Source organism: Marinobacterium sp. BA1, from assembly GCF_041155135.1.
Taxonomy (GTDB): Bacteria; Pseudomonadota; Gammaproteobacteria; order Pseudomonadales; family Balneatricaceae; genus Marinobacterium; species Marinobacterium iners.
Genome location: NZ_BAAFHC010000001.1, coordinates 3,377,936 through 3,493,278, shown reverse-complemented (window position 1 = coordinate 3,493,278; position 115,343 = coordinate 3,377,936). Strand labels below are relative to the sequence as shown.

General features: G+C 54.7%; 97 protein-coding genes and 1 pseudogene (2 of these 98 running past the window's edge). 50 read left to right on the top strand and 48 right to left on the bottom strand.

Translation table 11 applies throughout. The annotated features are described in order from the left end of the window. The 12 genes from ACAM29_RS16955 to pilM form a co-directional block, all read right to left on the bottom strand. Window positions 1–1,092, bottom strand: partial view of a retention module-containing protein gene (locus tag ACAM29_RS16955; protein ID WP_369624831.1) — the 5' end (the start) only. 7,686 nt of this gene lie to the left of the window's left edge; only the first 1,092 of its 8,778 coding nucleotides appear in the window; its start codon is at window positions 1,090–1,092; its stop codon lies off the left edge, out of view. A gap of 160 nt (window positions 1,093–1,252) precedes the next feature. Further along, entirely contained in the window at window positions 1,253–2,686 is a 1,434-nt protein-coding gene (locus tag ACAM29_RS16950) for an FAD-dependent oxidoreductase (RefSeq protein ID WP_369624830.1), read from the bottom strand. 61 nt (window positions 2,687–2,747) lie between these two features. After that, window positions 2,748–7,202, bottom strand: a complete 4,455-nt coding sequence (gltB, locus tag ACAM29_RS16945; protein WP_369624829.1) for a glutamate synthase large subunit — start codon at window positions 7,200–7,202, stop codon at window positions 2,748–2,750. 232 nt (window positions 7,203–7,434) lie between these two features. Then, on the bottom strand, window positions 7,435–8,961 hold the full coding sequence (locus ACAM29_RS16940; RefSeq protein ID WP_369624828.1) for an SPOR domain-containing protein: 1,527 nt from the start codon (window positions 8,959–8,961) through the stop codon (window positions 7,435–7,437). Window positions 8,962–8,975: 14 nt separating this feature from the next. Then, window positions 8,976–10,067: a 3-dehydroquinate synthase gene (aroB, locus tag ACAM29_RS16935; protein ID WP_369624827.1), complete on the bottom strand. Its 1,092-nt coding sequence runs from the start codon at window positions 10,065–10,067 to the stop codon at window positions 8,976–8,978. 27 nt (window positions 10,068–10,094) lie between these two features. Further along, window positions 10,095–10,619, bottom strand: a complete 525-nt coding sequence (gene aroK / locus ACAM29_RS16930; protein ID WP_277987731.1) for a shikimate kinase AroK — start codon at window positions 10,617–10,619, stop codon at window positions 10,095–10,097. An 18-nt stretch (window positions 10,620–10,637) separates the two neighbouring features. Continuing rightward, window positions 10,638–11,306, bottom strand: a complete 669-nt coding sequence (locus ACAM29_RS16925; protein WP_369624826.1) for a hypothetical protein — start codon at window positions 11,304–11,306, stop codon at window positions 10,638–10,640. A gap of 30 nt (window positions 11,307–11,336) precedes the next feature. After that, complete coding sequence (locus tag ACAM29_RS16920) at window positions 11,337–12,764, bottom strand: AMIN domain-containing protein (protein ID WP_369624825.1); 1,428 nt, start codon at window positions 12,762–12,764, stop codon at window positions 11,337–11,339. 5 nt (window positions 12,765–12,769) lie between these two features. Then, complete coding sequence (locus ACAM29_RS16915; RefSeq protein WP_369624824.1) at window positions 12,770–13,327, bottom strand: pilus assembly protein PilP; 558 nt, start codon at window positions 13,325–13,327, stop codon at window positions 12,770–12,772. After that, window positions 13,311–13,919, bottom strand: a complete 609-nt coding sequence (locus ACAM29_RS16910) for a type 4a pilus biogenesis protein PilO (protein ID WP_369624823.1) — start codon at window positions 13,917–13,919, stop codon at window positions 13,311–13,313. Before ACAM29_RS16910 ends, ACAM29_RS16915 begins: the two co-directional genes overlap by 17 nt. After that, window positions 13,916–14,467: a PilN domain-containing protein gene (locus ACAM29_RS16905; RefSeq protein WP_091827235.1), complete on the bottom strand. Its 552-nt coding sequence runs from the start codon at window positions 14,465–14,467 to the stop codon at window positions 13,916–13,918. Before ACAM29_RS16905 ends, ACAM29_RS16910 begins: the two co-directional genes overlap by 4 nt. Before the next feature lie 17 nt (window positions 14,468–14,484). Then, the gene (gene pilM / locus ACAM29_RS16900; RefSeq protein WP_369624822.1) at window positions 14,485–15,546 is read right to left on the bottom strand and encodes a type IV pilus assembly protein PilM; all 1,062 of its coding nucleotides are present in this window, start codon (window positions 15,544–15,546) and stop codon (window positions 14,485–14,487) included. Between the two features lie 157 nt (window positions 15,547–15,703). Here pilM and ACAM29_RS16895 point away from each other — a divergent pair, with 157 nt between their 5' ends. Further along, window positions 15,704–18,154, top strand: a complete 2,451-nt coding sequence (locus ACAM29_RS16895; RefSeq protein WP_369624821.1) for a penicillin-binding protein 1A — start codon at window positions 15,704–15,706, stop codon at window positions 18,152–18,154. A 70-nt stretch (window positions 18,155–18,224) separates the two neighbouring features. On the opposite strand, the gene ACAM29_RS16890 is transcribed toward ACAM29_RS16895, so the two are convergent. The 3 genes from ACAM29_RS16890 to rpmE form a co-directional block, all read right to left on the bottom strand. After that, window positions 18,225–19,487, bottom strand: coding sequence for a malic enzyme-like NAD(P)-binding protein (locus tag ACAM29_RS16890; protein ID WP_354408360.1), 1,263 nt, complete (start codon window positions 19,485–19,487; stop codon window positions 18,225–18,227). 99 nt (window positions 19,488–19,586) lie between these two features. Continuing rightward, window positions 19,587–20,390: a thermonuclease family protein gene (locus tag ACAM29_RS16885; RefSeq protein ID WP_369624820.1), complete on the bottom strand. Its 804-nt coding sequence runs from the start codon at window positions 20,388–20,390 to the stop codon at window positions 19,587–19,589. After that, entirely contained in the window at window positions 20,374–20,589 is a 216-nt protein-coding gene (rpmE, locus tag ACAM29_RS16880) for a 50S ribosomal protein L31 (protein WP_091827249.1), read from the bottom strand. The genes ACAM29_RS16885 and rpmE overlap by 17 nt, the downstream gene beginning before the upstream one ends. A 256-nt stretch (window positions 20,590–20,845) precedes the next feature. On the opposite strand from rpmE, the gene ACAM29_RS16875 reads away from it, so the two are divergent. The 9 genes from ACAM29_RS16875 (at window position 20,846) to ACAM29_RS16835 (ending at window position 30,466) form a co-directional block, all read left to right on the top strand. Next, a complete protein-coding gene (locus ACAM29_RS16875; RefSeq protein WP_369624819.1) occupies window positions 20,846–23,044 on the top strand; it encodes a primosomal protein N' in 2,199 nt (732 codons plus the stop codon). A gap of 81 nt (window positions 23,045–23,125) precedes the next feature. Further along, entirely contained in the window at window positions 23,126–24,883 is a 1,758-nt protein-coding gene (gene argS / locus ACAM29_RS16870) for an arginine--tRNA ligase (protein ID WP_369624818.1), read from the top strand. A gap of 2 nt (window positions 24,884–24,885) precedes the next feature. Further along, window positions 24,886–25,515, top strand: a complete 630-nt coding sequence (locus tag ACAM29_RS16865; RefSeq protein ID WP_091827228.1) for an SPOR domain-containing protein — start codon at window positions 24,886–24,888, stop codon at window positions 25,513–25,515. A gap of 77 nt (window positions 25,516–25,592) precedes the next feature. Further along, window positions 25,593–26,132: an ATP-dependent protease subunit HslV gene (hslV, locus tag ACAM29_RS16860; protein ID WP_091827227.1), complete on the top strand. Its 540-nt coding sequence runs from the start codon at window positions 25,593–25,595 to the stop codon at window positions 26,130–26,132. Between the two features lie 2 nt (window positions 26,133–26,134). Beyond that, on the top strand, window positions 26,135–27,472 hold the full coding sequence (hslU, locus tag ACAM29_RS16855) for an ATP-dependent protease ATPase subunit HslU (RefSeq protein WP_369624817.1): 1,338 nt from the start codon (window positions 26,135–26,137) through the stop codon (window positions 27,470–27,472). 58 nt (window positions 27,473–27,530) lie between these two features. Next, on the top strand, window positions 27,531–27,911 hold the full coding sequence (locus ACAM29_RS16850; protein ID WP_354408342.1) for a DUF971 domain-containing protein: 381 nt from the start codon (window positions 27,531–27,533) through the stop codon (window positions 27,909–27,911). Between the two features lie 79 nt (window positions 27,912–27,990). Further along, window positions 27,991–28,749: a bifunctional demethylmenaquinone methyltransferase/2-methoxy-6-polyprenyl-1,4-benzoquinol methylase UbiE gene (gene ubiE / locus ACAM29_RS16845; RefSeq protein ID WP_091827224.1), complete on the top strand. Its 759-nt coding sequence runs from the start codon at window positions 27,991–27,993 to the stop codon at window positions 28,747–28,749. A 14-nt stretch (window positions 28,750–28,763) separates the two neighbouring features. Further along, window positions 28,764–29,390: an SCP2 domain-containing protein gene (locus ACAM29_RS16840; RefSeq protein WP_369624816.1), complete on the top strand. Its 627-nt coding sequence runs from the start codon at window positions 28,764–28,766 to the stop codon at window positions 29,388–29,390. 32 nt (window positions 29,391–29,422) lie between these two features. Continuing rightward, on the top strand, window positions 29,423–30,466 hold the full coding sequence (locus ACAM29_RS16835; RefSeq protein ID WP_369624815.1) for an acyltransferase family protein: 1,044 nt from the start codon (window positions 29,423–29,425) through the stop codon (window positions 30,464–30,466). A gap of 1 nt (window position 30,467) precedes the next feature. Here ACAM29_RS16835 and ACAM29_RS16830 read toward each other — a convergent pair whose 3' ends face one another. Genes ACAM29_RS16830 through ACAM29_RS16820 form a run of 3 tightly spaced genes read right to left on the bottom strand, consistent with a single transcriptional unit; the run spans window position 30,468 to window position 32,842 of the window. Further along, window positions 30,468–30,881, bottom strand: coding sequence for a CopD family protein (locus tag ACAM29_RS16830; RefSeq protein WP_091827221.1), 414 nt, complete (start codon window positions 30,879–30,881; stop codon window positions 30,468–30,470). A gap of 57 nt (window positions 30,882–30,938) precedes the next feature. After that, complete coding sequence (locus ACAM29_RS16825) at window positions 30,939–31,607, bottom strand: fumarylacetoacetate hydrolase family protein (RefSeq protein ID WP_369624814.1); 669 nt, start codon at window positions 31,605–31,607, stop codon at window positions 30,939–30,941. Continuing rightward, complete coding sequence (locus ACAM29_RS16820) at window positions 31,604–32,842, bottom strand: MFS transporter (RefSeq protein WP_369624813.1); 1,239 nt, start codon at window positions 32,840–32,842, stop codon at window positions 31,604–31,606. Before ACAM29_RS16820 ends, ACAM29_RS16825 begins: the two co-directional genes overlap by 4 nt. 96 nt (window positions 32,843–32,938) lie before the next feature. Between ACAM29_RS16820 and ACAM29_RS16815 the strand changes: the two genes are divergently transcribed. From ACAM29_RS16815 to ACAM29_RS16795, 5 genes are all read left to right on the top strand, one after another. Next, window positions 32,939–33,817, top strand: coding sequence for a LysR family transcriptional regulator (locus ACAM29_RS16815; RefSeq protein WP_369624812.1), 879 nt, complete (start codon window positions 32,939–32,941; stop codon window positions 33,815–33,817). A gap of 75 nt (window positions 33,818–33,892) precedes the next feature. Beyond that, complete coding sequence (locus ACAM29_RS16810; RefSeq protein WP_369624811.1) at window positions 33,893–34,174, top strand: pyrimidine/purine nucleoside phosphorylase; 282 nt, start codon at window positions 33,893–33,895, stop codon at window positions 34,172–34,174. Between the two features lie 180 nt (window positions 34,175–34,354). Continuing rightward, the gene (gene serA, locus ACAM29_RS16805) at window positions 34,355–35,587 is read left to right on the top strand and encodes a phosphoglycerate dehydrogenase (protein WP_354408323.1); all 1,233 of its coding nucleotides are present in this window, start codon (window positions 34,355–34,357) and stop codon (window positions 35,585–35,587) included. Window positions 35,588–35,779: 192 nt separating this feature from the next. Then, window positions 35,780–39,022: a mechanosensitive ion channel domain-containing protein gene (locus ACAM29_RS16800; protein WP_369624810.1), complete on the top strand. Its 3,243-nt coding sequence runs from the start codon at window positions 35,780–35,782 to the stop codon at window positions 39,020–39,022. A 334-nt stretch (window positions 39,023–39,356) separates the two neighbouring features. Then, a complete protein-coding gene (locus ACAM29_RS16795; protein ID WP_369625152.1) occupies window positions 39,357–41,534 on the top strand; it encodes a malate synthase G in 2,178 nt (725 codons plus the stop codon). A gap of 83 nt (window positions 41,535–41,617) precedes the next feature. On the opposite strand, the gene ACAM29_RS16790 is transcribed toward ACAM29_RS16795, so the two are convergent. Both ACAM29_RS16790 and grxB read right to left on the bottom strand, forming a co-directional pair. Then, window positions 41,618–42,076, bottom strand: coding sequence for a cytochrome c (locus ACAM29_RS16790; RefSeq protein ID WP_369624809.1), 459 nt, complete (start codon window positions 42,074–42,076; stop codon window positions 41,618–41,620). Window positions 42,077–42,086: 10 nt separating this feature from the next. Next, complete coding sequence (grxB, locus tag ACAM29_RS16785) at window positions 42,087–42,743, bottom strand: glutaredoxin 2 (RefSeq protein WP_369624808.1); 657 nt, start codon at window positions 42,741–42,743, stop codon at window positions 42,087–42,089. Window positions 42,744–42,834: 91 nt separating this feature from the next. Between grxB and ACAM29_RS16780 the strand changes: the two genes are divergently transcribed. Then, window positions 42,835–43,494, top strand: coding sequence for a hypothetical protein (locus ACAM29_RS16780; protein ID WP_369624807.1), 660 nt, complete (start codon window positions 42,835–42,837; stop codon window positions 43,492–43,494). Here ACAM29_RS16780 and ACAM29_RS16775 read toward each other — a convergent pair. From ACAM29_RS16775 to ACAM29_RS16765, 3 genes are read right to left on the bottom strand one after another with little or no spacing between them, the layout of a single operon-like run. Then, on the bottom strand, window positions 43,491–44,864 hold the full coding sequence (locus ACAM29_RS16775) for an SLC13 family permease (protein ID WP_369624806.1): 1,374 nt from the start codon (window positions 44,862–44,864) through the stop codon (window positions 43,491–43,493). The genes ACAM29_RS16780 and ACAM29_RS16775 overlap by 4 nt on opposite strands. A 39-nt stretch (window positions 44,865–44,903) precedes the next feature. Next, window positions 44,904–45,374: an OmpA family protein gene (locus tag ACAM29_RS16770; protein ID WP_217633017.1), complete on the bottom strand. Its 471-nt coding sequence runs from the start codon at window positions 45,372–45,374 to the stop codon at window positions 44,904–44,906. Beyond that, window positions 45,371–45,931, bottom strand: a complete 561-nt coding sequence (locus tag ACAM29_RS16765; RefSeq protein ID WP_369624805.1) for a GGDEF domain-containing protein — start codon at window positions 45,929–45,931, stop codon at window positions 45,371–45,373. The genes ACAM29_RS16770 and ACAM29_RS16765 overlap by 4 nt, the downstream gene beginning before the upstream one ends. Before the next feature lie 78 nt (window positions 45,932–46,009). Here ACAM29_RS16765 and ACAM29_RS16760 point away from each other — a divergent pair, with 78 nt between their 5' ends. Next, window positions 46,010–46,957 carry an IS30 family transposase gene (locus ACAM29_RS16760; protein WP_369622921.1) on the top strand — a complete coding sequence of 316 codons (948 nt, stop codon included), beginning with the start codon at window positions 46,010–46,012 and terminating at the stop codon, window positions 46,955–46,957. Here ACAM29_RS16760 and ACAM29_RS16755 read toward each other — a convergent pair. Both ACAM29_RS16755 and ACAM29_RS16750 read right to left on the bottom strand, forming a co-directional pair. Further along, window positions 46,880–47,716, bottom strand: a complete 837-nt coding sequence (locus ACAM29_RS16755) for a CHASE sensor domain-containing protein (protein ID WP_369624804.1) — start codon at window positions 47,714–47,716, stop codon at window positions 46,880–46,882. The genes ACAM29_RS16760 and ACAM29_RS16755 overlap by 78 nt on opposite strands. A gap of 10 nt (window positions 47,717–47,726) precedes the next feature. After that, window positions 47,727–48,263 carry a YfiR family protein gene (locus tag ACAM29_RS16750; protein WP_369624803.1) on the bottom strand — a complete coding sequence of 179 codons (537 nt, stop codon included), beginning with the start codon at window positions 48,261–48,263 and terminating at the stop codon, window positions 47,727–47,729. A 271-nt stretch (window positions 48,264–48,534) separates the two neighbouring features. On the opposite strand from ACAM29_RS16750, the gene ACAM29_RS16745 reads away from it, so the two are divergent. The 12 genes from ACAM29_RS16745 to ACAM29_RS16690 all read left to right on the top strand — a co-directional run bounded on the left by ACAM29_RS16745 (window position 48,535) and on the right by ACAM29_RS16690 (window position 60,740). Then, window positions 48,535–50,250 (top strand): alkaline phosphatase D family protein, encoded by a 1,716-nt coding sequence (locus ACAM29_RS16745; protein ID WP_369624802.1) that lies wholly within the window; start codon window positions 48,535–48,537, stop codon window positions 50,248–50,250. 249 nt (window positions 50,251–50,499) lie between these two features. Next, window positions 50,500–50,880 carry a hypothetical protein gene (locus tag ACAM29_RS16740; protein ID WP_139253921.1) on the top strand — a complete coding sequence of 127 codons (381 nt, stop codon included), beginning with the start codon at window positions 50,500–50,502 and terminating at the stop codon, window positions 50,878–50,880. Window positions 50,881–50,916: 36 nt separating this feature from the next. Next, window positions 50,917–53,478 carry a DUF4132 domain-containing protein gene (locus ACAM29_RS16735; RefSeq protein ID WP_369624801.1) on the top strand — a complete coding sequence of 854 codons (2,562 nt, stop codon included), beginning with the start codon at window positions 50,917–50,919 and terminating at the stop codon, window positions 53,476–53,478. Between the two features lie 28 nt (window positions 53,479–53,506). Next, window positions 53,507–53,773, top strand: coding sequence for a hypothetical protein (locus tag ACAM29_RS16730; RefSeq protein WP_369624800.1), 267 nt, complete (start codon window positions 53,507–53,509; stop codon window positions 53,771–53,773). Window positions 53,774–54,324: 551 nt separating this feature from the next. After that, the gene (locus tag ACAM29_RS16725) at window positions 54,325–54,609 is read left to right on the top strand and encodes a hypothetical protein (RefSeq protein ID WP_091827738.1); all 285 of its coding nucleotides are present in this window, start codon (window positions 54,325–54,327) and stop codon (window positions 54,607–54,609) included. Between the two features lie 1,034 nt (window positions 54,610–55,643). Further along, entirely contained in the window at window positions 55,644–56,102 is a 459-nt protein-coding gene (locus ACAM29_RS16720; RefSeq protein ID WP_369624799.1) for a hypothetical protein, read from the top strand. A 134-nt stretch (window positions 56,103–56,236) separates the two neighbouring features. After that, a complete protein-coding gene (locus tag ACAM29_RS16715; protein ID WP_369624798.1) occupies window positions 56,237–57,040 on the top strand; it encodes a DUF2971 domain-containing protein in 804 nt (267 codons plus the stop codon). An 82-nt stretch (window positions 57,041–57,122) separates the two neighbouring features. Continuing rightward, the gene (locus tag ACAM29_RS16710; protein ID WP_369624797.1) at window positions 57,123–57,668 is read left to right on the top strand and encodes a PIN domain-containing protein; all 546 of its coding nucleotides are present in this window, start codon (window positions 57,123–57,125) and stop codon (window positions 57,666–57,668) included. Between the two features lie 108 nt (window positions 57,669–57,776). Beyond that, a complete protein-coding gene (locus ACAM29_RS16705) occupies window positions 57,777–58,130 on the top strand; it encodes a hypothetical protein (protein ID WP_369624796.1) in 354 nt (117 codons plus the stop codon). A 308-nt stretch (window positions 58,131–58,438) separates the two neighbouring features. After that, complete coding sequence (locus ACAM29_RS16700; protein ID WP_369624795.1) at window positions 58,439–58,693, top strand: Trp family transcriptional regulator; 255 nt, start codon at window positions 58,439–58,441, stop codon at window positions 58,691–58,693. Continuing rightward, window positions 58,690–60,081: an anthranilate synthase component I family protein gene (locus ACAM29_RS16695; protein WP_091827195.1), complete on the top strand. Its 1,392-nt coding sequence runs from the start codon at window positions 58,690–58,692 to the stop codon at window positions 60,079–60,081. The genes ACAM29_RS16700 and ACAM29_RS16695 overlap by 4 nt, the downstream gene beginning before the upstream one ends. Further along, window positions 60,078–60,740, top strand: coding sequence for an aminodeoxychorismate/anthranilate synthase component II (locus tag ACAM29_RS16690; RefSeq protein ID WP_369624794.1), 663 nt, complete (start codon window positions 60,078–60,080; stop codon window positions 60,738–60,740). Before ACAM29_RS16695 ends, ACAM29_RS16690 begins: the two co-directional genes overlap by 4 nt. Before the next feature lie 33 nt (window positions 60,741–60,773). Here ACAM29_RS16690 and ACAM29_RS16685 read toward each other — a convergent pair whose 3' ends face one another. The 7 genes from ACAM29_RS16685 to ACAM29_RS16655 all read right to left on the bottom strand — a co-directional run bounded on the left by ACAM29_RS16685 (window position 60,774) and on the right by ACAM29_RS16655 (window position 71,235). Continuing rightward, entirely contained in the window at window positions 60,774–63,527 is a 2,754-nt protein-coding gene (locus ACAM29_RS16685; protein WP_369624793.1) for a M16 family metallopeptidase, read from the bottom strand. Between the two features lie 19 nt (window positions 63,528–63,546). Continuing rightward, entirely contained in the window at window positions 63,547–65,631 is a 2,085-nt protein-coding gene (locus ACAM29_RS16680) for a peptidase domain-containing ABC transporter (RefSeq protein ID WP_369624792.1), read from the bottom strand. A 61-nt stretch (window positions 65,632–65,692) separates the two neighbouring features. Continuing rightward, on the bottom strand, window positions 65,693–66,853 hold the full coding sequence (locus ACAM29_RS16675; RefSeq protein WP_369624791.1) for a cupin domain-containing protein: 1,161 nt from the start codon (window positions 66,851–66,853) through the stop codon (window positions 65,693–65,695). A gap of 546 nt (window positions 66,854–67,399) precedes the next feature. After that, the gene (locus ACAM29_RS16670) at window positions 67,400–67,651 is read right to left on the bottom strand and encodes a hypothetical protein (RefSeq protein ID WP_369624790.1); all 252 of its coding nucleotides are present in this window, start codon (window positions 67,649–67,651) and stop codon (window positions 67,400–67,402) included. A gap of 741 nt (window positions 67,652–68,392) precedes the next feature. Then, window positions 68,393–68,683: a hypothetical protein gene (locus ACAM29_RS16665; RefSeq protein WP_369624789.1), complete on the bottom strand. Its 291-nt coding sequence runs from the start codon at window positions 68,681–68,683 to the stop codon at window positions 68,393–68,395. A gap of 1,026 nt (window positions 68,684–69,709) precedes the next feature. Continuing rightward, the gene (locus tag ACAM29_RS16660) at window positions 69,710–69,916 is read right to left on the bottom strand and encodes a LuxR C-terminal-related transcriptional regulator (protein WP_369624788.1); all 207 of its coding nucleotides are present in this window, start codon (window positions 69,914–69,916) and stop codon (window positions 69,710–69,712) included. 23 nt (window positions 69,917–69,939) lie between these two features. Beyond that, on the bottom strand, window positions 69,940–71,235 hold the full coding sequence (locus ACAM29_RS16655; RefSeq protein WP_369624787.1) for an HlyD family secretion protein: 1,296 nt from the start codon (window positions 71,233–71,235) through the stop codon (window positions 69,940–69,942). A 182-nt stretch (window positions 71,236–71,417) separates the two neighbouring features. Between ACAM29_RS16655 and ACAM29_RS16650 the strand changes: the two genes are divergently transcribed. From ACAM29_RS16650 to ACAM29_RS16595, 12 genes are all read left to right on the top strand, one after another. After that, entirely contained in the window at window positions 71,418–72,251 is an 834-nt protein-coding gene (locus ACAM29_RS16650) for an aldo/keto reductase (protein ID WP_369624786.1), read from the top strand. A 111-nt stretch (window positions 72,252–72,362) separates the two neighbouring features. Further along, a complete protein-coding gene (locus ACAM29_RS16645) occupies window positions 72,363–73,289 on the top strand; it encodes a LysR substrate-binding domain-containing protein (RefSeq protein ID WP_369624785.1) in 927 nt (308 codons plus the stop codon). Between the two features lie 130 nt (window positions 73,290–73,419). Then, window positions 73,420–74,853: an FAD-dependent tricarballylate dehydrogenase TcuA gene (tcuA, locus tag ACAM29_RS16640; protein ID WP_369624784.1), complete on the top strand. Its 1,434-nt coding sequence runs from the start codon at window positions 73,420–73,422 to the stop codon at window positions 74,851–74,853. A gap of 33 nt (window positions 74,854–74,886) precedes the next feature. Beyond that, entirely contained in the window at window positions 74,887–76,020 is a 1,134-nt protein-coding gene (tcuB, locus tag ACAM29_RS16635) for a tricarballylate utilization 4Fe-4S protein TcuB (RefSeq protein ID WP_091827189.1), read from the top strand. A 38-nt stretch (window positions 76,021–76,058) separates the two neighbouring features. Beyond that, on the top strand, window positions 76,059–77,054 hold the full coding sequence (locus tag ACAM29_RS16630) for a Bug family tripartite tricarboxylate transporter substrate binding protein (RefSeq protein WP_369624783.1): 996 nt from the start codon (window positions 76,059–76,061) through the stop codon (window positions 77,052–77,054). After that, window positions 77,051–77,497 (top strand): tripartite tricarboxylate transporter TctB family protein, encoded by a 447-nt coding sequence (locus tag ACAM29_RS16625; protein WP_091827187.1) that lies wholly within the window; start codon window positions 77,051–77,053, stop codon window positions 77,495–77,497. Before ACAM29_RS16630 ends, ACAM29_RS16625 begins: the two co-directional genes overlap by 4 nt. Then, window positions 77,497–79,008: a tripartite tricarboxylate transporter permease gene (locus tag ACAM29_RS16620; protein ID WP_369624782.1), complete on the top strand. Its 1,512-nt coding sequence runs from the start codon at window positions 77,497–77,499 to the stop codon at window positions 79,006–79,008. The genes ACAM29_RS16625 and ACAM29_RS16620 overlap by 1 nt, the downstream gene beginning before the upstream one ends. Before the next feature lie 288 nt (window positions 79,009–79,296). Then, window positions 79,297–80,751 carry a circularly permuted type 2 ATP-grasp protein gene (locus ACAM29_RS16615; protein ID WP_091827185.1) on the top strand — a complete coding sequence of 485 codons (1,455 nt, stop codon included), beginning with the start codon at window positions 79,297–79,299 and terminating at the stop codon, window positions 80,749–80,751. A gap of 3 nt (window positions 80,752–80,754) precedes the next feature. Then, window positions 80,755–81,681, top strand: coding sequence for an alpha-E domain-containing protein (locus tag ACAM29_RS16610; protein WP_091827184.1), 927 nt, complete (start codon window positions 80,755–80,757; stop codon window positions 81,679–81,681). Window positions 81,682–81,702: 21 nt separating this feature from the next. Then, window positions 81,703–85,083, top strand: a complete 3,381-nt coding sequence (locus tag ACAM29_RS16605; RefSeq protein WP_369624781.1) for a DUF2126 domain-containing protein — start codon at window positions 81,703–81,705, stop codon at window positions 85,081–85,083. Between the two features lie 57 nt (window positions 85,084–85,140). Next, complete coding sequence (locus tag ACAM29_RS16600; protein WP_369624780.1) at window positions 85,141–87,696, top strand: circularly permuted type 2 ATP-grasp protein; 2,556 nt, start codon at window positions 85,141–85,143, stop codon at window positions 87,694–87,696. Continuing rightward, a complete protein-coding gene (locus tag ACAM29_RS16595; RefSeq protein WP_206837073.1) occupies window positions 87,693–88,577 on the top strand; it encodes a transglutaminase family protein in 885 nt (294 codons plus the stop codon). The genes ACAM29_RS16600 and ACAM29_RS16595 overlap by 4 nt, the downstream gene beginning before the upstream one ends. Before the next feature lie 15 nt (window positions 88,578–88,592). Here ACAM29_RS16595 and ACAM29_RS16590 read toward each other — a convergent pair whose 3' ends face one another. Further along, window positions 88,593–89,249: a pyridoxamine 5'-phosphate oxidase family protein gene (locus ACAM29_RS16590; protein WP_369624779.1), complete on the bottom strand. Its 657-nt coding sequence runs from the start codon at window positions 89,247–89,249 to the stop codon at window positions 88,593–88,595. A gap of 119 nt (window positions 89,250–89,368) precedes the next feature. Here ACAM29_RS16590 and ACAM29_RS16585 point away from each other — a divergent pair, with 119 nt between their 5' ends. Further along, on the top strand, window positions 89,369–90,865 hold the full coding sequence (locus tag ACAM29_RS16585) for a PLP-dependent aminotransferase family protein (RefSeq protein WP_369624778.1): 1,497 nt from the start codon (window positions 89,369–89,371) through the stop codon (window positions 90,863–90,865). Between the two features lie 307 nt (window positions 90,866–91,172). Further along, entirely contained in the window at window positions 91,173–92,855 is a 1,683-nt protein-coding gene (locus ACAM29_RS16580; protein ID WP_369624777.1) for a thiamine pyrophosphate-dependent enzyme, read from the top strand. A gap of 77 nt (window positions 92,856–92,932) precedes the next feature. Here ACAM29_RS16580 and ACAM29_RS16575 read toward each other — a convergent pair whose 3' ends face one another. Next, the gene (locus ACAM29_RS16575; RefSeq protein ID WP_091827245.1) at window positions 92,933–94,183 is read right to left on the bottom strand and encodes a DUF3422 domain-containing protein; all 1,251 of its coding nucleotides are present in this window, start codon (window positions 94,181–94,183) and stop codon (window positions 92,933–92,935) included. A gap of 206 nt (window positions 94,184–94,389) precedes the next feature. On the opposite strand from ACAM29_RS16575, the gene ACAM29_RS16570 reads away from it, so the two are divergent. Further along, window positions 94,390–95,043: a TetR/AcrR family transcriptional regulator gene (locus tag ACAM29_RS16570; protein ID WP_369624776.1), complete on the top strand. Its 654-nt coding sequence runs from the start codon at window positions 94,390–94,392 to the stop codon at window positions 95,041–95,043. 4 nt (window positions 95,044–95,047) lie between these two features. Here the strand turns inward: ACAM29_RS16570 and ACAM29_RS16565 are convergent, their stop codons facing one another. From ACAM29_RS16565 to ACAM29_RS16550, 4 genes are all read right to left on the bottom strand, one after another. Then, a complete protein-coding gene (locus ACAM29_RS16565) occupies window positions 95,048–95,512 on the bottom strand; it encodes a hypothetical protein (RefSeq protein ID WP_369624775.1) in 465 nt (154 codons plus the stop codon). A 1-nt stretch (window position 95,513) separates the two neighbouring features. Continuing rightward, window positions 95,514–96,284: a hypothetical protein gene (locus ACAM29_RS16560; protein WP_369624774.1), complete on the bottom strand. Its 771-nt coding sequence runs from the start codon at window positions 96,282–96,284 to the stop codon at window positions 95,514–95,516. A 231-nt stretch (window positions 96,285–96,515) separates the two neighbouring features. Continuing rightward, window positions 96,516–97,103, bottom strand: coding sequence for a peroxidase-related enzyme (locus tag ACAM29_RS16555; RefSeq protein WP_369624773.1), 588 nt, complete (start codon window positions 97,101–97,103; stop codon window positions 96,516–96,518). Between the two features lie 39 nt (window positions 97,104–97,142). Continuing rightward, window positions 97,143–98,129 (bottom strand): MDR family oxidoreductase, encoded by a 987-nt coding sequence (locus ACAM29_RS16550; RefSeq protein ID WP_091827174.1) that lies wholly within the window; start codon window positions 98,127–98,129, stop codon window positions 97,143–97,145. A 174-nt stretch (window positions 98,130–98,303) separates the two neighbouring features. Between ACAM29_RS16550 and ACAM29_RS16545 the strand changes: the two genes are divergently transcribed. The 3 genes from ACAM29_RS16545 (at window position 98,304) to ACAM29_RS16535 (ending at window position 100,665) form a co-directional block, all read left to right on the top strand. Beyond that, window positions 98,304–98,843, top strand: a complete 540-nt coding sequence (locus ACAM29_RS16545; protein ID WP_369624772.1) for a GbsR/MarR family transcriptional regulator — start codon at window positions 98,304–98,306, stop codon at window positions 98,841–98,843. Between the two features lie 77 nt (window positions 98,844–98,920). After that, window positions 98,921–100,198: an SDR family oxidoreductase gene (locus ACAM29_RS16540; RefSeq protein WP_369624771.1), complete on the top strand. Its 1,278-nt coding sequence runs from the start codon at window positions 98,921–98,923 to the stop codon at window positions 100,196–100,198. Further along, window positions 100,195–100,665, top strand: coding sequence for a DUF2269 family protein (locus ACAM29_RS16535; protein WP_369624770.1), 471 nt, complete (start codon window positions 100,195–100,197; stop codon window positions 100,663–100,665). The genes ACAM29_RS16540 and ACAM29_RS16535 overlap by 4 nt, the downstream gene beginning before the upstream one ends. Window positions 100,666–100,680: 15 nt before the next feature. Here ACAM29_RS16535 and ACAM29_RS16530 read toward each other — a convergent pair whose 3' ends face one another. From ACAM29_RS16530 to eat, 7 genes and pseudogenes are all read right to left on the bottom strand, one after another. After that, complete coding sequence (locus tag ACAM29_RS16530) at window positions 100,681–101,274, bottom strand: NAD(P)H-dependent oxidoreductase (protein WP_369624769.1); 594 nt, start codon at window positions 101,272–101,274, stop codon at window positions 100,681–100,683. 60 nt (window positions 101,275–101,334) lie between these two features. Then, window positions 101,335–101,709, bottom strand: coding sequence for a MerR family transcriptional regulator (locus ACAM29_RS16525; protein ID WP_369624768.1), 375 nt, complete (start codon window positions 101,707–101,709; stop codon window positions 101,335–101,337). A 105-nt stretch (window positions 101,710–101,814) separates the two neighbouring features. Next, window positions 101,815–102,630, bottom strand: coding sequence for an ethanolamine ammonia-lyase subunit EutC (eutC, locus tag ACAM29_RS16520; RefSeq protein ID WP_369624767.1), 816 nt, complete (start codon window positions 102,628–102,630; stop codon window positions 101,815–101,817). Window positions 102,631–102,642: 12 nt separating this feature from the next. Beyond that, entirely contained in the window at window positions 102,643–104,028 is a 1,386-nt protein-coding gene (locus ACAM29_RS16515) for an ethanolamine ammonia-lyase subunit EutB (protein WP_369624766.1), read from the bottom strand. 5 nt (window positions 104,029–104,033) lie between these two features. Continuing rightward, the gene (locus ACAM29_RS16510) at window positions 104,034–105,368 is read right to left on the bottom strand and encodes an aspartate aminotransferase family protein (RefSeq protein ID WP_369624765.1); all 1,335 of its coding nucleotides are present in this window, start codon (window positions 105,366–105,368) and stop codon (window positions 104,034–104,036) included. A gap of 17 nt (window positions 105,369–105,385) precedes the next feature. Further along, entirely contained in the window at window positions 105,386–106,372 is a 987-nt protein-coding gene (locus ACAM29_RS16505; RefSeq protein WP_354408225.1) for a phosphotransferase, read from the bottom strand. Between the two features lie 69 nt (window positions 106,373–106,441). Further along, window positions 106,442–107,903: pseudogene (gene eat, locus ACAM29_RS16500) on the bottom strand (ethanolamine permease). 232 nt (window positions 107,904–108,135) lie between these two features. On the opposite strand from eat, the gene ACAM29_RS16495 reads away from it, so the two are divergent. Then, the gene (locus ACAM29_RS16495) at window positions 108,136–109,080 is read left to right on the top strand and encodes a helix-turn-helix domain-containing protein (protein ID WP_254775039.1); all 945 of its coding nucleotides are present in this window, start codon (window positions 108,136–108,138) and stop codon (window positions 109,078–109,080) included. A gap of 35 nt (window positions 109,081–109,115) precedes the next feature. On the opposite strand, the gene ACAM29_RS16490 is transcribed toward ACAM29_RS16495, so the two are convergent. The 3 genes from ACAM29_RS16490 to ACAM29_RS16480 all read right to left on the bottom strand — a co-directional run bounded on the left by ACAM29_RS16490 (window position 109,116) and on the right by ACAM29_RS16480 (window position 113,394). Then, on the bottom strand, window positions 109,116–109,283 hold the full coding sequence (locus ACAM29_RS16490) for a hypothetical protein (protein ID WP_175527669.1): 168 nt from the start codon (window positions 109,281–109,283) through the stop codon (window positions 109,116–109,118). Between the two features lie 87 nt (window positions 109,284–109,370). Next, window positions 109,371–110,705 (bottom strand): ammonium transporter, encoded by a 1,335-nt coding sequence (locus ACAM29_RS16485; RefSeq protein WP_091827243.1) that lies wholly within the window; start codon window positions 110,703–110,705, stop codon window positions 109,371–109,373. Between the two features lie 367 nt (window positions 110,706–111,072). Beyond that, window positions 111,073–113,394 (bottom strand): DUF1989 domain-containing protein, encoded by a 2,322-nt coding sequence (locus tag ACAM29_RS16480; protein ID WP_369624764.1) that lies wholly within the window; start codon window positions 113,392–113,394, stop codon window positions 111,073–111,075. 259 nt (window positions 113,395–113,653) lie between these two features. Here ACAM29_RS16480 and ACAM29_RS16475 point away from each other — a divergent pair, with 259 nt between their 5' ends. Continuing rightward, entirely contained in the window at window positions 113,654–114,790 is a 1,137-nt protein-coding gene (locus ACAM29_RS16475) for a sensor histidine kinase (RefSeq protein ID WP_091827162.1), read from the top strand. After that, window positions 114,787–115,343 carry the 5' portion of a response regulator gene (locus tag ACAM29_RS16470; protein ID WP_369624763.1) on the top strand. It continues 142 nt past the right edge of the window, so the window shows 557 of its 699 coding nt (coding positions 1–557); it begins with the start codon at window positions 114,787–114,789; its stop codon lies beyond the right edge, outside the window. Before ACAM29_RS16475 ends, ACAM29_RS16470 begins: the two co-directional genes overlap by 4 nt.

Below are 115,343 nucleotides of genomic sequence, written 5' to 3'. Positions count from 1 at the left end.
GTTAACAAGGTCATAGCCCTGGGGGTTTGTCCAATCGCCACCCAAAATCAGACTGAATGTCTCATTGTTGTCAGCAAGTGCATCATCCAGCGCATCAATCTCAAACACTTGACCTACTGTCACAGATTGCCCACCAAACGGTGAGTAATCATCCCCTGCCGAGGCAGTATCGCCTACATTGCCAATATTAACTGTGACTTGGCCGCCAGGCTGTATAGCTAACTGGTTTCCGTTACTGTCAAACGCGAGTACTACATACTGACCCGTTGTTGGGAATTCAAAAGAAGGCTGCACAGAGTCGCCATTACCCTCTCCCGGCAACTGATCAATAGGAAGTCCCCCAATGTATCCTGGCTCATAAATTGTATTCGCTGCTACATACTCACCATCAACAACAGCGAACAGTCTCAACTCAACAACTGTAGGCTCAGGCTCAGGCTCAGGTTCCGGCTCAGGCTCAGGCTCAGGCTCAGGCTCTGGTTCCGGCTCAGGCTCTGGTTCCGGCTCGGGCTCTGGTTCCGGCTCCGGCTCCGGCTCCGGCTCCGGCTCCGGCTCTGGTTCCGGCTCAGGCTCTGGTTCCGGCTCTGGAAGAGGCTCATCATCGGCAAGCAGAATGCCTGGCTCTTCTGTAGGCTCCAAAACATCAGAGTTCAACCCGATTGTTTCGTACCCGGCTTCAGGTGTCGTTTCACCTGCAGTCCTGCTCAGCTGTACAAAATCAGCCCCTTCATTACCGTCAGTTCCACCCGCAGCCGGCGCACCAGCAGCCGTAGGCTCAAGCACTTCTGTCGGGTCCTGGCCAGCCAAAATGGCAGCCTGAATAGCATCAACAGATGCAATTGACTCGTCAACTGGATAGTTTTGGGACGGGCTGAAGGTATCTGCTGTAGCCAACCAATTCTGGCTACCTTCCAGCACGATCGGGTCACCCATGCCGTCGATAGCAATTTCAATCCGCGCATCCGGAGCAGGCCTGATCAGGTCGCCTTCCAGAATCGCGTCACCAAGCGCTAACAGCCGCTCATTGCCGTTTGCATCAACCGCTACAACCTTGCCTGCCAAGGCGTTGACACTGCCTATCACCGTACTCATGACAATACCCCACTAAAACCCAGTTTCGATTACCCTACTCTAGGTCTGTGTTCGACAGTTCTCTATTGTCCTGTGGTACAAAAGCAAAAAACCGGATGCCATCACAGCATCCGGTTTTTTTATGCTCTCACCACCCAACAACGGGTGGCAGGTCAGATAATCAGACCTCCAAGAAGTCCAGAATACCTTCGGCGGCCTTGCGGCCTTCATCAATCGCGGTCACGACCAGGTCAGAACCTCGCACCATGTCACCACCGGCGAACACCTTGGCATTGCTGGTCTGGAATGCGAAGCGACCCACTTCCTGCGGCTGAGCCACTGTTTTGATACGACCGTCTTCGTGCAGATCGATACTGAAGTCCGCAAACCAGGGCGCCGGGCTCGGACGGAAACCGAAGGCAACCAGCACAGCATCAGCAGGCAGGACTTCTTCAGAGCCCGGTACCACTTCAGCGCGGCGACGACCGTTTTCGTCAGGCTCACCCATCTGGGTTGCCACAACTTTAACGCCTACAACCTTGCCGTTTTCGCCCACGACCTCAACCGGCTGACGGTTGAACAGGAACTTGACGCCCTCTTCGCGCGCATTTTCCACTTCGCGCTTGGAGCCCGGCATGTTCTCTTCGTCACGACGGTAGGCGCAGATGACCGATTCGGCCCCCTGGCGGATAGAGGTACGGTTACAGTCCATGGCGGTATCACCACCACCCAGCACAACCACTTTCTGACCCTTGACACTGATGTATTCAGACGGGTCCTGCTCATAGCCAAGGCAGTGATTCACATTGGAGATCAGGAACGGCAGCGCGTCATGCACACCGTCCAGATCCTCACCGGGGAAACCGCCTTTCATGTAGGTGTAGGTGCCCATACCCATGAAAACAGCGTCGTACTCATCCATCAGCTGCTGCATGGTCACCTCCTTCCCTACCTCGGTGTTGAGGCGAAACTCGACACCCATCTCTTCAAAGATCTGGCGGCGACGGCTCATGACACTTTTTTCCAGCTTGAACTCTGGAATACCGAAGGTCAGCAGGCCGCCAATCTCGGGGTAGCGGTCAAACACGACCGGCTTAACGCCGTTACGGACCAGAACGTCGGCACAGCCAATACCGGCAGGGCCTGCACCGATCACGGCAACCTTCTTGTCGGTCCACTCGACATTGGACATGTCAGGCTTCCAGCCCATGGCGAAGGCGGTATCGGTGATGTATTTTTCTACCGAGCCGATTGTGACGGCACCAAAGCCGTCATTCAGCGTACAGGCACCTTCACACAGGCGGTCCTGCGGACATACACGGCCACACACTTCCGGCAGCGAGTTGGTCTGATGACTCAACTCTACCGCTTCCATGATGTTCCCCTCGGTCACCAGCTTCAGCCAGTTGGGGATAAAGTTGTGCACCGGGCACTTCCATTCACAATAGGGGTTGCCACACTCAAGGCAGCGGTGCGCCTGGGAAGAGGCATCCTTGGGCTGGAACGGTTCATAAATCTCGGCAAACTGCTGTTTGCGAATACCGGCCAGCACTTTTTCCGGCCCCTGACGGCCAACGTCAATAAACTGAAAATCGTTCTTCAGACGGTCAGTCATTTTACCACCTCGTCCGATACCCGCCGCTGGGGCAGGTACCGCAGTTAGTCTTTCTCTGTGCTTACTCGGGACGCACACGCACTGTGTTCAGGAGATCATTCAGACTTGCAGCCTTGGGCTTGACCAGCCAGAACTTGCCGCAATAGTCATAGAAGTTATCCAGAATCTCCTGACCCCAAGCACTGCCGGTTTCAGCCGTGAACTCCTCAATTACCGACCGCAGGTGGTTCTTGTAGGACTCCATCTGCTCGGTCGCAATCCGGTGGATATCCACCAGCTCGTGGTTGTACTTATCAACAAAGGTATTGTCACGATCCAGTACATACGCGAAGCCGCCAGTCATGCCGGCACCGAAGTTGTAGCCGGTCTCGCCCAGCACCGTCACCATCCCCCCGGTCATGTACTCACAGCAGTGATCACCGGCACCTTCAATTACGGCATGACAACCGGAGTTGCGCACACCGAAACGCTCACCGGCACGGCCCGCCGCGAACAGCTTGCCGCCCGTTGCACCATACAGACAGGTGTTGCCAAGAATGGCGGTATCCTGGGACTTGAACGTGGCTTCAGCAAACGGACGCACTACCACCTTGCCACCAGCCATACCCTTGCCGACGTAGTCGTTGGCATCGCCTTCCAGCAACAGATGCTGGCCACCGGCGTTCCAGACGCCGAAGGACTGGCCGGCATGACCACGGAAGCGGAACACGACTGGTTTGTCTTCCATGCCCAGATTGCTGTGATGACGAGCAATCTGGCCGGAGGTACGCGCACCTACCGAGCGATCACAGTTGGTGATCTGAAGTGTCCACTCACCGCCAGATTTACTCTCAATCGCCTGCTGCGCCAACTCCAGCATGTGCGTGTTCAGGCTGCCCGGATCATAGGGCTCGTTACGTGCCTGCTGACAGGTGTGTGGATACTCGACCGGCACACCGGCTGTACCGATGATGGGCCCCAGATCCAGATGATTCTGCTTGTCGGTCACGCCCGGCAGAATTTCCAGCAGATCGACACGGCCGATCAATTCATCAAAGCTGCGCACACCAACTTGAGCCATCAGCTGACGAGTCTCTTCCGCCACAAAACGGAAGAAGTTTTTGACCATCTCGACGGTGCCACGGAAATGCTCGTCCCGCAGATCCTTGCGCTGGGTGGCGACACCAGTCGCACAGTTGTTCAAATGACAGATACGCAGATATTTACAGCCCAGCGCGACCATCGGCATGGTACCGAAACCGAAGCTCTCCGCACCCAGAATAGCGGCCTTGATCACATCCAGGCCGGTTTTAAGGCCACCATCTGTTTGCAAGCGGATCTTGCCACGCAGGTGGTTAGCACGCAGTGCCTGTTGTGCATCGGCCAGGCCAAGCTCCCAGGGCGATCCCGCGTAATGAATGGAGGTCAGCGGGGATGCCGCCGTACCGCCATCGTAGCCGGAGATGGTAATCAGGTCGGCATAGGCCTTGGCCACACCGCAGGCGATAGTGCCTACACCCGGACGGGAGACCAGCTTGACGGAAACCAGCCCTTCCGGATTGATCTGCTTCAGATCGAAGATCAGCTGTGCCAGATCCTCGATCGAGTAAATATCATGGTGCGGAGGCGGAGAAATCAGTGTCACGCCCGGTACGGAGTAGCGCAGGCGCGCGATCAAGGCATTCACCTTGCCACCCGGCAGCTGCCCACCTTCACCTGGCTTGGCACCCTGAGCCACCTTGATCTGCATCACGTCGGCGCTCATCAGATATTCCGGCGTAACACCGAAACGGCCGGATGCGACCTGCTTGATTTTGGAGCGCTTGTTGGTGCCATGACGAGCAGGGTCTTCACCGCCTTCGCCGGAGTTGGAGCGACCGCCCAGCTCGTTCATCGCCACCGCCAGCGCTTCATGCGCTTCCGGCGACAGTGCGCCCAGAGACATGGCTGCACTGTCAAAGCGCGGGAAAATGTTTTCGATTGGCTCGACCTGATCCAGCGGGATGGGCTTCAGGTCTTTCTTCAGGCCCAACAGGTCACGCAGGGTCGCAACACCACGCTGGTTTACCAGTTCTGCGTAACGTGCATAAGCATGTTTGTCACCGGTGGTAACCGCTTCATGGATGGTTTTGACCACATCCGGGTTGTAGGCGTGGTACTCGGCACCATGGACATACTTGAGCAGACCACCCTGCTGAATCGGCTTACGCGCACTCCAGGCTTCCTGCGCCAACAGCGCCTGCTCCTGCTGGAAGTGCGTGAAGCGAGCACCTTCAATTCGGCTACACACACCACGGAAACAGAGATCGACCACTTCGCTGGACAGACCAACGGCTTCAAACAGCTGAGCACCGCGGTAAGAAGCGATGGTGGAGATACCCATCTTGGACAGGATCTTCAACAGACCCTTGTTAATACCCTTGCGGTAGTTTTCATGTGCCTGCAGCGGCTCCAGCGGCAGCTCACCGGTGCGACAAAGATCGTTCAGCACGCGGTACGCCAGGTACGGATATACCGCCGTCGCACCGAAACCGAACAGTACAGCAAAGTGATGCGGGTCACGTGCGGTACCGGTCTCAACAATAAGGTTGGTTTCGCAACGCAAGCCTTTTTCGACCAGGTGGTGATGCACTGCACCGGTTGCCATAGCGGCATGAATCGGAAGCTGGCCGCGCTGCAGGTAGGCATCGGTCAGTACCAGCAGTGTGACACCGTTGCGAGCGGCATCCTCGGCCTTGGCGCACAGGTCACGCAACGCCTGCTCAAGCCCGATCTCGGGATCATACTGCAGATCCAGGTCAAGCGAATCGAATCCATCCAGCTTGCACTTGCGCATGAACTGGAACTTGCTCGCCGACAACACCGGGGTCGTCAAAATCAGGCGACGCGCATGTTCGGGTGTTTCTTCGAACACGTTCTGCTCAGCACCTATACATGTCTCCAGCGACATCACGATCGCCTCACGCAGAGGGTCAATCGGCGGGTTGGTTACCTGAGCAAATTGCTGACGGAAGTAGTCATAAGGCGAACGAATACGGCTGGACAGCACGGCCATGGGCTTATCATCACCCATGGAGCCAACCGCTTCCATTCCGGTCTCACCCAGTGGGCGCAGGATCTGGTCACGCTCTTCAAAGGTGACCTGATACATTTTCATGTGCTGCTTGGTTTCTTCCGGCGACATTTCGCGGAACGACTGCGACTCTTCCTGGAAGCTCATGGTCTGCTCCAGGCGAATGGCATTTTCCTTCAGCCACTGTTTGTAGGGCTGCGCAGACTTGAGTTTGTTGTCAACATCCTTCGTATGCAGCACTTCACCTGTCTGGGTATCGATCGACAGGATCTGACCGGGTCCGACACGGCCCTGCGCCACAATATCTTCCGGCTTGTAATCGAAAACACCGATTTCAGATGCCGTACAGATGTAACCATCGCGTGTCATGACCCAGCGTGACGGACGCAGGCCGTTACGATCGAGCATACACACCGCATAGCGGCCATCGGTCATGACCATACCAGCCGGACCATCCCACGGCTCCATGTGCATGGAGTGGAAGTCATAGAAGGCACGTAGGTCAGAGTCCATGGTTTCAACATTCTGCCAGGCAGGCGGAACGATCATGCGCACGGCTCGGTACAAATCCATACCACCCACCAACAGAAACTCCAGCATATTGTCCATGCTGGACGAGTCGGAGCCCGTGGTATTGACGATCGGCTGCAGCTCTTCGATGTTCGGCAGCATCTCGGTCGAGAACTTGGTACGGCGTGCACGAGCCCAATTACGGTTGCCATCAATGGTATTGATTTCACCATTGTGAGCCAGGAACCGGAACGGTTGCGCCAGCGGCCAGCGTGGTGCGGTGTTGGTTGAGAAACGCTGGTGATAGGTACAGATAGCCGTTTCGAGGCGTGGGTCGTTCAAGTCCTGATAAAACACCGGCAGGTCGACCGGCATCATCAGTCCTTTATAGGAAAGCACCTTGTCAGACAAGCTGCAGATGTAAAAATCGGGATCATCGGAAAGCGCGATTTCAGCCTTGCGACGAGCAGTAAAAAGACTGATTGCAAACTCGCGCGGGCTTTTGCCGTTGGGATGAATAAAAACTTGTTCGATCTGGGGAAGGGTATCTTTAGCGATAGGACCAAGACAGCTGTCATTGGTGGGGACTTGTCTCCAGCTCAACACTTGCAACCCTTCGGCCTGCAGCGCTGAGCCAAGTTGCTCGCGGGCTACAGACGCCTGCTGCGCCTCGGGAGACAGAAAGACCATCCCCACTGCATAGTGTTCGCCCAGCTCGACGCCCAGCTCTTCGGCAGCAACGGTTCGCAGGAAACCATCTGGTTTCTGCATCAGCAGTCCACAACCATCGCCGGTTTTGCCATCAGCAGCAATACCTCCGCGGTGTGTCATGCACGCCAGTGCCTGGATCGCCTTGTCCAACAGATCATGGCTGGCCTGACCCTGCATATGGGCCATTAGGCCGAAACCACAGTTATCCTTGAACTCCCCGTGGCGATAAAGACCTTTATTCATACGCCGACCTCGCTAAAACTCTTTTAAATCAAGAAGTTATCTAACTTCCTTTCTCCCGCTGATCAAATTGTGGGCAAAAAGGGGAAGCAATTCTACCTATGGAAGAGGCCGGACTCAAGAGAATTGTTGCTAATATTGCACCATGATGGTGCAATAAAGCAAAAATAGTTGCATTACATGCCCCGAATTGGTGCGCCCATAATCCGGGCAGGGATACAACCCTGTTGCAGAATTATTTTTTGCGGATGTCCGCTTTCACTCCAGCAATCGAGCGCGCCCAGGGACGGAGTTTACGCAGGGATTCCGGCAAGCTGGCCACCGCGTTGGTTGCCGCCGCTCGGTCAGCATACTGACCATATACAACTACATGCCAGGGAGCACCCTTGAAAACCGTCTGGAAATAATAGAACCGCTGCGGCTGTTCCTGTGCCTGAATAAAGTCTCTGACACTGGTTTCAGCACGTGCACCCATGACTTGAAGTGTATAGCCCTGCTCCGGCCAACCGAGCAACTCCTCTTCTCTCAACCACTGCTTGGCCGCACCACCTGTTTCAGCCACGATTTGTGGTTTTGGCTCTGGCTTGGGTTCTGGTTTTGGCTCTGGCTTGGGTTCTGGTTTTGGCTCTGGCTTGGGTTCTGGCTTGGGATCTGGCTTGGGATCTGGCTTGGGTTTCGGTTTTGGATCTGGCTTGGGTTCCGGTTTTGGCTCTGGCCTGGGCTCCGTCAGAGCCGGGGGCTCGGATACAGCCGATCCATCCGAGACAACACTTACATCAGCTCCACCTTGTTCTGCATCGATTGCCGCAACTTGGCTTTCAGGGCCAACTGCTGTAACTGATTCAGTGTTTTCTGATGCTCGATCCGGCGCAGCGGGTGACGGGTACTCCTGAGCATTCTCAAGGCGCGGCTGAGGCTCCGGCCTTACAGGCAGGGGAAGCGTAATTCTCTCCGCCACCACTGGAGTACTATCCTCATCAGGAAGGTACTGCCAGACAGCGACACCAAACACCAGTAGAAGCACCAGAATGGCCGCACTGATATGCTTGGGAGGCAGAGGTAGCCGGTTGCTGCCTGGAGACTTCAAACGGCCGCTACGCAGCAGCTCAATTACCTGCTCACGCAACCGCCCCGGGTATCCCTGCGAGCGCTCAATCAGCGCTGCAAACTGTCGCTTCCCCAGATCAATGCCGTCAGGTAACAGGGACTCGACAAAATCGGCCGACTCATCCGGGGTGAACGGTTCAAGCCTTTCCACATGCAGGTGGCTTTCCAGCTGTTCAGCCAACCCGAGCCCGCGAAAGCGTTCTTCAAACTCTGCAGTACCGGTCAGCAGAACCCGCGGCGGAACCCCTTTTTCAAAGGTAGCAAAGTTCACCAGCAGCTCAAGTGCGTTATTGGTCAGAAAATCGGCATCGTCTATCAACAAGATCAACGCCAAACCATCTTCACGCAGTTGACGCGCCAACACATGCATCTGTTTCAGGCGCTGTCGATTATCAGCTGCAGATTCAAAGTCAAGAGCACCCGTCAACTGTTGCAGCAGACTGGTCACATCAGTTGTTTCATCAAGCTGTAGCCTGACGGCACGCCCCAAAGTCCTGTTATCATCAGGCACAAGCTGTTCAAGCAAGGCCGATTTACCAACACCGTTTTCACCAATGATTAACATGACAAAATCGGAGAAGCGCACCAAGTGTTGCAGCTTATCCCTCTGCTGCAGGCGAGATTCCGGTTCGTAGTAATGGGTCGGGATACTCATGACGTCCTGTCCTGTTATCCGATCCGCCCCAGTGACTGGCCACAGATCAGAGTTTGTTCAAGTTTATTCGCAGCAAAGTCAGCCGTTACGACACCCTGTCCAAGTTGCTGCAACAGAACAAGACGCAAGTTTCCATCGATCACCTTTTTGTCCACCGCCATCAGCTCTATAAATCGCTCACAGCTCATCGTTTCGGGTGGTGCGACAGGCAACCCTGCCGCTGTCAGAAGGCGTTCGATACGGGCAAGCTCTGCTTCGCCTATCCAACCCTCGCGAGCTGAAAGGTTGGCGGCCATCAGCATCCCGGCCCCTACCGCTTCACCGTGTAACCAGTTACCGTACCCTTGATCGGTTTCGATGGCATGGCCGAAGGTGTGGCCAAGATTCAGCAGCGCCCTGATACCTGACTCTCGCTCATCCTGCGCTACAATCTCGGCCTTGATTTCACATGAGCGATAGATGGCATACGCGAGCGCTTCAGGATCACGTGCTCGCAGCGCTGGCATGGCGGACTCCAACCAATCGAGAAATTTGGCATCATGAATCAAACCGTACTTGATCACTTCCGCCAGACCGGCAGATAGTTCACGCTCCGGTAGACTGCCGAGTACATTTGTCGCCGCCAACACAGCCTGAGGCTGATGAAAAGCTCCGATCATGTTTTTGCCAAGTGGATGATTTACGCCTGTCTTGCCACCAACAGACGAGTCGACCTGCGACAGCAATGTCGTAGGCACCTGGATAAAATTCACGCCTCGCTGGTAACTTGCCGCCGCAAAACCGGTCATGTCACCCACAACACCACCGCCCAACGCAACCAGCGTAGTTGTTCGGTTATGCCGTTTTTCGAGCAACGCATCAAAGATCAGATTGACATGCTGCAGATCCTTGTATGCTTCACCATCCGGCAGAATTACGCTATCCACCTGTTTACCCGGAAACTGCTGCAATAACGCGTCAAGATACAGCGGAGCAACAGTCTCATTGCTGACCACCATCACCTGGCGGCCTTTGACATACGGTAGCAGCAGGTTTTGCTGCAATAGACCCTGGCCGATAAAAATGGGATAACTGCGGACGCCAAGATCGACCGTCAATGTCTGCATGAGAACAGTCTCCGGAAACAGAGTGAATCAGATTTTTTTCAGCGGCTGCTGTCGCTTCAGGAAACGAATAATATCATTTACTACGCCACGTGGGTGACGTCGGTCAGTACGAATCAACAGATCGCAGCAGTCCCTGTAAAGCGGGTCACGCTGCTCAATCAGTTGCTCCAGCACGGCTCTCGGGTTTTCTGTCTGCAAAAGAGGACGATTTCGGTCTTTTGCAGTACGCTCCAGTTGCTGCTCAATTGATGTCTGCAAGTAAACGACAGTACCTCTGCTTTGCAGGTTCCGTCGGTTAGCCTCACGCAAGACAGCACCACCACCGGTTGCCAGAATGATGTCATCTAACTGGGTCAGTTCATCAATGGCAGTTTCTTCACGTTGACGAAAGCCCTCTTCGCCTTCGACATCGAAAATCCACGGGATATTGGTTCCGGAGCGCGTCTCTATTTCACGGTCAGAATCGTGAAATTCCAGCCCAAGCTCTTGAGAAAGCAAACGCCCTATGGTGCTTTTGCCAGCACCCATAGGGCCAATAAGGAAAACGTTCAAATTTTTACAGCTCTGTTCTTATCGTCTGGTGAGAGACTCACGAATCATATTTGGTGTGATAAAGATAAGCAACTCACGTTTTTCTGCATCATTTGAGCGACTGCGGAACAACCCGCCAACCACAGGCAAATCACCAAGCAAAGGAGTTTTGGATGTATTGTTACGTGTTTCAGTCTCCAATATTCCACCCAACACAAGTGTTTCGCCGTCGCCAACAACCACTGTTGTCGATAGCTCTTGCTTGTTGATTATAATATTTTCAAAGAGAGTCCCACCCAACGAATCCTTGTTAATCAGTATCTCCAGAGAGATTTTGTCTCCTGGTATTATTTGCGGCGTCACTTCAAGCTTCAGCACAACATCTTTATATTCGATTGAGACAGTTCCATCCTCAATTTTCTGAATTGGAATCTCTTGCCCCGCCTGGATAATGGCTTTTTTGCCATTTGTCGTCATCACTTTAGGTTGCGACAGAATATCCACTTTATTATCAGTTTGAAGTGCGGACAACTCTGCCGACAACAGTAGTGAATTATTGATAAAGCCAAATGCGATTGATGACTGTGGTGTTACCCCCATATCAACCATCAAATTGCCTGGAATTCTATCTGATGTATCCACATAAGGAGTTGATGGAGCATTGGGAGAACCACTAATCTTGAGTTCATGGTTATCACCACCAGTCAAAACCCCGGCACCCCAACGTATGCCAAGCTCCTAGGTATCCTTAACTTCTGCAGTAACAAGTCGCGCCTGTACCATGATCTGCTCGACTTCAACATCAAAGCGTTTGATGGTATCTCTTATTTCACGTACCTGCTTTGCTGTCTCACGTACCATAAGAGTGTTTGTTTCATCATCTGCCATGACAAAACCGCGTTCTGACAAAAGCTTGGCTTCAATGACGCGTTCTTTTATGTCAGAAGCTTTGCGGTAGTCAATTTGAATGAAATCGGTTACCAGTGGTGCAAGCTCCTGCTCTTGCTGCTGGCTTTGCATCTCAACTGTTTCTCGAGCAGCTATCTCATCAACAGTTCCTACCAACAAAACATTTCCCGCTTCGCGCTTATCCAGCCCTTTGGTTTTAAGGACAATATCTAAGGCCTGATCCCAAGGGACATTTTTTAGTCGCAAGGTAATTGTACCTTGTACATTATCACTGACCACAAGATTTTTATCAGCCACTTCCGCTATGATCTGCAATACAGTACGTATTTCTACATTCTGGAAGTTCAGGTCGATCTTCTCCCCCGTGTACGGGAACAGATCACGCTGATTCTCCTGTTCCTGGCGTGTTAAAGGCTTGAAGTCCAATACCAACTGATTACCACTTTGGTAAGCCATATAGTCATAAGGCTCGGCTGAAGGTTTAATCAGAATAGTGGCATTTTCACCTCGCACCATCGAGTCTATAAAAAGAACCGGTGTAGCAAAGTCTTGAACATCCAAACGTTGCTCCAATGCATTGGAAAGCCCCGCCCCCAATAGATTTACAACGACGTTATTTCCTTCTTCAACAATATCGAGACCCGCCTGAGAGTCACTCAAATCAATTGTTACTCTTCCCCGATCACCCTCAAGGCGGTGAAAGTCGATTCCACGCACTCGCGTACGGTCATCTTCTGTGGCAGGCATCCTTGGCCCTTGCTGAGGGACTCCAGCAGAAGTATCAGACGCAGAGATCTGACCAACTACACTGTCGGCAGGCTGACCACCAATCTCAATAAACAGGCTGTTATTTTCACTATACGTTTTGTAACCGGCTGAGCCGGTAAGACTCGTAACAATCCGAAGACGACCGCCAGACTCGGCAAAGTGTAAACTATCTACATCGCCGGACTTAACTGAAAGCGTTTTGGTATCCATGCCATTTTGAGCACCCCATAAATCCATCACGAGACGTGGAGGGTTTTCAATCATGTAGGCCTTTGGCACAGGAGGCGCAACATCGAAGTCAAGCCTTACTTCAATTTTACTGCCGGGCAAAGAGACAAAAGAGGCATCCTTAAGCGCGGCGCCCTGGGCCAAAGCTGTGCGGCCAACAAGAACCAGTACAAGCACACTCAACAGGAGCCAGATACGGGTCTGGAATCCGGATAGCATCCGGTCGGTTTCGGTCCGTCTATATGTATTCACGGTCTGCATCCTTATCAATCCTGCACTTCAAGACTCAGTGTACGGGGACGCTTCATCCACCCCCCACGCCCATTAGAGATAATTTCCACCAAATCCAGCTTTCGCTCACTCACGGAAACTATTTGCCCATAATCATTGCCCAAGTAATCACCGACGCTCACCTGGTGGACTTCAGCATTTGGATCCTTGATCAAGGCCCAAATACCCGTATCGCCTGTATGTGTGATGGTTCCTACCATGTCCAGCACATCCAAAGAGAATGTTTCAAGATACTCTCTGTCTCGTTCCATATCAGGCTTCAGTGCATCCTGATCTTCATACTCAATGTCATTAGCACTGATTTGAGCAAGAGGCTTGAAAGGGTCTCTCAAACTACTGCCTTCATACACAAAGCTTTCATAAGCCTTGAACTCAGGCAACGGCTCAATGCGCCCGCTGGGCTTTCCTTTTTGTTCTTCAGTGTACTGCTTAAGGTCATCAGTCCCTTCAACCCATACACACCCGGAGGCAAGCACAACCAGCAATAACGGACAGAAACGCGCCATTTTAAGCACTTCAGTTCTTATCATCATAACGGTATGTCTTCGCACTAATTTCCATGCTCAAAGAGCCAGTATCTTCCATGGGGCTCAACGTAAAATCATGCAGGGTGACAATACGTTTGATTGCTGCAACCCCGCTGACGAACTCAGCCATCTGGTGGTAATTACCCTGAACGATCACTTTGATGGGTAGTTCAACGTAAAACTGCTCACGCTTCTCGGGCTGAAGCTCTATTAAATCAAACCTCAAACCAGCCAACTCCCCAATCTCAGTGATATCTTCAAGCAAGCCTGGCACTTCTTTTTGTGTTGGGAGCTGCCTAAGAAGCTCCGCAAATCTTCCCTCAACATCGGCCATTTGCTTTCGTAACGCCTCAAGACTGGCAACCTGGAAAGCCTTTGTTCGATATTCATCCTTCAGACTAAGCTCTTTTGCCTGCAAGCTTTCAACTTCCGCATGCTTATCCTTCAAAATGAAGTAGTAGCCGGCAAACATGACAATTAACACAGGTAAAAAATACGCAAGAACCTTAACCCCAATAGGCCAGTTACCCGCCTTTTTGAAATCAACATCGTTGGGATCAAAGCCTTCAAAAGCCGATTTGATCATATCAAAGCTCACCTGCCTGCCTCCTCTGCATTAGGACGGGTCATAGCAGCCTTCATATCAAACCTCATGGTGCCTTCCAGGTTATCAACCTTACTAAGATCCGGTTCCTTGAACCATATTGATTGGTCAAGACTACGCATCAAATCGGAAACATTGCTGTTATCCTTGGCTTCCCCCTTGATGTTGATTGTTTCGCCAGCTCTGGATAGAGATGAATAGTGGATATCATCAGGCAGCACACGGACAAGCTCATCAAAACTGCGCACGATAACAGGCCGGTTACCTTGAAGCTGTTGAATGACATTCAACCGCTCCAAAAGCCTCTCTCGTTTTGCCCTTAGCTGCTGGATTTCCTTTATTTTCTGATCAAGGACAGCAATTTCCGAGCTCATATAGGCATTACGAGCCTCTTGGCGACTGATCTGCATGTCATAGTATTGAGCAGAGGCAACCAACATAAGAACGCCAAGCAACCCAGATCCAACCAGGTTACCAATGAAATTTTTCTGCAACCTCTCATTGCGCTCTTCGCGCCAAGGTCTCAGATTGATCTTCGCCATACAAAGTCCCTATGTTGCTAAACGTCGAAGCTTCTCAGAGCCAAGCCACACGCCTTGAAGAGCCTAGGCGCGTCTTTCTCCAAACGCAAAGGATTAACTTTGGAAACGATCCCCATTTGTTCAAAGGGATTAGCAACCCTCGTTGGCAAACCGGTTTCCTGCTCAACAGCCTCGGCAAGCGACTCAATACGTGAAGTCCCTCCCGCCAAATACAGCTTGCCGATCTGGCCGGCTCTTGCCCCAGAGGAATAGAAAAACTGCAAGGCTCTGGATACCTGCTGCGCCACTGTAGACTTGAACGGCTCAATGAGAGATTCCTTGGATTCCTGATCCAACTCATCAGTAGCCAAGAGCCTTTCAACCTCGGTAAGACCAAGACCTTTTACTTGATGTATCAGGTTAACCAAATCATTGCCACCAAACGCTTGCTCGCGGTTATAGATAATCCTGTCGCCGCGAAACACGTTGAGCGTAAGAGTTGCCGCTCCGATATCAATAACACCCGTAATCTGGCCATCAGTAGGGGTCGACTCCAGAAATGGCAGGACACGCTCGACTGCATAAGTATCGACATCAACAATTTCGCATGACAAGCCTGCACCGCTGATAGCATCCTCCCTACTGTCAACATCTTTTTTGCGGCACGCCACCAAAAGGACTTCCTGCAGCCCCGGAGAGTTATCTGCATCTCCGATTGCTTCGAAATCCAAAGCGACCTCGTTGAGCGGGTAGGGGATGAACTGATCAGCCTCAACTCTCACCTGATCTTCAAGCTCGAGGCCAGAGAAAGCTTTGCTAACCTCTATTTTCTTTGTAATGACAGCCGAAGCAGGAACAGACGTGACAGCATGACTTAACTTGACGCCACAAAGTTTTACAGCCCTTTCAATGGCGTCTGAAACATCCGCCACCACTTCAACATTCCCATCAACGACAGAAGCTGGGGGCAATGAGACTATCGCATAGCCTTCAATTTGATATGACTGTCCATGTTTCGTGAGTGCGACCAGCTTGACAGAGGAGGACCCAATATCCACCCCAACCCAACCTGCAACCTTTTTTTTGAAGATACTGAGCACGACGTTTTCCTTGTATCAATCAGGTGAAGTCCTGCGAATGCCAACAATGTAGCCTGATTCGGGCACAATTTAAACTGTCCGTTTACTGTAGACCAGCTGGCATACACCTATATAATGACCCAGCTCTATTTTTTTACCGCATTTTTTTAAGGTTAGCATGCGAATTTTAAGCCGGTTGTTCAAATGGATCCTAACTCTGTCTCTGATCGGCGTCTTTCTTGGCGCTGCCACACTGGCTGGAGTCTACTACTATTTCAGTCCGCAATTGCCTGATGTGCAAACTTTACGCGACGTAAAGTTTCAAACGCCGTTGCGCATTTTCTCCGCAGACGACAAGCTGATCGCTGAGTTCGGCGAGAAGAAACGCGTACCTGTCAGCTACGAGCAGATTCCGACCGACTTTGTTCACGCACTCCAGGCGGCTGAAGACGCACGTTTTTTCGAACATTTCGGTATCGACATCAAAGGCCTGAGCCGAGCCGCCTTCCAGCTGGCATCGACAGGCTCCATACAGAGTGGTGGCTCTACCATCACCATGCAGGTGGCGAAAAACTTCTTCCTCACGCGCGAACAGACATTCAAACGAAAGTTTATCGAAATTCTATTGGCCCTGCAGATCGAAACGAAGCTCAGCAAGCAGGAGATCATGGAACTTTATGTAAACCAGATTTATCTGGGACACCGCGCCTACGGCATCGAAGCAGCCGCCAACACCTACTATGGTTCAAGCATCGATCAGCTCAATTTGGCCCAGCTTGCCATGATTGCCGGCCTTCCCAAGGCTCCCTCCGCGTTCAACCCGATCACCAACTCTACTCGTGCAACCACCCGACGTGACTGGATTCTGGGACGAATGCTTGAGCTGGGCTACATTGACAGCACACGACACGCCGAAGCCATCGCCTTTGTGGACAATGCACGCTACCACCGCAGCGATATCGAGCTTGATGCCCCCTATATTGCCGAGATGGTACGCCAGCAACTGTTTGAGCGGTATGGCGAAGCACTGTATACCGATGGCTACCGCGTCTGGACAACGGTGTACAGTCACCAGCAACAGGAAGCGACTGATGCTCTGCGACGGGGACTCCTCGCCTACACCGATCGTCACGGCTACCATGGTGCTGAAGCCAGCCTGGATCTAGACAGCCTCAGCAGTGAAGCTGACCAGCTCAACCAGCTGCGCCAATACCCCACCTTTGCTGGCCTGGAGCCAGCATTGGTCAAGTCCGTGACGAACAACTCCGCTCAACTGCTGCTGGGTAGCGGCGAGCCGGCCGAACTGAAATGGGACGGCATCAAATGGGCGCGCCCTTTCCGCAGCGTACACTGGACCGGGCCGGCTCCCCAAAAGGCAACCGACGTACTTTCGGCAGGCGATATCATCCGCGTGATGCCCGATACCGACGGCACGTTGCGCCTGACCCAAATGCCGCAGGTTCAAGGCGCTCTGGTCGCCCTGAACCCTCAGGATGGCGCCATACGCTCACTGGTTGGCGGCTTCAGCTTCTATCACAACAAGTTCAATCGCGCGACTCAGGCCTACCGCCAGCCAGGCTCCAGCATCAAGCCCTTCTTGTATACCGCTGCGCTTGAGAACGGCTTCACACCCGCCTCCATCATCAATGATGCCCCTATCGTGTTTCACGATGTAAGCCTTGAAGGCAACTGGCGCCCTGAAAATGACAATGGCGAGTTCAACGGCCCCATGCGCCTGCGCGAAGCCCTGTACCGATCACGCAACCTGGTATCGATTCGCATCATGCGCGCACTGGGTATCGAACAGGCCCGTGAATACATGCTCAGGTTCGGCTTCGAGCCCGATAAACTGCCTGCCAACCTCTCACTCTCGCTTGGCAGCGCCAGCGCCACTCCATTGCAGATTGCACGCGGTTATGCTGCCATTGCCAATGGCGGCTATCTGGTAGAGCCCTATCTGATCGATAGAATCGAGAGTGCCGAAGGCGAAGTGCTGGAGCAGGCTAATCCCGTAACGGTATGCCACAACTGTGATGCACCCAACATCGAAACCACAACTGCAACAGCGGTTTTGACCGATACCTCCGAGCCAATGCCTGCTGCAGCATCACAGGGCTCTACAAACGCTCCCACACCTGTTGCACCTCGCGTCATCAGCGAGCGCAATGCATTTCTGATCTACGATGTGATGCGCGACGTAATTACACGTGGCACTGGCACGCGAGCTCGCGTCCTGGAACGCTCAGACCTGGCAGGCAAAACCGGTACTACCAATGAGCAAAAGGACACCTGGTTCAGCGGTTTTAGCCCCGACCTGGTAACAACAGTTTGGGTTGGCTTTGACCAGCCATCTCCTCTTGGGCGAGGCGAGTACGGCAGCAGTACTGCCCTGCCGATTTGGATCGACTATATGGAAGAGGCACTTGCCGGGCTGCCTGACCGCCCTCCCGCGGCGCCCGAAGGCGTTGTACGCATCGCCATAGACCCGGCCAGCGGCCTGCGTGCCTGGCCCGGTCAGGACAATGCCATTGGCGAATACTTCCGCACCGAAGATGTTCCCTCAGAGACAGCCCGCAGCCCTGAGCAGCAGATGCAGGCACCACCGACCGAGGCCATCTTCGGCTATTAGAACAACGCCTGCATTGGACATAAAAAAACCGCCTACTGGCGGTTTTTTTATGTCCGTATTCAATCCGTGATCAGATGTCTTTCACGCTCTGAATCGGGTAGTGCGAGGGCATCGGCAGACGCGCAACACCTGTGTCGACAGCGGCTTGGGCAACCGCATTGGAGATTGCACCCAGCAGACGCGGGTCAGTCGCCTTCGGCAGGATATACTCACGACCGAATTCCATCTCCATAAGGTTGTAGGCATTCAGCACTTCCTGCGGAACCGGCTGCTTGGCCAGATCAGCCAGCGCACGCACGGCTGCCGCTTTCATCTCTTCGTTGATGGCGGTTGCACGAACGTCCAGCGCGCCACGGAAGATGAACGGGAAGCCCAGCACGTTGTTCACCTGGTTCGGGTAGTCGGAGCGACCGGTTGCCATGATCACATCAGAGCGAGTCGCGCGCGCCAGATCCGGCTTGATTTCAGGATCCGGGTTGGCACAGGCGAAGACGATCGGGTTATCCGCCATCTTCAGCAGGTTTTCCGGTGACAACAGGTCCGGACCAGACAGGCCTACAAATACGTCAGCGCCGGTGACGGCATCTTCCAGCGTGCGCTTGTCGGTCTCGGTCGCGAAAGCGGCCTTTTCAGGAGTAAGATCATCACGACCCGAGTGGATAACACCCTTACGGTCGATCATGTAGATATTTTCGACCTTGGCACCCATATTGATCAGCAGCTTCATGCAGGCACTGGCAGCAGCACCGGCACCCAGACACACGATCTGCGCATCCGCCAGTTTTTTGCCGGCCAGCTCCAGTGCGTTGATCATGCCGGCAGCGGTTACGATCGCTGTACCGTGCTGGTCATCATGGAAAACCGGAATCTTGCAGCGCTCGATCAATACGCGTTCGATCTCGAAGCACTCTGGCGCCTTGATGTCTTCAAGGTTGATGCCACCAAAGGTTTCGGCAATGCGCGCAACAGTATCGATGAACGCCTGCGGGCTTTCCGCATCGACTTCGATATCGATGGAGTCAATACCGGCAAAACGCTTGAACAGCAGCGCCTTGCCTTCCATGACCGGCTTAGAGGCCAAAGGTCCCAGATCACCCAGCCCCAGAATGGCGGAACCGTTGGAAATAACAGCAACCAGGTTGCCTTTGGCGGTGTAACGGTAAGCCGCATCAGGGTCCTTCGCGATTTCACGCACAGGCTCGGCCACACCCGGAGAGTAGGCCAGAGAAAGGTCGCGGGAAGTCTCAGCGGAGGTGGTAAGCTCTACACTGATCTTACCCGGACGAGGGAACTCGTGGTAATCGAGGGCGGCTTGTTTAAAATCTTGAGACATGGTTGCTGTTTCCAACTAAGGTTGTAAATAGACGGTCTTGCATCATATATAAAAGCCATATAGACAACAACCGCACTTTAGGCGATGCAAATATAGACTTCAGTTGGCCTGAAGGTGCCGGTCTGCGGTAATTCTGAGCAGCCAGCGCTGCTGGCCATGACTCAGCCGATTTTGCCGCTGCAGGCGATCCTGCACCCAGCCACGGGCTTTGATCCGGTCCCCCACCTGCATTCGCGCATGATCCACCCCAAGCTTTTCCGGCAGAAACAGAGCCAGGTGATCATCCAAATCGATGTAGTAGCCGGTTCGTGTTTGAGTGATTCGGCTGATACGCCCACTAACCAGTGCAAAACCGGGTTTATCAATTTCCATTGCGGTACGAGGCGCGCGCTGCCACACACCTTCAGATGCAACGCGTGCAGGCGTTTCTGCGCTGAAAAGACAATCGGCAAGACGGGTATTGGCACCCACCGCCAAAGCAAAGCCCAGCCCCTGCTGCAGCATTTTTTCTGCTATCAGCTCATCACGCCAATAAAGGTGGGCAAGTAGCCGGCCATAGCGATCCTGACGCTCTGCTCCGGGCAGAAGATAGACCTGCTGACCCTTTACACGCCGCTCCAGCCAACGGCTGGCCTCACGTGCACCGGGCTGATCAGGGCGCCCGTCATGCCCGACCTCAGGGGTATCAATACCGATAAGACGCACTCGCTGCCCTGACTTCAGGCGAACCGTATCCCCGTCGTACACATGCACGACTTCAGCATCAAAACCACCCGGCAGCAGCGGGCATTGCGCCCAAACCGCAGGAGACAACAAAAGCCAAAACGCGGATACAAAAAAGGCACCCGTCTGGAGTGCCTTTTTTGATGTACGCTGGCGCAGTCGATTAAGACTTGAAGCCACGACCACCGAAACGCTTCTTGAAGCGGTCAACACGGCCGCCGGAAGTCGCTTCCTTCTGCTTGCCGGTGTAGAACGGGTGGCACTGGCTGCACACGTCGACCAGCATGTCCTGACCCATGGTAGAGCGGGTGTTCATCACGTTGCCACAAGAGCAGGTGATGGTAACTTCGTTGTATTCCGGATGGATACCAGCTTTCATCTTGAACCTCGATAAAATTGGCGTGCCGCCACCCGGTCGTATTCATTGACGCCAGGCACCGCACATTTAATAGTCAGCACTCCAATACAAGAGCACCGCGATGCTTACAGTTAAGGCGCGAAATTATACGCAGCCCACCCACTGCGAGCAAGCCAATTCGAGCATGCCGTTCAACCATTCCCTGTAACGCTCAAAAGCCCTAGACTCGGGGCCACAGCATTGCCGACCGACACCCTTCACTGACAGGACCAAGATCTTGATCTACCGCGTCGCCATTCCAACACCTCTGCACCGGCTGTTCGACTACCGACAGCCCCTGAATGAGACCCCCGCTCAGCCAGGCTGCCGAGTACGGGTCCCCTTTGGCCGGCGCGAGGCCATCGGCATTCTGGTCTCGATCGAGACCACCAGTGAATTCCCTCTCGACAAGCTCAAGCCGGTCAGCGAGGTTCTGGATCAGACTCCTGTATTCAGTGATGATCTGTTTGCGCTGACACGCTGGGCAGCCAGCTACTATCAACACCCTCTTGGCGATGCGCTGCAACAGGCCCTGCCGGTACTGCTGCGCCAGGGCCAACCTGCACGTTTTGCGCACCAGACACTGTGGCACGCCGCACCTGATGCAACACTGGAGGCCATCACTGCGCGCGCGTTCCGCCAGCGAGAGCTGCTACAACTGCTGCTGGAACATCCCGGAGGCATCAGCGCAGATGCTCTGCGTGCCGAGGGCGGTGATCCGGCACTGCTCAAATCGCTGCAGCAGAAGGGACTCGCACAATCATTTGAACATCACCCGGACCTGCCGCATGCCGACATCACCGACGGGGTTATCCGAGAGGCGCCCCTGACACTGCATGATGAGCAGGCACAGGCGGTTGAGGCCATTCGCGCGGCACAGGGTTTCAGCCCTCTGTTGCTTGAGGGCGTCACCGGATCAGGCAAGACCGAGGTCTATCTGCAGGCGATTCAATCCTGCCTTGAGCGCGGCCAGCAGGCACTGGTACTGGTGCCGGAGATCGGCCTGACGCCACAGACACTGTCCCGTTTCAAGGCACGTTTTCGGGTGCCTGTACTGGCACTGCACTCCGGCATGACCGACCGCCAGCGCCTGGATGCCTGGCTTTGGGCACGCGAAGGCAGCGCCCGCATTCTGATCGGTACGCGTTCAGCCATTTTCACGCCCCTGAGCCGTCCCGGCCTTATCATTGTGGACGAAGAGCATGACAGCTCGTTCAAACAGCAGGACGGCTTTCGCTACCATGCCCGCGACCTGGCGATTTTCCGTGCCAACCAGCTCAAGATCCCCGTTGTACTGGGCAGCGCCACTCCGTCACTGGAAAGTCTGCAGAATGCACGCAGTGGTCGCTATCAGCATCTGCACCTGACCCGTCGCGCCGGCAATGCCAGCCCTCCCGTATTCAAACTGCTGGACATTCGACAGCAGACGCTGGACGCTGGCCTCTCGGCAGCGCTGATCAGCCAGATCCGATCACATCTTGATCAGGGCACCCAGGTGTTGCTGTTCCTGAACCGACGCGGCTTTTCACCGGCGCTGATCTGTCATGACTGTGGCACTCCGGTCGACTGTACCCGCTGCGATGCGCGCATGACCCTGCACCGTCAGCCCCCTCACCTGCATTGCCATCACTGCGATCGTCAGACACCCATTCCACGCTCTTGTGCTCAGTGTGGCAGCAACCAGCTGCGACCCGCCGGCAGCGGCACCGAGAGGGTAGAAGACCGCCTGCAGGTACACTTTCCTGACATCCCCGTATTGCGGGTCGATCGCGACAGCACTCAGCGCAAGCACGCGCTGGAGCGAATCATGCAACAGGTACATCAGGGCGAGCCCTGTATTCTCGTGGGCACCCAGATGCTGGCCAAAGGGCATCATTTCCCCAAGGTAACGCTGGTAGCAGTGCTGGATGCGGATGCGGGTCTGTTCAGCGCGGACTTTCGTGGCATGGAAAAAACCGCCCAGTTAATTCTGCAGGTCGCCGGCCGTGCCGGTCGCGCCGATCACCCCGGTGAAGTAGTACTGCAAACCCTGCATGCAGAGCATCCCATGCTTAATACGTTGGTACACGCCGGCTATGAAGCCTTTGCCAGCGAGGAGTTGCGGCTGCGGCATGCCGGATACCTGCCACCCTTTTCCCATCACGCCCTGATCCGTGCCGAAGCCAACCGACAGGGGCTGGCCGAGAGCTTTCTGATCAGCCTGCGTGAACTTGCTCAACAGCAACAGCTGCTGCCCCAGGGCGTGCAGTGCATCGGCCCTTTTCCCGCGGTAATGGAAAAGCGTGCCGGCCTGTTCCGCGCCCAGATGCTAATGCAAAGCCCGCACCGTCCCGCACTGCAGCATGCGTTGCCACTGCTGACCGGGCTGATGCAGGCACACCCTGAGGCACGCAGGGTACGCTGGAGTATCGACGTTGATCCGATTGACAGCTACTGATTGGCAATTAACCACAGCGAGGCCGTATAATACTCGGTTTATTGCATCATTCTGATCTTCGAATCCAGCCAGAGTACCCCAATGAAAGAACAGATTGCCCAGTTGATCGAAACGGCACTTGCCTCCCTGATAGCTGACGGCACCCTGCCGGCCGATATCGCTCCGAGCATTCAGGTGGAGAACACCCGCGACAAGTCGCACGGTGACTTTGCCAGCAACATCGCCCTGACTCTGGCCAAACCCGCCCGACGCAACCCGCGAGAGCTGGCACAGCAGATCTGTGACGCCCTGCCGACCTCCTCCAATGTCGAAAAAACCGAGATTGCAGGCCCGGGGTTCATCAACTTTTTTGTCAGCCAGGCGTCGATCTTCACCGTTGTGGGTGACATCCTTGCGCAGGGCGACGCGTTCGGTCGTGGCACTCCCGACTCAGGTCCGCGCATGCAGGTGGAGTTTGTATCCGCCAACCCAACCGGCCCGCTGCACGTAGGCCATGGGCGTGGCGCGGCCTACGGTGCCACCGTAGCCGATCTGCTGGAAGCGGCAGGTATCGAGGTTGAGCGCGAATACTATGTCAACGATGCCGGTCGCCAGATGAACATCCTCGCGGTCAGCGTCTGGCTGCGCTATCTGGAACTGAACGATCAGGAACTGACTTTCCCCAGCAACGGCTATCAAGGCTTCTACATCCGCGATATCGCCCATGACCTGTTGAAAGCACATGGCGACCGCTTCAATGTCCCCGTTGCCGAGCTGTTCTTCGACATCGTTGCCGATGAACCTGCCGGTGGCGACAAGGAACTGCATATCGATGCCCTGATCGAGCGCGCCCAGCAGATGCTGGCTGATGACTACGATCGTGTCTTCAACGCCGGTCTTGACGCTATTCTGGGTGATATTCGTGAGGATCTGTCCGAATTCGGTGTTGATTATCAGGTCTGGTTCTCCGAGCGATCTCTGACCCACAGCGGCGATGTTGAGCGTGCACTGGAGCAACTGGAAGCGCGGGGCTATCTGTATGAGCAGGAGGGCAACCTCTGGTTCCGTTCCACTGACTTCGGCGACGACAAGGACCGCGTGGTCAAGCGTGCGAATGGTCAGACCACCTACTTTGCCTCCGACATCGCCTACCACATGAACAAGTTCGAGCGCGGCTTTGACCAGGTGGTCAATATCTGGGGCGCCGATCATCACGGCTACATCACCCGCGTAAAGGCGGCCATTCAGGCGCTGGGCTACGATCCCGAAAAGCTGGTGGTCAAACTGGTGCAATTCGCCATCCTCTACCGTGGCAGCGAGCGCGTACAGATGTCCACCCGCTCCGGTTCCTTCGTCACCCTGCGCGAGCTGCGCAATGAAGTGGGTAACGATGCCTGCCGCTTCTTCTATGTGACCCGCAAGGCCGATCAGCACATGGATTTCGATCTGGAGTTGGCCAAATCCGAGTCCAAGGACAACCCGGTGTACTACATTCAGTACGCTCACGCCCGTGTCTGCTCGGTACTGCGCAAGCTGGAAAGCGAAGGCATGGCCTGGGATCAGGCCGCCGGCCTTGAAGCATTGGAACGGCTGGAGAGTGAAACCGAGAAGGACCTGGTAATGCAGCTGGGCAAGTACCCGGAAACCCTTCAGCACGCCGCACTCAATTTCGAGCCGCATGTGCTGGCCAACTACCTGCGCGACCTGGCAGGTGATTTCCACACCTGGTACAACGGCCACAAGCTGATCATCGATGACACCGAGTTGCGTAACGCCCGCCTGACGCTGAGCGTTGCCGTACGTCAAGTGCTGGCCAACGGCCTGAAGCTGCTGGGTGTATCTGCACCGGAGCAGATGTAAGCATGGCGAAACAGGACTACGGCCAAAAGCGTCGCAGCGGCAGCAGCGCCAGTCGCAAGCCGGCACGCCAGCCAGCACCGCGGCGTGCACCTCCTCCGCCACCACCCCGGCGCCTGCCCTTGGGCCTGACGCTGGTCACTCTGGCGGTGGTAGCCGGGCTGGCTTATCTGCTGTACTTCCTGCTGAATACGCCTCCGGACGCTGCCGCACCGGCAACAGAACCGGCCGCCAAAGCGGTTCAGCCAGTACCTGCCAAACCGGCAGTCAAATCCGAGCCGGTGCCGGTGGTCGAGCCGAAGGAAAGCCGCTTCGAGTTTTACGAGAAGCTGCCCAAGGCAGAAATAGTGGCACCCAAGGTCGAGGCCTACAAGTCAACGCCCAAGGACGCCGTTATGGAGCACCGCTATCTGCTGCAGGCAGGATCCTTTCGCGACCCGGCCGATGCCGAAAGAATGCGGGCACGGCTGATCCTTGAAGGCCTGCCGGGTGTACGTACTGACCGCAGCGAAGGCAGCAACGGTACCTGGTATCGAGTACGCATCGGGCCGTTTGATAACCGTACCGCCATGAACCAGGCCAGCAACCGACTTGGCAAGCTGAGCATCATCCCCATGGAAGTCCGGATCGACTGATCCGGGCTTCCCCCTTGAAATCCGCCCGCATGCATCCATATCTCTTTCAATTATCGGGCTGAAGGATTTTTTCTGTTATGACAACGATAGTATCAGTACGCCGTGGCGATCAGGTTGTGGTCGGCGGTGACGGTCAGGTCTCACTTGGCAATACCGTCATGAAAGGCACTGCACGCAAGGTCAACATGCTGGCCAAGCACAAGGTCATCACCGGCTTTGCCGGGGGCACTGCCGATGCCATCACCCTGCGCGACCTTTTTGAGCAGCAACTGGACAAACACCAGGGCAATATTGTCAACGCCGTAATTCATCTGGCGCGCGAATGGCGCTCCGACCGGGTTCTGCGTAGGCTAGAAGCTCTGATGCTGGTGGCCAATCACGAAAAAACCTACCTGATCTCCGGCAACGGTGACGTGATCGAACCGGAAGACGGCGTCATCGCCATCGGCTCCGGCGGCAACTATGCCCTCGCTGCCGCCCGTGCACTGGTGGACAACACCGATTTGAGTGCCCGTGAAATCGTGGAAAAAAGTCTGCATATTGCAGCCGGCATCTGTGTCTTTACCAATGACAACCTGACCATCGAAACCCTGGCCAACAGCCGCGAGGAGAAGTGAATATGTCCAACATGACCCCGCGCGAGATCGTGCATGAGCTTAACCGCCACATCATCGGTCAGGACGATGCCAAGCGCTCTGTCGCCATCGCGTTGCGCAACCGCTGGCGCCGCATGCAGCTGAATGAAGATCTGCGACCGGAAGTAACGCCAAAAAATATCCTGATGATCGGTCCCACTGGCGTGGGCAAGACTGAAATAGCCCGCCGCCTGGCCAAACTGGCAAACGCTCCGTTCATCAAGGTCGAAGCCACCAAGTTCACCGAAGTGGGCTACGTGGGCCGTGACGTGGAAACCATTGTGCGTGACCTGACCGAGATGGCCGTCAAGATGGTGCGCGAGCAGGCGATGGAACAGGTGCGCTTTCGTGCTGAGGAAGCCGCTGAAGAACGCATTCTGGACGCCCTGCTGCCGCCAGCCCGCCCGACCGGTTTCGGTGACGAACCGCAGCCGAGCAAGACCGACAGCGCCACTCGCCAGGTATTCCGCAAGAAACTGCGTGAAGGCCAGTTGGATGACAAAGAGATCGATGTCGAAGTGGCTCAGCCGCAGGTGGGCGTCGAGATCATGGCACCTCCGGGCATGGAAGAGATGACCAGCCAGCTTCAGAACATGTTTTCCAACCTGGGGCAGGAGCGCAAAAAAAACCGCCGCCTGAAGGTCAAGGAAGCGTTCAAACTGCTCACCGACGAGGAAGCCGCGGCACTGGTCAAGGAAGAAGAGACCAAGCAGAAAGCGGTCGAAATGGTGGAGCAGAACGGTATCGTGTTCCTCGACGAGATCGACAAGGTATGCAAGCGCTCCGACAACGGCAGTGGTGACGTCTCACGCGAAGGGGTACAGCGCGACCTGTTGCCGCTGATCGAGGGCTGCACCGTCAGCACCAAATACGGCATGGTGAAAACCGACCATATTCTGTTTATCGCCTCCGGTGCCTTCCATCTGGCACGCCCGTCCGATCTGATCCCCGAGCTGCAGGGCCGCCTGCCGATTCGCGTCGAGCTGAATGCTCTGACACCCGAAGACTTCCGTCGCATTCTCACCGAACCCAAGGCCTCATTGACCGAGCAGTACAAGGCGCTGCTGGCCACAGAAGGGGTCAGTGTCGATTTCAGCGATGACGGTATCGCCCGCATTGCGGAGCTGGCGTTCCAGGTCAACGAGAAAACCGAGAATATCGGTGCGCGTCGTCTGCACACCATGATGGAACGACTGCTGGATGAGCTGTCCTACATGGCCTCCGACAAGTCGGGTGAAACCGTTCTGATCGATGCCGCGTATGTGGATGAGCAGCTTGGTGAACTCAGCCAGGATGAGGACCTGAGTCACTATATCCTTTGACAACCATCTGTAATGACACGACCGGGGCTGCTGAGCCCCGGTCTGCCGGAGCCCCACCATGATCGTACAGGTTCCCCTCCCCTCCGATATCCGCCTGCACCTGAAGTCACGCACCCTGGAGCTGGTCTATGCCGATGGTACTTTTGAACTCACGGCCGAGTTTTTGCGGGTACACTCACCCTCTGCCGAAGTGCGAGGCCACGGTATCGGCAACGGCGTACTGCAGACCGGCAAAAAGCATGTGGGTATCAAAGGTGTTGAGCCCGCTGGCAACTATGCACTGAAAATCACGTTTGATGACGGTCATGACTCCGGGCTGTACACCTGGGAATATCTGCATGATCTGGCCCATAATCAGGCTGACTACTGGCAGCGCTATCTGGAGCAGCTCAAGGCTGCCGGCGCCTCCCGCGACAACGGCCTGATCGCACGCGGTTAAGTGGCAGCCAGCGGCGTGCGACAAACGCCGATACGCGGAGTAGAATGATCCCATCAGAGTAAACGTCGGACAGAACAGCATGTCAGAGCAGAAAGAGAACAAGACCACTCACTTCGGCTACCAGGATGTACCCGTTGAAGAGAAGGTAAAACGCGTGGCCGATGTATTTCACTCGGTTGCAGGCAAATATGACCTGATGAATGACCTGATGTCCGGCGGTGTTCATCGTCTATGGAAACGCATCACGATCGATCAGAGCGGTGTGCGCCGGGGTCACAAGGTGCTGGACATTGCCGGCGGCACCGGTGATTTGACGCGCAAGTTTGCCCGCATGGTCGGCCATGAGGGCAAGGTTGTACTGGCCGACATCAATGATTCCATGCTGAAGGTGGGCCGCGACAAGCTGCTGAATTCAGGCGTGGGCGGTAATGTGGAATATGTTCAGGCCAACGCCGAATGCCTGCCGTTTGATGACAACACCTTTGATGTCATCACCATCGCCTTTGGTCTGCGCAACGTGACCGATCAGAATGCGGCGATCGCCTCCATGCTTCGGGTCCTCAAACCCGGCGGCAAGCTGATGATTCTGGAGTTTTCCAAAACCAATAACCCGGCTTTTACCAAACTGTATGACTTTTACTCCTTCAACATCCTGCCGCAGATCGGCAAGGTGGTTGCAGGTGATGCCGACAGCTACCGCTACCTGGCCGAATCGATCCGCAAGCATCCAGATCAGGAAACGCTCAAGGGGATGATGGAGCAGGCCGGCTTCGTCAACTGTCGCTACCAGAACATGACCGGCGGCGTGGTCGCGCTGCATACCGGCATCAAACCCTGAGCGGAGGTCTCTGCATGGTAACGGGGATGATCGGTGCAACCCTGCTGACACTGGCAGAAGAAAGTCTCAACCGGATTCTGGCTCAGGACCCGGTCACCCTGCAGCGACTTGCAACCCTGTCTGGCCGCGAAATCGCCGTTCATTGCACCGCTCCCGAATTTCAGCTCTACCTGCTGCCCCATGCACAGGGCATCGACCTGCTGGGGCAAAATGCCACGGCAGCCGATGTTACTCTGCACGGCTCGGCACTTAACCTGATGCGCCTGCCCTCGGCCGGCAATGCGGTTCTGTTCGGGCAGGGCGTTCGTATCGAGGGCGACAGCGGCCTGGCACACACACTGCAGCAGATTCTGGCCGATAGCCAAATCGATTGGGAAGCCTGGCTTGGAAATCTGATCGGCGATACGGCGGCACATCCGCTGGCACAATTGATGCGCAATACCGGTCAGCAGCTGCAGCGCACGGGCTCAGGCTTCATGCACAGCCTGGAAGAGTACCTGCACGAAGAAGCCCGATTGCTGCCCACACGAGTCGAGATCGAAATCGCACAGGACGAGGTTGATGCCCTGCGCGCCGCCACTGACCGACTGGACGCCCGTATCTGCCGACTTGAACGGCTGCGTGCCTCAGCCAAAGACTGACCCGCCTCGATGCCCTTCCCGAGACCCTTTGCATGAACAGGGCAATAGCCGGTAGTGATCGCCTTAGCGCACTGGATGCACTGCGCGGACTCGCTGCATTGGCCGTGGTGCTGTTCCACTACATCTACTGGTATGACCGTCTCTATGAGCATGACTTTACCCCCTGGGCACTGGTTGAAGCCGGTCGCTACGGGGTACATCTGTTCTTCATGCTCAGCGGTTTTGTCATATTCATGACCCTGGAGCGCACCCCGGCCCCACATCTGTTTGCCATGGCTAGGGCCTTTCGCCTGTTGCCGGCACTCTGGGCAGGCATAGCACTTACCTTTGCCAGCGTTCACTGGCTGGGGCCGGCAGACAGAGCCGTGGGCCTCGGCACGGCCCTGCTCAACACCACCCTGCTGCATGAGTATCTGGGCCTTGAACATGTAGACGGCGCCTACTGGAGCCTTGTGATCGAAGCCACCTTTTACGTCTGGATCGCACTGCTGCATTATGGAGTGCGTGACTGGAAGCGTATTCGTCCAGTGTTATGGGGGTGGGTGCTGATCAGCTATGCAGCGGTACTGACATGGAAACAGATACCTGACAGCCTAGCGTTCATCCTCAAGGATTTGCTGTTCACTCGCTACGCTCCGCTGTTCATCAGCGGCATGCTGATCTACCGCTGGTACCGTCATGGCCGCCCAAACCTTGCTGAGCAGGCACTGCTGGCACTGGCGATAGGGCACAGCCTGCTCAGCTACAAGACACCATTCAACCTGGTTGTATTTGCCAGCTACGGCATTTTCATGCTGGCCGTAATTGGGCGGCTGGACTGGCTGTGTCGAGCTCCCCTGCTCTGGCTGGGACGCCTGTCCTACAGCCTGTATCTGGTGCACCAGAACATCGGCTACGGCATTATCTCTGCCGCCTACCGTGCAGGATTGCCCGGCTGGGTGGGAATTATACTGGCCTTGTCCGCGGCCGTTGGCGTTGCCATATTGATCCATCGGCTGATCGAACAACCGGCTCTCAGTTGGTTCAGAGGGCGATTCCGCCCCCATGCAGAAGCGGAAAGCACCGGAAGGGTTTAATTCAGAAGGGCTTGACCACAACGAAGATCAGAATCGGGATGAATATCAGCAGCGGCAGTTCATTATAAAGTCTGAAATACCGCCCGCTGCGCTTAAGCTCACCGCGCTGCATCTGTTTCAGATAGGCACGACACCAGAAGTGGTAGCCAATCAGAAAACCGACAAACAGCAGTTTCGCGTGTAACCAGCCACCGCTCCAGCCATATCCCAGCCAAAGCCAAAGTCCCAACCCCAGCGTAAACACGGCCATGATCGTCATGAAACCATAGAGCTTGCGCGCCATGATCTCCAGCCGGGATACATCCTGGCCGGCCTCTCGACCCTCAACATAGTGCACGAAAATACGCGGCAGATAGAAAATACCGGCCATCCAGCTGGTCATTGCCAGTATATGAAGCATTTTGTACCAGAGCATGATGTCTCCTTGATTGATCCTGCCACTATCTGAACATGCGCCGCCGTGCGGAACGTATCAGTGATTGTTGACCCGGGTATCGACCCGTAAAAGATCAACCAGTTCCACCCGCAGTTCGTCGCCCGGTCGTACCGGCTCAACCCCTGCCGGTGTACCGGTCAGCACCACATCGCCTGGCTGCAGCGTAAACCATTGGCTGATGTAGCTCAGCAGCTTCAGCACAGGAGTGAGCATCCGGGCGCTGTTACCATCCTGACGTACCTCACCGTTGACGCTTAAACGGATCTGCACATCGGTCAGATCACCGGCTGTCGCCGGCGACAGAAATGCGGAGAGCGGGCAGGCACCATCAAATGCCTTTGATTTCTCCCAGGGATGCCCTTTCTGTTTCAGCTGGTCCTGTACTTCACGCAGGGTCAGATCCAGCCCTACACCAATACCGGCAATGGCACGTTGGGCACGCTGTTCATCCGCCTGAGTCAGGGTTTCGCCAATCAGCACCGCCAGTTCAGTCTCGAAATGCACGGCGCCCAAACCGGCAGGAATATCGAAGGGCTCTTCCAACGGTACCAGCGAGGTGACCGGTTTGATAAACAGAATCGGCTCGGTCGGCACCGGGTTGTTCAGCTCTTTGGCATGGTCGGCATAGTTGCGTCCGACACACACCACCTTGCCTGTGGGTAACTCAATCAGGCTGGCATCGGCGTTGCGGTGTTGATAACTCATTTCGTCTGCTCCGGCTGGACATCTAACGCAATCTTAGCAGAATCACGCCCTGTCTCGACCGCCGACTTAAGTGATCGCAACCATATACTGAGCCCGAAGGTCAGCAACAGGATCAGCCATGAGCCCAGAATAACCCCTGGCCAGCCGAGCCACTCCCAGAACGGGTTCAGGTAAAAGCCACCAGCACTGGCGCCGCTGTAGTAAAACAGCAGATAGAGAGAAGAAGCACTGGCACGGGCACGTTGTGCATTCTGACTCACCCAGCTGCTGGCACTGGAGTGAGCAAAGAAAAAACCGAAACTATTGACCAGCAACCCCAGCACGATCATCAACAAGGAGTCGACCAGTGTCAGCAACGACCCCAGCATCAGGATCAGGGTACCCGCTGCCATACAGACCGGCTGCGACCAGCGCTGCCCGGCCCTGCCCGATATGGAAGAGCCGAACGTGCCGCTCAGGTAAGTCAGAAACAACATACCCAGAAGGCTTGCCGGCAGGTTATAGGGCGCATCGGCCAGTACAAAGGTGATATAGCTGTACTGATTCACGAAGATGAAGAAGTTGAAGCCACCAATCAGGTACGCCAGCAACAGCAGTGGGTTACGCAGATGCCCGCCCAGATCAGCCGCCATCTGGCGTGGCCGCAGCGGGCGCGGCTCAAAATGTTGCGACGGTGGCAGTAACAGGGCAAACAGCAGCAGACAGATGATGCTCAGCAGTGTCATTACCAGAAATGCCTCCGACCAGCCCAGCCAGTCACCCACAAAGCCACCAATCAGGCGGCCGCTAATCCCGCCAAGACTGTTGCCACCAATATAGAGCCCGACTGCCAGCAACATCGCCTTGCGGCTGAACTCATCTCCCATCCATGCAATGGCGATAGCCGGCAGGCCTGCCAGCAGTATCCCCTGCACTGCACGCAACACCAGCATGCTGGTGTAATCTTTGGTAAACGACAGCAGCAGTGTCAGCAGTGTTGCACCACTCATGGTCAACAGCATGATCCAGCGACGTCCCAGAGCATCCGATAACGGCCCCCAGAACAGCAAGGACAGCCCCAGCGTCAAAGTTGTGACGGTAAAGGTCCATCCTGCCGCCAAAGGTGACACATGAAATGCCTGCGCCAGCATCGGCAGCAGCGGCTGGGTCACATAGACATTGGCAAAAATCATGAACGACCCCAAACAGAGCGCCAGTGTGGCACGCCAGAACAGGGGATTGCCGGACTCGATCATGCAGTACTCCAGGTGGTAAAAACTGGTGTCACCCTAACAGCCGGGATATGATCAATAAAATATATAGTTATTATCCAATACATAAGAATCTCTTATATGGATGTCCGCAGTCTACGTTATTTCATGACCGTGGCTGAGCTGGGCGGCTTCAGTGCTGCTGCCGAGCAGCTGCATGTCGCTCAACCCGCCGTCAGCATGGCGATTCGCAAGCTGGAACAGTCGCTGCAACTGCAGCTGTTTCATCGCAATGAACGCCGTGTCAGCCTCACCGATGAAGGTCAGGTGCTGCTGCGTCATGCCCGAGCCATTCTGCAGGCGGTACGGGATGCCGAGCGCGAGATGCATGAGCTGCATGCGCTGGAACGCGGTGAAGTGCGCGTCGGTGTGCCCGGTATGTTGGGGTCCTATTACTTCCCGCCCATTTTGATGGCTTTTCGCCATCGTTACCCGCAACTGCGGCTGGAAGTGATCGAAGCCGGAACGCGACAGTTGCAGCACATGATTCACCGCGGCGAGATCGATATGGGCGTCATCGTGGCGGATACGCCGCCGGATGATCTGGAAACCCACAGTTTCTTCCAGGCCCAGATGATGGCCATCATGCCGACGGATCACCCATTGGCCACGCGTAACAACATCAGCTATGACGCCTTTTTCACTGAAGAGCTGGTCCTGTTCAAGGAAGGATACTTTCACCGTGAAGTGATCGACCGGCTCAGCGCCGAAGCCGGCGTCAGTCCCCATATCGGTTTTGAAACCAACCTGATTCCATTGATCAAACAGATCGTCAGCCACGGCTTTGGCATCACCACCCTGCTGGAGATGGTAGTAGCCGACGACCCACAGCTGATCGCCCTGCCCTTTGAGCAGCCGGTCTGGCTTGATCTGTCTTTGGCCTGGCGTAAGGGCCATCTGCTGTCACGTGCCAACCGCACCTTTGTCGATTTCGTATTGGAGCAGGCCGGCAACGGCTGATGACAGCCGCTGCCGTCAGGATTATCATGCTGTCCCATTATCCCGGCCTCATGGCCTCTGTTTTAAGGAGAGCACATGCTCAGCACCAACAGCTACTTCGACGGCAAGGTCGTCTCCATCGCGTTTGAAACCCCCGAAGGTCCTGCCACATCCGGTGTGATGGCCGCAGGTGAGTACACCTTCGGCACCAGCCAGAACGAGCGCATGATCGTCACTGCCGGCGAGCTGATTGTACGCCTGCCGGGCAGCGAAGAGTGGACCTCATTCCCGGCCGGCACCGAGTTCAACATCACCGCCGGCGACTCCTTCGATCTGCAGGTCAAAACCCCCACCGCCTACCTCTGCTACTACAGCTGAGCGCACCGGAGCCGGCCTGCCCGGCTCCCTGCTGCATTTTCATTCAAGCACGGCTGAATATTTTTCCCGCTCGCAACGGTCTGTCTCGGCACACAAGCGGTTCAGGTTTGTGCTAGAATCCCCGCTTTAATTTTCCTGGCTGGACGAGTTTCCGCCCAGCTGCAGCATGAGTCACAGACGATGAGCAAAACTACTTCTCTGGATAAGAGCAAGATCCGGATTCTGTTGCTGGAAGGCGTGCACCAGTCCGCGATCGACACGCTGAACGCGCAGGGCTACACCAACATCGAATTCCACACCGGATCACTGCCCGAAGAAGAGCTGATCGAGAAGGTGCGCGACGCCCATTTTGTCGGCATCCGCTCCCGCACCCAGCTGACCCGTAAGGTATTCGAAGCGGCCGAAAAACTGGTTGCCGTGGGTTGCTTCTGCATCGGTACCAACCAGGTCGACCTGCAGGCTGCCACTGAAGGCGGTATTGCGGTATTCAACGCGCCCTACTCCAACACTCGCTCCGTGGCCGAGCTCGTACTGGCCGAAGCGATCATCCTGCTGCGCGGCGTGGCCGAAAAGAACGCCAAGGCACATCGCGGCGTGTGGCTCAAGAGCGCCAACAACTCCTATGAAATCCGTGGCAAGAAGCTGGGTATCGTCGGCTACGGCAGTATCGGCTCCCAGCTGAGCGTGCTGGCCGAAGGCCTCGGCATGGATGTCTACTTCTATGATGTCGTCACCAAGCTGCCACTGGGCAACGCCAAACAGGTCAGTTCAATGCCTGAACTGCTGGGCATGTGTGACATTGTCACCCTGCATGTACCTGAACTGCCGTCGACCAAGAACATGATGGGCGCCACCCAGTTTGACCAGATCAAACAGGATGCGATCTTCATCAACGCTGCACGCGGAACCGTGGTCGATATTGATGCCCTGTGTGAAGCTCTGAAAGCTGGCAAACTGCTGGGCGCCGCCATCGACGTATTCCCGGTCGAGCCGCGCACCAACAATGACGAGTTCATCAGCCCGCTGCGTGAGTTCGACAATGTGATCCTGACCCCGCACGTGGGCGGCTCCACCATGGAAGCACAGGAAAACATCGGTTATGAAGTGGCCGAAAAGCTGATCAAGTACAGCGACAACGGTTCTTCCATCACCTCTGTCAACTTCCCGGAAGTGGCACTGCCGGAGCATCCGAACAAGCACCGCCTGCTGCACGTACACGAGAACATCCCGGGGGTGCTCAGCCAGATAAACACCGTGTTCTCCGAGAACGGCATCAACATCTCCGGCCAGTATCTGCAGACCAACGACAAGGTTGGCTACGTGGTGATCGATGTAGACGCTGACTACTCCAAACTGGCACTGGAAAAACTGCAGCAGGTCAACGGCACCATTCGTTGCCGCCGCCTGTTCTGATCATCTTTCCGGTGCTGTTTTGAAAGGCAGGCCTCCTCGGCCTGCCTTTTGCGTTTGGGACGTGTCTAACCGTAACCACCTTCCCTGCCACACCAAACCGTGTCACAGTCAGCTAAAATTCACTGAGTCACGCTAGAATGCTCGAAAAGGCATTGTGCCTTCCTGTTCCTAGACCCTGTGCGGACTTCCTGGATGATCCGATCAATACTGCTGACGCCGATAGTGTTTCTTCTGCTGGGGCTGGCCACCTCTCTTTCGGCAGCAACGCCAGAACTGGTAACGCAGCTGGAAAGACAAATTGAGCAGCTCAGCCAGGATGAAAGTGGCCAGCCCCCATTGCGCGATCTTTATCAGCGCACCCTGAGCGCCATCAAGGATCAGCGGCAATATCAGCAACGTGCCGAAGCCCTGCAGCAACAGCTCGAACGTCAACCCGCCGCACTGGAAGAACAGCAACGCCAACTGGAACGCCCCCTGACACCGATCGACATGCAGTCATTGCAGGCTCTCGATACGGTCAGTCTTGAGCAACGCTTGACCCTTAAGCGGGCCGCTCTGCTGCAGCTGGAGCAGCGCCGTGACCAGCTGTTGCAGCAGACAGAGCTCAATGAGCAGAAGCTGGTGTCCCTGCGTGAGCAGCTGGCAGACTTGAAACAGACATCACCTCGCATTCCTGACTTTCCCGGTGACGGCGACCGCCAGCTGACCGATGCACGTCTGCAGCTGAAAAATGCACTGCAGGAACGCCACAACAGCCAGATACAGGCACTGGAGCTGGAGTTGCTGGCACTGCCGGGTGAAAGCGAACGCGCCCGGCTGGAACTGCGTCATTTGCAGCAGCAGCTGACCTCCGAGAGCGAACAGCTGACGCAGATGCAGCAGCTGTTGGAGCAGAAGCGACAGGATGAACTGCAAAACACCCTGAGCAACCTGATTCAGGCAGGTGCCGAAGCCACGCAGCCCGGGCCGATACGGGAGTTGATCGAGCGCAACCGCGAACTGACCGAGCAGCTGGGGCAACTCAACGAGCGCAGTGCGGCCGCTACCCGCAGCCGCAATGCGCTGGAGCAGGAGTTGAACCTGGTCAGCCAAAGTCTCAAAACCGTCCAGCAACAGCTGGAGCTGGACAGTTACAGCGCCAGCTATGAGTTGCGCCGTTTCACCCAGTCCCTGTCACGACCGGTCGACACGCTGTCCACACGGCAGATGCTGAACTCCTTACGCCTTGGCAGTCTCGACTTCAACCGTTTGCGGGCACAGCAGGATGCACAGACCAACACCGAACAGGCTTCCCTGTCCGCTGCACAACAGCAACAGCTGACGCAGCTGCAAGCCAGTCAGGAAAACCTGCTCAGCCGGATACAGGAGCGCCGGCAACAACTGATCGGTGAGTTGTCACAACTTCTAACCGTTCAGGAACAGCTCAATGAGCGAATTTCACAGGCTCGAGGCCTGATTGCACGCCAGTTGCTGTGGCTGCCGGTGGTCACTCCCATATCTGCCTCCTGGCCTGGGCAGGTTGTCTCCGGCTTCAGCCTTCTGTCACAGCAACTGAAGCCCATGCCACAAACCGCGGTATGGAATGAGACTCCTCAACTGGGGTTGAGCGTGATCATGTTCGTCATGAGCCTGTTGTTGGCATTCTGGCTGCAGCGCTATCAGCGCCAGAATCGCGCCCGCTGGGTACGCGAGCTGGGCAACGTAGTGCATGACCGTTTTGCCCGCACATTGCGTCTGTGTCTGCTCGCTCCTTTGATTGCGGCCCCCTTGCCGCTGCTGTTGATTCTGTTACGCGAACACAGCCTCAATCCAGCGCACCCCGATCACTTTGCGCTGCAACAGCTGATGCTGCTCTGGGCTGCCAGTCTGCTGTTGTACGGCACTGTACTGCAGTGGCTGCGGGTCCCTGATGGCCTTTTCTGCGGTCATTTTGCAACCCCCGAAGCGCTTGCCAAACGCCTGAAACGACAGCTGCATCTGCTGTTCTGGCTTGGCACCCCGTTACTGAGTCTGTGGCTGCTGATCGACAGCTACAACTCTCCCGAACTGCAAACCGGTCTGGGGCGGCTGATCTTCCTGCTGCTGACACTTTCCCTGATTCTGTTCTGGCGCGGTATCTGGCGTGTCAGCCATGAGTTGAATCAGATGACACAGGGCCGACGCTGGTGGCAGAGCGCCCACCTTTGGATCGCGATGTTGATTCTGTTCAACATCGCCATGTTCCTGCTCGGTGTCTGGGGCTATATCCTCACCGCACTGTTCTTCATGCTGATCCTGCTGGTGGTGATTCTGCAGGTCCTGGGCGCCTTTCTGGTGTTCAAGCTCGGCCTGCGCTGGCTGTTGATCGCCGAGCGCCGTCTGGCGTTTAGCCGCGCCCGCGCTCGCAGGGCCGAACTCGTGGCCGCACGCGAAAACAGCGAAGACAACAGTGCACCGCTAAAGGAAAACTATCTTGATCTGCAGACCATCTCCGATCAGTCTCGGATACTGCTGAAAAGCCTTACCCTGCTGCTGCTGGGCATCATGCTGTGGCTGACACTGGGCGACTTCCTGCCGACACTGCAGGTACTGGAAAGTGTACAGCTCTGGAGCAGCCTCTCTCAGCAGGGGGCGGAACAGATACTCACCCATGTCACGCTGCGTGATCTTATCCTGGGGTTACTGGTGTTATGGATCAGCATTATGGCGGCCCAGAACCTGCCGGGGCTGCTGGAACTGCTGGCCCTGCGCCACCTCGATCTGACACCCGGTACCAGCTACGCCATCACCACCCTGCTGAAATACACCCTGATTCTGGTTGGTGTGCTGGTTGCCATCAGCCAGTTCGGGCTGGAATGGGGCAAGCTGCAATGGCTGATTGCCGCTCTGGGTGTGGGCCTGGGCTTTGGTTTGCAGGAAATTGTGGCCAACTTTGTCTCGGGCCTGATCATCCTGTTTGAGAAGCCGGTCCGGATCGGTGATACCGTCACGCTGGGCAATGTCACCGGTACCGTGTCACGCATCCAAATACGCGCTACCACCATCACCGACTGGGACCGCAAGGAGGTGATCATCCCCAACAAGACGTTCATCACCAATCAGCTGATCAACTGGTCACTCAGCGATGCCATTACTCGGGTCGTAATCAAGATCGGTATCGCCTATGGCAGCGACGCGGAGCTGGCCGAAAAACTACTGCTGGAAGTCGCGCACAACAACCCGCGCGTACTTGATGATCCAGAACCCGATGCCTATTTCAGAGAGTTCGCCGACAGCAGCCTGCAGATCGATCTGCGCGTATTTGTCAGCACTATGTCCGATCGCATCCCGGTTACGGATGAGCTGAACAAGGCAATCAACAAAACGTTCAATGAAAACGGCATCGAGATCGCGTTCCCGCAGCTGGATGTACACCTGCACCGCGCCAAGCCGACCCCAGGCCCCGAAACTGCCTGAGCTGCAGCGGAAGCGAGTGCATCAACCAGCCTGCGGGCCGGTTGTTCTAAATTTACGACAAGCCGGGGTCGGTACAGTGCAGATGCACACATACCGGAATACACACTGACCGTCTTGTAAAAAAACAACCAAACATTCGCGAAAAACTGTCAACAACCCGCGATCTTTCACTAAAACCCCACCATTGAGCCACTTCTTCATACTTTAGGCGCAAACGCGGGACAGGCGCGTTTTTTTGCGCTATTTTCGCAATGCACAATCCTTTGATGGACAGTTATTCCTGCTGCTGCCGGACTGCACCGGAGCAGATGATTCAATCAATTGGGGCAAGAAGATGAGCCAACGGGTACAGGTCGGTGGCCTGCAGGTCGCCAAAGAGCTTTACGATTTCATCAACACTGAAGCACTGCCGGGCACCGGCGTCGAGGTGGAGCAGTTCTGGAGCCGCTTCGACAGCATCGTGCACGACCTCGCACCGCGTAACCGTGAGCTGCTGGCCAAACGTGACGCCTTGCAGGCACAGATCGATGCCTGGCACCGCGACAACCGTGGCACTGCCTTCAGTTTTGATGCCTACAAATCCTTCCTGCAGAAGATCGGGTATTTGCTGCCCGAAGGTGAAGACTTCACCGCCACCACCGAGAACGTGGACCCGGAAATGGCTACCATGGCCGGCCCCCAGCTGGTCGTACCGGTGATGAACGCCCGTTACGCACTGAACGCGGCCAACGCCCGATGGGGCAGCCTGTACGATGCACTGTACGGCACCGATGCCATATCGGAAGCGAACGGTGCCGAGAAGGGGCAGGGCTACAACCCGGCTCGTGGCGCCAAGGTAATCGCCTTCGGTCGTGACTTCCTTGATCAGAGCGCCCCGCTCAAGGATGCATCGCACAAGGATTCGGCCGGCTACAGCATTCAGAACGGCCAGCTGTGTGTTGTGCTGCGTGATGGTGGTGAAACCGGTCTTAAGGACAGTGCCCAGCTGATCGGCTACAACGGCAGCGCCAGCAACCCGACCGCCATTCTGATCCAGCACAACGGTCTGCATTTCGAAATCCAGATCGACCGCGACAGCCAGATCGGCAAGTCCGATGCCGCCGGCGTCAAGGACATCCTGATGGAAGCGGCGCTGACCACCATCATGGACTGCGAAGATTCGGTTGCCGCCGTGGATGCCGAAGACAAGGTACTGGCCTATCGCAACTGGCTGGGGCTGATGCAAGGCACCCTGACGGAAGAGATCCAGAAAGGTGACAAAACCTTCACTCGCCGCATGAACCCGGATCGCGAGTACACTGCTGCAAATGGCGGCAGCCTGGCGTTGAAAGGCCGCAGCCTGATGTTCGTGCGCAACGTGGGCCACCTGATGACCAACCCGGCCATCATCGACCGCGACGGCAACGAGATCCCTGAAGGCATCATGGATGGCGTGGTCACCACCCTGATTTCACTGCACGATATCAAGGGCAACGGCCCGTTCCGCAACGCCACCACCGGCTCCATCTACATCGTGAAGCCGAAAATGCACGGCCCGGAAGAAGTAGCCTTCGCCAACGAACTGTTCAGCCGTGTGGAAGACGCCCTTGGCCTGCCCCGCTTCACCATGAAGATGGGCATCATGGACGAGGAGCGCCGCACCACCGTCAACCTGAAAGAATGTATCCGTGCCGCCAAGGAACGCGTGGTGTTCATCAACACCGGCTTCCTCGACCGTACCGGTGACGAGATCCACACTTCTATGGAAGCCGGCCCGATGATTCGCAAGGGCGACATGAAAGGCGCGGCCTGGATCAAGGCTTACGAAGACTGGAACGTCGACACCGGCTTGGCCTGTGGCCTCAGTGGTCGTGCCCAGATCGGCAAGGGCATGTGGGCGATGCCGGATCTGATGGCTAACATGCTGGAACAGAAGATCGGTCACCCGCTGGCCGGTGCCAACACCGCCTGGGTTCCGTCCCCGACGGCCGCTGCCTTGCATGCCCTGCACTATCACCAGGTGGACGTGTTTGCGCGCCAGCAGGAGCTGAAAAGCCGTACCCGCGCCAGCCTGGATGACATTCTGACCATTCCGGTTGCGCAGAATCCCAACTGGAGCGCCGAAGAGATCCAGCAGGAACTGGACAACAATGCCCAGGGCATCCTCGGCTACGTGGTACGCTGGGTCGATCAGGGTGTGGGCTGTTCCAAGGTGCCGGACATCAATGATGTGGGCCTGATGGAAGACCGTGCCACTCTGCGTATATCCAGCCAGCACATTGCCAACTGGCTACACCACGGCATTTGCACTGAAGAACAGGTAATGGAAACCCTGCAGCGCATGGCAGCGGTGGTAGATCGTCAGAACGCCGGTGATGCCCTGTATCAGCCGATGGCGCCCAACTTCGATGACAGCATCGCGTTCCAGGCTGCCTGCGAACTGGTGCTCAAGGGTTGTGAGCAGCCCAGCGGCTACACCGAGCCCGTGCTGCACCGTCGTCGTCTGGAACTGAAGGCCAAGCAGGCCGGCTGAACCAGCTTCAAGCGTGTATGCAATAAAAGCCCCGCAGGCGAGAGTCGGCGGGGCTTTTGTTTATGAGTAAGCGCTATGCCTGATCAGTCCCTGAACTTGTCATGGCAGGCCTTGCAGCTTTGTGCCACGCGCCCCAGCAGCGGCCTCAGTTGTTCGCGCCCCTGCCCCTGTGAAGCCGCTTCATTCAATGTCATCAGGCGAACCTGCATCTCACTCATCAGGTTGTCGAAGCGCGATTTTGCTTCCCATATCTGCCATGACGCTCTTGTTTCCACGTGGCTGCTTCGACCGCTCGCCGGATCCGTGAAGCCTTCCCCCGTGAGATGACTGAGGAATACCAGCCGTTCAGAACGCTGCGCGAACTCTTCGGCATCAAACGCCACCCGCCCCTGCGCCATCGCGGCCAGTGGCCCAAGATTCCATTCCATCGCCGTGAACACACCCTGGCGGTACTCAATGGCGGCGTCCAGATCCGACTCGGCCATAACGGGCGGTATCGACACACTCAACACCACACCCAGCAAGACAGCTTTAATGTTCATTCGCTTCACCTTAAATCGCACGATCAAAATACAGCTCTACACCACCCAGCTCGGCGACCTCCTGCAACCACTGTTGCAGCCGTGGCGGAAACGTCAGGCCTTTCACCATCGTGAAATACTGCAACGGCGGAAAATTCATAACATCGTTCCAGCTCAAGGTGTGGCCTTGCTCTGACGGCAGCGTTAACGGCGGCAGTTCCGCCAACACACGCTCGATAACAGCCTTATGCGCTTCGGTTTCAGCCAGCGCCAGCTCAAAGCTGTGCCCCAACATCGCTTCCTTGTTGTGACGGAAATAGTCCCGCGCCGATTCAGTTGCGAAGGTTTTCATACCGATTTGAGTCACTCGGGGAAAGGTCAGCGCCCAGCTGTGCGCCTGAACCGGCTGCAGCCGAGGCTGGATCGCTTCAGCCAGTTGCAATGGGCGCAGCGTTTTGGGCCCCTTCCCCAGCTCATCCAGCAGTTTGGCAATATCCATGCTCTCACCTATGGCCACACCCTGATGTTCAAAGATCGGCACCATCTTCTTGCCGATCAGACGCTGGCAGCTCGCCTCATCATCATTGAGCAACACCACCTGCTCAAGATCGCTGACCTGTCGGTAGTGCGCCACCATCAGGGTGCGAATGCAAAAGGGGCAGTGGTCGTAAACATACAATCGTGACACGGGCTATCTCCAAGGCTAGACAAACGCGTTATGCTGGGAGTATATCCGAGCATTGAGCCAATGACCCAACAAGGGAGTACAGGGACACCCCATGAGGATTCGCACCACTCACCAAAGAATCACGCTGGTGCTGCAACTGATACTGTTGCTGGAGGCGGTACTGGCGATCTGGAGCCAGCGCTGGTTTACCGCCTTTCTCAGCGGCATGATCATTCTGATCACACTTCTGCCACTGGTATTTGAGCGCCGTTTCAGAATTCACATTCCACCGGATCTGCAACTGGCCGCAATCTGCTTTGTGTTTGCATCCCTGTTTTTGGGTGAGATTCGTGATTACTACACCCGCTTCTGGTGGTGGGATATGGCGCTGCACACGCTTTCCGGCTTTCTGCTGGGGATTGTCGGCTTTTTGCTGGTACACATCATGAATGAGATTGATGACATCCATGTCCATATGAAGCCCGGCTTTGTCGCCTTTTTTGCTTTTATGTTTGCCCTCGGCATGGGTGCGCTCTGGGAGATTTTCGAGTTTGCCATGGACTCCCTGCTCGGCATGAATATGCAAAAGCCAATGCTGGGGGACCTCTCCGGATTGACCGACACCATGTGGGACCTGATCGTGGATGCTGTCGGTGCACTGGTGATCTCGATACTGGGCTGGCGATATCTCAAAAACCCGGGCCAGAAATCGCTGCTTGAGCGCTGGATCGACGCTTTCGTCGCCCGCAATCCGCAGCTGTTTCGACGCTAGATCCAGCCCAGCAGCTGCCACCAGAGATAGTCCAGCGGCAGCAGAACCACCACCGTCAGCGCGGCCAGAATCAGACACAGCCGAGCGGCATGCCCGATTGAGATCCCCGCCAGCGGCATCGCCATCATCAGTGGCACAGATTGATAGGTGAACACGATGGTCGAAAAGCCAAACACCTGGGTCATTAGTACCGCCTCCAGGCTGAAGCCCGTCATCTGACTGATCTGGCCCGCCAGCGGGGTCAGGGTAGCAGGCACACCCGCAAGGGTGGCCACCACCCCGGTCAGCATCGCCGCCAGCGACAGGGAGAAAAAGTTGACTGCATCACGGCCCGGCTCCAGCGGCAACCAGTCGAGCACCCGTACCCCCACCACCTGGCTGATCTGGCTGTAGTTGATCAAGCTGGCAATGCCCAACAGCCCGGCCACAACCAAAATCGAGCTGATATTCACCTTGTCATTGAAACTCTTGGGCGACACCATTCCCACGCCGGGCAGCAACAGAACGGTAGCCGCCGCCAGCCCGATCCAGGCCGCCGAAATGTGGTGTATGGAATCTGTCAGCCAGAATCCGAGCGTTGTCAGCATAATCAACATCAGCCGGCTTTCTCGGAAGCTGAACCTTCCGTTACGGCTGACCGGCGCTGCGCGCCGAGGGGTATCCGGATACAGCAGCAGAATCACCCCAATCAACAGCACCGCCTTCAACAGACCCAGCACCGGGAAATGCAGCAACAGATACTCGGTGAACATCGGCGTCCATCCGTGGATACTCTCGGCTGAACCGATCATGATCATGTTCGGGATATTGGCCGGAAGAATTGCAAAGGTGGGCAGGTGACAGCCAAAGGCCGCCGCCAGCAACACACCGTAATGGCCCTTGCTGCCTCTGGCAAAACCACAGTTTTCAGCGATCGCCAACGCAATCGGGATGAAAAGCACCACACGCCCCACTGAAGAGGGCATCACAAACCCCAGCAGCACTCCCATGAAGACGATGCCGGTAATCAGCTGTGCATAACTGCTGTCCAGGTAACGAGTGAAGCGATCAGAGATGCGCCGTGCCAGGCCGGTTTCCGCTATCGCGATACCGATCACCAGACCCGAAAAAATCAGCCAGCAGGCTGTCGAAGTCAGGCCCGAAAATACGACTTCCGCCGGTGCCAGCGACAGCAGCATGGCCAGCACCAGTACCAACAGAGCACTGACGAACTCCGGCAGTGCTCCGGTGGCAAACAGCACCATACCGGCCATGATCAGCAGAGCCGACAGCTGCTGCTGACCGGTAAACAGCTCTGCAACCGGTGTGAGCAACAGCAGAGCTGACAGCAGGGGGATCAGGATCAGTGCAATCAGTTGTGAGCGCTTCAAGTGAATACCGACCTCGGTTACTCCCTTTTTGATGTGATATTAGTTGGCCACTATGATGGTCACTCGTCGGTTTTCAATACGCCCACTCAACGTACTGTTGTCAGCTATCGGTTTGGCATCTCCGATGCCACGCACCTGAATATTTTCTCTTGGCATACCGTTATTAATCATGACTTCAGCTACAGCATTCGCACGGCGCTCAGACAACTCAACATTGTATACAGGGTCTCCGTAATCGTCCGTATGCCCCTCCAGAGTAAGCCCGCTAATACCCACATCAAGAAAGTCATGCGTAATATTTGCCAGCTTCTGCTGGCTGGCAGGTGCTATATTGTCAGAATCAAATTCGAATAGTACTTTGGCAGCCATGCCAAACTCCCAGCCTTCATCCGACATATAAAAACCATGTTTTTGCAGCACAGCAACCTGCTCGGAGTTTAAATTTCCTGATTGAAAAAGCTGACATGCCGTTAGCGTCAGCATACACAGAAATACAATTAATACCCTCACACCTCTCCTCCTTTAAAAAATTCCCTAATATAGTAATTTTTCCCATCTTTCTTGGCAGCATACATAGCCTCATCCGCTGCCTGCATAAGATCTTTTGGCGTTTCACCATGCTGAGGGAATACCACTGCGCCTATCGTAAGTGCAAAAGGAACCTGCTCCCCATTATCTAATGCAATGGGATGAGACATGCTATCGACCATTTTTTTCACAATTGCTTCAAGGTCCTGGCCATGCTGTAAAGGCTGTATCACTATGGCAAACTCATCACCACCAAGACGAGCCAACCTGTCCTGCTCTCGAATCAGAGAGCCAAGCCGTTTCGCCGTAGCAACCAGCACAGCATCACCCGCTGCATGCCCATACGTATCGTTGATTGACTTAAATCGATAGCCATCAATATAAAGCAGAGCAAACTGCCTTCCTTCATCAAGAAAAGAATCAACTTGCTGAGACAGGAAGGTTTCGAAAGATGCTCTGTTAGACACCCCGGTTAATGGGTCATGGTTAGCTTTATAGCTAAGAGAGGTGTTCGGGAATTCAGATAATAAGTGCGACACTCATGGTTGAACGGCGAGAGGTGGCCAACTGCCGAAGGTGGTACGCTTCAGCTCGCCAAAGTCAAAGTAAGTATCACCATGAGTTATCAGCAGTTGACCGAGGGGAAACGATACCAGATATCGGCTCTCCTTACGCAGGGATATTCGCCGGCAGCGATCGCTACTGTAGTTGAAGTTCATCGCTCCACAGTCTACCGGGAGATGAAGCGTAACAGTCATGACGGGGTGTATGAGCCCGAGGAAGCGCATGCCAGAAGCCATGCACGTCGAGTCATGGCACGCAAATACAGAGTGCCGGAGCAGACCGTCATGTATGTGGAACTGACATTGTCCTGGCACTGGAGTCCGGAACAGATCAGCGGTATCGGCAAGCTCATTGGTCTGCCGGTGAGCCATGAGTGGATATACCGTCATGTCGCTGCCGATAAGGCCCGTGGCGGCAAGCTCTACAAGACATTGCGCCAAGGACACAAACGGTACCGCAAGGGCAGCAACAGCAAGCGTGCGGTCATCCCGGAGCCGATTTCGATCGACGATCGTCCGGCCATCGTGGACACGCGAGAGCGTTTTGGTGACTGGGAGGTCGATACCGTTCTGGGCAAGCATGGTAGCGGTGCGTTGGTCACGCTGGCGGAGCGCAAGAGTCGCCTGTATCTGGTCCGCAGGGTCGACGCCAAGCGGGCTACGGACGTGCGGGATGCGATCATCGATATGCTCATGCCCTATGCGGACCATGTGCATACAATCACGGCGGACAACGGCAGCGAGTTCGTCGAACACAAGGCCGTAGCGGAAGCGCTGGGGGCGGAGTTCTACTTTGCACACCCGTACTCCTCATGGGAGCGTGGACTGAACGAGAACTTCAACGGGCTGCTGCGGCAGTTCATCCCGAAGGGTACGGATCTGAGGCTGATTACGGATGAAGATGTGCGGTGGGCAGAGAAGAGGTTAAACCTGAGGCCGCGTAAATGCCTCGGATTCAGGCAGCCAGAAATGGTGTTCCAAGAATACCTTCAGGCTGCATAGGCGAGTGTCGCACTTCGGAGTTGAATTCGCGTTCTCCTTTTGTAAATGACCTTCCCATATTTCAATCTCATCGAGCAATATGTTCAAGTCTTCCGCCAGCTCCCTGATTTCATAAATAGAGCTCAGAGGAGCTCGGAGCTCGAATGACCGCTCACGAGCAATTTTTCGGGCAATGTTAGCCAAGTCCTTGACTGACTTACAGATAAAGGTATGTATACGACCACCTTCTATATTGGCACCAACCGTGCTGATGAGAAGGCTCAAGAACACAGCCAAAACCCCGCACAGCAGAAATATGAAGAAGACTGTACCATCTGTATATATCTTCAGCTCGCCAACATGTTTACCGTTATGGCGGACAGGTACAACCCGGGGTTGATCCAGTATGAACCCCAAAACCTGTCTCTCGATTTGTCCCCATTTTGTTGCGCCAGCGGTATCCCATTCGTACAAGGACCGGCCTTGTTCATCAAGCACGACGACGCCAGAGAGCCTCTCGGTTTCTGCAACCAGATCAATCCCTTCGCGTATGGCATCTTCATCCTTAAAAACCACAGCCGCTTCAAGGGTGTAGGACAAAACACGACTAACAAGATTCTGATTGTGGTCAGCCAAGTTAACCAGTGCATACAAACCTAAAATGGTCAGAATGGTGCCCGATGTAATAATACCCACCACATTACTGCGTATTTGTGCCTTGTGCATCAAACGTCGCAATGTGACTACCTTTCCATAATTGACGGTAGTATTCTCGCTCATCTGGCTAACCTCACAACTCTCTTCCAAGTTTTAATACCTGAGGGTGAATACGAATACCGCTACGCGCCACCGCATCCAAATTGACCTGGAATGAGCTCCTTGTTTCGACGAGGCTCAAACATATCAGACTACCACCATCACAATGGGGGTCATCTTCAGTAATACTTAACACTGGCCTACCAATAATCCTGAGTAAAAGGCTATCCATCTCTGAAGCGTTAAGCGAACCTATATAAATAATTTCGCAACCTTTCAAATCCGAATAGTTATTTTCCTGAAAATACTGCCAAGTATAGGTATTATTACTGTCATTCTGAGCAAGCAAAGCCTTTATGTATCGTGTCGATCCGACAATACAGGCCTTTGAAGGGCGCGTACCTTCGGGCCAGCGGGAATAACTGATAATACCTGATACTATATAGGAAACCTGATCTTCATATTCTTGCAATCCTTGCTGCTTTGGCCCCGGTGATAAATCTTCCGCCTTCGCCATATTTGGTGTCATAAAAGCCGATATAACAAGAGCAAGTAATAAAATAAAGTGCATAACGGAACATTGCTCCTACATTGTCTCGTTTTGGCGAAGATACTGCATCAAAATATTGATAGCAGCTACCTCCTCTCGACAAAGCCACCCATCATTAACAGGCCTGCACCGAGGGTCTCGTATCCTTTCAATGGCAACTCTCAGCGTCTTGTTCAATGTATTCTATATCACATGCCTCATGGAAGCATTCTGATCACCCGTATTTGCCAAGTTTCTGTCCTTGGTCCAGACTGGACTCTACCATTTCAGGGACAGAAAACAGGGAAGTACCATGAAGAATTCGTTCGTGAACAAGCCCGAGAGGCCTTGGCCCAATCCTTATCTTGAAGTAGCGGCCATTGTGGGCCACACCACGCCACACAGTTCACGCCTCTGGTTCCGTACACATACTCCCGGGCACTTCGTCGTTCTGGTATTTGCACTATCAGAGATACCCTCGGATGCGATTGACAGCGTGCTGGCTGAACCCAACCCAACACTGGCGCAACTCGATGAGCTACGTGCAAGATCCGCAGATCATTATGCTCTGCAGTTCTACTCGTTCGAGAGCTCAACTGAAACCGATACTACTGCTGTTGTCGATATTGAAAACCTGAAAGCCGACTCACATTACCGTTACCTTTTGTGGAATGAAGACACAGACCAGCCCCTCTTGGGGCACCAAAGGCCCCTGACGCTCAAAACATTCGCTGAAGTTGCAGGACCGATTTCCTTCGGATTCTTCTCCTGCCATATGCCGTACAAAAAGACCCTGTTCGGTCGTACCCAAGTGGTCAACGAACAGATGTGGGACTACTTCCATGAAATGCTCTCACGGCACAACGAAAAAGACTTGCGGTTTGTGTTGGCGGGCGGGGACCAGGTGTACAGCGATGGGGTCGAAACCCTCAGTATCTGGAATTTTTTGAAGAAGGTAATGCGCCGTGAAGGCGACCAGCTTCTACCTGACATAGATGAAATGATCACCTGGTACCGAGATATCTATCGCGGTTACTGGGGGTTTCCTGCCCTGAGAGAAGTGTTTTCCAGCTTCCCCACCTACATGATCTGGGACGATCATGAAATTGCCGATGGTTGGGGGTCGTTTCGGTTTGCCGAAGGCATGCCGAGAGACGAAATAGATGAGATCCTTCCAGACCAAAACGACAGCAACCTGAGCTACCAGGACCGGTTTGAACTTATTCAGCGGATGGTACAAGCCGCCAAGCATGTGTACAGGGAATACCAACACAGCCATAACCCCAATATGCAGCAGGCATCACCCGCTTTTCCTGCCGATGCCTATGATTATCACATCGAGTTCCCTAAAGGGGCATTGTATGTTCTGGACGGACGTGGCCAGCGGGATTTTGATCGCTCAACACTCAAGATCCTGGGTAAAGACCAACTGGAACGATTCAAGAACTGGATAGAAGGGCTCGACGTTGAAACAACGCCGTTCATATTTGTTGCCAGTGCCGTGCCCATGGTTCATTTGAGCCATATTTTGGTTGATCAGGGAGAAGGCTTTCTGCCCGACTTAGCGAACATTACGGATGACCTGCGTGACGGCTGGGAACACAAAGCACATCGAGTCGAAAACCGTACCCTTCTGAAGTACCTGTTCAAAGCGGCCAAAAAAGGTCATCGGGTCTGCATTCTCAGCGGTGATGTACACGTAGCCGCAGCGTTTCGTCTAACCGACCCAGACTCCGGTAAAGTCATTTACCAACTGACATCCAGCGCCATCACCTACAACCAATCACGTGCTTTGGGTTGGGCATTAGGTAAGGTAGTACCTGATACAGGTGTGACACACGATGGTTATCAATTCAAACGGCTCGCACGCTACACCGATAGTAACTTCTCACTGATAAGCGTAGATCCTGACAAGGATATGGTGGACTTCCAGCTTTATGGTGAACAGGTCACGCACGACCCGGATAATGGGGATGCAAGGCAGAACTCGCACTCTATCGCCAAGATTGAACTTCGCTTTACGCAATGAGCCTTTTCATGGCGGGAGCTTTAATCGACTTAGCAGGGCTGCTGTCCCGACAACTGAGTGCCGGAGTGAAAGCGCAGCAATGCGCCAACTGTACATTATTGGCCTAAATTAGGCAGTAAGGATGCCTAATAAGATGGTCACACGCTCGCGGAAAGAATATGAGCGTAAGTGGACAGATTCAATAGGGAATCAAGTCCGTAGGCTTTTGGGATCTTCAGGAGGAAGATATTTGTGTTACACGAGAACATATTGCACATACGTGATGAAAACGGCTTAGGAACAATTTTCAATGAATGGCAGATGAGTTTTGACCGTGTTGAGGTTTCGGTCAGGGATGTCATCACTGAACGGGTAATGCAGGAGGTCATCCGTTATAACCGATCCGCCTCGACGGACAAATTTGATCTGGTGCAGCCCACTGAACTCGAGCGGCAGCTGAATGGGCCAGGTAAAAAGCGCCCGCTCGTAGATGTTGACAAGCAAATTGCGATTGCACTGCAGGCATTCGAAAGCAACGGCTTCTTCATCTTTATCGGCGACAGTCAGGTGGAACACCTGGACGATATCATCACTATTCGACCGCAAACACGAGTATCGTTCATTAAATTGACACCTTTGGTCGGAGGCTAAGTTGTGAATGCCATCGTTAAGCATATGGACGTACTGATGAGCAAGATTCTCGCTGGCCATCCTGTTGAAAAACATCCTGAAATGGACGCATTGCTCAGTGATATTGAATCGCACGTGCTGGCTAAAACGCGCTATATTTCTACCCACTCTAGCCTACCGTTCAAGGGCTGTGAGACCTATGCAACTCTAGAAGTGTTGCCGGCAGAAGAAAAAATCGAATTCCTGCTTTATCTGATATCGCAGCTTAATCACAACGCAGTCAGACGTTCATCACAAGATGACGACCCGGAATACCTGCGCTATCTCGTGCACGCCAATTTGCTGGATACCCTGATGCGAACGCGCATCGACTTCCCGGATGGTTTCTCGTTTTTCCAGCTGTTCCGAGCGTTATATGGCATTACCGATCAGTCTCCCCCTGGCCTGGATATTTCATCTGGCCCCTTCACCGCCCTGGTTATGCAGATTGAAAAACATATTAAACGGTGGGGCCTGAACGAAATCATTGCGGAGGATATCTCTAACCTGATTGGACAAGAGTGCGTTGTACGCCATCTCAGGGGAGAAACGCGACAAGGTTGCTGGGCAGCCAAAAAGCTCGAGCGCATCCTGGTTAAGGCAGGTGAGTCCGGTATATTTCAGATGCCGGCTTACGAGCTCGGAGGGGGTCCCTTTGGTTCCTTGGTGCAAGCTGACATGGGGCAGATAAGTGCAGAGGAAAGGGGAAAGTGGCATCACCTGTTTCATCATCTCAGTATGGCCGACGGGGGTACGCCGTCCCAAAAATTTCTCAATACGCTTAGACCTCTGGTGGATGAAATCGGAGTGCCTGTATTCAGGTCTTGCACCAACCGTTGGCTGGCCGCAGCGGCACAGCTCCAAATGACCGAAACAGAGTATACCGAGCAGTATATTGTCCACACTTATACGTATCGTGACGTCGTGTTTATCGAAGCTCATAGCTTCAGCCTGTTGAAAGGTTTGCTTTGGTTACAGAGCGGGTTTCATGATCCGCAAACTCTGCAATCCATCGCGCTATTGACGGAAAAGTGCTTCCAGAAAATCCCCGGGCACGGCCCAGTAGCCGCTAGTGTGGGCAATGCCGGCATTTATGCGTTGGCACAATCGCCGGGGCTGGCGGGTATCAGCCACCTGTCGCGTTTGAAACTGCGCATTCGTCAGAACAACACGCAAAAGCTGATTCAGAACTTTATCGACGAGCAGGCGGCCAGACAGGGCATCAGGCCTGCGCAGATCGAAGAGATCGCCGTACCGGACTTTGGACTGAACGCTGGCGAGCGAGTAGAAGCCTTTGACGATTATCGCCTGGTACTAAAACACTCTGGTGTTGGGGCGACGCAACTACAGTGGATCAAACCGGATGGTTCACCCCAGAAAACAGCCCCAGCCTTCGTTAAGAACAGTGCCAACCATTCGGCCAAATTGAAGCAAATGCGGGCTCTGGAAAAGCAGGTTAAACAATCATCCACGTCGCAGCGCGACCGCATTGATCGCCTCTATCTTGAAGATATGCGCTGGTCCAAGGATGATTTTGAAACATATTACCTACACCACGGGTTGGTGGCAGACATTGCCCGAAAGCTGATATGGGCACTCGATGGGACGCCAGCGCTCTATCATGATGAGCACTGGCAGAACGTCAACGGCGAGTTGCTGGTGCCAGCAGATATCCGTGAAATCCGTCTTTGGCACCCCATCGACTCATCTCCGGAAGAGGTGCTGGCCTGGCGTGATCGTCTTGAAGAGCTGGCAGTTAGCCAGCCTTTTAAACAGGCATATCGCGAGGTGTATATCCTGACCGATGCAGAGATCAACACGCGGCTGTACTCCAACCGCATGGCGGCTCACATCCTCAAGCAACATCAGTTTAATTCGTTGGCAGCCATACGCGGCTGGAAGTATTCACTGCTGGGCATTCACGATGATGATCGTAATGGTGGAATTGCTCGCAGGACGCTTCCGGCCTATAACCTGGAAGCTCAGTACTGGATCAATGAAATCGCTGACAACGTTAATGATGTCGGTATCTGGTATTACGTGGCCTCGGATCAACTGCGCTTCTGTCGAGACGGCGACGAACCTGTTCCCCTGACAGATATTCCGCCGCTTGTGCTGTCGGAAATTATGCGGGACCTTGACCTTTTTGTTGGTGTTGCCAGTGTGGGTAACGATCCCCAGTGGCAGGATGGTGGGCCTGAGGCACGTCCGCAGTATCGTGAGTACTGGCAGAGCTATTCATTCGGGGACCTGACGGAAGTGGCTAAAACGCGCAAGGCTGTGCTTGAAAGGCTGCTGCCCAAATTAAAAATTCGGGACAAAACACATATTGACGGCAAGTTTCTGTTTGTTGAAGGCTCACGCCACACCTATAAGATCCATATCGGCAGTGGCAATATCCTGATTTGTCCTAATGATCGTTATCTGTGCATTGTGCCCAGCCGAAGCAAGAACAAGCACCTGAGCCGGGTTTTCCTGCCCTTCGAGGGTGACAGCGGGCTTTCAATCGTCCTGTCCAAGGCATTTATGCTAGCGGAAGACGACAAAATCACCGATTCAACCATTCTAAGACAGCTGTAGGTTCGCCAGCAGGCCAGGTTCCAGTCTCATGGCTGGAGCCTGGCCTGAAATTGAAGCAATGGAGCTTCCAGAGTTCCCCCAGTGTGTGCAAACAGGCCTACAGCTAACCCAGCTCCTTGCCATGCCTTTTGTTACTGCGCACCGTTGGCCTATGTTGCTGAGGAACCTTGAATCAATAATTTTTGGTCCTAACCTGAATTCTACCAATCAGAATGAGGTAATGATTCGTGAAAACTCACCACAAGGTGCTGGCTTTTTCCAAACACAACGAAAGCAGGCAACGAATTTCTTCTAAGCAATGCAGACACCGCGATACCCATTACATGGCCCCTTCGGCACCACTTCATGGGATGGGTGCACATGCTGGAAAAGCATCAATTGTCGGTTTACGTTTATTAGAGCTCCTTAAAGGTCAGCGTTGGGCAACTCAAGCATCACTGACTGGTTAGCGCTGACTAGCGCACAGAGCGGACGGTAGCAGGAATCAGCCGGTCGCTCCGTGCACCACAGGACCTGTGGATAAGCTGCTTTAAGTTTCTGTGGTTACATACAGTGTATTGAAGGCCACGAGCCTAGGGTGCTTGTTTTGTCACGTGACTGTGCTCATTTGTGACTGGTAACAGGCGGGAAAATCGTTCAGTATCAGGAAATTATGGACTGGCAGTTGCAGGATAACACGCACGACAAAGCTGCAAAACGCGCATGCTCGTTTTCGCCGGAAGAGAATGACTGTGGTATCTCGATTTATCTTTTCTCTTCAGATGCTTACAACAGCTTTCCTAGTCTTCGACTGAAAGCAAATATGCGCATGCGTAGTATTAAAAATGTTAAAAATCGGAGGGAACCGTGCTCAAAATTGATACGCAGCCAGTGGTCTATTATTCACCGCTCGACGAGGATCACTTCTTTGCCTGGGCGCAGGAAATTCCATGTATAAAAAGCATCGATCGCGGCTATCTGCATATCCAAGAATCAGAGGTAGACGAGCAAGCGATGAGGGATCTGTTGGCTATCTTGGAGCGCTACAGGCTGTCAGCAAAGCCACTCGCAGCACTTTGTACCTCCGAGAATGAGTCTTGGTTCAAGGACAAAGACAAGTTCTGGTATCAGGATGTCTTCGGGAATTTTTAACTAGTCGCAGCAGTACGCGGCCTACGGCCGCCGGACGCCCTTTCCATGGCTCCTTCGTCGCCATTCCAAGGTCGCCGCTGTGCTCAGCGTTAGGCACATCATGAGCTGGATCGTTCTCATACTCGTATCAATATTCACAGCTCTCGTGAATTTTGTATTTTTGAATAGCGGCACAGAAACAAGTCAAAAACCAATGATAATCTTCAACTGCGCAATGCTAATCGGGTATGTACTCATGTACATGTTCTACGGGAGCAAGCGCCAGAGCACACTAAAAACTTGGCTCCCGATCAAGTCAAAGATCAAAGCAGTTCTTCTACGTATATTGGTGCTTGGACTTTGCCTAGCTGCATTGCCGCTAGCATATAAATTATCGCAAGCATCTGAATGCACAGAGTTCTTGGTGTATGGCAAAGGGGCAAGCTTAAGCTGGGCACTGTCTTTAATGTGCAAGCTAACAGGGCCAACAATTCCGGCACTTCTTGTGCTATCTCTAATGGCCTGGGCGTTTCCTAGTCTGGTGAAAATTATCTGGCAAAGAACCATACAAGGCCAGGCACGGCGTTAATGTCTGCAAAGGGCCAGCACCTGGTGTTCTGGCTACCTGGCCACTTGCCGAAGCATTAGGTAGCCCCTTCGCGCACAGAGCGGACGGTAGCAGAAATCAGCCGGTAGCTCCGTGCACCACAGGACCTGTGGATAAGCTGCTTTAAGTTTCTGTGGTTACATACAGTGTATTGATGGCTACATGCTCTCCGCGCTCGTTTTGCCGCGTACCTGTGCTCATTTGCGACTGGTAACAGGCGGGAAAATCGTTCAGTATCAGCAAACTATGGACTGGCCGTTGCAGGATAACGCGCACGGCAAAGCTGCAAAACGCGCATGCTCGTTTTCACTGGAAGAGAATGACTGTGGTATCTCGATTTATCTTTTCTCTTCAGATGCTTACAGCAGCTCTCCAGTCTTCGACTTAGAACAAATATGCGCATGCGCAGTATTAAAAATGTTACGTGTACTCGTGGTGAGGAGAAGCTATGGAGCATAATTTTGAGAGGCTAAAAGAACATATTTTGCCGCTCTCTAATTCTCAAAATTTCTTCGCGGCCAAAAATGAGTGGAAGCTTGTTGGCATTGAGATACAGGAAGACTGGGATCATTGTCCATGCGGCCAGGCGATCAAAGAACTTTGTTATATCCAGAATCAGTTCAATGGCAACAAGACTTATGTTGGCAATGTGTGTGTTAACCAGTTCATTGGCATATCAACGGGCAATCTATTCGATGGCCTAAAACGAATTGCCAAGGACAGCTCTGCCAACGCGAACGAGGATTTAATCCTTCACGCTTATCAACTTGGCTACATCTATGAAAAAGAGTACCAGTTCTTAATGCAGACTCGCCGCAAGCGAAAACTCTCAGACAAACAGCTTGCGTGGAAGGAAAAAATAAACTGGAGAATTGTCAATCAAACAGTTGTCCGTAAAAACACGTAACAAGCCGCAGCAATCGCTCCCGTTGGTCGCTGGGACAGCCAAAACGCTGCGCTTATTTGTCTGCCCTTGTGCGGGGCGTTAGTGTTTATAGTGCAGATTTAAATATTTCCACAGGAATAAGGTGACTCTTTTAAATGGAAGAAGAACTTCTATATCACTACACAAGCATTTTTGGTCTCAATGGAATTATTAGCTCCCGTAATGTGTGGGCGAGCGATTGTCGTTACCTCAATGATCAAAAGGAGTTGGTGCATGCGATTGAGATATTTTTAGATGGGTTTGAGGGTGATACAAAAAAAATACTTTCACTCGCATTGCATTGGTTCAGCTTTTCTCAAGCACACTGCGTTTTCTCATTATCCCGTTCACCTCGTGTTCTTAGCCAATGGCGTGCATATGGAGACGATGGGCATGGTGCGGCGATAGGGTTTTCAAGGAAATATCTCCCAGGTATCGGTAACTCATCTACGCGACTTTTAGTGGACTGCATTTACAGTGATCACGAAAACTTCCTTGGCGGTGTTGCTGATAACAATAAGGAGTATATAAATAGCATTATCCAAATGCACGAAGATTCTGGTGGTGCTGTAAATTCATTTTGGGATTTGATTAGGGAGAATCCTCTCCCTCTCGCAAAAATTTATAGCGAGTTGTTAAGAGTTAAAAATCACGCATTCGAGGAGGAGCAAGAGGTTCGTCTTGTAATTAGTGTGCCTATTAATAAAGTTAAAAGTAGGGTGGCCAATGGGTTAATAATCCCATATATCGAGCATTCCTTTGTGGGTGAAGGGGATGAAGATTATATTTGGTGTATTGCTCCGGAAATTTGGTTTGGGCCAAAGAGTGACAAAAGGAATATGCGAGCAATACAAGCTTTTGGTCAGTTTGGCTGGGGTATCAATAGTGGCGTCCATCATTATGATTGTGGATATGTTTAAAGCCAGCACTAACAAGAAAAAGCAGGTGGACGCATAAATGCGCCGCTAATTGAGGCGTTAGTATTACCAAGGAGGCCACACAGTGAAGTGGGCATTTATCGACTACGAAAACATCGGGTGTCTTAGCAAAGTTGATCTTTCAGCTTATAGCAAAGTCGTTTTATTCGTTGGGGCGAAGCAACCAAAAATAGATCTCGGTGAGAAAAAATACGACACGCCAATTAATCTAGTGTTAGTCCAACTTAAAGCCACTCAATCGAACAATTTAGATTTCCACCTTTCCTACTACCTCGGGAAGTATGACAGCGAAGCCCCATCGGGTGTCAGCTTTGATATTATCAGCAACGACAACGGCTTTTCCCCACTTATTGCCCATGTCAAAATGAATGGCAGGTCATGCAAACAGGTCAAAGTGGCATCAGCTCCGAGCGCCAAAAATAAGCTGATAACATTTTTGACGTCTACGCCAAAAGATAAACGCCCGAAGAAGGTTACCAGCCTTCGAAATCATATTGCGGCACATTTGGGTATCAAGGGGAACGAAGTAGCAATACAAAACAATTTTAATCAATTAGTTAACGAGAAAATAATTAAGATTGTCGGTGATGACGTTGAATACAAATGCTAACAAGCGTTGAAAATCGTTCGCTTTGCTCAATGGGACCTAAAAAGCTACGCTTTTTCGGCTCTTTAACTACGGCGTTAAATGGGGGCTACTACAGTAATGGATTACTTTATGCCTATTTTGGTAGTCGGGCTGATGTACGGTTGGCCAATTCTTGTCGGTGTCCTCTGCTTTGCCAGAGCAGAGAAGTCAAAGGCGAAGGCCGCTCTACTGGGCATCGGCATAGGGGTGGGGTGTCTATTGGCTGCGGTCGTCGTTTCGCTCCTCATTGTTTTAGCCGTCGAAAATTGGATAGTTCCTATTTCAAATAGCTCGGGATGTATTGGTGGCGCTGCTGAATGCCCCTTGTGGCTGCTGCGAATTGGAGAGGGGGTCATAGACTGGCAGTTTTTAGCGCTTGAAGGGGCTGCATTCGTAGGGGCTGTCTGGCTGAGTCTTCACCAGCTTCGACCACTTAACAAATAATTGTAGTCGCCTGCAAGTGGGTTGGGACCTCCGCTGCTACGCAGCTCCGGCCCCTAAATTGGGCGTTAATCGTCGGTGTACATATATTAGAGTTACCTAAAGGTCCGCAAAGGGCCAGGAGCAGAAGTAAGCTTCCTTTTAGTTACTGTGATCACTTGCCCGAGGCTCTCAGTCATAAGCGTATTGAACACGAGAAGCTCGGGGCGCCCCACCTCAAAACGCTCATCTTCCTGAAACCGGTTCCGTCTGAAGCTGAACATATCACTTTTCAATTGACCCTACCTCGCATTGTGATACCGTACTAGTACATGAATACAATTCACTTGAATGAGCTGCTCGATCACCTGCTGCAAATGCGGAATCGGGACTCCCTTGAAGAAGCCCTGCGCGATCTGCTGACTCCGGCTGAACTGACCGAGGTCTGCAACCGGCTGCAGATTCTGCGCATGCTGGAGGCCGGTGTGCCTCAGCGGGAGATCGCCAAGCAGCTAGGCGTCGGCATCGCCACCGTCACTCGCGGGGCGCGTGCCCTGAAGATCAAACAGCAACAGAGGCTAACATGAGCCAGAAACCGGCCCGCATCACACTGCCGCGTAAGCCACATTACGTGACGCTGGCAGCAGACATCGACTTCTTTGGCCTGTTCAAGAAGATTGAGAAACGCTTCGACAACTGCTTCATGCTGGAGTCACTGGGCGAGGAGAGCTTCATCTCGCGCCACTCCATCATCGGCTTTGATCCGGAGCAGATCCTCTGGGCCACCGAAGGCGAGTTACATGTGCAGGGCCGCGACGGTGAGGTACAAAGCTACGCCAGTGACAACCCCTACTATCTGCTGCGCGAGATCGTGCCGCAGAACATCATCTCGCGGAAGTATGCCGGCGGCCTGACCGGCTATATCGGCTACGACTGCATGAACTACTTTGAGCCAAGCCTGAACCTGCAGCACAGCGACATGTTCGATGTGTTCCGTTTCGGCGTGTTCAAGGATGGTCTGATTCTCGACAAAATGACCGGCGAGGTCATCTATTTCCACTATGATGACAGCCGCATGGCGATGATCGAGCAGATCCTGGCCGAACCCGCCGTGGAAAACGGCCCGCTGACGGTGACGCCCATGGGCGAGACCATGACCCAGGCCGAACATGCAGCGGCGGTGATGAAGGTGAAGCAGGACATCATCGACGGCAAGATTTTCCAGTGCGAGGTGGGGTTCAAGAAACGTTTTCGCCTGGAGGGCGACAGCATCAACCTGTACGAGCAGCTGCGTGAGGTGAACCCCTCGCCGCAGATGTACTACGTCAAGTTCGGCGAGCAGAAGCTGATCGGCGCCAGCCCCGAACTGCTGTTCCGCCTGCGTCAGGGGGAGATGGAGACCTTCCCGCTGGCCGGTACCACCAAACGTGGCGCCAACGCGGTGGAAGACACCCAATACGCCCGTGCCCTGCTGAACGATCCGAAAGAGATCGCCGAGCACAACATGATCGTCGACCTGCACCGCAACGATATCGGCCGCGTGGCCCGTTTCGGCACGGTAAAGGTGCGCAGCCTGATGGATATCAAGCGGTTCAGTCACGTACAGCACATTTCCAGTGAGATTGTCGGCATTATTTCAGAAGATCACGACATGTTCTCCGCACTGGCCAGCAACTTCCCTGCCGGAACTCTGACCGGTGCGCCCAAGATCGAGGCGATGAAGATCATCGATGATCTGGAATCAGACGGTCGAGGCCCCTACGGCGGTGCCGTGGGCCACTTCTCGTTCAACGGTGACTGCACCTTCGCCATCCCGATCCGCACCGTGTTCGCCAACGGCGAAAACGCCTATGTGCAGACCTGCGGCGGCAACGTCTATGACTCCAACCCGGAGGACGAATACGAAGAGATTCGGCGCAAGTTTGCCGGCACCAAGAAGGTTCTGGATCAGTTTATTGCGGAGGATGAGGCATGAAGGTCTATATCATCGACAACTACGACTCCTTCACCTACAACCTCTACCAGTATATCGGCGAGATTCTGAGCACCGAACAGCATCAGGGGCGTCTCGACAGTTTCGAGATTGTGGTCAAGCGCAACGATGAAATAACCCTGGCCGATCTGCGTGCCGCCGCGCCGGATCGCATCATTATCTCCCCAGGACCGGGCTCGCCGGAAGACCCGGCCTACTTTGGCGTCTGTGCCGAGGTAATCCGCGAGCTGGGGCCGCAAATCCCGTTGCTCGGCGTGTGCCTCGGCATGCAGGGGATCGTGCACGTATTCGGCGGCAAGGTAGTGAAGGCACCGCTGCCAATGCACGGCAAGATCAGCCCGATTCGTCACACCGCGGAAGGCGTGTTCGCTAACACCCCGGACCAGCTGGAGATCATGCGTTATCACTCGCTGATGGCCGAGGCGGAAAGCCTGCCGGAATGTCTGGACGTGACGGCTGTGGTTGGCGAACTGCCTGTGGACAGTTTCACCGACCATGCCCGCATCCATCAGGGCGGCGACTTCGAGATCATGGGGGTTCGCCACCGTGAACACCCGATCCACGGCATCCAGTTCCACCCGGAATCCTTCGCCACCGAAGGCGGCAAGGAGCTGATCGCCAACTTCCTGTTTCAGGCCTGATACACAGGAGGCGGCCTTTCAGGTCGCCTCAACTCATTCGGGCCCTGCGATAATTTCAACCATTTTCGCAGCATTGAAATAGCGACGAGCTGCTGCATTGACCTGTTCGAGCCCCGCCTCGATATATTCCTGATTGCGAATGATCCACGACTCCATCGTGGTGCCTTCCGCCAACTGCCGCGGCAGCAAGCCAAGAATCGTTTGATCATTATTCAATGCTCGACGCCGCTCGCTCAGAATCGTCCGCTTGGCCAAATCCAGTTCGTGCTGGGTAATACCAAACTCGGCTATACGAGCTACCTCTTCTTTTACAATGTTCGCCAAGCGCTCACCCTGCCCTGCGGTAAAATCTCCGTGGATGCTGACAAAGGCATGGTCACCTGTCGTCGGCACTCGAATGGATGAGCTCAAGTCATATGTGAGCTGCTCCTGTTCACGCAAGCGTTTGCCCAAACGCGAAGCCAGCGGATGCCGACCCAATATATGCTCGACCAGGAAAATTTCCGCATCCTCTTCCGTATCACTATTGGCTGCAAAATAGATGCGCCCAAGATAGTGACCGCCCGTTGAACCAGCATCTACTTCTCGCCGCACAGGTGGCTGATCACGATGCATGGCAAGAATTCGCTGATAGGGTGCCAAACTCATCCAGCTGCCCCAAAGGGTGTCCAGCGTCGCTGTTATCCGTGCTGAATCAAAATCCCCACTCAAGGCGATCTCACCATGCTGAGCACCATAAAAGTCCTGATGAAAACGCACCACATCATCTCGGGTAACTGCGTCAAGAGCCGCGATCATCTCTTCAGGCTCAAGATAGCGCCGGATATCACCTTGAGGATAGTCAGTTTCAGTCTGGCGACGCAGCTCCACAAGGGCCACTTCTGCAGGATTGTCGGACGGTATTTGCAACGCCTGCCTTTGCTGCCGTTTGACCAGTTCGAATTCATGCTGCGGAAACGAGGGCTTCTGCAAAACTTCAGCGATTAACTGCAACAATTCCGCCAGGTTCTCTGCCGGGCTGACAAAGCGTACAACCAGCATGCCGCCCTGAGGTACAACCGAAAACCCCGCTCCCAGCTGATTTGTGCGATCGACTACATCCTGATAACTCCGGTTATGCGTACCCCGCATCAGCAACAAACCGGTCAGCCTGGATACCGCCTGCGTACCCCGCAGGCTGCCCTGGTCTCCAAAGCGCAGATTCAGCTGACCACTTACCATGCCTGAGGTCCCGGGCAGTGGGCGCAAGGCTACTTTCATGCCATTGCTCAATTCATCACGCTGAATACTGTGTTCTATTGATTTGATGTGAGCATTGAATTCATCCAGATCGGGCAGCTCACCCGACAACGTCGTTACAACACCATCGGGAACGGAAGGCTGCGGGCGGGCTATTGAAGCTACCGTTGTGTCTCCATCACTCAACAGGGCACGGACTTTACTCAGCCAACCTCTACCCTCGTTTTCCTGCTCGGTAAGCAGATAGCCCATAACCGGTTTCTTGTTCGCCAGCAGCAACTCAATCTGTGCCTGTACCTGCTGAAGGTCCAGTGCGTCAATCCGGGCTAGTCTCCGTAATTGAAGCTGCCAGTCCCCCAACGCTGCTGACTCAGACAATATGTCTGACAGGCTGGCAGGGTCATTCATGATCAAACCTTTCAGCGAGCGCATACTGGCCTGGGCGCGCGCCAGTTCATCTGCTGTAACCGGCTGCTCAAGCAATGCTTCCAGCTGTGCCGTAAACATCGGCTGTACCACCTGATGTGACTGCCCTTTTGCCAATGTGGCCCCAACCATGAATTGCCCTCCCTGCCGAAACAGCTGCGGCAATGCAAAAACCGACTGCACCTTGCCCGGCACCACCAGTGACCGATAAAGCCTGCCATGGGGCTCACCAGCCAATACATCGGCCAGAACCGCCAGCATCGCGTTGTGCTCATCCAAGCTAGACGGCAACCCATACCCCAGTGCAAACACATTAAGGTTCCCCTGATACACTCGCGCCTTGCCTTGGCCATAATGAAGGCTTGGCAGTTTAGGTACATTAATAGCGTGCGAAGACGGGCTGATTGTCGCAAAGTGCTCAGTAATCGATGCCAGCGCTGGCTCAATCTCAAAGCCACCTGTCAGCACCAGTACCGTATTGTTGGGATGATAGTAGTGTGCATGAAATTGCCGCAGATCTTCGGGAGTCAGTCTGCGCAACTCATCGTAGCGGCCAAGAACGGAACGCCCATAGGCCTGTCCGCTCCAGGCCTGCGCCGACATTTTCGCTCCCAGCATCGCAAGCGGATCATTTTGAGCGCGAGCGATTTCCTGCCTGATCACGTCCAGTTCAGCGCTCATATCTGCCTCAGAGAAGACCGGGCTGACCATGCGCTCAGCTTCCAGGTTCAGAAGAAAATCCAGCTTCGCTTGGTCAGCAGAAAACATGGCAGAATAACGCGTACGGTCAAAGCTCGTCGTGGCGTTGAATTGAATCCCCCGTTCTCGTAACCCAGTCAGAAGTTGCTCCCCGGTGCGCTGTGCAGTCCCCTTGAACATCATGTGCTCAAGAAAGTGTGCCATCCCCCCAAACTGATCAGGATCAGCCAGGCTACCCGTGAGATAAACCAGATCAACATGGATCACTCCTTGGGTCGCATCAGGTGCCAGCAGGATACTCATACCGTTTTCCAGACGGTACTCTGTTATACCCTCCCAACTTTTCATCCGCTCGGGTAACGCTGCAGCCTGTACAGCATGAACAGACAGCGTTAATACAAACAAAGCGATATAACGAAACATTAGTCAGTCCTTATGACAATTATGCAACCTCGGCAGTATCCAAACGGATATCCTCTGTTACCTGCCCATCCTCTAGATGGATAATCCGTGACACCATCGCAACGGTTTCACGACGGTGGGCAATAACCACTCTTGTGATCGACAGCGATTGCAAGTTGCTTACAACGTGTTGTTCACCATGCAAATCCAGATGACTGGTAGCTTCATCCAGCGCAAGGATAACAGGCTGTTTATAAAGAGCTCTGGCCAGTAACAAACGCTGTTTCTGCCCACCGGACAAACCGCTTCCCATTTCGGCAATCAAGGTCTGGTAACCCATTGGCATATTAATAATGGCTTTGTGAATATTGGCTCGCTGCGCTGCTTCTTCAATGCATTCTTGTGTGGCACCAGGCTCAAAACAGGCAATGTTTTCAGCAAGAGAACCCGCCATTAACTGGTCATCTTGCATAACAACACCTACCATTTTTCTTAACGCTGTCGGCCCCAGCTGACGAATGGAAATGCCTCCAATGCGAATATCACCTTCTGTTGGTTCCAGCAAACCCAGCATGAGTTTGAACAGCGTCGATTTACCACAACCGGAACGACCAACCAGAGCGACGGCATCCCCGGCGTCAATTGTCAGTGACAAGTCTTTGATCACCCAGCGTTCGCCTTCCGCATACCGAAAAGACACTCCCCTGAACTCAATGCGCGGGGTAATTCGACTTAGATCCGTTTCCACAACAGCATCCGATTCAGGTGTTTCAAGGGCGATGTCTGCCATACGTTCTGCATGTAATGACAGCATTTTGATTTCGATACCCAAGTCAATCAGTTTACTGGCACGGGAAGTGAACTGGCTTTTGTAAGCGAGGAAAGCCAGTAACATGCCCAGTGTCAGAGTATTGTTTAGAACGGCCAGCCCACCTATATACAGAAGAAGCATACCCTCCAACCCAAAAATCAATGTGTTGCAACCACCAAAAACCAGCAGCATTTTTTGTGTTTTCAGGTCACGGTTTTGTACATCTGTCACCAGATTTTGCCAGGTTGCCAGACGTAAAGGCGCCGAGTTGAACAACTTCAGTGGCTGCACGGCCCGAATGGTTTCAAGAAAATAGGCATTTTCTCGCGTAGCCAGCACGATTCGCTCTTCGGTAGCATTACGCAGGGGCAGATAAAACACCCATCGGAGAAGTACATACAAACCAACTGCTACCAACACAATGGCAGTCAATATTTTGCTGTAAAGGAGCATGAGCCCAAGCGTAATGAGCGCAACCAAAGCATCCAGTACAATCGTGATGGCTCCATTGGCAAGAACAGCTCGAATGGCCTCAAGCGATTGAAAACGAGCAGTGATATCTCCCAAATGCCGCTTTTCGAAAAAAGACCAGGGCAGCCGTAGTAGATGGTGAAAGAAATTACTGGTCCACTGTAACGTCAACTGCTGATTCAGGCGCAGCCCCATCCACCCTCTCGCCATGCGCAAGGCAAAATCAATCACCAATAGCAGGCAGCCGCCTATCACTGCCAACAACAGTAAGTCGTAGTCCGCTGAAACCAGAGCATGGTCTACAACCCACTGAGTAACTTGGGGCGACAATAGAGCAACCACCTCTAATGCCAAAGCCAACATCAGGATGTTCACCAGCGCCCGTTTGAGCCCAAAAACCCGACCCGTCAACTCACGTAAACGCAGACGAGGCTTTTTCTGAGCAGGCTGAAAGGTTCCACTGGGGGATAATTCAAGAGCTACACCGGTAAAGCAGCGGGATACTTCATCCATTTTTAATGATCTACGCCCCACTGCCGGATCAAGGATCATGACTCGCTGCGCGCCCACTTTTTCTAATACCACAAAATGATTGAGATTCCAGTGTAAGATACAGGGCAAGCGGAGTTGCTTCAGTTCATCCAGTTCCAGCCGTACAGGGCGGCACGAAAACTCAAGGGCTTGGGCGTAATGAATAATTTGGGGCAGGCTAGTACCTTTAACCGATATGGAAAAACGCCGCCGTAGGATGGCAAGATCCAAATGTAATTCATAGGCACTCGCGACCATAGCAAGACAGGCCAAGCCGCATTCATGGCTTTCTGATTGGAGAATAGTTTTCATTTATTATGACTGCACTCAAAGAAATATTTTATCCTTCTTTCCCCCTGAAGGACTCTATAAATTAATCTTGCAGTTCGACAACATCATTTAGAGCAAGCTGAAATAGTAGCTCTTGCAAATTACTAGCTGGGAAATCCGAAAATTCAAATATAATATCACCAACCTTACACTGCTTATTTTTAATTATGTAGTCAATAATCTTAACCCCTATACTATCAATATTTATTTTATTACCATTGAGAATTAAAAAACCATCCGGAAAATGATAAATTAAATTTGCATTTAAAATAATAATCTGCGAATATTCGAGCTTATGAAATTTATTATTACCTAATTTTTCAAGAGATATCTTTGAATCCACCCGGTGTTGCCCAATATAATCAGCCATAAACCGCTCAAAAAGTTCCCGGTTTGATAGTAACTCGCCGAACTGATGCCCAAAGCAAACTAAAGAATCTCGACTATCTTCAAAATTATGCAAATTTCTTCGCCCCTCCATTATATTAGGTGCAAATTGCATTAGCCAGTTAAGGTAATCAAAGCCTGTAGGAGCAAAAGTACCTATTGCCAGATGGAATGTTTCCCCATCCATAGGTATAGGATTATGCCACCAGCCACGCGGAACATAGAGAATATCTCCTGCTTCAAGTACTATATCCAAATATATTTCTTCAGGCTCCTTAATACCCTGCATATCTTTGACTTGTTGCATGTACAAAGGCAACTCAAAATTTGGTTTTTTAAGAATCCAACGTTTTCGTCCTTTTATCTGAACAGCAAATACATCTCGAGTGTCCCAATGACAGCGATAAGATGGCTTCGCACTAAAAGCCGCATAGCCACTGGTAATAACTTGTGCGTTTGCAAACTGGGATATTTGCCTGGCAATATGGCTAACAAAAGGCTCATTCTGGATGCGGTTATATACTAAAGTCGCACCTTCCCTCATATATCTATATATTGCTGATTTTACGTATCGGTACTCTATCTTTCCTACATTAATATAGGATTCAACATACTCTTTTTTGGGAACCTCGTAACCATTCATAAGCTTAAAACTACGATCATATGCATCTGCGCGTTCATATATTTCATTGATTTCACTCCATAATATGTCATGACACTTTATCGCCCCCCTTGACAAATACGGCTTCTTGTAAAGATAGTCAGCAATAAAGTCTTTTTGCTCAATTTTAAAATTTATTTTATTCTTTACTGTCATTTATAACCCTGATAATAATATTTTTAACCTTACATTCCAATCAATAATTGATATGCCAATATGATATGCCAATATGATATGAAAATATTAAATAAATGAGATTTTTATCACTCATATATTTGAAGATATAAAATTACAAATCCTTTCTATCTCTAATTAAATTTAAAGCAACCAGCATTCCAATTATTGATGAAAGACCACACCTTAAAGACTGGTTAAAATCTCCGGTAAACACGTAAAAAAAACTTATAAATGAGCATATTAAACTCAATACAATAAATAAATTGCACATTATTTTACTGAGAAAAATATCAGCTTTCATTTCAGTATAAACCCTAAATATTATTCATAATAAAAACACGATTCTATTGAAGCAATAACTAGCATTAAGATATTAAAAATAACTTATTAACCCGGCGGCAGTTTCTGTCGGATAAGTCCTAGCTATGGCGGGGCTCCTAGCCAAGATTGGAAGACCTAAATTTCCGCCGGGTTAATAGTATTTTCACTGACCTATCCCATATTAGAAGAGGGCTTATTCATAATTTAATATTGAGTTCCGTCACCATAGTCACTGCCATCTTGAGATGATTGATACCAATCATATGCTCCTGCAGCTAGGCCAATCGCTGCACCAACTACCGCACCATAAAGCCCTGCTCTAGCACCGTTAACTGCCCCAGTTGCAGCACTTGCTAGCACCCGGCCCGCAGCATAACCAGCGCCTCCAGTGGTTACAGTAGTATCGACAGTGTCAATTGCACTTCCCGAACCTGACACTAAGGTCAACTCTTTCAAACTCAACTCTCTCATAGTCCACTTACACCATTTCTCGGTTATAACTAGAGAAATACAATATCAATATTTTTACTAAGAACCATCCTGCAAATGTAGGGGTAATTCTCCGAAAAAATGATATTAATACAGCCCTCCGAGTTCGACAGACAAACAATTAAACCATTGGTTTTTAAAGATCTATTGAATCCAGTAGAGGCGCGCATATTTGATGTCTGAATTTATTCCCTGTAGTGTGTAACCGCATGATTTAAATTTGTAATGGAGCATTTTCAAACCCCGTCTTTTAAATCAATAAGCTAGCTCGCTAGCTGTCGAACTCGGGAGACCCAATAGTAAATCAAAACCCCAAAATACTGATTTATCAAATAAATCCAGAGATTTATCTATTTTTACAAATTTCATCAATAAAAATAAAATAGAAGGGAAGCATAAGAAAAAAACAATTGTTTTTTATATTTTAAAAAATATTATAAAGGTTCAAATGCATTGTTGTAGTTCGTACCTAATGGATCAGGAGGCATGTCGGCAATCCACCCTTGGACTGGGGTATTTTCATTGAGCCACTCGCCTGCTGCATATCCTCCTGCGAAAGCAGTATTAATATATCCAAGCCCTGGAAATGTCCGAAGTGCAACACTTGCGTTCATTCCTGGCTAAACATTTGTTGGCGGGGCTAACCCTCCAGAAACAACTTTAAGCTGTTGTATAGACAACCCTTTCATTTTTAATCCTCTCAACTCATCATGAAACAATCAACAAAAAAGAAAAAAATATTAAAAAAACACCTATATACTCTATATAATAATCAAACCCACCCATATTTTCATTAGATTCAAAAATTTTATTCATAAAAACTTCCGGCTTATTGGTGCCACCAAAAACTATAAGGGAAAGTCCAAGATAAATAATAGAGGCTTCATAAGATTTTTCATAAAAATATTTTATAGAATTAAATAAAAGCGGCATCGATAAAAAAATCAAAATGATTATAACAAAATATTTTTTCCCAACAACCTTATTAAACCCCTTCATTATAGGAACCACTTAATAATTCCATAATAAAAATATTATATTGCTATTAATAATGATTTTTAAAAACCCATAAGAAGACATTATTAAAAAACAAATCATATTATTATATGATACCTGCACAACCCCACACATACAATGCAACTGTACCACCAACTGTTGCAGCATCCGAAATACCTCTAGCACCTGAAACCAATTCCATTTCCAAAATTGACAAAGTTCTCATTATTATTCCCTATCTTTTTTCCGTTTCATAAAAATAATTTCTAAAATTATTATCGGATCAGGATTGATTAAATATTCTTCTATATTATTCTTATTTTTCATAAAGAAAAATGATATAAATAAGGATCCAATGGTAAAGCAAAAAATCCAAAATAACGATTTCTCAAATAAATCCAGAGAGCTATCTCTTGTTACAAATATAATCACCCCCAAAAATATAAAATAGAAAGGAAGCATAAAGATAAAATAATTTGTTTTTTATTTTTCATTTAAATCAACTATAACAATGGCTTATAATTTCAATCTTAATTAATTACTTCATAGATTAAATTATTTATTATTTATTATTTATTATTTATTATTTATTATTTATTATTTATTATTTATTATCAATAATTTTAATGATTACATTTTTATTTTGGTATCCTACAAATATAAGGGTTGAAATGCCACGTCCCTATGGAAAGCCCTTAGAATAGCAGTACTAAAAGCCAAAATCTTCTCGTAATCGACGCACAGGAGACTTTGCATGGAAAAATCACGTGACTGATATAGCCTGAATCTTAAAAAACTGAATACTACCCATTATCTCTGATACTCAACAATCGATATAATAGATAGGAAATAATCGCACTTTGGTTACATGTAAAGGAATCTTTTTATATCCTTATAAATAATAAATTTCAATAAATAATGAAAACTATCCTATAAAAAGTAGGAAAATATATAAAAACCTACTTAACACCATATTTTTAAAATTCTCTTTCTCCACATTATAATTCTTCATTAAATGGATGCTGTAATTTACAGTCTTAACTTATCGTCCTTCATGACACAGTGATGCCGCGCAATAAGTTCCATGCGTGAGGCCACATTGGCTTTACGTAGCAGAGAGGAAACATGATCCCTGACAGTAAAATCGCTTATGTTAAGCTGAGCAGCTATTTGCTTATTGGTTTTCCCTTTTATAAGCAGTTCGAAAACATCCTGTTCTCTTTTAGTAATTTTCATACAAGTTCCATTGAATTTATTTTTTACATCTTTTCAGTGAATGAATATAAAGGCTCGAGTATCCATTCATAAATTTTGCGCTCTTCTTGAAGAATATCGGCTTCCAATTGCATGCCAGGAAGCAATGGCTTTTGCCTGCCGTAAACTTCTACATGCTGGGATTCAAGCTCTACGGTCACACGGTAATAATTCTCACTTGCTCCTGGATTGCTGCCGCTCTGCAGTGTGCTGGCGATATGAGGCTGAAGTTCATTGATTGAATAGGGACTATTGGCGACGTTGACTACCCGACCTTCTGCCATGCCAAACTTTTGATAAGGAAAAGCTTCATAACGGAGTGTTACTTGCTGACCCGACTGAATAAAGCCTGACTGTCGCGGAGTTATATATAATTGGGCATGCAGCTGGCTACCTGAAGGGATCAAACTCGCCATTAAGGTACTGTTCACTACCCGCTGCCCTGCTTGAACACTTAAACCTGTAATTTGACCATCAAAAGGCGCTTGGATGATTTGCTGAGTACGCAAGTTATTTTCGGCAATTTCCTGCTGCAATAAAGCCATACTCTGATTTGCATCATTCAATTGGCGCTGGTACTGCTCTTCTTGAGTTCTATGCTGGGCGATGAGTGCCAATCGATCATGCTCCAAGCTGACCTGGTTACGTTTAATGGATTGCTTTTGGCTAGACAACGCTAAGCGCTCAGCCTTTGCTTGTTGTAATTCAGAGACCGCTATATGACCTTGTGTACGTAGCCTTTGCATACGTTCCACATTATTTAAAGCCAATTGTTCCCTTTCCTCTATGAGGCGTATCTCTTCCTGAAGCTGGGATTTTTCTATTTCGATAGCGTCAAGACGCATATCCAGGAACTCTTGCTGTCCTAACAGCCGTTCTTTCGATTGTTCAATATCTCGTTTTATCAGTGACTGACGTTGCGACATTTGCTCAGCTAAAAGTGTCTGTACCTCTCCTAAAAGTGAAACGCGCTCATCCGATAGAACAAATAGAGGATCACCTGCCTTGACGCTGTCACCCTCTTTTACGTTTACCTTCAGCACCTGCCCTTGAGTCGGGGCCAGTATTCTCAGCACTCCTTGGTCAGGCACCAAAAGGCCCGGTGCCGCAACCTTTCGGGTATGAGTCCCTTGTAGAAGAAAGGCCAGTACAAGAATTACCAGGAGTAACGCTGACAGGGCTACCCATGCATAATTGACTGGCTGATGGATCAGAACCTGCCCCATATGGGAGGACTGCTGCTCTGCAAGCACTTCATGCCTGAACAGCAGGGTATGCTTTGGATTATTCGGTGCCTCCATGGCGTAACTTCAACATCCCTAAAGCCGTATAAAATATCAAAATAAATGATATGCATTATCATTTCAATTTATACTATAGTCTCGTGCTTCTCTCTTGGTATTTCAGCTTAGATAGTCGTGAACCGCACAACGGTAGTAATATCAAACCTCAATTCACCCTGAACAACATTGGAGCGTTGCAGATGAGCATAACCCTGGCCCCGACCCTGACACTGGCCAACGGTGTCGAGATGCCCCAGCTGGGCCTCGGCACTTGGCCGATGAACGATGCCGAAGCCGCCGAAACGGTTACCACCGCACTGGAACTGGGCTACCGCCTGATCGACACCGCCGAGAACTACCAGAACGAGCGTGGTGTGGGTCTGGGCATTCGCAACGCTTCTGTGCCGCGTGATCAGGTATTCGTAACCACCAAGTTCAACCGCAAGTGGCACGGCTTTGAGGGCGCCAAAGACGCCTGCGAGGCGAGTCTGAAACGGCTGGAGCTGGACTATATCGACCTGCTGCTGATCCATTGGCCCAATCCGGATCAGGATCGTTTCGTGGAAGCCTATCTGGGGCTGCTTAATCTATTGGATCGCGGACTGGTGCGCGCCATCGGCACCTCCAACTTCAAACCGGCTCATCTGCAACGACTGCTGGATCTGGGTCTGAAGCCACACCTGAACCAGATCCAGCTTGACCCCTATCATCGTCGTGATGACCTGATTGCGCTGCACCAGCGCCACGGTATCGTCACCGAGTCCTGGCGCCCACTGGGCTGTGGCAATGCCATGTTGGCAGACCCCGCCATTCTTGCCATCGCGGAGCAGCACCAGCGTACACCCGCCCAGATCGTGCTGCGCTGGGCAGTGCAGCAGGGCTTTGCTACCGCAACCAAGTCATCCAATCCACAGCGCATGGCCGACAACCTGAACATTTTTGACTTCAGCCTGAGTGCCGAAGAGATGTCCAGCTTGAACAGCCTCGGTCGCGATGATCCGGATATGCTGGATGCGGACCAATTCGGGCATTGATATCCGCATGTCCTGCATGGCTCTGTTTAGGTATGCTTGGCGTTCACACTAGATAAATAGGCTATCTCCACATACCGGATAGCCTGTTTCAGGGCCGGGTAGATAACAGACGTGGAACTTCGCCAGCTTAAATACTTCCTGAAAGTCGTCGAGTGCGGCAGCCTGGGCAGAGCCGCTCTGGAGCTGGATATCGGCACTTCAGCCCTGAGCCAGCAAATTTCCAAGCTGGAGAGTGAGCTGGCAACACGTCTGCTGAACCGGACGTCCACCGGTGCCCTGCCCACTAGTGCCGGCATCGCCTTCATGCACCATGCGCAGCTTGCTCTGCGCCAGACAGAGCAAGCGGTTATCGCCGCTCAGAAAGAACGTACCAGCGGGTACGTCAGTATCGGCTTGCCGCCCACCACTGCCACAGTGTTGGCACTGCCACTGATTCAAGCAATGAATGAGCGTTATCCCCACATTCAACTTCACATTGTGGAAACACTCTCCGGTCATTTGGCCAATATGCTGAATGCGCGCCAGCTGGATCTTGCCTTGGTGTTTCATGCAGACAGCGCACATCGTTGGAGTACTCGAGCCCTGCTTGATGAAGACCTGTTTCTGATTGCGTCGCCCTCTGCGGTGGATGCCTGCTTTGAGCTGCAATCTGTCCAAATCAAGGATCTGGCGGACGTTAAACTGATTATGCCCAGCGGGTTGCATGGCTTGCGCACCAACCTGATGGCGGCATTCGAGCGCTTTAACATCCAGCCCAATATCATTATGGAGATTGATGGATTAACCCTGCTGATGGATGCCGTACGTCAAGGTTATGGCGCCACCATTCAGCCCGGGGCTGCAGCTGCGCGCCTTGGCGAGAGCGGACTGCGCATTCGGCGCATCGAAGACAAACATGTCATTCGTCGCAACTTTCTTGTCAGCCTGCCAGACGATGACCTTTCCCCCAGTGCGCTGGCTACACGTGTGGTAATAGCCAAAGTGGCCAAGGATTTGGTGAAAAACAATATCTGGCCCGGTGCACACTGGATCGGATAACCCTATACAAAGTGTTTAATTATTCTAAACACCTACCTGCCAAACCCACCTGTCGACCCTCCGATTGACACAATAGAGTTGCTCCCATGCCCTGAAAAGCCATGCGGCTTCTCATGTCACAGGAGAACTTATGATCGATGTTCTGATAATTGGTGGTGGTAACGCTGCTCTATGCGCCGCCCTAATGGCGCGTGAAGCCGGAGCCAGCGTCATGCTGCTCGAGGCCTCGCCCCGTGAGTGGCGTGGTGGCAACTCGCAGCACACCCGTAATCTCAGATGTATGCACGAAGCCCCCCAGGATGTCCTGGTTGATGCTTACCCGGAAGAAGAGTACTGGCAGGACCTGCTGAAAGTCACCGGCGGCAAGACCAACGAAGAACTGGCACGTCTGGTCATTCGCGAGTCATCAAGCTGTCGTGATTGGATGCGTCAGCACGGCGTTCATTTCCAGCCGCCGCTTTCAGGTGCACTGCATGTTGCACGTACCAACGCCTTTTTCATGGGTGGCGGCAAGGCGCTGGTCAACGCCTATTACCGCAGTGCCGAGCAGCTGGGCGTACAGATTCGTTACGATACTCCGGTTGAAGACCTGGAAATTCGTGATGGACGCTTTGTCGCAGCGTTGGTGCCTGAACGTGAAGTCAACGGCACCCGGTTGGCTGCGGAACGCATTGAAGCCAAAAGCTGCGTACTGGCCGCTGGCGGGTTCGAGTCCAACCGTGAGTGGTTGCGTGAGGCCTGGGGACAGAATGAGCGCGGCGAGTACCCGTCTGACAATTTCCTCATTCGCGGCACCCGCTTCAACAAGGGCACTCTGCTCAAGCGCATGATCGATCTGGGCGCCGATAGCATCGGCGACCCGACGCAGGCACACATGGTCGCCATCGATGCACGTGCTCCCCTCTATGATGGTGGCATCTGCACCCGAATCGACTGCGTATCCCTCGGTGTTGTAGTCAACAAGGAGGGCGAGCGTTTCTACGATGAAGGTGAAGATTTCTGGCCCAAACGTTATGCCATTTGGGGACGCCTGGTCGCTCAGCAGCCCGGTCAAATCGGTTACTCCATTATCGACAGCAAAGCGGTCGGCAACTTCATGCCCCCGGTGTTCCCCGGCAACAAGGCTGATTCACTGGAGGAGCTGGCTGACCAACTCGGTCTGCCTCGTGAAATCTTTATGCGTACCCTTCAGGATTACAACCGGGCCTGCCGCCCCGGCACCTTCAACCATACCGAACTGGATGACTGTGTTACCGAAGGCGTCACTCCGGCCAAAACCCACTGGGCGCGGCCCATCGATACCCCGCCATTTTACGGCTATGCACTCAGACCTGGGGTGACCTTTACCTATCTGGGCCTCAAGACCGATGACACTGCCGCCGTTCGTTTTGACGACCAACCCAGCGACAACCTGTTCGTGGCTGGCGAAATGATGGCGGGCAATGTGCTCGGCAAGGGCTACACCGCTGGGGTAGGCATGTCGATCGGCACGGCTTTTGGCCGCATCGCAGGTCGAAATGCAGCCTTGGCCAGTCTGGGCAGACAACCTGCCTCGGCTGCCTGAATACGTGACCGCTCAAGAATAAGTGAACTTGTCATGAATGCCGAAAGCAACCTGATTCCACTCCTGAATACCGACGAAGAAGAAGTCAACCGACAGCTGCAAATCTGTAACGCCTGTCGTTATTGTGAAGGCTACTGTGCCGTTTTCCCCGCCATGACCCAGCGACTGGAGTTTGGCAAGGCCGATATCCATTATCTGGCCAACCTGTGTCATAACTGCGGCGCTTGTCTGCACGCATGCCAGTATGCTGACCCGCATGAGTTTGGCGTCAATATTCCCAAGTCCATGGCCAAGGTACGTCTGCAAACCTATAGCGATTATGCCTGGCCACGCAAACTGGGGGCGCTCTACCAGCGCAACGGTCTGACACTGGCTTTATCCAGCGCACTCGCACTGGGCCTTTTCCTGGTTCTGACACTGCTGGTCCAGGGCAGCTTGTTCAGCCAGATTGAAGGTGGCGATTTTTATCAGATTTTTCCGCACAACACGCTGGTCGCCATGTTTGGCTCGGTGTTCGGGTTTTCCACCCTGGCGCTGATACTGGGTGTGGTTCACTTCTGGCGCAAGGTTGCTCCGGGGGAGAAACAAGTGCAAGAAGCCGTACCTGCCATGATACAGACCGGCAAGGCGGCGCTGACACTGAAATACCTGGATGGTGGTCACGGTCAGGGATGCAACAATGAGGACGATGCCTTCACTCTGGCACGCCGTCGCTTCCATCACTTGACCTTCTACGGCTTCATGCTCTGCTTTGCGGCCACCTCAGTGGCAACCCTGTACCACTACGTCATGGGCTGGGAGGCACCCTATCCCATTTTCAGTGTGCCGGTCATACTGGGCATCGTTGGAGGCATCGGCCTGCTGATCGGCCCGGCGGGGTTGTTTTACCTGAACTACAAGCGCCATCCGGAGCACGGCGACCAGGCCCAGCGTCCTATGGATCGCGGCTTTATCATGCTGCTGTTTATGATCAGCCTGACCGGACTGCTGCTGCTGGGGTTCAGAGAAACCACACTGATGCCACTCATGCTGGCGCTGCATCTGGGCTTTGTCATGGCCTTCTTCCTGACCATGCCCTACAGCAAATTTGCACATGGCTTCTACCGCTCTGCCGCACTGTTCAAGTCTTACCTTGAAACTCGAAAAAACAATAACTCCAAGCACTGAATAAAAACTGTCACTCGAACAACAGCGAGGATCAAAAAATGAAAATTAAAACAAAACTGGCCGTAGCGACCACCTCACTGCTCATCGGTTTAACCAGCACACCGGTCATGGCAACCGACCCTTTGATTGTCGGCAAAGTCGATTGTATTGCACCAGCGGGCCCCGGCGGCGGCTGGGATTTCACCTGCCGTAGCATCGGTCGCCTGCTGAACAGTTTCACCAACGGCGAGATCACGGTACAAACGTTGAACATGCCAGGCGCAGGTGGTGGCGTCGGATTTGCTCATGTCATCACCAAGCGCAGCGATGATGCCAAGGTACTCGCCGCCGCCAGTACCGCCACAACCGCTCGCCTGGCACAAAACCAGTTCCCGGGCATGAAGTCGGATATGGTGCGCTGGATCGGTGCCATTGGTACAGATCCCGGCATTATTGCCGTGAATCAGACATCAGAGATTGACTCTCTGGAAACACTCATCAGCAAACTGAAACAGGACCCCAGTTCAGTGACGTTTGCCGGTGCCAGTGCCATTGGTGGTTGGGACCACCTCAAGATTCTCATGACCGCACACGCTGCCGGTGTTTCCGACCTGAAGCGCATCAAATACCTCTCCTACAACAATGGTGGTACAGCCGTTACCCAAGTGGTCGGCGGCCATATCGATGTGTTGGTCGGCGTTGCCTCGTCCTCCAAAGGGTTCATTGAATCCGGCGACCTCAAACCACTGGCTGTGTTGGGACGTGACCACTTGAGCCCGCCTTTGGACAAAATCCCGACCTCCTACGAGCTGGGCGTTGATGTAGAAGCCAGCAACTGGCGCGGTTTCTATATGCCCAAAAACGTGTCTGAGAAAGAGTACCAGTGGTGGGTCGACACGCTAAAAGCGGCCAGCCAAACCGATGAGTGGAAAGAGGCCATGGTGCAAAACGGCCTGGAACCGTTCAGTCTGTTCGGTGAAGAGTTTGATCAGTTCGTGAACCAGCAGGTCAATTCTCTGAACCTTATTTCCAAAGACATCGGGATCATCAAATGATAAATCTGGACCGCATTTTGGGTCTGGTATTGCTGACCCTGGCCGTTGCGTACGGCTGGGGCGCATTCAACTTTCCGGTCGCTTTTGCCGGGCCGGAAAGTGTCGGACCCGCAACCTTTCCAAAAATATTGGCATTCATAGTCGGAGCCTGCAGCCTTTACATGCTGGTCAAACCCGACTCTCTGGAAGAAGGTGAAGGTTTCGAGTACAAGGCATTGCCGGAACTACTCCTGGTCCTCGCCGTGCTGGTGCTGTACGTATTCATGATGGAGCCGCTCGGTTTTGTCCTGTCGACAGCGATCATGGTTGCCGTTTTGTGCTGGCGTATGGGGGTTAAGCCGTTGTATGCAGGCGTGACCGGCATTGTCAGCAGCACACTGGTATTTCTGTTATTCCACTTTGGGCTGGCACTGCCGCTGCCCATTGGGCCTTGGGAGGTATAATGGAAACTCTGGGTTTGTTGATGGATGGTTTCAATACGGCTTTGAGCCTTGAAAACTTCTTTTACGCACTACTCGGGTGCTTTATCGGCACTCTTATCGGCGCCTTGCCGGGTCTGGGGCCAGCCAACGGCGTGGCCATCATGATTCCGCTGGCGTTCACGCTCGGCCTGCCACCGGAAACCGCCTTGATCATGCTAACCTCCGTGTACGCTGGGGCGATGTATGGCGGGCGCATCTCCTCAATTCTGCTCAATATCCCGGGCGATGAGCCTGCCATGATGACCTGTCTGGACGGCTATCCGATGGCACGTCAGGGCAAGGCCGCCGAAGCCTTGGCGCTCTCGGCACTGGCCTCGTTTATTGGCAGTTTGGTTGCCACTATCGGCCTTATTTTCCTGGCTCCTGTATTGGCGCGATTCGCACTCAGTTTCGGTGCTGCGGAATACTTTGCTCTCTTTGTACTCGCGTTCGCGACCCTGGGCGGCGTTACAGGCAAGAATCCGGTTAAATCAGCACTGGCCGCCGGTATTGGACTGGCCATCGCGACCGTGGGTATTGACCTTTCCACGGGTACTCAGCGTTATACATTCGATGTACTGGAGCTCTTTGAAGGCATCGACTTCATCGTCGCAATTGTTGGTTTGTTTGCTGTATCCGAGCTGCTGCTGTTTATCGAAGCACATCAGGGGTCCACACCCCGCAGCGAGGTCAAAATGAACCCGCTGCGTCTGAGCTTCGCAAGCGTAGTACAAATACTGCCAACCTCTTTGCGTGGCGGTGTTCTTGGCTTTATCGCCGGCGTTCTGCCGGGTGCCGGTGCATCTCTGGGCAGCTTTGTCAGCTACACGCTGGAAAAACGGATTGTAGGTTCCAAAGGCTATTTCGGTGAGGGAGATCCCCGCGGGATTGCAGCTCCCGAGGCAGGAAATAACGGTGCCGCTTCCGGTGCGCTGGTTCCCATGCTCACGCTGGGCATTCCCGGCAGTGCGACCACCGCGGTTTTGCTGGCCATGCTGGTATCGTTCAATATCACGCCTGGCCCACTGATGTTCACCCAGAATGCCGACATCGTCTGGGGTGTCATCGCAGCGTTGCTGCTGGGTAATATTCTGCTCCTGCTGCTGAATATCCCTTTAGTAGGCATTTTTGTGCGTTTGCTGTCGATACCTCCGCGTTATCTGCTGCCTATCGTCACCATGGTGGCTTTTGTCGGCGTCTACGCCATCAGTCGTTCGGCGTTCGATCTTTGCTTCATGATCGCCTTTGGCGTCATGGGCTACATTTTCCGCAAGGCAGAAATCCCGCTGGTGCCGATTATTCTTGGCATGTTATTGGGGCCCGAAATGGAGAAAAACCTGCGTCATGTAATGCAGATTCACGATGGTGACTGGACCATGCTATGGGACAGCAGTCTGTCTATTGGACTCTGGTGCATCGCGCTTGCGGGACTTATTTTGCCGGCAATTATTGGACCTATTCTCCGGGTTCGTATGCGGCGTACCGCTGACTGAAACATCAACCGATAACCACAGGGGGCCATACAATGCCCCCTTTTTCTTTATGCTGCCGCAGCTACAATCGAGGCCAGACAACACGATTTAACCCACCTTCGTCGCAGCCTTTCGCTTTTGGCCTGTTAATTGCTGTATGCCTCACAGGCAACGGCTAACAGATCGCCAGCTGCACTTTCACAGGGCACGGCTGACGCTCCATGCCGAAAGAGCACCAAAGGTGCACATACCGCGCACGCATCAGCACCATCAGAGTGCGTCGCTTCTGCATGATAGGCAGGTCAGGCTATGACGATGGATTGGAAATCGTATGACCCGAACGGGTATTTTGATGAACTGGTAGGCCGAAATGGCAGCATTCGCCCCCCTGCACGGCAACTGATCCACTACCTTGAGTCCCTTCCTCCTGAAGAGATCGAATCGCGCCGCCAGATGGCAGAGGCCACCATTCAGGAGATGGGTGTCAGCTTCACGGTTTATACCGAGGAAGGCAACATCGACCGTGCCTGGCCGTTCGACATCGTGCCCCGCACCATTTCAGCCAAACAGTGGCGTACCACCGCTGCCGGGCTGGAGCAGCGCCTCAAGGCGCTGAACCTCTTCATCAATGATCTCTACCATGAACAGCAGGTCCTGAAGGACGGCATCATTCCAGCCGAGATCATCACCGAGTCGCGCAACTTTCGACCCGAGTGCATCGGTATCACACCACCACTTGGTGTGTGGGCGCATATCTGCGGTACCGATCTGGTGCGTGACGGTGACGGCGAGTTCTACGTGCTGGAAGACAACCTGCGCGTGCCATCTGGCGTGTCTTACATGCTGGAGAATCGCGCCATCACCAAACGCGTCCTGCCCGAATTGTTCGAGAAGGACGATATCCTGCCCATCGACGGTTACTGTGCCAGCCTGTTCGACATGTTGGCGTCCCTGTCGCCCCGGGATGTCCGCAAGCCCGTCATCGTGGTGTTGACCCCCGGCATCTTCAACTCGGCCTACTTCGAGCACGCATTCCTTGCCCAGCAAATGGGAATCGAGCTGGTAGAAGGGTCAGACCTGATAGTCGGTGACGATGATTGTGTCTATATGAAAACGATCAGCGGCCCTGAGCGGGTAGATGTCATCTATCGCCGTATCGATGATCTGTTTCTGGACCCGTCCGTGTTCAACAAGGACTCCGTACTGGGCGTTCCCGGTTTGATGCGCGCCTGGCAGAAAGGCAAGGTCGCCCTGGCCAATGCGCCCGGTGCCGGCGTGGCCGATGACAAGGTTGTGTACGCCTACGTGCCCGAGATCATCCGCTATTACCTCAACGAAGAACCCATCATCAAGAATGTTGAAACCTTCCTGTGTGACGACCCCGAGCATCGTGCCTACGTGCTGGAGAATCTGGACAAGCTGGTAGTCAAGCCCGCCAATGAGTCCGGTGGCTACGGCATGCTGGTGGGGCCTCACTCCACCAAGAAGGAACAGGCCCAGTTCGCCAAACTGATTCAGGACAACCCACGCAACTACATCGCACAGCCCACGCTGGCACTTTCAACCGCCCCCACGCTGGTCGATAACGGCAGTCTGGAACCGCGTCATCTGGATCTGCGCCCTTTCATCCTGCAGGGACGCGACACCTACGTCACCACCGGAGGACTGACCCGCGTCGCCATGAAGAAGGGCTCACTGGTGGTGAACTCCTCTCAGGGCGGGGGAAGCAAGGATACCTGGATTGTCGATGGGGGGGAGGAATAAGCCATGCTGTCAAAAGTTGCCGAACGTCTTTACTGGGCCGCCCGCTATCTGGAGCGTGTTGAAAACACGGCCCGCCTGGTCAGTGTCTATGACAAGCTGCTGTTCGATTTGCCACGAGAGGTCGATATCAGCTGGTATTCCTTGGTCGAGCTCAACAGTGCCAGTGATCTCTTCAGTGAGCGCTACCGCATTCGTGACGAGCACAACGTGGTCAAGTTCATTCTGGCCGACGATACCAACCCCAGCTCAATGCTGTCGGCGCTGCGCATGTTGCGTGAGAACATCCGCACCAGCCGCGATGTACTGCCGGTGGAAAGCTGGGAACAGATCAACGAGCTCTACCTGTATGCCCAGAACAACATCCGTCTGGGCATCAATCGCAGCAAACGCTACGAATTTCTCGACCAAGTCGTCAGTCGCTGTCAGATGCTGTTCGGCATGCTGTCCGGCACCATGAGCCACGACGCACCTTGGCAGTTCGTCAAGCTGGGGCGTGATCTGGAGCGATCCGATATGACCACGCGCATTCTGGATGCCGGTGCCGCGGCCCTGATCGCGGCCAACGGCGATGCCAGCGTCAACCTGCGTCAGGTGGTCTGGGGTAACGTACTGCGCTCCGCCAGCGCCTATATGAGCTACCGCCGCAGCGTTCGCATGTCGGTCACCGGCCCGGATGTGGCCTGCTACCTGCTGGAAGATGCGCACTTTCCGCGTAGTGTCGAGGCCTGTCTGACCCAACTGGAGATTTCCGCCGGCAAACTGCCGCAGGGGCATCACGTGGTGGAATTGATTCGTGAGATCAATCCCAGCGTCTATCCGATCACAACCGAGGCAGATCTGGGCCCGGCGTTTCGCAGCTTTCTTAACGATCTGCAGATACAGCTCTGCCAGCTCAGCAACCGGATTTCCCAGACCTGGTTTCCTGCCTGAGTCTGCACAGAGGCCCTTATCGTGACCATACGCATAGCGATCAACCACGTTACCGAATACCGCTTTGATCGTCCGGTGAGCCTGTCACCGCATCAACTGAGGCTGCGCCCGGCCCCGCACAGCCGTACCCATATTCACGGCTATACGCTGCGCATCGAGCCGGAAACGCACTTCATCAACTGGCAACAGGACCCGTTCGGAAACCATATCGCTCGTCTGGTCTTCCCGGAGAAAACGACGTCACTGAAGGTTAAGGTCGAGGTGATTGCGGACATGACCGTGATCAACCCATTCGATTTCTTTGTTGAAGAGTATGCCGAACACTATCCGTTCAGTTACGACAAGGCACTGGAAAAAGAGCTTCAGCCCTATCTGGAAGTGACAGAAAACGGACCTCTGTTGAGTAAATGGGTTAAATCAGTATCACGCGAAAAGACGTCCATCATCAATTTCCTGGTCAGCCTGAACCAGCGGCTGGAGCAGGAGATCGACTACGGCATCCGCCTTGAGCCTGGCGTACAGACACCGGAAGAAACTCTGACGCTCAAGAAGGGCTCCTGCCGCGATACCAGCTGGCTGATGGTACAGATTCTGCGCCAGCTGGGACTGGCCGCCCGCTTTGCCTCGGGTTATCTGGTGCAGCTGAAGCAGGATCAGGAGGCACTGGATGGCCCCTCGGGCGCCGCACAGGACTTTACCGACCTGCACGCCTGGTGCGAGGTCTTTATCCCCGGTGCGGGCTGGGTTGGTCTCGATCCAACTTCAGGGCTGTTCGCGGGTGAAGGGCACATACCACTGGCCTGTACCCCGTCTCCCGAGTCAGCCGCACCGATGACCGGCGCGTCTGACACCTGTGAAGTGGAGTTCAGCTACAGCAACAGGGTCACCCGTATTCACGAAGATCCCCGTGTCACCAAACCCTACAGCGATGACCAGTGGGCGGCCATTGACGCGTTGGGCCAGATGATCGACCGGGAGCTGGAGGCCGGTGATGTTCGCCTGACCATGGGGGGCGAGCCGACCTTCGTATCCATTGACGACATGGATTCGGCACAGTGGAACATTGAAGCGCTGGGTGATGACAAGCTCAGCCTGGCCAAGGATCTGCTGCTGCGGCTGCGCCGCCGTTTCGCGCCCAACGGTCTGTTGCACTACGGACAGGGCAAGTGGTACCCCGGTGAGGAGGTCCCGCGCTGGGCGCTGGGCTGTTTCTGGCGCACGGATGGGGAGCCTCTGTGGCACGACACCGAGTTGCTGGCACGCGTTGACCGGGATTATGGCCACGGGCTGGATGAGGCACGCCGCTTCATGCACACCCTGTGTCGCAATCTGGGGCTGCCCTCGCGCTATCTGGTCGAGGCGTTCGAAGACAGCCTCTACTATCTGTGGCAAGAGCAACAACTGCCCGCTAACGTGGACCCGAAAACGTTCGACCTCAAGGACGACATGGAACGTAAGCGTCTGGCACGCCTGCTAAGTCGTGGTCTGGACACGCCCACTGGTATGGTGCTGCCGCTGGGCTGGAACTACAGCACTCAACGCTGGCGCTCAACACCCTGGCCACTGCGCAGCGAACAGCTGACCCTGATTCCGGGAGACTCTCCGCTGGGGTTCCGTCTACCGCTGGGCAGCCTGCCAACGGCGGCAGAAGACGAACTTTACTTTGAGCCCGATGCAGACCCCTTTGCCGAAAAGGCTCCGCTGCCCGGCTATCGTCCTTTTGCCGACATGACGTCGGCGGCACAGCCCAACCCGGCTGACAGCCGCCAGATGATGGATATCCCGGCCGATCAGGAAAGCGACAGCGAGACACCGAGGGTCTGGACCGATGTTCTACGCACGGCACTGTGCATTGAAGCCCGTGAGGGACGTCTGCACCTGTTCCTGCCACCGATCAGTCATCTGGAACATTACGTAGACCTGATCAACCATATCGAACACACTGCGGCCGAACTCAAGCTGCCGGTGGTCATCGAGGGCTATGAGCCGCCGCGTGATCCCCGCCTGCAAAAACTGCTGGTCACACCTGACCCCGGCGTTATCGAGGTGAATATCCACCCGGCCAGCAGCTGGCAGGAGCTGGTGGACAACACGACCGCTCTGTACGAAGAGGCACGCCAGGCCCGACTGGGCACCGAAAAATTCATGCTGGATGGTCGCCACGGCGGTACAGGTGGCGGCAACCACGTCACGCTGGGCGGGGTGACACCCGCCGACAGCCCGTTGCTGCGCCGGCCTGACCTGCTGCGCTCGCTGGTCACCTACTGGCAGCATCATCCCAGCCTGTCGTATCTGTTCTCGGGCATGTTCATCGGCCCGACCAGTCAGGCGCCCCGTGTGGATGAAGGCCGTGACGAAGCCCTTTACGAGCTGGAGATCGCGTTCCAGCAGATGCCGGATGGTCTGGTGGAACAGCCCTGGCTGGTAGACCGGTTGATGCGCAATTTGCTGGTGGACATCACCGGCAACACGCACCGCTCCGAGTTCTGCATCGACAAGCTGTATGCAGCCGGCTCGGCATCGGGTCGTCAGGGCATTCTGGAGTTCCGCGGTTTTGAAATGCCGCCGCATCCACAGATGTCGCTGGTCCAGACTCTGCTACTGCGCGCGCTGGTCGCTCGCTTCTGGAAACAGCCCTACCACAAGCCACTGGTACGCTGGGGAACTGAACTGCACGATCGTTTCATGCTGCCGCACTATGTGTGGTCAGACCTGAAGGACGTGGTCAGGGACCTGCAATATCACGGTCTGCCGTTCCAGCTGGAATGGCTGACGCCGTTCGAGGAGTTCCGCTTCCCTCACTACGGCCGGGTTCAGATCGATGACATGGAGCTAGAGCTGCGCTGGGCGATCGAGCCCTGGCATGTACTGGGCGAGGAAGTGTCCAGCTTTGGCACCGCTCGCTACGTGGACTCGTCAGTGGAACGACTGCAGGTACGCTTGAGCGGCCTGACCGAGGGACGTTATTTGCTGGCCTGCAACGGTCGCCGCGTTCCCCTCAGGGCAACCGGGGTACAGGGCGAATACGTGGCCGGCATCCGCTATCGTGCCTGGAGCCCGCCCTCGGCCCTGCACCCGACCATCGGCGTGCATGCCCCACTGGTGTTTGATGTGATTGATAGCTGGAACGGTCACTCCATCGGTGGCTGCACCTATCACGTCAGCCATCCGGGAGGACGCAGCTACGATACCCAGCCAGTCAACGCCTTCGAGGCCGAGGCGCGTCGGGTCAATCGCTTCCACAATTACGGCTACACGCCGGGCCCTGTTACGCCGCCGCCATTTTACGGCGCTCTGCGTGAATTTTTCCCGCATGATGTGGCACCACGCCCCATGGCACCACCGCTGGAGGAACTGCTGGCCGAGTACCCGCATACTCTCGACCTGAGGCGAAGTTCTTGAACTGTGCAAAAAAACACCTATGATGCCCGCTGACTCCAAGCCAGAGGCCCCTGTACAGTGGCAACCGACAATTTGACTCCGCCGCCGTCGCCTGAACCGCTGCTGCAGTATGCACCGCGGGACGGGCGCTTTGATGAGGCGTTTGCCGCCGACAGCCGTATCCGGCCTCACTGGCAATATGTACTGGATGCCCTGAGCCGGCTTGGCATCGCAGGGTTGCAGAACCGTCAGCACAAAGCACAACGCATCCTGCGTGACGATGGTGCCAACTACAACATGGTGGGCCAGCCCCAGAAAACGCGTGCCTGGGGGCTGGACCCGGTACCGCTGCTGATCGGCAGCGAAGAGTGGAGCCGTATTGAGGCGGGGCTGAGCGAGCGGGCCGAGCTGTTCGATCTGATTCTGCGCGATCTGTATGGTCCGCGTGAACTGATCCGCAACCGTATCCTTCCGGCGGAACTGATTCTGTCTCACAGCGGTTTTTTGCGCGCCTGCCAGGGACTCAACATGCCGGGCGAGCAGCAGCTGATCCTGCATGCGGTGGACATGGTGCGTGGCCCTGACGGCCAGATGCAGGTCGTTGCCGATCGCACTCAGGCTCCAAGTGGTGCCGGCTACGCGCTGGAAAACCGCACCGTGATGTCACGCATCTTGCCAAGCCTGATCCGCGACAGTCAGGTGCATCGCCTTGCCTTGTTCTTTCAGGCGCTTCGACGCAAGCTGAACAGCCTGGCGCCCAATGGCGGCACCCCAAGAGTCGTCATTCTGACCCCCGGGGCCTACAGTGAAACCTATTTCGAGCACACCTACCTGGCCAACTATCTGGGGTATTCGTTGGTACAGGGCGGCGACCTGACCGTACGTGATGGCTTCGTGTGGATGAAGTCACTGGATGGCCTGCACCGCGTAGACGTCATCCTGCGTCGCGTGGATGATATTTGGTGCGATCCGGTCGAGCTGCGCGGCGACTCCCATCTCGGCGTGCCCGGGCTGCTGGAGGCTGTTCGTGCCGGCAATGTGGTGGTTGCAAATCCGCTGGGTTCGGGCATTCTGGAAAATCCGGCCCTGCTCAAGTACATGCCACGCATCAGTGAATTTTTCCTCGGTCATCCACTCACCCTGCCCAGTGCCCGCACCTGGTGGCTGGGTGATCCAGCCGACCGTGAGTATGTTCTGACCCACCTGCCGGAATTGATCATCAAACCCACCAGCCGCCGCCCCGGACAGCAAAGCGTGTATGGAGCACAGCTGGATGAAAAGGGACTGGCACACTGGCACCGGGAGCTGACGCGCAATCCGGCCCAGTGGGTTGCGCAGGAAGCCAACCTGCCGTCGACATCACCAACCCTTCAAAGAGGTGGGCTGCGCCCCAGCCCAACGGTACTGCGCGGCTTTGCCGTAGCCGACGAAGGTTCCTACACCGTGATGTCCGGTGGTCTGACGCGAGTGGCCAGCTCTGACCGACAGATGGTGGTCAGCAATCAGCTCGGTGCCACCAGCAAGGACACCTGGGTACTGGCTTCTGAGCCTCAGCGCCTGACCACGCTGCGAGAGCAGCAAACCTCTCTGCTCAGCGGCGAACAGAGCAGCGATCTGCCCAGCCGTGTGGTTGAAAACCTGTTCTGGATGGGACGCTACTCAGAACGCGCCGAGTCAGCCACGCGGCTGCTGCGTACCACCTTCATGCAGCTGAACAGCGCCAGCACTCTGCCGGACAGCGTGCGACACCAGCTGTTGCAAAGCGTGACCGAAGTCACGGGCACACAGCCTGGTTTCAGCCCACAGGACCCACAGACCTTCGATGACCCTGAAACCGAGCTGCTCAACGTCATTCTCGACAGCGGCCGCTTCGGCAGCGTCTGCAGCAACGTACAGGCCATGCTCAGCTGTACAGAAGAGGCCCGCGAAATGCTGTCCGGTGATACCCACCGAGTCCTGAGCGACTTGAGGGACACCCTCAATGATCTGCCGGCTCAGCTGCAACCGGATAGTCTGGCAGCCCCTGAAGAAGCCTTGGACCCGCTGATTACCAGCCTGCTCGCTCTCTCAGGCCTGAGTCAGGAAAGCATGATTCGTGGCTTTGGCTGGCGCTTCCTCGAAATGGGCCGACGCCTGGAGCGCACCCTGCAAACCACCCTGCTGCTGCGCGCCCTGCTGGTGCCGGTACTGGACGACGATGCCGAAGAACAGCTGCTTGAAGCCGCCCTCATGTGCGGCGAAGTGCTGGTCACCTACCGTCGCCGCTACCGCAGTCAGCCCGAGCTGCGCAACGCCCTGGTGCTTCTCCTGCTTGATCGCAGCAACCCGCGCTCGCTGCAGTATCAGCTGGACCAGCTGACTCAGCATCTGTACGAGTTGCAGGGTGGCGCCTCAACGTCTCTGCTGAGCGAAGAGCGCCGCACATTGCTGGAGGCCCGTACCCTGCTGCAGCTGTCCCGTGCCGAGCAACTGGCCGAGCTGGATGATCAGGGACAGCGCCAGGCACTGGATACACTGCTCAGCCAGCTGTTTGAGCGCCTGACGGCAACCGCCACCCTGATTGCCGGCCATTACTTTGAGCATCAGCGCAATCCGCAGCAGCTGGTAAATACCCGATGGGGTGACGAGGAATGATCTACCGTATCCGCCACATCACGCGCTATACCTATGAGCAGCCGGTCAGCCAATGTTTCAACAAGGCGCACCTGCTGCCGCGCAATACGCCCTCCCAGCGCTGTCTGGACAGCCGTATTGAAGTGACGCCCAAGACAGGCTGGCTGCGCGAACACCTGGACTATTTTGGCAATCGCTACTGCTATTTCATGCTGCAGGAACCGCACAAGCTGCTCGAAATCGACATCACCAGCCGCATCGACGTGAACCCGGGACAGCCGGAAAGTGCGCTGGACCTGGGTTGCAGCATCAGCGAGGCCCGTGCCCGCATCGATCTGGCCGCTGACGAAGAGACCCTGCTGGCGCGGGAATTCCTGCTGGATTCGCCCATGATCCGCGCCAGCAAACAACTGCGTGAGTATGCAGCACCGAGCTTTTCCACCGAACGCACCCTGCTCTCGGCCGTTCGCGAGCTGACCCAGCGCATCTACGAGGACTTCACCTACGACCCGGAGTTTTCCACAATCGCCACGCCACTGCATGATGTGCTGAGACACAAACGCGGCGTCTGCCAGGACTTCGCACATCTGGCGATCGGTTGCCTGCGCGCGCTGGGCTTCCCGGCCCGCTATGTCAGCGGCTATCTGGAAACACTGCCGCCGCCCGGTCAGGAAAAGCTGGTGGGGGCCGATGCCTCTCATGCCTGGTTTGCCGTGTATTCGCCGGGTGACGGCTGGTTCGAGTTTGACCCCACCAATAACAACATGCCCGCCGGCCAGCATATCGTGACCGCCTGGGGTCGCGACTATGCGGACGTTACGCCGCTGCGCGGCATCATATTTGACGGTGGCGGTGAACAGACACTGGAGGTTTCAGTGGATGTTGCTCGGCTGCAGGGCTGATCACCCGTCAACCCTTTACCGAGGCAGGGTGGGCTTCTCATAAGCCTGATCCTGCCGTTGATCCTGCTGAAATCCGGCCCAGCCAGCCGCTACTGGCACAACCCCGGCCCAGACCGGCCAGTCCATATCCGCCTCATCGTCAGCAACGCCTGCGGCACGAACCTTCATTGACGCCTCATCCAGCCTGATCCGGAGCACCCCAGTTGCCTGCACTTCGCTGTCTGTTACCGGCCGAAGCTGAGGCCAGCGCCCTGGGCTGATCTTGTTGATGAAACGCTCAAAGTGATGCCGCTTCTCAGCCGGGTCCGTCACCGCTTCCGGCACACCATATACCATCACCGAACGATAGTTCACTGAGTGGTGAAACGCTGAACGCGCCAACACCAGCCCATCCAGAGTTGCCAGCGTAACGCAAACTTTCTGTGCCTCGGTTTCACAGCCATGGATATTGGCTGCTCGGCTGTGGCCATGCCAATACAGGTAGTCACCCTCACGCCAGTGACAGGTCGGAATGACACGCACCTGTCCGTCAAGCTGAAACCCCACGAAGCACAACAGCGACTGATCAATGAAATCCAACATGTTTTGCCGGTCACTGACCGCCCGTTTGGCTCCGCGTTTGATACGTGTCAGCTCTGTCGCCGAAAGCGTTCCCGTTGAAGTGTGTGACATCGCATGACTCCTGTGTCCAAGGCAGATCCGAAGACCTGCCAAAAATGGTTTGAAGACACACTCTAGCGGCATCAGGTATTCTTAAAAATATCCAGTTCTTGATTATTTATACATACCAGATGAGCACTTCGGGCAATACTCGCAGCGGCCATATCCCATTCTCGCTGGAGCCAGGCGAGGGACCGTTCTACCGGCAGTTGATGGAGCAAATTCAACAGGCCATCAACCAGGGTCTTCTGCAGCCAGGTGACCGGTTGCCTGGCAGTCGTGCCATGGCACACATGTTGGGTGTTTCCCGCAGCACCCTGGTCAGCACCTACGAACGGTTGATTGCCGAGGGCATACTGATCAGTCGCCCCAAAAGTGGTGTGTTCGTGGCAGACCAGCCACAAACCGCCATTGCGTTACCGCGATCTGTAGTAACTCAGCCGTCAGAACTGTTGCTGGCATTCGATTCCGGTGCTGACCCAAGTGTGTTTCCCCACAAAAGTTGGCAAAAAAGCCTGCGTGCCAGTTGGCGCAAGCCCGACCCTCGTATACTCGAGGATGCTTACCCCTTTGGATATCCCGGGCTGCAACAGGCGATTGCCGATTACCTGTATCAGCTACGCGGGCTGCAATGCAGCCCCGAGCAGGTTCTGATAACAGCCGGCAACCGTGATTCACTGACATTACTGCGTCATGCCTTCAGATTGATCAGCCCTGCCAGCCAATGGCTGACCGAAAACCCATCCTACCCCCCCATCCGCCGCCTGCTGGCAAACTGGGCGACCAACGATCAGGCTCGTTTCTTGTTACCGCAGGACGCTGAAGGCTGCATGCTGCCATCGCTTGATGCTCAGGCGGCACCACCCATAGTGGTACTGACCCCCAACCGTCAGTACCCTTCGGGCATTGCTCTTGGATCGCAGCGGCGCCAGCAGTGGCTGCAACGTTTACAAGAGCAGTCTATCTGGGTGGTCGAAGATGACTATGACAATGATTTTTGCTTTCAAGGCCGCACCGGCGTACCGCTTATGCAGGCTGACCGCTCGGAGCGTGTGTTTTTTGTCGGCAGCCTGTCCAAAGTGCTGTTTCGAGGACTCAGGCTGGGATTCATAGTTGCCCCTCGTACTCATGTGCCTGCATTAAGGCAGAGCCGCATACAACTTGGCGGGGCTGCTGCATTGCCGACACAGCCGGTTGTGGCCGAGTTCATGAACAGCGGTGAGTTTGGCCGTCATATCAATCGCATGCGTCGTCATTATCGACACAAACGAGATCACCTGCTGACTCTGTTGGAACAGTACCTCTCTTGCTGGTTTGAATGGCAGGTACCGCAGGGTGGCATGCATTTGATTATTCGCTTCACCTCAGAGACAACAACCCGATTACATGCACTGCTGGGCGATGGCCCCCTCGATCAGCAGTTGGCCACACAACTCCGACAGGATGGCATCAAACTGGAGCCCCTTTCCACATACTATGCAGCCTGGGAAGAACAGCTGCTTCAGCAACCGGATGACGCATTGATACCAACGGCAGGCTTTATTCTAGGCTACACCCGCCCTGATGAAGACAACATGCGAACTCTGTTGCACACTCTGGCTACCCGACTGAGCGCAGTACTGGATTAATACGCCCAAACTGGCTAAGGTGGGTGGAAAGTAACCATGGCTGCAAGGCATGCTCAACGGTTCAATGCATAAACATCAATGGCGACTCTCGATCGGCCAACACTGGTCGCGCAGTATCCGTGGTATCGCCATCCCCCCTCCCCGCGTCAATGGACAGATCTGATCTGGCCACGCTTGCTCACATCTCCACTTTTTTCGGCTAAGCCATTGGCTCGGCATCATATGCCGGCTGCTCTTGGCCCCTGTGTGGCTGGCCAGATCACTCACCCAAGGTTTCATTTTTCACCTGACATGAGTTGTCTGCCTTATGAACGCTGCAATCAAGAACACCCGGCGAACCATGACCGCCGGCGAAGCCATGATCGAATCCGCCATGGCCAATGGCGTCGACACCCTATTCGGTATACCCGGTGCCCAGATCTACCCGCTGTTTGACGGTATCCACAAACAGGGGCTGAATTTGATCGTGCCACGCCACGAACAGAGCGCCGCCTACATGGCCATGGGCTATGCCAAATCCACCGGCAAAACCGGCACCTTCGCCGTGGTGCCCGGCCCCGGTATTCTCAACACCACTGCCGCTCTGTGCACCGCCATGGGCAACTGCAGCCCGGTGGTGGGTTTGACCGGTCAGGTGCCATCGTCTTTCCTGGGTCGGGGCCGAGGCCACTTGCATGAACTCAAGGATCAGGCCGGCACGCTGAAATCGATCATCAAAGACGCCTTCAGCATCCAACAAGCGAAAGACACGGCTGCGGTAATGAATCAGGCCTACCAGACCGCTCGCAGCGGCCGGCCGGGACCGGTTACCGTTGAGATGTGTTGGGATACCATGGCCACCGAGTCCGAATTTGAATCGCTGACACTGGCCCCAGTCGACGACGCGCTGCCCGAGATCAATCCGGATGCCCTCAAATCCGCCACCGAGATGATTGCCGGTGCCCGCAGGCCGATGATCATGTGTGGTGCCGGTGCGCTGCATGCCTCCGAGGAAGTAACCGCCTTGGCCGAACTGCTCAATGCACCGGTCACGGCTTTTCGCAGTGGTCGCGGCGTAGTCGCTGAAGACCATCCTCTGGGCCTGTCAGCAGTGGCCGCACGCCAGCTCTGGGATGACTGCGACCTGCTGATCGGCATCGGCTCCCGTCTGGAGATGCCCTACCTGCGCTGGGGTAACTACATGACGTACGAGCGCAAGCCGAGCAGTGGCCCCAAGCTGATCCGTATCGATATCGATCCTGAGCAAATGAGTATCTTCGAGCCAGACGTCGGGATTGTGGGAGACTCGGCACAGGCGTGCCGAATTCTGCATGATCTGTTGCTGGATAAGGTGTCACCCGATGAAAATCGTCTGGACGAGATTGCCCGGGCCAAGGTGATGGCCCGGGACGCGCTGCAAGGCGTACAACCGCAGATGGCTTATCTCGATGTGATCCGGCAGGTGCTGCCACGCGACGGTTTTTACGTGCCTGAACTGTCACAGATGGGCTTCACCAGCTGGGTCGGCGGCTTGCCGGTACTCAAGCCACGCACCTACGTTGAAGGCGGCTATCAAGGGACCTTGGGCTACGGCTTCCCTACCGCGCTGGGGGTGAAAGTGGCCAACCCGGACAAGGCCGTGGTCTCCGTCAGCGGTGATGGCGGTTTCATGTTCGGCGTGCAGGAACTGATGACCGCCGCCGAGTTCAATATCGGACTGGTCAGCATCGTGGTTAACAATCGCTCCTACGGCAATGTGCGCCGCGATCAGCAAATGGGGTTTGGCAGCCGCTTCAGCGGCTCCGAGTTAAAGACACCGGACTTCGTCAAGTTGGCGGATAGTTTCGGGGTGCGTGGCTACCGTGTCGACAGCCCTCAGGCGCTCAAGCTCGTGCTGGAAAAGTGCATCGAACTGAACCAGCCCTGCCTGATCGAGATCCAGTCCGAACGCGGCCTTGAGAGTTCACCCTGGCCGTTTATTCATCCGCAGGGACGCCTGGCTGTGGAGTGATACGCGGGCGCCCTGTCCCGTACCGGCAGGGCGTGCCATGCCTCGATCACACTGCAACAGGTAGACTGAGACCTGCGCTATTCGTCGTCATAGCCCTTAAGCAATCGGCGCAAATACCAGAACAGTCCCACTGCCAACAACGGCACCAGCAGGCTCAGCCCCAGCGACAGCTGGCGTTCCAGTTCGGTATCACCCAGGATGTTTCTCAGCGTACGGTCGATCAGGTCGAAGGCGTAGTAGGTCACCACGATCACGGTGAAGCTTTCCAGTTTGGCCTGCATGCGGATCTGACGACGGGCACGCTTGTTCAGCCCTTCCAGCAGGTCCTTGTTCTGCCCCTCGATGGAGAGATCCACCTGAGAGCGGACCAGGTCGGTGGAACGGGCGATTCGCTTCGACAGCCGTTCAATACGTTCACCGGTCGCCTTGCAGGTACGCCGGGCCGGGTCCAGCCGCCGATCCATGAACTGCTCGATGGTCTGAATCCCCTCCAGCCGTTCCTCGCGCAGCTCTTCGATGCGACTGTACATCAGGGCAAAATAGGCTTCTGAAGCCGCCAGACGGTTGGCACTGCGGGCGGACAGATCCTCCACCCGCGCCGCCTGCTGCATCAGCTGGTGTATCAGCTCTGCCGGTTCACGGCGTGCTTCGGCAATCGAGGCCACGGTTTCCGCCAGTGCCTGATCCAGCGCGGTCACCTCGGGCATCACCTCATTGCTCAAGGGCAGTCCCAGCAATGCCATATGCCGGTAGGTGTCGATTTCACAAATACGCTGCAACAGCCGCCCACAGCGGTAGTCGATCATCTTCGGCTGCTGCAGCACCAGCACACGACTCATGCGACTGTCAGAACGTTCACGGAAGTCAGTGAACACCTGTCCCGCCGCCCCCATCACCGAGGAACCGGACACCTGGTGATCGTTGAAGTGCTGCTCCAGCAACGGCTCCGGATCAGTTCCCACATCGGGTTGGCAGATCACCTCCACGCCACAGAGATAGGCTCCCGGCAGCTGTTCGCGTTCTTCATCGGTGAAGGCGGGAGGTTCTGTGGTTGCCAGCGCATAGAGGGTCAGACTGTAAAATTCGCCATGCGGTTCAAAACGCAACGCCCAGCGGTCATTCCGCGTGAAGAAAAAGCCTTCGCTATTCTGCGGCAGCGGCAGGCCTTTCAGGCTGGCCAGCTGTCGCACACTGCGGTTCACCGCTTCCTCTGCCACACCCTCGTACAGAATTGCCTGGTGACACAGCGCCAGTGGGCCGCTGAGTTTATGAAACGGGCGCGCATGGACTTCAGCAACGATTTGGTCACGCAGTGAATGGTCGTGCATACTGGCGAAGCTCCCGGACAGCAGGGTGAAAGTGTTAACAGGCAGCATACCAGACACGGATTAAGGAGTTATGCACGGATGTCTTTGGATGAAACGCACACCCTGCAAGACTGAGCACCAGGTTATACACGGGTCCCTCCAGCCAAAACTAGACACTTGGTCTAATTATTCCGATAATTCGTGCATCCGTTACAGAACGAGCCCACATGAATTTGACAACACCCGAACGCCCGGCACGCCGCCGCGGCCGGCCACCCAAGAACAGCGCCCGCCCCTACTCCGAAGTGCGCCAGGCACTGGTTCAGTCGGGGCTTGCCATGCTGACCGAGAAGGGCTACAGCTCCGTCGGTATCGACGAGATCCTGCGTTCTGTCGATGTCCCCAAGGGGTCCTTCTACCACTACTTCAAGAGTAAGGAAGAGTTCGGCCAGGAGCTGATCGGCGCCTACGGTCAATATTTTGCCCGCAAGCTGGACCGCTTTCTGCTGGATGACGCCTTTGCACCGCTGCAACGCATCCGCAACTTCGTGCAGGATGCCAGCGAGGGCATGACACGCCACCAGTTCCGACGCGGCTGCCTGATCGGCAACCTGGGCCAGGAAATGAGCCTGCTGCCGGAGTCCTTCCGGGGACAACTGAAAGCGGTGTTCGAGGACTGGCAACAGAGAACAGCGGACTGCCTGAGAGCGGCTCAGGCATGTGGCGAGCTATCGACCGCTCAGGACTGCGACCAGCTGGCCGAGTGGTTCTGGATCGGTTGGGAAGGCGCAGTACTCAGAGCCAAGCTGGAGGCGTCACCCGAACCCTTGCAGCGCTTTGCCAGCGGCTTTTTCCAGCTGCTGCAGCCTGATACCGATTAAGCCGTCACTGACTCAGTTCCACTTTGAAGGGCCGCTGACAGAATTTTGCGAGAGACTGGCCATGCTCTTCCATTTCGCTGCGCGCTCTTTTGCGCATCAGGATGACCCGTTGTCCATCGTCCATGATCACAACCAGGCTGAAACCATGTCGCTCGAGAAAGGTTTTAGTCACGCAAAAACCCGCAATCCGATCCAGCGGCAACTCTGACCGCGCAATGGGATACAGGCTACTGAGATGATGCGTCAACGTCCCCTTGTTCTTGTCGATCAGCAGGTAGTGACGCACACATAAGCCATGCAAGGCCAGAGTCGCTACCAGGGCCCAGCTCAGGATAACCGGAAACTCACTGGAGAGGCCCAGATACACCATCAGCAGTGCCGCCAGCATGAATGGAATCGCGACAATCCGGAGTTTACGCGTCAGAACAAGCTTACCGATATTAGGTGACGACGACGTCCAGGCACTCATCCTAGGCCCCTCCCTTGTTCGCAAGCAGGCTCAAGATCACACCCAACACAAGAAAGACCGGGAAAGGCAGTGCCAGCTTGAGAAATATCCGCTGATCCCAAACAGAAGCGTATTTCATCTGGGCGTCCGTGATGGAGGCACTGGATTCGTACTCAGCTCTGCTGTCAGCCAAGGGAGATTTGGAGCCGTGAGCGACCTTTTCAGGGTCTGCATCGTTAAGTGAGCCTGTTTCCCGTTGGCTTTGAAGTTCAATTTCTTCTGGCCACTGGGACACGCGATCAAACGCGGGTACAGCGAAATACTGGTGAATGAATCTTGCCAGCTGACGCGTCTCTTCGAGGCTGCCAATGGTGTATTTTTGACCGGCAATCTCAAGCAGGCAGCCTTCCGAGAGTTCCGCTATGGGCGCGACCACCGCACGCTGGTTTGCCAGCGCCCCTTGCGACTGCACGGATCTGCCAAGCCCCCACCAGGACTTTTCAAGTTGTATCGCACGACCGGCAGCGTCCAGCACCAGGTGTCGTCGTACACCCAACGCAAGAGCCGTAAAGAAGATGAGAAAAACGGAAGTACCGATGTAGAGAACCTGCTCGATACCATCAAGCACGACCGACATCAGCAAGGATCCCAGCAAACAGACCAGCGCAATAACACCCCAGATAATCCACTTCACTTGGCCTGAGGTTCTGAAATAGAACTGGTTGTCAGACGTTCGCTTCAGGTGCATTCGAGCACCCTTGCTTAACGCGAGATAGTCCGCCTGTTGCGACATAGCCCTTCCCTGAGTCATTGATGGTCACATTCTGGCCGAGAATCTTAACACGGGATCGCCCTGTCAATTCACAGGCCTGATTGATCTCCTCAATGTCAGCAGGCGATGACTGAAGCGACTGGCTTTATAGATCGCGATCTGTCCCCGGACTCATCCAGCAATGCTCGCAGCGACTGACATATCCACCAAAAATGAAGATCACCAGGCGCATCCTGCCCCTGGTGAATCAACTCAGCGCGGCTGGCGACCGAGGTTGTAGAACTCGGCATTCGGGCGCATGCTGGTCACGTTGGCCATACGGTTCGACAGGCCGAAGAAGGATGATATCGCCGCGATATCCCAGATATCGTCCTCGTCAAAACCCTGCGCCTTGAGAGCCGCAAAGTCCTCTTCAGCCACCGCGTAAGCCTGCATCGACACCTTGACGGCGAAATCCAGCATCGCCTTCTGACGTTCGGTGATATCAGCCTTGCGATAGTTGACCGCCACCTGATCGGCAATCAGCGGGTCCTTGGCCCGTATCCGCAGGATGGCCCCGTGGGCCACCACGCAGTACTGGCACTGGTTCAGGTTGCTGGTCGCCACCACGATCATTTCACGCTCGGCAATCGTCAGATTGCCCGGCTTTTCCATCAAGGCATCATGGTAGGCAAAGAAGGCACGAAACTCCTCCGGCCGATGTGCCAACACCAGAAACACGTTAGGAACAAAACCGGCCTTTTCCTGCACCGCCAGAATCCGTTCACGGATATCTTCCGGCATATCAGACAGCTCCGGCACCGGGAAACGGCTGATGGCCTGTTGTTTCACTTCACTCATTACGACTCTCCTGATTGTCGGGACTCTCATCCCTGATCATTACTCGCCGGCAACCGGCACCACGATGCGGCCGCGGATCTGGCCTTTCATCATCAGCGCGGCCTGATCAATCACCTGCTCGAAAGGCACATCGGTGATCAGGTTTTCCAGCTTGTTGATATCCAGGTCCTGTGCCAAACGCTGCCAGGCTTCCAGACGTTCGGCCTTGGGAGCCATCACGCTGTCAACACCGACCAGCGTCACGCCACGCAGAATGAACGGCGCCACTGTGGCCGGGAAGCCCATACCGGCCGCCAGTCCACAGGCCGCCACCACACCACGGTATTTCATCGCAGCACAGACGTTGGCCAGCACCTGGCCACCGGCCACGTCGATGGCACCGGCCCACTGCTCTTTCGCCAGAGGACGGCCTTTCTCGCTGTACTCGGCACGGTCTACGATGCTGGATGCTCCCAGCATTTTGAGGAAGTCAGTTTCTTCCGGGCGACCGGTCATGGCCGCCACGTCGTAACCCAACTTGGCCAGAACCGCCACGGCCACACTGCCGACGCCGCCAGCGGCACCGGTGACCAGGATCGGGCCATCTTCAGGTTTCACGCCCTGTTTCTCCAGCGCCAGCACACAGAGCATCGCCGTGTAGCCGGCAGTCCCCAGCCCCATCGCCTGACGCTCAGTAAACGGCGCCTGCAGCGGGATCAGCCAGTCGCCCGGCACACGGACTTTCTCGGCCAAACCGCCCCAGTGCTTCTCGCCCACGCCCCAGCCGTTCAGGACCACATGATCACCTGGCTTGAAATCCGGGTTGTCAGACGATTCGACCACGCCGGCAAAGTCAATGCCCGGCACCATCGGGTAGGACTTGGCGATCGGCGCACTGCCGGTCAGCGCCAGCGCGTCCTTGTAGTTCATGGTGGAATACGCCACCCGCACGGTCACGTCACCCTCGGGCAACTGGGCATCATCCAGTTCCTTGAAGGCAACGGTCTGCTGGTCTTCTGCCTTGTCGAGTACGATCGCTTTGAACATAGATCCTCCTGCGGATTGAGCATTTCGGCCGGGCGGCCATAATTAGACGACTGTCTAATTAATGCCAGTAATCAGTCTTGCTGTCCACCTATTTTGGACACTTTCATGCGATTGTGCATAACCGATGTTGACGATTTTGGATGTTTGCACTAATTTCTGTAATGACAGAAATAAATGAAAGGCACCATCATGCAGCTCAGTCCGACCATGCAAACCTTTATTCTTCACTGGGGAGAGATGGGCTCTCGCTGGGGGGTGAACCGTACCGTGGCACAGATTCATGCGCTGCTCTATTTGGCTGGCGAACCCCTGACAGCTGAAACCATTACCGAAACGCTGGGCGTGGCACGCTCGAATGTGAGTACCAGCCTGCGAGAGCTGCAGTCCTGGGGACTGGTTCATACCTCTCAGAAGCTGGGCGACCGACGCGACTTTTTCGCCTCTCAGCAGGATGTGTGGGATATCTTCATGACCATCATGGAAGGCCGCAAGCAACGCGAGCTGGACCCGACGCTGACCACCCTGCGCAGCTGCTCGGTTGAAGGCAAGGAAGACAGCGAAACACCCGCCGAGGTACAGGCTCGTATCGATGACACCCTTGAGTTTCTGGAGCAGCTGATCAAGTGGTATGGCCAGATGAAATCGGTCGACCGCAATACGCTGATCAAGCTGATGAAACTGGGTGCCCGTGTGCAGAGCCTGATGGGCAAGTAAAAAATTTACCCGTTTATTTCTGTTTTGACAGAAATAACAAAAACCACTACGCAACGGATCTGCACTGGAGGTACCTCATGCGTGTACTGCTGACCGGCGCCACCGGCTTTATTGGCCAACACCTGCACCGCGCATTGTTGGCAGAGGGACATGAAGTGGTCGCCTGCTCCCGTCAGCACCCTGACCTGCCGTGCTTGGACTTTTTCCCCTGTGATTTTTCACACGACCTGAGTCCCGAGGACTGGCTTTCCCGTCTGAGCGGCCTGGATGCTGTCATTAATGCAGTGGGCATTATTCGGGAGCGCTCGGGCCAGCGTTTTAATGCCCTGCATACGCAGGCCCCCAAGGCCTTGTTCGGCGCCTGTGCTCAAAAGGGCATCACCCGGGTCATTCAGATTTCGGCATTGGGAGCTGATGAGCAGGCCGAAACCACCTACCATCTGAGCAAGCGGGCGGCCGATGACTTTTTGGCCCAGCAACCACTGAACTGGCTGATTCTACGCCCTTCTCTGGTGTACGGACCCGGCTCTGCCAGCAGTGAACTGTTTGCCGGCCTTGCCGCACTGCCGCTCACGCCTCTGATCGGTGACGGGCAACAACCAGTGCAGCCAATTCATATCGATGATCTGGTCAAAGCGGTGCTGACCGCCCTTACTAACCAGGCGCCTTCTCGGCAACGGATCGATTGTGTCGGCCCCACAGCCCTGAGTTTCAAAGACTGGCTCAACGGCTGGCGCCAGTGGCTGGGTAAAGTCACCGCTCCATCGATACGAGTACCCTTCATCCTCGCCCAGTCAGGTGCCCGTGTGTGTGCGCCCTTCAGCCGCCTGCCGGTGGATACAGAGAGCTTGCAGATGCTGCAACGGGGTAATACGGCCCCGGTCGAACCCTTTAAGCAGGTATTTGGATTTACGCCTCAGCCATTCGAGCACAGCATCGAACAGACGCCAGCCAGTCGTGCCGAGCGCCAGCAGGCCGGGTTATTCTTCCTCTGGCCATTACTGCGCTTGAGCCTGGCCTTCATGTGGATCTGGACCGGGATGACCTCGGCCCTTTGGTACCCAGTGGATGAGAGCTATCAGATGCTCGCTGCAGTAGGCCTGTCAGGTGTCGCCTTGCCCATCGCCCTCTACGCTGCTGCGCTACTGGATACGCTGCTGGGATTGGCGCTGCTGCTGAATTATCGGCTTCGGCTCGTGCTGCTGACCCAAGTCGCCATGGTGCTCGGGTATAGCCTGATCCTCACCTTTTGCCTGCCCGAATTCTGGCTTCACCCTTTCGGCCCAATCAGTAAAAACCTGCCACTGATTGCCGCCAGCTTGATGCTGTACGTTCGCGAAGGAGACGCACAATGAGTATCTATTTAATCCTGAAATCAGCCCATATCCTCAGCGCCTTTTTGCTGTTCGGCACCGGTCTGGGCAGCGCCTTTTACAAGTACATGAGTTACCGCGGCGGAAAGGTTGCCGCCATTGCCGAAACCGATCGGTTGGTGGTGCTGGCCGACTGGCTGTTCACCACCCCAACCATTCTGATCCAGCCTCTGACCGGTGTGGCGATGTTGTGGGTCATAGGCCTGCCGATCACCACCCCCTGGGTGATGCTTACCTTCGCCCTCTACCTGCTGGCAGGCCTGTGCTGGTTGCCTGTGGTCTGGTTGCAGCTGAGGATGAAAGCGCTGTCCCGGCAGGCTGCTGCCGATAATGCGCCGCTGCCGGACAGCTACCATCGCTACAGCCTCTACTGGTTCTGGCTGGGTGTGCCGGCGTTTTTCGCCATGCTCGCCGTGGTCGGACTGATGGTGTTCAAGCCATATTTCTGATGACAGGTTCTGCGATCAGGCACACTCGACCGCAAACGTTTCACTGGACTCACGATGCCCCAACTCTCTGACTGTCGCGGCCCAGCTCTCCCTCTCTGCTTCGCTGGAGAGGATAAGCGAACCGAACAGGCTGTGCTCAACGGGCGCTACGCCACAGAACTGGAGGGTGTAGCGTCCCAATTGTTCAAGCACAGGAGCGGCCTGCTCTTGCAGAAAATCGGGCAGGTTGTCCATGGTCAGGATGATGCGGGCACTCTTGCCAACTAACAGAGGCGCGGGCATACCCTCTTCGTAGTTAAAGGTGACGCCCGGCAGGAAGGTGCGATCCAGCAGTCCCTTGCATGCAGCGGGCAAACCGCCCCACCAAATCGGCGCCAGCATGACAATGTGGTCTGCACTCAGGAGGGCGGTTTGCAGCTGTTGCAGGTCCGGCTCAAGGGGGTGTTCCTGGTCATAGCCAGAAGACAGGTTGGCATTAAAGCGAAGCTCTGACAGATTGAAGCGGGTGACCTCGGCATGCGGCCTGGCACCTGCTTCATACTGATCGGCCAGATGGTTACAAAAGCTGTCGGATTTGGGGTTACCGTTAATTAGCAGAATGGATTTCATGGATATCAGCTCTAAGGATTGAAGAGCTGACAAGCCTAAACCCTGCCCCATGGGGGAGGGTCAAGCTCTGCAACCAGCGGGCTGATCAGCAGGCTCAGGACTATTCATTTCCGCGATGCACGCATCCAGCTGCTTCACGTTAGCCTTCAGACGTTCAATTTCCTGAAGTAACGCCTGCCGATAGTCTGTCAGATAGGCGTTCACATGCGCCCAGTCGATCTCACCCTGGACGTAACGAATGGCCGTCTTGATCTGTGACACGCGCATTCCCATCTGCCGCGCTTCAATAATCAGCTTCAGCAGCTGCACATCCGCCTCACGGTACAGACGGTAGTTTGCATTACTGCGTGTTGGTCTGATCAGACCCGCCTCTTCATACAACCGTATCGCCTTTAGCGTCAGCCCTGTGCGCTTTGCCACTTCACCAATAAACATCCCTGTCGTCTCCGGCCCGACTTTGCTTTGATCGCTGCACCCGATATCAGCCCCCGAATAGGTGACTCACCCACCGCCATCATACCCTGAGCGTTGCAGATCTGATCACTCCAGCAGGAAATTGCGCTGGCCTTCCCCTTCCAGTGCCTCGGCGTCACCGGATTCGTCTTTCAGCTCGACACCAGAGAGTTTGCGCCGCAGGGACTCCCTGACCAGCCAAAGCAGGCGTTCGGCCGCATCCTGCGGCGAGATACCGGCCGGACGGATATTGGAAATGCAGTTGCGTGCGGCATCGGTCAAACCGACGCGCGGGTTGTAGGTGTAGTAGATGCCCAGACTGTCCGGCGAGCTGAGCCCCGGTCGCTCACCCACCAGCAGAATCACTACTCGACTGTCCAGCAACTCACCGACTTCGTCCCCCACCGCGACTCTGCCCTGCTGCACGATGCAGACCGGTGATCGGGTCAGTCCTTCAGCCGCCAGGCGCTGATCCACTTCGGCCGCGACCCGTGCCGCATGACGCTGTACCGCCGTAGACGAAAGACCATCGGCGATCACGATGGTCGCGTCGCTGGCGGGTTGCTGTTCGCTCAGCTGTTTCAGCAAGGCCGCCGAGTCGGCATCCAGCCGTCGTCCCTTGTCCGGCCGTTGCAGGTAGGTTGCGCGATCCTCCGCCTGACTGTGCAGCAACAGGCTCTGCAGCCCGGCCTCCGTCAAGTCAGACTGAAGCTGCCTCACATCCAGCGGTATATGCACGGCATCCCGTGCGCGGGCATGGGCCTGCTGGAACGCCAGCTGAGGCGCCGTCGGCTGGCTGATGCCGCTGCGACCCAGCCCGATGCGGGCATCGGTATGGCGGCGCAGGCTGGCCCAGCTGTTGGACGTTACGATCTGATGTTTATCCACAGGATTCTTTTCCACAATCAGGCCTCCTTACAACCGGTCCTGAATATGGGCAAAGGGCGGCGGCAGCGTCGAACCGCTGGCCAGCCGATTGTCCTTACCGAAAATGCCCATCTTCTCCAGCCAGGCGGCAAACTCAGGTGCCGGCGGCTTGTTCAGTACCTCACGCACGTAGAGGGCGTCGTGAAACGAGGTGGTCTGGTAGTTGAGCATGATGTCGTCAGAGCCGGGTATGCCCATGATGAAGTTGATACCGGCCACGCCCAGCTGGGTCAGCAGCATGTCCATGTCATCCTGATCCGCTTCGGCGTGGTTGGTGTAGCAGATATCACAGCCCATCGGTAGGCCCAGCAGCTTGCCGCAGAAGTGGTCCTCCAGCCCGGCACGGATGATCTGCTTGCCGTCGTACAGGTACTCGGGGCCGATAAAGCCGACCACGGTATTCACCAGCAACGGATCGAAACGGCGCGCCACGGCATAGGCGCGGGTCTCGCAGGTTTGCTGATCGACGCCGTGATGGGCGTTGGCCGACAGCGCGCTGCCCTGACCGGTCTCGAAATACATGACATTCTGGCCCACCGTGCCGCGTCCCAGCTCCAGCGCCGCCTTGTGCGCCTCGTCCAGAATCGACAGGTTGATGCCGAAACTGTCGTTGGCCGCCTGAGTACCGGCGATCGACTGGAACACCAGATCCACCGGCGCGCCCCGATTGATCGCCTCCAGGTGGGTGGTGACATGGGTCAGTACGCAGGACTGGGTCGGAATTTCGTAGCGCTGGATCACGTCGTCGAGCAAGTGCATCAGCCGGGTCACTGCATGGTAGTTGTCGGTGGCCGGGTTGATGCCGATCACCGCATCGCCATTGGCATAGAGCAGGCCATCCAGCACGCTGGCGGCAACGCCGGCCGGGTCATCGGTGGGGTGGTTGGGCTGCAGCCGCGTGGACATTCTGCCGCTCAGACCGATGGTGTTGCGAAAGCGGGTGACCACTTCGGTTTTCTGCGCTACCAGAATCAGGTCCTGTATTCGCATGATCTTGGACACGGCGGCCACCATCTCCGGCGTCAGCCCCGGCGCAAGTGCGCTCAGGCTCTCGCGGCTGGCATGATCGGACAACAGCCAGTCACGGAAGTCGCCCACCGTCAGATGCGCCACCGGCGTGAAGGCATCGGCATCATGCGTATCGAGGATCAGCCGGGTGACTTCATCCTGTTCATAGGGGATCAGCGCCTCGTTCAGGAACTGTTTCAGCGGCACCTCGGCCAGGCAGCGCTGCGCCGCCACCCGCTCGGTGGCGTTCTCCGCCGCGATGCCCGCCAGGCAATCGCCGGAGCGCAGCGGCGTCGCCTTTGCCATCAGGGTTTTCAGGTCCGGGAAACAGTATCGAGTCTGGCCAATATCGACGTGATAGTTCATGCTATTTACCCAGCCGTTGCCCTGATCGACTGTTCAAGCCGATCCAGAAACAGGTCCGCTTCAGCCCGTGCAATACAGAGCGGCGGACGGATTTTCAGCGTGCTGCCGGTCTTGCCTGCGGCACCGATCAACACACCGTTACGCTTGAGGGCATTGATGACCGCCGTGGTCCGGGCCGCATCCGGCGCACCATCCCGGGCCGGGTTGCACAGGTCAAGGCCGATGAACAGACCCGCACCCCGCACCGCAGCCACCTCCTCAAAGGTAGACTGCAGCACCTCAAGCTGCTGCTTCAGGTAATCACCCTGCTGACGGGCATTGGCGATCAGTGCTTCCTCTGCCAGTACATCCAGCACCGCCATACCGGCAGCCACCGCAACGGTCGAGCCGCCGAAAGTATTGAAGTAGCCCACATCCTCATTGAGGGCAGCCAACAGCTCTTCCCGCGCTGCCAGCCCAGCCATCGGGAAGCCGTTCCCCATCGGTTTGCCCATGGTGACCACGTCAGGTGTCACCTGGTGACGGGCAAAGCCCCACATGCCTGCGCCGGTGCGGCCGAAGCCGGGCTGTACTTCGTCCGCAATCAACAGCGCGCCCTGAGCCTGCAGCCATTCAACTGCCGGCTTGAGGAAACCCGCCGGGTCGGCGTAGACACCATCACTGGAGAAAATCGAATCTACCAGCAGCGCTGCACAACCGTATCCCAGCACATCCAGACGCGCCACACCGGCGCGCACCTGATCGGCAAACCAGGTGGAAGAATCAACCTGCTCAGGCATCTGCGACATCGGGATGACATGTACATGTTCGGGCAGCGAGCCTTTTTTGAAGGATGAGGGCGACACCTCGGTCACGGCTGAGGTGTTGCCGTGGTAGGCCGCCTCGGTAACGATGATGCCCTGATGCCCGGTCCACTGACGTGCCAGACGCAGGGCCATATCGTTGCTTTCACTGCCGGTACACATCATCACCAAACGGTTCAAAGGCGGTGGCAGCGTGGCCAGCAGACGCTCTGCATATCGGTGTATGCCTTCATGCAGATAACGGGTGTGTACATTCAGCGTGCCCATCTGCTCGGCCACTGCCTGCACCACTCTTGGGTGACAATGCCCGACAGAGGGTACATTGTTGTACACATCCAGATAGCGCTGCCCCTGATCGTCAAACAGCCAGACCCCTTCGCCCCGAACAATGTGCAAGGGTTCCTCGTAGAACAGCATGGAGGTGGGGCCAACGGTTTCCAGACGCTTGCGCACCAGCACCCCTATTCGCTCATCGGCCTGCTGAAGACGGTCGAAACTGAACGCATTCTGATCCAGAATTCCACGGATATCGCTCACGGTAATGTCTCCTCGCTTCAGCCATTATTCTGTAGATACTGTCGGGCCAGCTGGGCCGTCCCTTCAATGTAACCATCAATCAAGCCCTGTGCCGCCTCGCTATCGGCATGCGAGGCCAGCCAGGCACTGAGCATGATGCGCCGAATCATGACGAAGGTGTCCAGCATCGCTTCATCCGCCGCGGTAAATTCGGCGACCGAGCGATAACCCTGTACCCAGGCCTTGCGCAGCTGCGGGATGATCGGGTCCAGCTCGTAGAAGCTGATCGCGGCTGCAAAGTCATAGGCATACCAGCAGAAGCCGCTGTCATCGAAGTCAATGATCGACAGTCGGTCTCCGTCCACCAGCAGGTTGGCCAGACGCAGATCCGCATGCACCAGCCCATAGCGATCAGCGCTCTGCCCATAGTCCATAATTGCCTGCTCAATGTGCCCGATCGCTTGATTAATCAGAGCTTCATCACCCGACGTCAGCCCCGGGGCATCACGCCAGTCGCCCCACAGGCCGTCAGGGGCAATCATGGTGTCCAGATTCCAGCGCTTGCGCACGAACCAATCCGGCGGCTGCCAGTCTCGGCTGTGCTGATGTAGCCTGGCCGTCATCGCCCCCAGCTTCTCGAACCAGTGGGGCAGGCTCTGCCCAACATCGGGCTCGGCCCCCTTCACATGCTCAAAGCCCACGGCAAAAAAGTCGCGCCCTTCGGCATTCAGGCTGATAACCGGACTGCCGTTCTGGGTCTCCAGCGGCGATGGTGTATGGATCCGCCCCGAGGCACGCAGGTCATTAATCCATGCCAGTTCGGATTCAATTTCCTCACGTACATGATAATCAGGCCGATGCACGCGGATGATTATTTTTCGATCCGTGTGACGATCACGGGAAATAAAAGTGGCATTCTCAGACGTCGTCAGTAAATCGATATGAGCGTCAGCCGGCATCTGCCAATATTCAAGACACTGCCCCAGTTCTAACCTGAGAGTATTCACCAGAGTATCGGTATACATCTGATTATCTCCTTCCTGTAAAAACATTTACTGCCAGAAAACCCGCACCCAAAGGTGCGGGCCAGATATTCAGGCGCGAGAAGTATCAGCCTGCAGCGGCAATTCAGCTTCAGGCAGGTGAACACCGTCCATTTCATCAAGATCGTGTTCCGCATCGAGAATCAGTGCCAGCTCCTCATCGGCGGATTTAGCGACCAAATGACGTCGGCCGTAGGCGAAGAAATAGACGGCACCGATGACGAACAGCACCAGGGTGTAGTTGAAAGCGCGCGGATCAAAGGCGTAGACACCGGTCATCGCCACCAGCGACAGCACCAGCGCAATGGATGAGGTGAAGATGCCGCCTGGGGTCCTGTAGGGGCGCTTCAGCTCGGGACGGCGCAGACGCAGCAGGATATGGCTCAGGGCCATCAGTGCGTAGGAAATGGTCGCCCCCACCACTGCCATGCCCAGAATCAGGTCACCCTCGCCGGTCAGTGAGACCAGAAAACCGAAGATGCCCGGCACAACCAGCGCCCAGGTCGGCGCCTTGCGCTTGCTGGTCAGGGAAAGCGCCTTGGGCAGGTAGCCGGCACGAGAGAGGGCGAACACCAGACGGCTGTAACCGTAGATCACTGAGAAGAAGGAGGCGATCAGACCGGCCAGGCCCAAAACGTTGATCGCAGTCGCCAGGCCACTGCTGCCGGTTGCCTTGAGCGCATCCACCAGCGGTACACTGCTGCTGCCGATCACATCAGCGCCGGCGGCACCCGCCAGCAGGAACATGACCAACGCCGCGGTGAACAGCAATACAATCATCGCGCCGATGATGCCCTTGGGCATGTCACTAGCAGGGTCGCGCGCTTCTTCCGCTGGCCAGAGGCACCCCTTCCACAGCAAGGAACAGCCACATGGCAAACGGCAGTGCGGCCCAAACGCCATACCAGCCGAACGGAAGTATTTCACTGGCACCGGCCGCATCGGTTGGCGCGATATTGAACAGGTTGGCCGTCTCAAAATCACCGATCAAGGCAATCGCCGTGGCCAGAATAGCCACCACCGCCAATCCGCTGATTACCATCATGGTTTTCAGCGCCTCACCTACACCGGCCAGATGGATGCCGATGAAAATGGCGTAAAACAGCGCGTAAACCCAGGGACCGTTGATCCCCAGCAACTCCTCAACGGCAGCGCCGATGAAGATCACGATCGCCGCCGGTGCCAGTGCGTACTCAATCAATACCGCCAGCCCCGTGAGGTAACCCCCGGTAGTGCCCATGGTCTGGCGGGCAAAACTGTAGCCGCCGCCAGCCGCCGGAATCGCCGCCGACATCTCGGCCAGCGAGAGCACCAGCGCAAAGTACATGGTCGCCATCAGTGCGGCCGCGATGGCAAATCCACCCCAGCCCGCTTCAGCAAGGCCAAAGTTCCAACCGGCAAAGTCGCCGGATATAACGTAGGACACCCCAAGACCGGCCAGCAGGACCCAGCCCGCAGTCCCCTTCTTAAGCTGGCGCTTGGCCAGATAGTCCTGATCGATTGTATTAGCCATGAGCATTCCCCTGATCAATAACTATTTAAATTGTCGATGCCCATTCCCTTTCGCTGCCTCCCAACGAAAGGGAATGGATATTGCTAGCACTTTCAGCGTAACGAGAGCGTGCAAGCGCCAGTTATCAAAAATTGGCAAATGTGCATGGGCAGGAGTGAATACGATGGTGCGGACTTGGCAGAATCAAAATACGGCGTCCATACTGGATCGAAAAAATAATAAAGAGGCCAAGGTGCACCAAAATAAACAAAAAGCACCACAGAGGTGCATATCTGTTTCAGATGACATTAATGAGCAGGCCTTTCATCTGACCGACTGGAGTCAGGAATATAACCAGTACAGCAGCGGGCGTTTTCAGGGCCGTGTCGAAGAGTGTCAGTTTGACGGTATCCAGCTGATCAACGAGTACACCAATCAGGCATTACATCAGCACTGCATGGTCTGGCCTGATGCCTTCTGGCTCGGCATTCCGACCAATCGTGAACACTTTCGCATCAACGGCCAGTCCGTCGAGCAGGAAGATCTGCTCTGGCGTCACGGCAGTACCCCCTTCGAACTGGTGACTCCGGCAGACTGCAACATCTTCAGTATTGTGGTTCAGCAAGAAGAACTGTTCGGCCTGGCCGCGCGCCAGGGCATCGCTACCCAGTCCAGTGTCTCCGGTGGCAACCCGCGTCTGCGCGGCAGCCGACATCAGGTCGAGGAGCTGTCGCTGCTGGTCACACGGATACTGGCAGCAGCCGACGAGGGCATGGATACCGAAATCCACAAGGACCTGCTGATACAGCAACTGCTGAACCTGCTGGACACGGCAGAAGTTAACGAGCGGGTCATCCCCAGTTACCGGCATCGCAAGGCGGTCGTGGATCGAGTACGGGAATATGTGGATGCAAAGGGTGATTTGCCGGTCACCATGACGGCTCTGTGTGACCTGGCCTGTGTCAGTCGGCGTACCTTGCAGTACAGTTTTGAAAGCATTCTGGGTATCAGCCCGGTGCAGTTCCTGCGTGCGACCCGCCTCAACCGGGTACGTCGCAAATTGTTGTCTGCCGAAGGCACCTCAATCTCCGATGCAGCCGCCAGTCAGGGCTTTTACCATCTGAGCCAGTTCGCTACCGACTACAGACGCCTTTTCGGCGAGCGCCCCTCAGAAACCCTCAGACGTATCGCCCACTGAAAGCCAAGGGAGGCCGAAGCCTCCCTCTTAACGGTTTACAGGTGTTTGTCGAACGCCTCTTTCTCGTGCTTCATGATGCTGGCGTTCAGAAACAGATAGAGCCCTACGGCAGCAGCCAGACTGATGGCAATGCCGGTTGGGCTGTCAGCGAACGTGAAGTAGGCGGATACGTTTTCCCAGCTGGTGATTGGACTTGAAAACATGATGTGCTCCTCGGTGCCATTCGCACCCTTGTTGACTCATCTTTCGTTCATGGGGCGCTGCCAAGACAGCGCCATTTCAGTGAAAGCTCAGACCAGTTTTTCCTGACCCGGCTCCAGCGTGTTCTCGATGATCGCCTGTGCCGGCAGTGACTCTGGGTAGGGCTTGGCCGGGATTTCGACCAGGTCCAGACCGAGCACTTCGACCTGAGGCGGTACACGCAGGGCATTCAGTTTCTTCAGCACGTAGGAGATGCCCCAGCCCGGAATGAAGCCGGTCAGTGCCATCACGATGCCACCAATCAGCTGCCCGGTTAGAGTAATATCAGGCAGGTCACCCACATTCGGGTAAGAAGAGGCAAACACACCGACCATCACGACACCGTAAAGGCCACAGAAACCGTGTACTGCCACCGCACCCACAGCATCGTCTACGCCCATTTTTTCTACCATGCGACCCACCAGCGGCATCAACGCACCGCCACTGGCAGCGATGACAAAGGCCAGACCCGGGTAATACAGATCCAGACCCGCGGCAACGGTGATGATCCCTGCCAAGCCACCGGACATGGTCCAGAACGGCTCACGCGATGTCAGGTAGGCACCAATGACACCACCGGCAAAGCCCATCAAGGTGTTGAAGCCGAACGCGGACAGGTTGGTCGGGTTGCCATAGATCGTGGTCCAGCCGGTATCACCACTATTAAAGATGATGCAGCCACCCAGGAAGCCAAAGAAACCGACGATGATCATCATCAGGCCGATCAGTGACATCGGCAGGCTGTGTGGCGGGATATACATCGCGACACCGTTCTGGAACTTGCCAACGCGCGCACCCAGGTTCATCAGCACACCCAGCGCGAAGAAGCCGGCAACCCCATGTACCACACCAGACGCACCCACATCGTGGTAGCCCAGCTTGGTCAGCAGCCAGCCATCCGGGTGCCAACCCCAGGCACCAGCCAGAATCCAGACAGCGGAACCAAGAATGGCCGCCAGGATCAGGAAGGCGCTCAGACGGATACGTTCGATCACGGCACCGGACAGGATCGAGCCGGTGGTAGCACCAAACAGGGCGAAGGCGGCGAAGAAGATGCCGGTACCCATATCCTTAACGTCAGGCCCCATGCTCAAACTCCAGGGCAGCGCCGCAGAAGCATCGATCGGAATCAGGCCGTTCGGGAAGGCGTTGTAGATCCACCAACCGAAGAAGTAGAAGGTTGGAATGATGACCGAAAGGGTCAGAATGTTTTTCATCCCTGAAGTCAGGGCATTCTTGACGCGGGAAGCGCCAATTTCATAGGCGAGGAATCCGGCATGGATCATGAACATGATGGCAGTACACCACCAGTAGAACACTTCCACATTCATCGCTTGGTGCATTTCGAAAGTCGCCTTGAGCGACTCCACGGTTTCCACAGTCATAGGCTTGTCCTCGTTTATGCGGAAAGGGTCCGCTTTTTGTTTGCTGCACCGCAGCATATAAGCCGGAGCATCCTTACTCTTCAGTGATATTTGTTTCCTGATAAGAAAAAGCAATCCATGTGCCAAAAGTATCCACAACCCATAAAATATAGAAATGATATTTATAACATGTTGTTTTATAAAGGCTTAAAAACAATTAACTCTTGATTGAAAAATTATTTTCTCGGATAAAACACCCTGTGGATAATTACCGTGCTTTATACGAGGGCTTTTTCGCACTTGCGTGCACCCGTATTGTTCATTTAATAGCCAAGCACAAAAAAAGCGCCCACAAAGGGCGCTTTCATGAAAGGTATTTTCAGGGATATCAGCTTCTCACTTTGATCCGCTCCGGATCATGGAAAGGCAGTGCCTGAACCTGAGCCGGCAACCGCTTCTGCAGTCCATCCAGCTGCCCCACTTCCAGTCGGGTACCCGGTTCTGACCAGGCGGGCTGAACACGGCAGAGTGCAATCATTTTGCCCAGCAAGGGCGAGGCCGTTGCGCTGGTTATCTGACCAACCGGCATGCGCCCGTCGTACACTAGATCACCGTGGTGAACAGGCTCATTGCCATCCAGCACCAGCCCCACCAGCTTCTGTCTGCTCTCAGGCGACTGCCGCTGCAGCGCCGCTCGCCCGCTGAAATCTTCTTCCTTGGTTTTCATCGGCACGGTGAAGCCGATGCCGGCCTCGTAGGGGTTGGTCTGGTTGCAGAATTCGTGCTCCGCAAAGATCAAGCCCGCCTCGATTCGCAGCATGTCCAACGCGGCAAACCCCAGTGGCGCCAGACCATGGGGCTGGCCAGCCTGCCAAATCGCATCCCATACCGCTGCGCCGTCATCAGGATGACACCACACTTCAAACCCTAACTCACCGGTGTAGCCGGTTCGCGAAACCATCAGCGGTATGCCTTCCGGCCCGCCCAAACGGCCAATGGTGAAGTGGAACCACTTCAATTCGCTCACCGGTGTCCGGTTTTCCGGCTGCCAAACCAGCTCCGACAGCAGCGCTCGGCTGTTGGGACCCTGCACAGCCAGGTTGTGCAGCTGGTCAGTCGACTCACGAATACTGACCCGATCACCGCGCTGTGCTGCCAACTCTCGCAGCCAGGTGCCAGACCAGGGATCGCCACATACCCAGCGGAAGGCCTGCTCCCCCATGCGGAACAATGTGCCATCATCGACCATGCCACCGGTCTCGAAACAGGCGGCCGAGTAGACAATTTCACCCACCGCAAGCCGGCGCACATTACGGGTCAGGGCATACTGCAACAGCGCTTCGGCATCGGGGCCAACCACTTCGAACTTGCGCAACGGCGACAGATCCATGACAGCGACGGACTCACGACAGGCCAGATATTCGGCACGCGCGCCCCAACCTTCAAATTCGGTCGGCACCCAATAGCCGCGGTATTCATCAAAGTGCTTGGTCAGTTTCGAAGTACGGCTGTGAAACGCGGTCTGTTTGGTCATGCGCGGCAACTCCTCAGGCACCACGCGATGGGCAATGGCGCGCTCGAACTGGTTTTCCGCGCCATAGACGCGGACATGGATATCGGTGGGTATCCAGCCATTGGCCGGATCAATGTCATCAGGGCAGGCTGAAGACGCGCATATCAAGTCCCGATTCGCGCGCAGCAGGACGTAGTCACCGGGACGCGACCAGGGCTCATCCATGCCAACCGTGCCGCAGGGCTCGATCAGCGTGTTGAAGAAAAAATTAATGGCGGGCCAGCCAGCGCGGGGCGCCACGCCATATTCCCTCAATGCACGGTTGAAATTGTCCGTACAGCTGACATGACCGAAGTAGCCACTGTCCTCGTAATACTTGGGCGTGCAGGCCAGCAGGAAGCTGTCGTGACGACCGACCGTGTCCTGTACCAGCTCCAGCATCGGCTGCAGGCGGTTGTCGGCAAATCGTGAGTACAGCCCCGGCTGGGGCAAGGCGTGTCCCGCCAGGGTCCGTGTCGCCACCGCATCCAGCGTAATCTCTTCGCCTCTTTCCAGCGCCTCGGCATCGAAGGCGATGAAGTCGGAGCATTGCTTGCCCGCCACATCAATAATCTGAATCCACTCACCCGCCTTGACGCGGTATACACGCGCGCTGCTGTGTGGGACATGCACCTCCTGCACCGGCTCACTCAGCGGATCGGGCAGCTCAGTCATTTCGCCCGGCAAACGCCAGAAGGCAACATTCAACTCTGTCGCTGTCGTTTGCTCCTGCGGCATCATGTCAGCCCCCGGCGCAGCCAGCACCAGATGGATGGCCCCTGTACGCTCCGTGGCTTCAATCATGCACGGCAACTGCTCGGCATCCAGATGAAGCCCGCGTTGCAGATGGGATTCCTTAACGCCCCATGCCAGCAATCTTTGCCTCAGCCTGTCACCCGAAGGGCGCGACTGTTGCAGCTGCGCCTGCACCTCAGGCATACCGGAAGTGGCCTGTCCCAACTCCAGACGCTCACGCGCCGAGCCGGGGCCGTCATCAAGCATGAACAGCTCACAGCACTGCCCTTCGTCCGGGCTGTCAATCTGCAACCGCTCGCCCGGCAACAGTTTCACTCGCATTGCCTGTTGCGCCACAATGCGTTTGCGGCTCGTAGCCGGCGGCTCACCCGTGATCAAATGATCATGAAATTGCGTGTTCATACCTTCACCCCTGGCCACTCACATTCACATGGCCTGCGCCACCATTCGGTGCACAGGCCGGCGCCATGCCCTGTTGTGTGGCTCTTTTCCCACCAGAACAACGGCGTCGGCCACATCAACCATGGTAAAAATTCTTTACCTGTAGTGATTTTCGGGCAATTCATCAAAGGAGCTACCTCTGTAGGGGTAGACCTGAATATGCTGGCATGATCCGTGCATTTTCACTCACGTTTAGACCCAATTCGAACAGGAGAATGGCGTGACGGTCAGTTTTTCACGCTGGTTCGGACGCGTTCAGGCAGGCGGAAAGGCTGAACAGCCGCGGTATTATCCACAACGCGAACTGTTGCACCGGGTAAGCCTGACCCTTGTTCGCTGTCCGAACCTGGAAGACACCTTGCCCGACCTGCTGAGTCAGGTGCTGCTGGACGCCGGCTGCTCAAGCCCCGTGTGGCTTGCGTGGCGCGTCACTGCCGATGTGCACTGGTCCCTCAATGGAACCGGGCCTCAACCTTCCCCGCTTGAAACCGCCCGACTGAAATATCAGCTGGACCTCGCCACTCGTGGCAACCGATTCCAGCTGCAGCCCGAAGACACCCTTGCCCGGCACGAAATCACGGGGCTGCGCATCCCCGACAGCGAAGGCGGCCTGCAGCTTTGGCTGTTGGCTCCCCTCTCTCTTGCCACATCAGGCGAAGACCGACGACAGTTGCTGCGTGATCTTGGTCAGGCGGTGCATGCCGGGCTCGACATCAGACTGGAACACGAACGGCAACTGACCGCCCTGCGCCAGGAAGTACAACAGAACCTGGCCGCCAGTTTGCACGACTCCGTCGCCCAGCAGCTGTGCTATCTATGCCTTCAAACCGGCCGTCTTGAACAGCAGGCCACTCAGCTGTCAGCGGATCAGCTGCAGGAACGTCTGTCCGACATCCGGTGTCAGACCCGTCAGGCCTACCGACAAACACGCGAATTGATCAGCAGCGCCCGCATCCGCTTGCAGCACAGCCTTCATCAGGAGCTTCTGTGTGCCGTTACCGATTTCGAGCGCAACTCCAGTCTGCTGTTTGAGCTTGATAACCGCCTCACCGGATACCCTTTGCCCGAACCGGTTGCCGTGGAATTGCTGCTGATCATCCGTGAGGCGTTGAGCAATGTGGTCCGGCACGCTCACGCCCAGAAGGTCAGGATTCAACTGCTGCCGCATGGCAAGAACGGATTCCATGTTCATATTCAGGACGATGGTCAGGGACTGCCGGCACAACGCAACGCCGACAGTTTCGGTCTGGGCATCATGGAGGAGCGTGCGCGTCGCATCGGCGCCCGGTTCCGGCTTGAGTCCACCCCCGGTAACGGGACCTGCATCGAACTGATCGCCGAGGAACTATGCCCATGACAGACGTCAACGTAATGCTGGTGGATGATCACCCGCTGTTTCGACGGGGGGTTGCCGAGCTGCTGCAGGACAGCGGCCACTTCCGTGTGACGGCCCAATTCAGCCACCCCGATCAAGTGCTGGAGGCGGTGAACGACTCCGTACCGGATCTGGTGCTGCTGGATCTTCACATGCCCGGCCAGAGCGGCCTTGAATTGTTGCAGGCAATCAAGGAGCGCCACAGCGGCGTCAAGGTTGTGATGCTGACCGCGTCCGATGACCCGACACATTTGATGGATGCCCTGCGTCTGGGGGCCGAAGGCTACCTGCTCAAGGATACGGAGCCTGGCCTGATACTGGAGCGGCTGGAGTCGATCCTTAACGGGCAGCTGGGGCTCGATGACGAGATGCTGCTGTTATTGCGCGAGGGTTTGCGTCGACAGGACAGTCTGCAGGATACCGGACGTTCGCTCCCAACCAGCGCCTCCCCAGCGGACGAGCACTGGTATGCAACCCTGACCGAGCGAGAGCGTGAAACACTGGTCTGGATATCACGCGGCCTCAGCAACAAGTT

Coding starts and splice junctions, on each gene's coding strand:
- hslV (WP_091827227.1), top strand. CDS start 25,593: ATGACAACGATAGTATCAGTACGCCGTGGCGATCAGGTTGTGGTCGGC.
- ACAM29_RS16665 (WP_369624789.1), bottom strand. CDS start 68,683: ATGAAGGGGTTTAATAAGGTTGTTGGGAAAAAATATTTTGTTATAATC.
- ACAM29_RS16590 (WP_369624779.1), bottom strand. CDS start 89,249: ATGTCACACACTTCAACGGGAACGCTTTCGGCGACAGAGCTGACACGT.
- ACAM29_RS16515 (WP_369624766.1), bottom strand. CDS start 104,028: ATGAACTATCACGTCGATATTGGCCAGACTCGATACTGTTTCCCGGAC.
- ACAM29_RS16660 (WP_369624788.1), bottom strand. CDS start 69,916: ATGAAAATTACTAAAAGAGAACAGGATGTTTTCGAACTGCTTATAAAA.
- rpmE (WP_091827249.1), bottom strand. CDS start 20,589: ATGAAAGCTGGTATCCATCCGGAATACAACGAAGTTACCATCACCTGC.
- ACAM29_RS16790 (WP_369624809.1), bottom strand. CDS start 42,076: ATGAACATTAAAGCTGTCTTGCTGGGTGTGGTGTTGAGTGTGTCGATA.
- ACAM29_RS16555 (WP_369624773.1), bottom strand. CDS start 97,103: ATGAGTGAAGTGAAACAACAGGCCATCAGCCGTTTCCCGGTGCCGGAG.
- ACAM29_RS16580 (WP_369624777.1), top strand. CDS start 91,173: ATGAACGCTGCAATCAAGAACACCCGGCGAACCATGACCGCCGGCGAA.
- ACAM29_RS16730 (WP_369624800.1), top strand. CDS start 53,507: ATGGCTGGAGCCTGGCCTGAAATTGAAGCAATGGAGCTTCCAGAGTTC.
- ACAM29_RS16615 (WP_091827185.1), top strand. CDS start 79,297: ATGACGATGGATTGGAAATCGTATGACCCGAACGGGTATTTTGATGAA.
- ACAM29_RS16550 (WP_091827174.1), bottom strand. CDS start 98,129: ATGTTCAAAGCGATCGTACTCGACAAGGCAGAAGACCAGCAGACCGTT.
- ACAM29_RS16620 (WP_369624782.1), top strand. CDS start 77,497: ATGGAAACTCTGGGTTTGTTGATGGATGGTTTCAATACGGCTTTGAGC.
- ACAM29_RS16655 (WP_369624787.1), bottom strand. CDS start 71,235: ATGGAGGCACCGAATAATCCAAAGCATACCCTGCTGTTCAGGCATGAA.
- ACAM29_RS16865 (WP_091827228.1), top strand. CDS start 24,886: ATGGCGAAACAGGACTACGGCCAAAAGCGTCGCAGCGGCAGCAGCGCC.
- ubiE (WP_091827224.1), top strand. CDS start 27,991: ATGTCAGAGCAGAAAGAGAACAAGACCACTCACTTCGGCTACCAGGAT.
- ACAM29_RS16755 (WP_369624804.1), bottom strand. CDS start 47,716: ATGAGCGAGAATACTACCGTCAATTATGGAAAGGTAGTCACATTGCGA.
- ACAM29_RS16595 (WP_206837073.1), top strand. CDS start 87,693: ATGATCTACCGTATCCGCCACATCACGCGCTATACCTATGAGCAGCCG.
- ACAM29_RS16890 (WP_354408360.1), bottom strand. CDS start 19,487: ATGTCTCAAGATTTTAAACAAGCCGCCCTCGATTACCACGAGTTCCCT.
- ACAM29_RS16760 (WP_369622921.1), top strand. CDS start 46,010: ATGAGTTATCAGCAGTTGACCGAGGGGAAACGATACCAGATATCGGCT.
- ACAM29_RS16810 (WP_369624811.1), top strand. CDS start 33,893: ATGCTCAGCACCAACAGCTACTTCGACGGCAAGGTCGTCTCCATCGCG.
- ACAM29_RS16750 (WP_369624803.1), bottom strand. CDS start 48,263: ATGCACTTTATTTTATTACTTGCTCTTGTTATATCGGCTTTTATGACA.
- ACAM29_RS16570 (WP_369624776.1), top strand. CDS start 94,390: ATGAATTTGACAACACCCGAACGCCCGGCACGCCGCCGCGGCCGGCCA.
- ACAM29_RS16680 (WP_369624792.1), bottom strand. CDS start 65,631: ATGAAAACTATTCTCCAATCAGAAAGCCATGAATGCGGCTTGGCCTGT.
- argS (WP_369624818.1), top strand. CDS start 23,126: ATGAAAGAACAGATTGCCCAGTTGATCGAAACGGCACTTGCCTCCCTG.
- ACAM29_RS16850 (WP_354408342.1), top strand. CDS start 27,531: ATGATCGTACAGGTTCCCCTCCCCTCCGATATCCGCCTGCACCTGAAG.
- serA (WP_354408323.1), top strand. CDS start 34,355: ATGAGCAAAACTACTTCTCTGGATAAGAGCAAGATCCGGATTCTGTTG.
- ACAM29_RS16835 (WP_369624815.1), top strand. CDS start 29,423: ATGAACAGGGCAATAGCCGGTAGTGATCGCCTTAGCGCACTGGATGCA.
- ACAM29_RS16610 (WP_091827184.1), top strand. CDS start 80,755: ATGCTGTCAAAAGTTGCCGAACGTCTTTACTGGGCCGCCCGCTATCTG.
- ACAM29_RS16940 (WP_369624828.1), bottom strand. CDS start 8,961: ATGAGTATCCCGACCCATTACTACGAACCGGAATCTCGCCTGCAGCAG.
- ACAM29_RS16625 (WP_091827187.1), top strand. CDS start 77,051: ATGATAAATCTGGACCGCATTTTGGGTCTGGTATTGCTGACCCTGGCC.
- tcuA (WP_369624784.1), top strand. CDS start 73,420: ATGATCGATGTTCTGATAATTGGTGGTGGTAACGCTGCTCTATGCGCC.
- ACAM29_RS16565 (WP_369624775.1), bottom strand. CDS start 95,512: ATGAGTGCCTGGACGTCGTCGTCACCTAATATCGGTAAGCTTGTTCTG.
- ACAM29_RS16830 (WP_091827221.1), bottom strand. CDS start 30,881: ATGCTCTGGTACAAAATGCTTCATATACTGGCAATGACCAGCTGGATG.
- ACAM29_RS16540 (WP_369624771.1), top strand. CDS start 98,921: ATGCGTGTACTGCTGACCGGCGCCACCGGCTTTATTGGCCAACACCTG.
- ACAM29_RS16780 (WP_369624807.1), top strand. CDS start 42,835: ATGAGGATTCGCACCACTCACCAAAGAATCACGCTGGTGCTGCAACTG.
- ACAM29_RS16895 (WP_369624821.1), top strand. CDS start 15,704: ATGCGAATTTTAAGCCGGTTGTTCAAATGGATCCTAACTCTGTCTCTG.
- ACAM29_RS16820 (WP_369624813.1), bottom strand. CDS start 32,842: ATGATCGAGTCCGGCAATCCCCTGTTCTGGCGTGCCACACTGGCGCTC.
- ACAM29_RS16695 (WP_091827195.1), top strand. CDS start 58,690: ATGAGCCAGAAACCGGCCCGCATCACACTGCCGCGTAAGCCACATTAC.
- ACAM29_RS16480 (WP_369624764.1), bottom strand. CDS start 113,394: ATGAACACGCAATTTCATGATCATTTGATCACGGGTGAGCCGCCGGCT.
- ACAM29_RS16905 (WP_091827235.1), bottom strand. CDS start 14,467: ATGGCGAAGATCAATCTGAGACCTTGGCGCGAAGAGCGCAATGAGAGG.
- ACAM29_RS16720 (WP_369624799.1), top strand. CDS start 55,644: ATGGAGCATAATTTTGAGAGGCTAAAAGAACATATTTTGCCGCTCTCT.
- gltB (WP_369624829.1), bottom strand. CDS start 7,202: ATGAATAAAGGTCTTTATCGCCACGGGGAGTTCAAGGATAACTGTGGT.
- ACAM29_RS16800 (WP_369624810.1), top strand. CDS start 35,780: ATGATCCGATCAATACTGCTGACGCCGATAGTGTTTCTTCTGCTGGGG.
- ACAM29_RS16630 (WP_369624783.1), top strand. CDS start 76,059: ATGAAAATTAAAACAAAACTGGCCGTAGCGACCACCTCACTGCTCATC.
- ACAM29_RS16685 (WP_369624793.1), bottom strand. CDS start 63,527: ATGTTTCGTTATATCGCTTTGTTTGTATTAACGCTGTCTGTTCATGCT.
- ACAM29_RS16840 (WP_369624816.1), top strand. CDS start 28,764: ATGGTAACGGGGATGATCGGTGCAACCCTGCTGACACTGGCAGAAGAA.
- tcuB (WP_091827189.1), top strand. CDS start 74,887: ATGAATGCCGAAAGCAACCTGATTCCACTCCTGAATACCGACGAAGAA.
- ACAM29_RS16735 (WP_369624801.1), top strand. CDS start 50,917: ATGAGCAAGATTCTCGCTGGCCATCCTGTTGAAAAACATCCTGAAATG.
- ACAM29_RS16675 (WP_369624791.1), bottom strand. CDS start 66,853: ATGACAGTAAAGAATAAAATAAATTTTAAAATTGAGCAAAAAGACTTT.
- ACAM29_RS16545 (WP_369624772.1), top strand. CDS start 98,304: ATGAAAGGCACCATCATGCAGCTCAGTCCGACCATGCAAACCTTTATT.
- ACAM29_RS16920 (WP_369624825.1), bottom strand. CDS start 12,764: ATGCAGACCGTGAATACATATAGACGGACCGAAACCGACCGGATGCTA.
- ACAM29_RS16715 (WP_369624798.1), top strand. CDS start 56,237: ATGGAAGAAGAACTTCTATATCACTACACAAGCATTTTTGGTCTCAAT.
- ACAM29_RS16525 (WP_369624768.1), bottom strand. CDS start 101,709: ATGTTTATTGGTGAAGTGGCAAAGCGCACAGGGCTGACGCTAAAGGCG.
- ACAM29_RS16490 (WP_175527669.1), bottom strand. CDS start 109,283: ATGTTTTCAAGTCCAATCACCAGCTGGGAAAACGTATCCGCCTACTTC.
- ACAM29_RS16705 (WP_369624796.1), top strand. CDS start 57,777: ATGCCTATTTTGGTAGTCGGGCTGATGTACGGTTGGCCAATTCTTGTC.
- ACAM29_RS16650 (WP_369624786.1), top strand. CDS start 71,418: ATGAGCATAACCCTGGCCCCGACCCTGACACTGGCCAACGGTGTCGAG.
- ACAM29_RS16690 (WP_369624794.1), top strand. CDS start 60,078: ATGAAGGTCTATATCATCGACAACTACGACTCCTTCACCTACAACCTC.
- ACAM29_RS16575 (WP_091827245.1), bottom strand. CDS start 94,183: ATGCACGACCATTCACTGCGTGACCAAATCGTTGCTGAAGTCCATGCG.
- hslU (WP_369624817.1), top strand. CDS start 26,135: ATGTCCAACATGACCCCGCGCGAGATCGTGCATGAGCTTAACCGCCAC.
- ACAM29_RS16530 (WP_369624769.1), bottom strand. CDS start 101,274: ATGAAATCCATTCTGCTAATTAACGGTAACCCCAAATCCGACAGCTTT.
- aroB (WP_369624827.1), bottom strand. CDS start 10,067: ATGCAGACATTGACGGTCGATCTTGGCGTCCGCAGTTATCCCATTTTT.
- ACAM29_RS16950 (WP_369624830.1), bottom strand. CDS start 2,686: ATGACTGACCGTCTGAAGAACGATTTTCAGTTTATTGACGTTGGCCGT.
- ACAM29_RS16560 (WP_369624774.1), bottom strand. CDS start 96,284: ATGTCGCAACAGGCGGACTATCTCGCGTTAAGCAAGGGTGCTCGAATG.
- ACAM29_RS16795 (WP_369625152.1), top strand. CDS start 39,357: ATGAGCCAACGGGTACAGGTCGGTGGCCTGCAGGTCGCCAAAGAGCTT.
- ACAM29_RS16815 (WP_369624812.1), top strand. CDS start 32,939: ATGGATGTCCGCAGTCTACGTTATTTCATGACCGTGGCTGAGCTGGGC.
- ACAM29_RS16915 (WP_369624824.1), bottom strand. CDS start 13,327: ATGATGATAAGAACTGAAGTGCTTAAAATGGCGCGTTTCTGTCCGTTA.
- ACAM29_RS16700 (WP_369624795.1), top strand. CDS start 58,439: ATGAATACAATTCACTTGAATGAGCTGCTCGATCACCTGCTGCAAATG.
- ACAM29_RS16485 (WP_091827243.1), bottom strand. CDS start 110,705: ATGACTGTGGAAACCGTGGAGTCGCTCAAGGCGACTTTCGAAATGCAC.
- ACAM29_RS16535 (WP_369624770.1), top strand. CDS start 100,195: ATGAGTATCTATTTAATCCTGAAATCAGCCCATATCCTCAGCGCCTTT.
- ACAM29_RS16745 (WP_369624802.1), top strand. CDS start 48,535: ATGAAGAATTCGTTCGTGAACAAGCCCGAGAGGCCTTGGCCCAATCCT.
- ACAM29_RS16585 (WP_369624778.1), top strand. CDS start 89,369: ATGAGCACTTCGGGCAATACTCGCAGCGGCCATATCCCATTCTCGCTG.
- ACAM29_RS16825 (WP_369624814.1), bottom strand. CDS start 31,607: ATGAGTTATCAACACCGCAACGCCGATGCCAGCCTGATTGAGTTACCC.
- ACAM29_RS16505 (WP_354408225.1), bottom strand. CDS start 106,372: ATGTATACCGATACTCTGGTGAATACTCTCAGGTTAGAACTGGGGCAG.